101 protein-coding genes and 2 pseudogenes (1 of these 103 only partly in view) are annotated in these 113,665 nt (G+C 71.5%); 34 read left to right on the forward strand and 69 right to left on the reverse strand.

The genetic code is table 11. The annotated features are described in order from the left end of the window. Positions 1-2,686, reverse strand: the 5' portion of a protein-coding gene (locus tag OG432_RS04945) for a stealth conserved region 3 domain-containing protein (RefSeq protein WP_328308095.1). 152 nt of this gene lie to the left of the window's left edge; only the first 2,686 of its 2,838 coding nucleotides appear in the window; it begins with the start codon at positions 2,684-2,686; its stop codon lies off the left edge, out of view. Then, positions 2,683-3,684: a hypothetical protein gene (locus tag OG432_RS04950; protein ID WP_328308097.1), complete on the reverse strand. Its 1,002-nt coding sequence runs from the start codon at positions 3,682-3,684 to the stop codon at positions 2,683-2,685. Before OG432_RS04950 ends, OG432_RS04945 begins: the two co-directional genes overlap by 4 nt. Before the next feature lie 503 nt (positions 3,685-4,187). On the opposite strand from OG432_RS04950, the gene OG432_RS04955 reads away from it, so the two are divergent. Both OG432_RS04955 and OG432_RS04960 read left to right on the forward strand, forming a co-directional pair. Further along, positions 4,188-5,888: a stealth family protein gene (locus tag OG432_RS04955; protein WP_328315000.1), complete on the forward strand. Its 1,701-nt coding sequence runs from the start codon at positions 4,188-4,190 to the stop codon at positions 5,886-5,888. A gap of 47 nt (positions 5,889-5,935) precedes the next feature. Further along, positions 5,936-7,993, forward strand: a complete 2,058-nt coding sequence (locus tag OG432_RS04960) for a PIG-L family deacetylase (RefSeq protein WP_328308099.1) — start codon at positions 5,936-5,938, stop codon at positions 7,991-7,993. 18 nt (positions 7,994-8,011) lie between these two features. Here OG432_RS04960 and hydA read toward each other — a convergent pair whose 3' ends face one another. The 9 genes from hydA to ggt form a co-directional block, all read right to left on the reverse strand. Further along, positions 8,012-9,403 (reverse strand): dihydropyrimidinase, encoded by a 1,392-nt coding sequence (hydA, locus tag OG432_RS04965; protein WP_328308101.1) that lies wholly within the window; start codon positions 9,401-9,403, stop codon positions 8,012-8,014. A 32-nt stretch (positions 9,404-9,435) separates the two neighbouring features. After that, complete coding sequence (locus OG432_RS04970) at positions 9,436-10,719, reverse strand: aspartate aminotransferase family protein (protein WP_328308103.1); 1,284 nt, start codon at positions 10,717-10,719, stop codon at positions 9,436-9,438. Next, on the reverse strand, positions 10,716-11,558 hold the full coding sequence (locus tag OG432_RS04975) for a nitrilase-related carbon-nitrogen hydrolase (protein WP_328308105.1): 843 nt from the start codon (positions 11,556-11,558) through the stop codon (positions 10,716-10,718). Before OG432_RS04975 ends, OG432_RS04970 begins: the two co-directional genes overlap by 4 nt. Before the next feature lie 135 nt (positions 11,559-11,693). Continuing rightward, positions 11,694-12,233: an HAD family hydrolase gene (locus OG432_RS04980; protein ID WP_328308107.1), complete on the reverse strand. Its 540-nt coding sequence runs from the start codon at positions 12,231-12,233 to the stop codon at positions 11,694-11,696. Positions 12,234-12,279: 46 nt separating this feature from the next. Then, positions 12,280-13,590: an alginate lyase family protein gene (locus OG432_RS04985; protein WP_328308109.1), complete on the reverse strand. Its 1,311-nt coding sequence runs from the start codon at positions 13,588-13,590 to the stop codon at positions 12,280-12,282. Between the two features lie 75 nt (positions 13,591-13,665). Further along, positions 13,666-14,181, reverse strand: a complete 516-nt coding sequence (locus OG432_RS04990; protein ID WP_443058340.1) for an NUDIX hydrolase — start codon at positions 14,179-14,181, stop codon at positions 13,666-13,668. Next, positions 14,178-14,438 carry a helix-turn-helix domain-containing protein gene (locus OG432_RS04995; RefSeq protein ID WP_267057243.1) on the reverse strand — a complete coding sequence of 87 codons (261 nt, stop codon included), beginning with the start codon at positions 14,436-14,438 and terminating at the stop codon, positions 14,178-14,180. Before OG432_RS04995 ends, OG432_RS04990 begins: the two co-directional genes overlap by 4 nt. A 183-nt stretch (positions 14,439-14,621) precedes the next feature. After that, on the reverse strand, positions 14,622-15,395 hold the full coding sequence (locus tag OG432_RS05000) for a glycoside hydrolase family 75 protein (protein ID WP_328308114.1): 774 nt from the start codon (positions 15,393-15,395) through the stop codon (positions 14,622-14,624). A 155-nt stretch (positions 15,396-15,550) separates the two neighbouring features. Beyond that, a complete protein-coding gene (gene ggt, locus OG432_RS05005) occupies positions 15,551-17,368 on the reverse strand; it encodes a gamma-glutamyltransferase (protein WP_328308118.1) in 1,818 nt (605 codons plus the stop codon). 104 nt (positions 17,369-17,472) lie between these two features. Between ggt and OG432_RS05010 the strand changes: the two genes are divergently transcribed. Next, positions 17,473-18,216 carry a hypothetical protein gene (locus tag OG432_RS05010; protein WP_328308120.1) on the forward strand — a complete coding sequence of 248 codons (744 nt, stop codon included), beginning with the start codon at positions 17,473-17,475 and terminating at the stop codon, positions 18,214-18,216. On the opposite strand, the gene OG432_RS05015 is transcribed toward OG432_RS05010, so the two are convergent. The 8 genes from OG432_RS05015 to OG432_RS05050 all read right to left on the reverse strand — a co-directional run bounded on the left by OG432_RS05015 (position 18,213) and on the right by OG432_RS05050 (position 26,622). Further along, the gene (locus OG432_RS05015) at positions 18,213-19,481 is read right to left on the reverse strand and encodes a cytochrome P450 (protein ID WP_328308123.1); all 1,269 of its coding nucleotides are present in this window, start codon (positions 19,479-19,481) and stop codon (positions 18,213-18,215) included. The genes OG432_RS05010 and OG432_RS05015 overlap by 4 nt on opposite strands. A gap of 32 nt (positions 19,482-19,513) precedes the next feature. Continuing rightward, positions 19,514-20,287: an alpha/beta fold hydrolase gene (locus tag OG432_RS05020; RefSeq protein ID WP_328308125.1), complete on the reverse strand. Its 774-nt coding sequence runs from the start codon at positions 20,285-20,287 to the stop codon at positions 19,514-19,516. Between the two features lie 114 nt (positions 20,288-20,401). Then, a complete protein-coding gene (locus OG432_RS05025; protein WP_328308127.1) occupies positions 20,402-21,004 on the reverse strand; it encodes a hypothetical protein in 603 nt (200 codons plus the stop codon). Positions 21,005-21,143: 139 nt separating this feature from the next. Then, on the reverse strand, positions 21,144-21,638 hold the full coding sequence (locus tag OG432_RS05030; protein ID WP_328308128.1) for a hypothetical protein: 495 nt from the start codon (positions 21,636-21,638) through the stop codon (positions 21,144-21,146). Then, positions 21,635-23,104, reverse strand: coding sequence for a HAMP domain-containing sensor histidine kinase (locus OG432_RS05035; protein ID WP_328308129.1), 1,470 nt, complete (start codon positions 23,102-23,104; stop codon positions 21,635-21,637). The genes OG432_RS05030 and OG432_RS05035 overlap by 4 nt, the downstream gene beginning before the upstream one ends. Next, positions 23,101-23,790 (reverse strand): response regulator transcription factor, encoded by a 690-nt coding sequence (locus OG432_RS05040; protein ID WP_328308130.1) that lies wholly within the window; start codon positions 23,788-23,790, stop codon positions 23,101-23,103. The genes OG432_RS05035 and OG432_RS05040 overlap by 4 nt, the downstream gene beginning before the upstream one ends. A 34-nt stretch (positions 23,791-23,824) precedes the next feature. Beyond that, the gene (gene murJ / locus OG432_RS05045; protein WP_328308132.1) at positions 23,825-25,468 is read right to left on the reverse strand and encodes a murein biosynthesis integral membrane protein MurJ; all 1,644 of its coding nucleotides are present in this window, start codon (positions 25,466-25,468) and stop codon (positions 23,825-23,827) included. Continuing rightward, positions 25,465-26,622, reverse strand: a complete 1,158-nt coding sequence (locus OG432_RS05050; protein ID WP_328308134.1) for a lipid II:glycine glycyltransferase FemX — start codon at positions 26,620-26,622, stop codon at positions 25,465-25,467. Before OG432_RS05050 ends, murJ begins: the two co-directional genes overlap by 4 nt. Before the next feature lie 272 nt (positions 26,623-26,894). Here OG432_RS05050 and OG432_RS05055 point away from each other — a divergent pair, with 272 nt between their 5' ends. After that, positions 26,895-28,067 carry a L,D-transpeptidase gene (locus OG432_RS05055; protein WP_328315001.1) on the forward strand — a complete coding sequence of 391 codons (1,173 nt, stop codon included), beginning with the start codon at positions 26,895-26,897 and terminating at the stop codon, positions 28,065-28,067. A 202-nt stretch (positions 28,068-28,269) separates the two neighbouring features. Here the strand turns inward: OG432_RS05055 and OG432_RS05060 are convergent, their stop codons facing one another. The 8 genes from OG432_RS05060 to pcaDC form a co-directional block, all read right to left on the reverse strand. After that, entirely contained in the window at positions 28,270-29,154 is an 885-nt protein-coding gene (locus tag OG432_RS05060; protein ID WP_328308136.1) for an amino acid ABC transporter permease, read from the reverse strand. Further along, a complete protein-coding gene (locus OG432_RS05065; RefSeq protein ID WP_328308137.1) occupies positions 29,151-29,795 on the reverse strand; it encodes an amino acid ABC transporter permease in 645 nt (214 codons plus the stop codon). Before OG432_RS05065 ends, OG432_RS05060 begins: the two co-directional genes overlap by 4 nt. A 7-nt stretch (positions 29,796-29,802) precedes the next feature. Continuing rightward, positions 29,803-30,708 carry a glutamate ABC transporter substrate-binding protein gene (locus OG432_RS05070; RefSeq protein WP_328308139.1) on the reverse strand — a complete coding sequence of 302 codons (906 nt, stop codon included), beginning with the start codon at positions 30,706-30,708 and terminating at the stop codon, positions 29,803-29,805. A gap of 19 nt (positions 30,709-30,727) precedes the next feature. Beyond that, positions 30,728-31,471: an amino acid ABC transporter ATP-binding protein gene (locus tag OG432_RS05075; protein WP_328308141.1), complete on the reverse strand. Its 744-nt coding sequence runs from the start codon at positions 31,469-31,471 to the stop codon at positions 30,728-30,730. 724 nt (positions 31,472-32,195) lie between these two features. After that, positions 32,196-32,621 (reverse strand): DUF6278 family protein, encoded by a 426-nt coding sequence (locus tag OG432_RS05080; protein ID WP_328308143.1) that lies wholly within the window; start codon positions 32,619-32,621, stop codon positions 32,196-32,198. A gap of 76 nt (positions 32,622-32,697) precedes the next feature. Then, complete coding sequence (locus OG432_RS05085; RefSeq protein WP_328308145.1) at positions 32,698-33,477, reverse strand: exodeoxyribonuclease III; 780 nt, start codon at positions 33,475-33,477, stop codon at positions 32,698-32,700. 30 nt (positions 33,478-33,507) lie between these two features. Beyond that, a complete protein-coding gene (locus tag OG432_RS05090; protein WP_328308147.1) occupies positions 33,508-34,146 on the reverse strand; it encodes an MBL fold metallo-hydrolase in 639 nt (212 codons plus the stop codon). A gap of 44 nt (positions 34,147-34,190) precedes the next feature. Beyond that, entirely contained in the window at positions 34,191-35,483 is a 1,293-nt protein-coding gene (gene pcaDC / locus OG432_RS05095; protein ID WP_328308149.1) for a bifunctional 3-oxoadipate enol-lactonase/4-carboxymuconolactone decarboxylase PcaDC, read from the reverse strand. Positions 35,484-35,498: 15 nt separating this feature from the next. Here pcaDC and OG432_RS34910 point away from each other — a divergent pair. Both OG432_RS34910 and OG432_RS05100 read left to right on the forward strand, forming a co-directional pair. Continuing rightward, positions 35,499-35,655: pseudogene (locus tag OG432_RS34910) on the forward strand (TraM recognition domain-containing protein); the annotation flags it as partial. A gap of 172 nt (positions 35,656-35,827) precedes the next feature. Continuing rightward, positions 35,828-36,406 carry a VOC family protein gene (locus tag OG432_RS05100; protein ID WP_328308151.1) on the forward strand — a complete coding sequence of 193 codons (579 nt, stop codon included), beginning with the start codon at positions 35,828-35,830 and terminating at the stop codon, positions 36,404-36,406. A gap of 176 nt (positions 36,407-36,582) precedes the next feature. Here the strand turns inward: OG432_RS05100 and OG432_RS05105 are convergent, their stop codons facing one another. After that, entirely contained in the window at positions 36,583-36,744 is a 162-nt protein-coding gene (locus tag OG432_RS05105) for a hydrophobic protein (RefSeq protein ID WP_267054796.1), read from the reverse strand. A gap of 180 nt (positions 36,745-36,924) precedes the next feature. After that, positions 36,925-38,556, reverse strand: a pseudogene (locus OG432_RS05110) (ABC-F family ATP-binding cassette domain-containing protein); the annotation flags it as partial. A gap of 453 nt (positions 38,557-39,009) precedes the next feature. On the opposite strand from OG432_RS05110, the gene OG432_RS05115 reads away from it, so the two are divergent. Continuing rightward, positions 39,010-39,543 (forward strand): TspO/MBR family protein, encoded by a 534-nt coding sequence (locus OG432_RS05115; RefSeq protein ID WP_328308160.1) that lies wholly within the window; start codon positions 39,010-39,012, stop codon positions 39,541-39,543. A gap of 361 nt (positions 39,544-39,904) precedes the next feature. On the opposite strand, the gene OG432_RS05120 is transcribed toward OG432_RS05115, so the two are convergent. Then, entirely contained in the window at positions 39,905-40,120 is a 216-nt protein-coding gene (locus OG432_RS05120) for a hypothetical protein (protein ID WP_328308162.1), read from the reverse strand. 138 nt (positions 40,121-40,258) lie between these two features. Beyond that, complete coding sequence (locus OG432_RS05125) at positions 40,259-43,468, reverse strand: RHS repeat-associated core domain-containing protein (RefSeq protein WP_328308164.1); 3,210 nt, start codon at positions 43,466-43,468, stop codon at positions 40,259-40,261. Positions 43,469-44,199: 731 nt separating this feature from the next. On the opposite strand from OG432_RS05125, the gene OG432_RS05130 reads away from it, so the two are divergent. Continuing rightward, on the forward strand, positions 44,200-46,272 hold the full coding sequence (locus tag OG432_RS05130) for a CASTOR/POLLUX-related putative ion channel (protein WP_328308165.1): 2,073 nt from the start codon (positions 44,200-44,202) through the stop codon (positions 46,270-46,272). Between the two features lie 217 nt (positions 46,273-46,489). Here OG432_RS05130 and OG432_RS05135 read toward each other — a convergent pair whose 3' ends face one another. Both OG432_RS05135 and OG432_RS05140 read right to left on the reverse strand, forming a co-directional pair. Next, entirely contained in the window at positions 46,490-47,521 is a 1,032-nt protein-coding gene (locus OG432_RS05135) for a hypothetical protein (protein ID WP_328308167.1), read from the reverse strand. Positions 47,522-47,619: 98 nt separating this feature from the next. Next, positions 47,620-48,207, reverse strand: a complete 588-nt coding sequence (locus OG432_RS05140; protein WP_328308169.1) for a hypothetical protein — start codon at positions 48,205-48,207, stop codon at positions 47,620-47,622. A 329-nt stretch (positions 48,208-48,536) separates the two neighbouring features. On the opposite strand from OG432_RS05140, the gene OG432_RS05145 reads away from it, so the two are divergent. Together OG432_RS05145 and OG432_RS05150 are read left to right on the forward strand one after the other, a co-directional pair. Beyond that, a complete protein-coding gene (locus tag OG432_RS05145) occupies positions 48,537-49,253 on the forward strand; it encodes a restriction endonuclease (RefSeq protein WP_328308171.1) in 717 nt (238 codons plus the stop codon). 193 nt (positions 49,254-49,446) lie between these two features. Next, positions 49,447-50,151, forward strand: a complete 705-nt coding sequence (locus tag OG432_RS05150; RefSeq protein WP_328308173.1) for a DUF2470 domain-containing protein — start codon at positions 49,447-49,449, stop codon at positions 50,149-50,151. Between the two features lie 46 nt (positions 50,152-50,197). Here the strand turns inward: OG432_RS05150 and OG432_RS05155 are convergent, their stop codons facing one another. The 6 genes from OG432_RS05155 to OG432_RS05180 all read right to left on the reverse strand — a co-directional run bounded on the left by OG432_RS05155 (position 50,198) and on the right by OG432_RS05180 (position 55,828). Then, positions 50,198-50,785: a hypothetical protein gene (locus tag OG432_RS05155; protein WP_328308175.1), complete on the reverse strand. Its 588-nt coding sequence runs from the start codon at positions 50,783-50,785 to the stop codon at positions 50,198-50,200. Continuing rightward, on the reverse strand, positions 50,785-51,951 hold the full coding sequence (locus tag OG432_RS05160) for an ROK family glucokinase (protein ID WP_328308177.1): 1,167 nt from the start codon (positions 51,949-51,951) through the stop codon (positions 50,785-50,787). The genes OG432_RS05155 and OG432_RS05160 overlap by 1 nt, the downstream gene beginning before the upstream one ends. 105 nt (positions 51,952-52,056) lie before the next feature. After that, positions 52,057-52,908, reverse strand: a complete 852-nt coding sequence (locus OG432_RS05165) for an ATP-binding cassette domain-containing protein (protein ID WP_328308179.1) — start codon at positions 52,906-52,908, stop codon at positions 52,057-52,059. Continuing rightward, positions 52,905-53,942: an ABC transporter permease gene (locus tag OG432_RS05170; RefSeq protein WP_328308181.1), complete on the reverse strand. Its 1,038-nt coding sequence runs from the start codon at positions 53,940-53,942 to the stop codon at positions 52,905-52,907. The genes OG432_RS05165 and OG432_RS05170 overlap by 4 nt, the downstream gene beginning before the upstream one ends. Then, positions 53,939-54,925 carry a sugar ABC transporter substrate-binding protein gene (locus tag OG432_RS05175; RefSeq protein ID WP_328308183.1) on the reverse strand — a complete coding sequence of 329 codons (987 nt, stop codon included), beginning with the start codon at positions 54,923-54,925 and terminating at the stop codon, positions 53,939-53,941. Before OG432_RS05175 ends, OG432_RS05170 begins: the two co-directional genes overlap by 4 nt. Before the next feature lie 150 nt (positions 54,926-55,075). Further along, on the reverse strand, positions 55,076-55,828 hold the full coding sequence (locus OG432_RS05180) for a GntR family transcriptional regulator (protein WP_328315002.1): 753 nt from the start codon (positions 55,826-55,828) through the stop codon (positions 55,076-55,078). Positions 55,829-55,950: 122 nt separating this feature from the next. Here OG432_RS05180 and OG432_RS05185 point away from each other — a divergent pair, with 122 nt between their 5' ends. Then, positions 55,951-56,952 carry a Gfo/Idh/MocA family protein gene (locus OG432_RS05185; RefSeq protein WP_328308185.1) on the forward strand — a complete coding sequence of 334 codons (1,002 nt, stop codon included), beginning with the start codon at positions 55,951-55,953 and terminating at the stop codon, positions 56,950-56,952. A gap of 1 nt (position 56,953) precedes the next feature. On the opposite strand, the gene OG432_RS05190 is transcribed toward OG432_RS05185, so the two are convergent. Continuing rightward, a complete protein-coding gene (locus OG432_RS05190) occupies positions 56,954-58,156 on the reverse strand; it encodes a cytochrome P450 family protein (RefSeq protein WP_328308187.1) in 1,203 nt (400 codons plus the stop codon). A gap of 230 nt (positions 58,157-58,386) precedes the next feature. Here OG432_RS05190 and OG432_RS05195 point away from each other — a divergent pair, with 230 nt between their 5' ends. Beyond that, positions 58,387-59,157 carry a hypothetical protein gene (locus OG432_RS05195; protein ID WP_328308189.1) on the forward strand — a complete coding sequence of 257 codons (771 nt, stop codon included), beginning with the start codon at positions 58,387-58,389 and terminating at the stop codon, positions 59,155-59,157. 1 nt (position 59,158) lies between these two features. Here the strand turns inward: OG432_RS05195 and OG432_RS05200 are convergent, their stop codons facing one another. The 5 genes from OG432_RS05200 to OG432_RS05220 all read right to left on the reverse strand — a co-directional run bounded on the left by OG432_RS05200 (position 59,159) and on the right by OG432_RS05220 (position 64,325). Then, positions 59,159-60,346: a cytochrome P450 family protein gene (locus OG432_RS05200; RefSeq protein WP_328308191.1), complete on the reverse strand. Its 1,188-nt coding sequence runs from the start codon at positions 60,344-60,346 to the stop codon at positions 59,159-59,161. A gap of 26 nt (positions 60,347-60,372) precedes the next feature. Further along, positions 60,373-61,056 carry a response regulator transcription factor gene (locus OG432_RS05205; RefSeq protein WP_328308193.1) on the reverse strand — a complete coding sequence of 228 codons (684 nt, stop codon included), beginning with the start codon at positions 61,054-61,056 and terminating at the stop codon, positions 60,373-60,375. After that, positions 61,053-62,276 (reverse strand): sensor histidine kinase, encoded by a 1,224-nt coding sequence (locus tag OG432_RS05210; RefSeq protein ID WP_328308195.1) that lies wholly within the window; start codon positions 62,274-62,276, stop codon positions 61,053-61,055. Before OG432_RS05210 ends, OG432_RS05205 begins: the two co-directional genes overlap by 4 nt. A gap of 214 nt (positions 62,277-62,490) precedes the next feature. Beyond that, on the reverse strand, positions 62,491-63,405 hold the full coding sequence (locus tag OG432_RS05215; RefSeq protein ID WP_328315003.1) for a DMT family transporter: 915 nt from the start codon (positions 63,403-63,405) through the stop codon (positions 62,491-62,493). A gap of 116 nt (positions 63,406-63,521) precedes the next feature. Then, entirely contained in the window at positions 63,522-64,325 is an 804-nt protein-coding gene (locus OG432_RS05220) for an AIM24 family protein (protein WP_328308196.1), read from the reverse strand. 190 nt (positions 64,326-64,515) lie between these two features. Between OG432_RS05220 and OG432_RS05225 the strand changes: the two genes are divergently transcribed. Then, positions 64,516-65,256, forward strand: coding sequence for a 3-oxoacyl-ACP reductase family protein (locus tag OG432_RS05225; protein WP_328308198.1), 741 nt, complete (start codon positions 64,516-64,518; stop codon positions 65,254-65,256). Positions 65,257-65,538: 282 nt separating this feature from the next. Here OG432_RS05225 and alc read toward each other — a convergent pair whose 3' ends face one another. Both alc and allB read right to left on the reverse strand, forming a co-directional pair. Next, on the reverse strand, positions 65,539-66,654 hold the full coding sequence (gene alc, locus OG432_RS05230) for an allantoicase (protein WP_328308200.1): 1,116 nt from the start codon (positions 66,652-66,654) through the stop codon (positions 65,539-65,541). A 4-nt stretch (positions 66,655-66,658) separates the two neighbouring features. Next, a complete protein-coding gene (gene allB / locus OG432_RS05235; RefSeq protein ID WP_328308202.1) occupies positions 66,659-67,996 on the reverse strand; it encodes an allantoinase AllB in 1,338 nt (445 codons plus the stop codon). A gap of 337 nt (positions 67,997-68,333) precedes the next feature. On the opposite strand from allB, the gene OG432_RS05240 reads away from it, so the two are divergent. Continuing rightward, positions 68,334-69,137, forward strand: coding sequence for an IclR family transcriptional regulator (locus OG432_RS05240; RefSeq protein ID WP_328308204.1), 804 nt, complete (start codon positions 68,334-68,336; stop codon positions 69,135-69,137). Between the two features lie 116 nt (positions 69,138-69,253). Here the strand turns inward: OG432_RS05240 and OG432_RS05245 are convergent, their stop codons facing one another. Continuing rightward, on the reverse strand, positions 69,254-69,958 hold the full coding sequence (locus tag OG432_RS05245; RefSeq protein ID WP_328315004.1) for an ABC transporter ATP-binding protein: 705 nt from the start codon (positions 69,956-69,958) through the stop codon (positions 69,254-69,256). 59 nt (positions 69,959-70,017) lie between these two features. Beyond that, entirely contained in the window at positions 70,018-71,061 is a 1,044-nt protein-coding gene (locus OG432_RS05250; RefSeq protein WP_328308206.1) for an ABC transporter permease, read from the reverse strand. A 135-nt stretch (positions 71,062-71,196) separates the two neighbouring features. Here OG432_RS05250 and OG432_RS05255 point away from each other — a divergent pair, with 135 nt between their 5' ends. The 6 genes from OG432_RS05255 to yczR all read left to right on the forward strand — a co-directional run bounded on the left by OG432_RS05255 (position 71,197) and on the right by yczR (position 76,798). After that, positions 71,197-72,378: a sensor histidine kinase gene (locus tag OG432_RS05255; RefSeq protein WP_328308208.1), complete on the forward strand. Its 1,182-nt coding sequence runs from the start codon at positions 71,197-71,199 to the stop codon at positions 72,376-72,378. Further along, the gene (locus OG432_RS05260) at positions 72,375-73,016 is read left to right on the forward strand and encodes a response regulator transcription factor (protein WP_328308210.1); all 642 of its coding nucleotides are present in this window, start codon (positions 72,375-72,377) and stop codon (positions 73,014-73,016) included. The genes OG432_RS05255 and OG432_RS05260 overlap by 4 nt, the downstream gene beginning before the upstream one ends. Positions 73,017-73,124: 108 nt before the next feature. Next, the gene (locus OG432_RS05265) at positions 73,125-73,451 is read left to right on the forward strand and encodes a hypothetical protein (protein ID WP_328308212.1); all 327 of its coding nucleotides are present in this window, start codon (positions 73,125-73,127) and stop codon (positions 73,449-73,451) included. 9 nt (positions 73,452-73,460) lie between these two features. Beyond that, complete coding sequence (locus tag OG432_RS05270) at positions 73,461-74,270, forward strand: papain-like cysteine protease family protein (protein ID WP_328308214.1); 810 nt, start codon at positions 73,461-73,463, stop codon at positions 74,268-74,270. Positions 74,271-74,278: 8 nt separating this feature from the next. After that, entirely contained in the window at positions 74,279-74,839 is a 561-nt protein-coding gene (locus tag OG432_RS05275) for a hypothetical protein (protein WP_328308216.1), read from the forward strand. A 471-nt stretch (positions 74,840-75,310) separates the two neighbouring features. Beyond that, on the forward strand, positions 75,311-76,798 hold the full coding sequence (gene yczR / locus OG432_RS05280; RefSeq protein WP_328308218.1) for a MocR-like transcription factor YczR: 1,488 nt from the start codon (positions 75,311-75,313) through the stop codon (positions 76,796-76,798). A gap of 106 nt (positions 76,799-76,904) precedes the next feature. Here the strand turns inward: yczR and OG432_RS05285 are convergent, their stop codons facing one another. Beyond that, a complete protein-coding gene (locus tag OG432_RS05285) occupies positions 76,905-77,222 on the reverse strand; it encodes a DUF5955 family protein (RefSeq protein WP_443058341.1) in 318 nt (105 codons plus the stop codon). 152 nt (positions 77,223-77,374) lie between these two features. Between OG432_RS05285 and OG432_RS05290 the strand changes: the two genes are divergently transcribed. Together OG432_RS05290 and aceB are read left to right on the forward strand one after the other, a co-directional pair. Then, a complete protein-coding gene (locus tag OG432_RS05290) occupies positions 77,375-78,010 on the forward strand; it encodes a nucleotidyltransferase family protein (protein ID WP_328308222.1) in 636 nt (211 codons plus the stop codon). Positions 78,011-78,277: 267 nt separating this feature from the next. Beyond that, on the forward strand, positions 78,278-79,897 hold the full coding sequence (gene aceB / locus OG432_RS05295) for a malate synthase A (protein ID WP_328308224.1): 1,620 nt from the start codon (positions 78,278-78,280) through the stop codon (positions 79,895-79,897). Between the two features lie 62 nt (positions 79,898-79,959). Here the strand turns inward: aceB and OG432_RS05300 are convergent, their stop codons facing one another. Both OG432_RS05300 and OG432_RS05305 read right to left on the reverse strand, forming a co-directional pair. After that, positions 79,960-81,549 carry a YfcC family protein gene (locus tag OG432_RS05300; protein WP_328308226.1) on the reverse strand — a complete coding sequence of 530 codons (1,590 nt, stop codon included), beginning with the start codon at positions 81,547-81,549 and terminating at the stop codon, positions 79,960-79,962. A gap of 235 nt (positions 81,550-81,784) precedes the next feature. Next, positions 81,785-82,753, reverse strand: coding sequence for a fibronectin type III domain-containing protein (locus tag OG432_RS05305; RefSeq protein ID WP_328315005.1), 969 nt, complete (start codon positions 82,751-82,753; stop codon positions 81,785-81,787). 406 nt (positions 82,754-83,159) lie between these two features. Between OG432_RS05305 and OG432_RS05310 the strand changes: the two genes are divergently transcribed. Further along, the gene (locus tag OG432_RS05310; RefSeq protein ID WP_328308228.1) at positions 83,160-83,768 is read left to right on the forward strand and encodes a TIGR03086 family metal-binding protein; all 609 of its coding nucleotides are present in this window, start codon (positions 83,160-83,162) and stop codon (positions 83,766-83,768) included. Between the two features lie 62 nt (positions 83,769-83,830). Here the strand turns inward: OG432_RS05310 and OG432_RS05315 are convergent, their stop codons facing one another. Then, the gene (locus tag OG432_RS05315; RefSeq protein WP_328308230.1) at positions 83,831-84,670 is read right to left on the reverse strand and encodes a pentapeptide repeat-containing protein; all 840 of its coding nucleotides are present in this window, start codon (positions 84,668-84,670) and stop codon (positions 83,831-83,833) included. A 303-nt stretch (positions 84,671-84,973) separates the two neighbouring features. Here OG432_RS05315 and OG432_RS05320 point away from each other — a divergent pair, with 303 nt between their 5' ends. Continuing rightward, a complete protein-coding gene (locus OG432_RS05320; RefSeq protein ID WP_328308231.1) occupies positions 84,974-85,840 on the forward strand; it encodes a chitosanase in 867 nt (288 codons plus the stop codon). Positions 85,841-86,030: 190 nt separating this feature from the next. Further along, positions 86,031-86,519: an excalibur calcium-binding domain-containing protein gene (locus OG432_RS05325; protein WP_328308232.1), complete on the forward strand. Its 489-nt coding sequence runs from the start codon at positions 86,031-86,033 to the stop codon at positions 86,517-86,519. A 50-nt stretch (positions 86,520-86,569) separates the two neighbouring features. Here the strand turns inward: OG432_RS05325 and OG432_RS05330 are convergent, their stop codons facing one another. The 8 genes from OG432_RS05330 to OG432_RS05365 all read right to left on the reverse strand — a co-directional run bounded on the left by OG432_RS05330 (position 86,570) and on the right by OG432_RS05365 (position 94,126). After that, positions 86,570-87,979, reverse strand: a complete 1,410-nt coding sequence (locus OG432_RS05330) for a nucleobase:cation symporter-2 family protein (protein ID WP_328308234.1) — start codon at positions 87,977-87,979, stop codon at positions 86,570-86,572. A gap of 442 nt (positions 87,980-88,421) precedes the next feature. After that, entirely contained in the window at positions 88,422-89,813 is a 1,392-nt protein-coding gene (locus OG432_RS05335) for an 8-oxoguanine deaminase (RefSeq protein ID WP_328308236.1), read from the reverse strand. A 51-nt stretch (positions 89,814-89,864) separates the two neighbouring features. Next, positions 89,865-91,265 carry a nucleobase:cation symporter-2 family protein gene (locus OG432_RS05340; protein ID WP_328308238.1) on the reverse strand — a complete coding sequence of 467 codons (1,401 nt, stop codon included), beginning with the start codon at positions 91,263-91,265 and terminating at the stop codon, positions 89,865-89,867. 68 nt (positions 91,266-91,333) lie between these two features. After that, a complete protein-coding gene (pucL, locus tag OG432_RS05345) occupies positions 91,334-92,257 on the reverse strand; it encodes a factor-independent urate hydroxylase (protein ID WP_328308240.1) in 924 nt (307 codons plus the stop codon). 5 nt (positions 92,258-92,262) lie between these two features. Then, positions 92,263-92,655, reverse strand: a complete 393-nt coding sequence (gene uraH / locus OG432_RS05350) for a hydroxyisourate hydrolase (protein ID WP_328308242.1) — start codon at positions 92,653-92,655, stop codon at positions 92,263-92,265. Then, complete coding sequence (uraD, locus tag OG432_RS05355; RefSeq protein WP_328308243.1) at positions 92,655-93,167, reverse strand: 2-oxo-4-hydroxy-4-carboxy-5-ureidoimidazoline decarboxylase; 513 nt, start codon at positions 93,165-93,167, stop codon at positions 92,655-92,657. Before uraD ends, uraH begins: the two co-directional genes overlap by 1 nt. A gap of 180 nt (positions 93,168-93,347) precedes the next feature. Beyond that, on the reverse strand, positions 93,348-93,668 hold the full coding sequence (locus OG432_RS05360) for a helix-turn-helix domain-containing protein (protein ID WP_328315006.1): 321 nt from the start codon (positions 93,666-93,668) through the stop codon (positions 93,348-93,350). A gap of 206 nt (positions 93,669-93,874) precedes the next feature. Further along, positions 93,875-94,126, reverse strand: a complete 252-nt coding sequence (locus OG432_RS05365) for a hypothetical protein (RefSeq protein WP_267057163.1) — start codon at positions 94,124-94,126, stop codon at positions 93,875-93,877. A 124-nt stretch (positions 94,127-94,250) separates the two neighbouring features. Between OG432_RS05365 and OG432_RS05370 the strand changes: the two genes are divergently transcribed. The 4 genes from OG432_RS05370 (at position 94,251) to OG432_RS05385 (ending at position 99,049) form a co-directional block, all read left to right on the forward strand. After that, positions 94,251-95,084, forward strand: a complete 834-nt coding sequence (locus OG432_RS05370; protein WP_328308249.1) for a TIM barrel protein — start codon at positions 94,251-94,253, stop codon at positions 95,082-95,084. Between the two features lie 60 nt (positions 95,085-95,144). Beyond that, positions 95,145-96,035 carry a 2-hydroxy-3-oxopropionate reductase gene (locus OG432_RS05375; protein WP_328308251.1) on the forward strand — a complete coding sequence of 297 codons (891 nt, stop codon included), beginning with the start codon at positions 95,145-95,147 and terminating at the stop codon, positions 96,033-96,035. Between the two features lie 205 nt (positions 96,036-96,240). Further along, on the forward strand, positions 96,241-97,698 hold the full coding sequence (locus tag OG432_RS05380; protein WP_328308252.1) for a catalase: 1,458 nt from the start codon (positions 96,241-96,243) through the stop codon (positions 97,696-97,698). Between the two features lie 655 nt (positions 97,699-98,353). After that, positions 98,354-99,049, forward strand: a complete 696-nt coding sequence (locus OG432_RS05385) for an HAD family hydrolase (protein ID WP_328308254.1) — start codon at positions 98,354-98,356, stop codon at positions 99,047-99,049. 137 nt (positions 99,050-99,186) lie between these two features. On the opposite strand, the gene OG432_RS05390 is transcribed toward OG432_RS05385, so the two are convergent. Then, positions 99,187-99,408 (reverse strand): hypothetical protein, encoded by a 222-nt coding sequence (locus OG432_RS05390; RefSeq protein ID WP_053725806.1) that lies wholly within the window; start codon positions 99,406-99,408, stop codon positions 99,187-99,189. 145 nt (positions 99,409-99,553) lie between these two features. On the opposite strand from OG432_RS05390, the gene OG432_RS05395 reads away from it, so the two are divergent. Next, positions 99,554-100,498 (forward strand): ArsR/SmtB family transcription factor, encoded by a 945-nt coding sequence (locus OG432_RS05395; RefSeq protein ID WP_328308264.1) that lies wholly within the window; start codon positions 99,554-99,556, stop codon positions 100,496-100,498. A 24-nt stretch (positions 100,499-100,522) separates the two neighbouring features. Here OG432_RS05395 and gcl read toward each other — a convergent pair whose 3' ends face one another. Continuing rightward, the gene (gcl, locus tag OG432_RS05400) at positions 100,523-102,313 is read right to left on the reverse strand and encodes a glyoxylate carboligase (RefSeq protein ID WP_328308266.1); all 1,791 of its coding nucleotides are present in this window, start codon (positions 102,311-102,313) and stop codon (positions 100,523-100,525) included. A gap of 343 nt (positions 102,314-102,656) precedes the next feature. Between gcl and OG432_RS05405 the strand changes: the two genes are divergently transcribed. Further along, positions 102,657-103,418 (forward strand): hypothetical protein, encoded by a 762-nt coding sequence (locus OG432_RS05405; RefSeq protein WP_328308268.1) that lies wholly within the window; start codon positions 102,657-102,659, stop codon positions 103,416-103,418. 37 nt (positions 103,419-103,455) lie between these two features. On the opposite strand, the gene OG432_RS05410 is transcribed toward OG432_RS05405, so the two are convergent. The 3 genes from OG432_RS05410 to OG432_RS05420 all read right to left on the reverse strand — a co-directional run bounded on the left by OG432_RS05410 (position 103,456) and on the right by OG432_RS05420 (position 107,859). Then, positions 103,456-105,063 (reverse strand): AMP-binding protein, encoded by a 1,608-nt coding sequence (locus OG432_RS05410; protein ID WP_328308270.1) that lies wholly within the window; start codon positions 105,061-105,063, stop codon positions 103,456-103,458. 110 nt (positions 105,064-105,173) lie between these two features. Then, entirely contained in the window at positions 105,174-106,715 is a 1,542-nt protein-coding gene (locus tag OG432_RS05415; protein WP_328308272.1) for an AMP-binding protein, read from the reverse strand. Positions 106,716-107,028: 313 nt separating this feature from the next. Further along, positions 107,029-107,859, reverse strand: a complete 831-nt coding sequence (locus tag OG432_RS05420) for a helix-turn-helix domain-containing protein (RefSeq protein ID WP_328308274.1) — start codon at positions 107,857-107,859, stop codon at positions 107,029-107,031. Between the two features lie 195 nt (positions 107,860-108,054). On the opposite strand from OG432_RS05420, the gene OG432_RS05425 reads away from it, so the two are divergent. Continuing rightward, a complete protein-coding gene (locus tag OG432_RS05425; RefSeq protein WP_328308276.1) occupies positions 108,055-109,413 on the forward strand; it encodes an MFS transporter in 1,359 nt (452 codons plus the stop codon). Between the two features lie 17 nt (positions 109,414-109,430). On the opposite strand, the gene dmpI is transcribed toward OG432_RS05425, so the two are convergent. Both dmpI and OG432_RS05435 read right to left on the reverse strand, forming a co-directional pair. Then, complete coding sequence (gene dmpI, locus OG432_RS05430) at positions 109,431-109,613, reverse strand: 4-oxalocrotonate tautomerase DmpI (RefSeq protein WP_328308278.1); 183 nt, start codon at positions 109,611-109,613, stop codon at positions 109,431-109,433. A gap of 137 nt (positions 109,614-109,750) precedes the next feature. Then, the gene (locus OG432_RS05435) at positions 109,751-110,632 is read right to left on the reverse strand and encodes a LysR family transcriptional regulator (RefSeq protein WP_328308280.1); all 882 of its coding nucleotides are present in this window, start codon (positions 110,630-110,632) and stop codon (positions 109,751-109,753) included. A 235-nt stretch (positions 110,633-110,867) separates the two neighbouring features. Between OG432_RS05435 and OG432_RS05440 the strand changes: the two genes are divergently transcribed. Both OG432_RS05440 and OG432_RS05445 read left to right on the forward strand, forming a co-directional pair. After that, positions 110,868-111,527 (forward strand): LysE family translocator, encoded by a 660-nt coding sequence (locus OG432_RS05440; RefSeq protein WP_328308282.1) that lies wholly within the window; start codon positions 110,868-110,870, stop codon positions 111,525-111,527. 311 nt (positions 111,528-111,838) lie between these two features. After that, positions 111,839-112,189, forward strand: a complete 351-nt coding sequence (locus OG432_RS05445) for an SAV_915 family protein (protein WP_328308285.1) — start codon at positions 111,839-111,841, stop codon at positions 112,187-112,189. An 86-nt stretch (positions 112,190-112,275) separates the two neighbouring features. Here OG432_RS05445 and OG432_RS05450 read toward each other — a convergent pair whose 3' ends face one another. Beyond that, positions 112,276-113,418, reverse strand: a complete 1,143-nt coding sequence (locus OG432_RS05450) for a winged helix DNA-binding domain-containing protein (protein ID WP_328308287.1) — start codon at positions 113,416-113,418, stop codon at positions 112,276-112,278. Positions 113,419-113,665 lie beyond the last annotated feature (247 nt).

Raw genomic sequence — 113,665 nt, forward strand, 5'->3', positions numbered from 1 at the left:
GGACCGTGTGGTGCTGGGGATTGCCCACGTTGACGTAGGTGCAGGAGATCGTCGAGGGGGTGGAGCGTCCCGTCAGATATCCGTAGTGGTGGTGCAGGGACGACGTCACGGACAGGTCGGAGGAGGCGCGGAAGCGGCTCGCGGCCGTGGCCGCGATCTGCTCCGGGAACTTCTCGCCGATCTCGGCCAGGACGCTGCGCCGCAGCGGGTGCGGGGCGTGCAGGAAGCTGTGCGTGGCGGTGCGGCCGAACATCCCCTCAAGGAGCGCCCTGTTGTTCTTCGCCGCCGCGAAGTAGCCCTCTTCGTCGTCGGAGAGTTCGTTCGGCGGAACCGCGGTCGGCGAACGGAAGTGGTGGGCGTTGCCGTTGCTGTCGAAGAAGGACTGCGCGGTGAGCGGCCGGCCGATGAACACGTCGTCGTTGAGGTAGAGGAAGTGCTCCGACAGGCCCTCGATACGGTGCAACTGGCTTTCGATGGCATGGGAGTTGAAGGTCGGCAGCCAGCTCGGGTCGCCGAAGATCTCACGGTGGCTGACCACGTTGATGCGCGGGTCGCTGGTGTCGAGCCAGGCGGGCACCTGGTCGTCGGTGACCAGGTGGATGGTGCGCACCCAGGGCGCGTACATGGCGAGCGAGCGCAGGGAGTAGCGCAGTTCGTCACGGTTGCGGAAGCGTACGTCGCCGTGGTCCGCGCCGCCGGCGGTGGTGATGCCGGCCGCCGCGCGCGCGGCGTCGCGCCGCTGCTGCCAGGCCGGGTCGGTGTCGTCGACCCAGGTGTAGACGACGTCGATGGGGAAGTCGATGTCGTTCATGAGGCGTCCGGTGAACGCCTTGGCGGTGGGGTGCTCGCGCTCCCCCACCCGCAAGGTGGCGTCGGCCTCCAGGTCGGGGAGGCGCGGGCCGATCAGGGTCGAGCCGCGCGGGGCCTTGCGCCAGCCGGGGAACTCGTCGTCCTCGGCGCTGGTTTCCCAGAACTCGACGGTGCAGCCGAAGGCGGGGCCGTAGCGCAGGGTGCGGCTGGTCGTGGTGACCGGCTTGAAGACGCGTACGCCCGCCACGTCGCCGGCGTCGCGCAGCCGCTCGGCGAGCCAGGCGCCGGGGGCCGCCCCGCTGGGCGCGATGAGCTCGGCGTACACGGGCTTGCCGTGGAGTTCGGTGGCCAGGGCCGCCAGGGTCTCGGGCCTGCGCTCGACCTCGACGGCGATCCGGTGGGCGGTGCCGGCGTCACGCAGCAGCAGGTACGGGATCCGGTGGGCGTCGAGGGCGGCGGTGGCCAGTTCGAGGTTCCACTCGGCCATGCGGGGGGCCAGGATGTCGTCGCGGACCTCGGCGAGGCGGCCGGCGGTGCGCACCACGGTGCCGGTGCGGTCCTGTGCCTGGAGCAGGACTTCGCGCGCCTTCTGCTCGTCGGCGGAGTCGGCGAGGCCGGTGACGGGGGCGCTGACGTTGAAGCTGCGGGTGCCGCCGGCCGCGATGCGCCGGGCGGTCCGGTCGGCGCGCTCGGCCAGGCGCTTCGGGTCGTCGCGCCGGGCCACGAGGCGCGTGAAGAGCTCCTCCCAGCGGGCCGTGATCTCCGCGGCGCCGAAGCGTTCGCGCACGCCGGTGCGGGCGGCCGCGCCATAGGCGCGCCGGGTGTCCTCGTCCTCCATCAGCTTCGCCATGGACGCGGCGAGGGAGTCCTTGTCGGCGTCGGGCACGAGCAGCCCGTCCACGCCGTGGCGGATGATCTCGGCGGGGCCGGTGACGATGTCGTACGCGACGACGGGGACGCCCGCCGCGAAGACCTCCAGGAGCACCAGGGGGAAGGCCTCGTTGCGGGAGGGCAGCACGGCGAGTGCCGCCTTGGCCCACTCCTCCTCCATCTGGGCGGAGCGGCCGAGCAGGTGCACGCGGTCGTGCAGGGACAGGCCGTCGACCAGGCGGCGCAGGTTCACCTCCTGCGGGCCGTCGCCGAAGATCCGCATGGTCCACCCGGGGTGGTCGTCGGCGATCGAGGCGAAGGCCTCGACGGCGTGGTCGAGCTGCTTCTCCGGGGTCATGCGGGCGGCAAGGACGATGGCCTTGCTGTCGAGGTCGGAGCGGGGGCGGAAGCCGTCCGGCACGGCGTTGGGGATCGCTATGAGTTCCGGGGCGGCCGCCCCGAGGCTGTCGGCGAACCAGTCGTTGGTGCGGCCGGTCAGGGAGACGAGGGCATCGATGCGGGGCGCGAAGACCAGCAGGGGCTCGCCGGACACGCCGCGCAGCTGGGAGGCCCGGTGCTCCTGGTGGACCGTGATCACCCGGCTGGGCGCCAGGATGGCGGCGGCGGCCATCAGGGCGGGCGTGGTGGTGATGAGCACGTCGGTGTCGAGCGAGCCGAGCGCGGCGGTCATCTCGATGTCGGAGAGCCGGTCGAAGGTGGACTCCCAGGACGGCTTGATGAGCTCGCTCGGCAGGGACGCCAGGGTGCGGCAGTCCTGCTCGGCCAGGTCGTGGGAGCGCACGGGCCGCCCGTAGGAGCCGGTGCGGTCCACGAGATAGCGGCGCGGGACGCCGCGGCCGGCCTCGAAGAACGGCTCGGAGCGGGTCTTGAAGACGCTGATCACTTCCACCTGATGACGGGGCATCAGATGGGTGGCCTGGGTATAGACGGCCATCTCGGTGCCGCCCATCTCGTCGCCCCAGGTGAGCAGGAAAGTGATCTTCATCGGTTGGCGTCCTCGGGTGTGACGAAGGGGGTGCAGCTGACGGCGAGGGTGCCGGCTGCCGAGAGATGGGCGTGCACGCGCAGCACGGTGCCGTCCTCCAGGGCGATGCTGCGGAAGGGCGTGCGGAAGACCCGCTTGGGGTTGCGTACGTCGGTGAGCCGGCGCGCGATCTTGAGGTGGGTGGTTCCGGAGGTCAGCCGGATGTCCCACATGCGCTGCCCGCGGCCTCCGCGGCTCATCTCGGCGAGCGGCAGCTCGAAGGTGAACTCCGGGCCCTGCCAGTGGGTGCGCACGGTCAGCGGGGTGCCGCCCACGCCGCGCCGTACGGCCTCGGCCGTGTAGCGGGGGGCGGAGGCACGCACCGCGAGGAGGCGGCCGCTCACGGTGATCCGGTCCCACTTCAGTTCGAGCTTGGTCAGCTCGGCCTGGCGGCGCGGCGCGGAGACCTTGACCATGGCGTGGCCGTCGAGGGTGCGGACCACGCGGTAGTGCACCCCGGTGGCGGGGTCCGGGGGCGTGCGCAGCGTGGGTCCGTCCGACACCGCTTCGTGGAGCGCGGCGATCGGGGTGCGGCGTATTCGCCCCTGGTGGTCGACGGCCACCAGGCTCATGCGCCACAGGCCGTCGTCGAGGCGGGGGCCGTGCGTGGTGGGCGCGTCGTGGCGGGCGTGCCGCAGGGACGTCGTCAGGGTGAGCAACGTACCGCCGTCGGGCTGCGGTTCCCGTTCCAGGGGCAACTGCTCGACCCGGCCGTGCGACTCCAGGTGCAGCCGCACCTCGGCCGTGTCGGCGACGGGCGCGGGGCAGGGCAGGGCGACGTTGAGCGTGCGGCCGCCCAGGAGCGACAGGTGGACCGGGCGTAGCGGCGGCCCGGAGCGTGCCCGAGCGCCGAGCGCGGGCACCGTGTCGATCAGTTCGGCCCGGCGCCGGGCCCGCACCGCTGCGCCCCGGGCCCACTTCGCGGCGCGCACCGCGTGGGACAAAAGGGGTTCACCCATGACGCTCCGTTCTCCACATCTCTCAACCTGCGACCCTCGGTGTGAGGTACGCCCCCCTGCACGAGCCGGCACCGGCTCGCCCACCCCCGTGGCCGTTTCCGGCCGGATGGAACCTCGGAGCGATTTATTCACTCCTGTATTGCGCCATGGAGACGTATCTCACTGAGGACGCGTGGGTTCCGGCGGCGGGACACCTCAGGTTTCCTGAGGCTTTACCGACCGGCCAGGACCCACATGTTAACTTCACATGGGATTCACATGGGATTGGCATGAGAATCCCTGGTTCAGTTGCTTCGTCGCGCCGGTGGGGACTCGCGTGGCTGCCGTCCCCCAGGGACGTTTTTTACACGGAGACAGAAAAAGACATGACGAAGGCCCAAGAAGTATCTACGACCGGGGCCCGTCGCCGGGGGGCAGGCGTGGTGGAACAGCCAGACGCGTTCGGCGTCCAAGTGGTGCACGGGACGGTCAGGCCAAGCGCCGAGGCGTCCGGCCTGGTCTCCATGTACCGCAAGGTGCTTCCGGTCCAGGGCCGCAAGGCCATCGCCCGGCGCTTCTCGCCCGCACAGCGCCGCAGGGTCAAGCAGCGCATCGGCGCCGCGTCGGCCGCCCTCCAGGCGGTCCAGATGCGGTCCTCCGCGTTCACGGCCACCCACCGCGCCGTGATCGCCCGGTCCGGTGCCACCGTCGTCACGGCCGAGGGACGGCTGCGGCTCGCCCTGCCCCAGCCGCGACTGTCGCCCGAGACGGCGCGGCGCGCCAATCTGGCCTTCGTCACCGAGGCGCTGTCCGGCGCGGGCATCGACTACTTCTGCATACGCCGCCAGGACCGCTCGGCCACCGCGGTCGCCGTCTCCCAAGCCGACCGCTCCGCCGCGCTGCTCGCCCTGAGCGCTCGCTGCGGCTCGCACCCCGGGTACCTGACCGCGTCGGCGGAGAGCGGGCGGGTCCTGGCGGGATCCCGGTCCGCGAGCTGGCAGCGGTTCTCCCACGCCGACGTGGTACGCGTCTTCGCCTATCACACCGACCCCGGCCGCCAGTTGGTCCTGGGCGCCGAGCACGGCTGCGACATCGAGTTCTGGGCCGCCGAAGGCGACCGTCTTACGGCGCCGCGGCGCAACTCCATAGCGGAGTCCGTGCCCGCGGTGGCCGGGGCCGTCGAGGTTCCGGTCGAGACCTTCACCGCCCGCTACGGCACCCGTGACCGCGCCCTCCTGACGGTCCGTACCCGGGAGGAGTTCACCACGGTCCTGCCGCGCGACGTCACCTTCCCCGTGGACGCGGTCTACACCTGGGTCGACGGATCCGACCCCGCCTGGCTGGAGCGCCGTTCGCGCTTCTCGGGAGCCACCTATCACGCCGAGGCGGCCAACGCCGCGCGCTACGCCGACCACGACGAGCTGCGCTACTCGCTGCGCTCCCTGGACATGTACGCGCCGTGGATCCGCACCATCTACATCGTCACCGACGACCAGACCCCGGCCTGGCTGGACACCTCGGCCCCGGGCATCAAGGTGGTCTCGCACCGCGACATCTTCAGCGACCCCGGTGTGCTGCCGACGTTCAACTCGCACGCCATCGAGAGTCAGCTGCATCACATCGACGGTCTGTCGGAGCACTTCCTCTACTTCAACGACGACGTCTTCCTCGGCTCCGAGACAGCGCCCGGTGACTTCTTCGTCGCCAACGGCCTGACCAGGTTCTTCCCTTCGCCCGCGCTGGTGCCGCTCGGCCCGCTGTCCGCCGACGACGTCCCCGTCGCGGCCGCGGGAAAGAACAACCGCACCCTGATACAGCAGCGCTTCGGAACGACCCCCGTCGCGAAGATGCGCCACATGCCGCACGCGCTGAGCCGCAGCGTCCTGGACGAGATCGAGACGGAGTTCGCCGAGCAGCACGCCACCACGGCCTCCCACCGGTTCCGCAGCAGTGACGACATCGCCATCCCCTCGTCGCTGTACCACTACCACGCCTTCCACACGCGCCGCGCGGTCCCCGGCGATCTGCGCTACGTGTACCGGGACGTCGCCCACCCGCACACGCCCAGCCAGCTGGACCGGCTGCTGCGCGACCGCGACAAGGACGTGTTCTGCCTGAACGACACCACGTCGGACGAGGCCGACTTCGCACGGAGCGACCGTCTGATACGGACGTTCCTCGAGGCCTACTTCCCGGTGGCGAGCAGGTTCGAGCGGGCCCGGTGACCCAGGCCCGGCCGGCCACTCCAGCAACCCCCGCCCTGGACGCTCCCATGCACCCGATGTCCTCCTTCCTGCCCACCCGGCGCACCGTCGTGGCCGGCCTTGTCGCGCTCGGCGCCACGGCCTGCAGCGCGAGCCCGGACGAGCCCGCCCGCGGATCCCGCGCCGCCACACCTGCCGATCTGGACGGACAGAGCGGCGGCAGGGTGATGCAGATCGTCGCGCACCCCGACGACGACCTGTACTTCATGAACCCGGAGCTGGCGCAGTCGATCGACGCCAACGACCAGCTCGTGAGCGTCTACCTCAACTGCGGCGAGACCGGCGGCCTCAACAAGGTCCCCGGAAGCAGGACCCCGCCCGAGCGGGACGTCGCCGCCTATGCGGGAGCGCGAAGGCAGGGCCTGCGCCAGGGGTACGCGTTCATGGCCGACGGCCAGGCGCACACCGCATGGAGGACCGAGGCCGTGGCGTTACCGGACGGCACCCAGGTCGAGGTCGACACCCTCGTCGGCCATCCGGGCATTCAGCTGATCTTCCTGGGGCTGCGTCAGCACACCTCGTACGGCTCGGGCCGGAGCAAGGGACTCACCCAGCTCTGGGCGGACCCGTCCATGCTGAGCAGCACCCTCGTCAGCACCGGCTCCCCCGTCCAGGTTTCGCACCCGGTCACCCGCGCCGGTGTGATCGCGGCCCTCACCCACCTGCTCGACACCTACAAGCCCACACTGGTGCGGACCATGGACCCGGACCCGGACATGCAGGTGCACGACGCCTCGCACCGCACCCATCACGACCAGCCCGGGTACTCCGACCATCCCGACCACACGGCGACGGCGCTGTTCACCCTGGCGGCGCTGGAGAACTACCGGGGTCCGGGCAAGGACCGCCCGTACACGGTGGTGTCCTATCGCGGCTACGGCAACGAGCGCTGGCCGCAGAACCTGCCCGCCGGTCTCGTCCGGGCGAAGGCCGACGTGCTCAACGCCTACGGCGGCTCCCCCGGCAGCTGCGACTTCGTGGCGGGATGCGGCGACTACGACGTCGGCAAGGACCGCTCGTACACGACCGGCTGGCTCCAGCGCACCACCTTGCGCTACCCCGCCGCCCCCGCGCTGCGCCTCGACGCGGGCGGCCGGACGACCGCGTTCGCGGTGCTCGGTGGCCAGGCCGTCATGTGGCGTGAGACCGCCCGGAGCAGCGGCCGGTGGGGCGTCCCCCGGCCGCTCGGCACCGAGCGGCTGCTGCCGGGCATGACCGCGTTCCTGACGCATGACGGACGCTGGCAGCTGTTCGCCGCGCGGGTGGCCTCCCTCGGCCCCGCCCGCCGGGACAACCGCCGGGAGATCGTGGTCACCGAACAGCGCGCCCCCGACGGCCCCTTCGGCGCCTGGTCCACCCTCGGCAACCCCGAGGCGGACGCGGACCGGGGCCGCCGCGTCGGCTCCCCCGTCGTCACCCGGGACGGTGCGGGGTGGCCGGTGCTGTTCGCGCGCAACTGGGCCATGGGCGTCTCCATGCGCCGGCAGCGGCCCGACGGCCAGTGGACGCCGTGGCGGGACCTCGGCGGCGCAGAGGTCCAGGAAGGGCTCAGCGCACTCACCGACCACGAGGGCCGCATCCACGTTGTGGCCTGCGGCCACGACGCGGTCCACCACTGGTCGCAGCGCGAACCCGGCGGCCCCTTCACCGTGGCGCAGGCGAGCCTGCCCGCTCCCGCGGATCCGCCCGCCGCCGTCCTGCGTCCCGATGGCGGCATCGCCCTCGCCTACCGCGAGGCCAGGACCAGCCGCATCGTCGCCGGCAGTCTCGCGCCCGGTGCGCGCGACTGGCGGCCCGAGCGGCTTGACCTGCCGGCCCGCGGCTACGGGCCGTTGGCCCTGCTCGCCCAGGACGACGCGATCCTGCTGGCCGCGCGCAACGACGAGGGCACCACCAGTACGGCGCTGTGGCGTTCTGGCACCCAGGCGCGCTGGTCCACCGATCCCGGTCGGGTCGCGGGCGTACAGGCACTGGTCGCGGACGCGGCGGGACACCCCGTCCTGGCGCACCTGACGTCCGAAGCCACCCTGCGGACCGCACCCGTGTCCACGTCCTCGGCCCGCTGACCGGCGGCGCCGCTCCGGCTACCCGAGGTACTGCGTCGTCCCGCGCGGCAGGAACGCCCCGTGGCCCGCGCGGCCGGTGTAGCGGCCGTTGTCGATAATCACTTCGCCGCGGGACAGGACGGTGCGCACCTTGCCGCGGACGCGTTTGCCCTCGTAGGCGGAGTAGTCGACGTTCATGTGGTGGGTCGAGGCCGAGAGCGTCTGTTCGGCGGCGGGGTCGTAGATGACCACGTCGGCGTCGGCCCCGGGGGCGATCGTGCCCTTCCTGCCGTACAGGCCGAACATCCGGGCCGGGGCGGCGCAGGCGATCTCGATCCAGCGCCGGCGGGTGATGTGCCCGTCCACCACGCCCTGGTGGAGGAGGTCCATGCGGTTCTCCACCCCGGGCAGGCCGTTGGGGATCTTCGAGAAGTCGCCGCGGCCGCGTTCCTTCTGGCCGGTGAAGCAGAAGGGGCAGTGGTCGGTGGAGACGACCTGGAGGTCGTCGGTGCGCAGGCCGCGCCAGAGGGCCTGCTGGTGCTCGCGGGGGCGCAGCGGCGTGGAGCAGACGTACTTGGCTCCCTCGAAGTCGGGCTCCGCGAGGTTGTCGGTGGACAGGAAGAGGTACTGCGGGCACGTCTCGCCGAAGACCGGCAGGCCCTTGTCGCGCGCCGTCACGATCTCCGCGAGCGCCTCGTCGGCCGAGACGTGGACGACGTACAGGGGGGCTCCGGCCACCCGGGCGAGCTGGATCACCCGGTGGGTGGCCTCCGCCTCCAGGAGGACCTTGCGCACCTCCCCGTGGTGGCGCGGATCGGTCTCGCCGCGCGCCAGGGCCTGCTGGACCAGGACGTCGATGGCGAGGCCGTTCTCCGCGTGCATCATGATGAGGCCGCCGTTGCCGGACGCCTTCTGCATCGCGCGCAGGATCTGGCCGTCGTCGCTGTAGAAGACCCCCGGGTAGGCCGTGAACAGCTTGAACGAGGTCACCCCTTGGGCGACCAGGCTGTCCATCTCCTTCAGCGTCGAGTCGTTCACATCGGAGACGATCATGTGGAAGCCGTAGTCGATCGCGCACGTGCCGTTCGCCTTGGCCATCCACGCGTCGAAGCCCTCGGCGAGCGACCGGCCCACCGACTGCACCGCGAAGTCGACGATCGTCGTCGTGCCGCCCCAAGCCGCGGCCCGTGTGCCCGTCTCGAAGGTGTCGGAGGCGAAGGTCCCGCCGAACGGCATCTCCATGTGGGTGTGCGCGTCGACGCCGCCCGGGATGACGTACGTGTCGGAGGCGTCGATGACGCGGTCCGCGCTCCACTGCTGGCTGCCCGCCGCGGCGAGCGCCACGATCCTGCCGCCCTCGATCAGTACGTCGGCGTGGATTTCCTCGGCTGCCGTGATGACCAGGCCGCCCGTGATCAGTGTGCGGGTCATGCTCCTCGTGTCTCCTTCTCGCACTGCTCGAACTACACGCTGTGCAGGGCTCGTTCCAGGATCGCCGCGCCTTCCTCGGCCTCCGCGACGGTGAGGGAGAGGGGCGGCGCGATGCGCAGCACGCTGGTGTCGTGGCCGCCGCCCTTGCCGATGAGGAGGCCGCCTTCGCGGGCGGCTTCGAGGACCGCTGCCGCCGCCTCGGGATCGGCCTCGTCGGTGCCGGGCCGCACCAGTTCGATGCCGGCCATGAGGCCGCGGCCGCGGACCTCGCGGACGGCGGGGAGCTGGGCGCAGATCGCCCGCAGCCGCTCGATGAGCAGGCCGCCGACGCGCCGGGCGTTGCCCTGGAGGTCGTGTTCGAGGAGGTGGCCGAGGTTGGCGAGGCCGGCGGCCATGGTGACCGGCGAGCCGCCGAAGGTGGAGATCGAGTTGCTGTCCAGGCAGTTCATGACCTCGGCGCGGGCGACGACACCGCCGATGGACATGCCGTTGCCGATGCCCTTGGCGAAGGTGAGGAGGTCGGGCGGCCCGTTCTGGGCGTGTGCCTGCCAGCCCCAGAAGTGGTCGCCGGTGCGGCCCCAGCCGGTCTGCACCTCGTCGGTGATCCACAGGATGCCGTGCCGGTTCAAGACCTCGCGGAACGCGGCGTACAGGCCGTCGGGCGGTGAGGTGAACCCGCCGACGCCCTGGATGGGTTCGGCGATCAGCGCGGCCACGTTGCGGGTGTGGCCGAGCAGGTCTTCGAGGTCGGCGACGCACGCCTGGATGAACTGGGCGTCGCCGAGATGGGCGTAGGGGCCGCGGGCGCGGACGCCTCCGTGCACGTACAGCGTCTGGAGCGGCGAGAGGCTGGTCGGGGACCAGCCGTGGTTGCCGGTGATCCCGACCGCGCTGAAGGAGCGCCCGTGGTAGCTGTTGCGCATCGCGAGGATCTGGTTGGAGCCCCGGTAGGCGGTCGCGAGCAGCAGGGCGGTGTCGTTGGCCTCGGTGCCGGAGGTGGTGAAGAAGACCCGCGCGTCCGGGATTCCGGACAACTGGGCGATACGCTCGGCGAGTTCGACCATCGGACGGTCGAGGTAGAGGGTCGAGGAGTGGATGATCCGGCCGGCCTGTTCGGCGACCGCCTTGGTCACTTCGGGCAGGGCGTGGGCGGTCATCGTGGTGAGGATGCCGCCGAAGAAGTCGAGGTACTTCTTTCCGCCGGCGTCCCAGACGTGGCGGCCCTCGCCGTGGGTGATCTCGATGGGCTCGCGGTAGTAGAGCGCGAGCCAGTCGGGCAGGACGGCCCGGTGGCGCTCGTGCAGGCTGCGGGTCACGGCTTCACCAGCCCTTCGTAGGCGTCGGGGCGGCGGTCGCGGTAGAACGCCCACTGCTGGCGGACCTGCTCGATGAGGCCGAAGTCGAGGTCCCTGACCAGGAGTTCCTCCTCCTTGTCGCTGGCCACCTCGCCGACGAACTGGCCGCGCGGGTCCACGAAGTAGCTGGTCCCGTAGAAGTCGTTGTCGCCGTACTCCTCGATGCCGACGCGGTTGATGGCGGCGATGAAGTACTCGTTGGCGACGGCCGACGCGGGCTGTTCCAGCTGCCACAGGTAGCCGGAGAGACCGCGTGAGGTGGCGGAGGGGTTGTACACCAACTGGGCTCCGTTGAGGCCGAGTTGGCGCCATCCTTCGGGGAAGTGCCGGTCGTAGCAGATGTATACGCCGACCTTGCCGACGGCCGTGTCGAAGACCGGCCAGCCCAGGTTGCCCGGCTTGAAGTAGTACTTCTCCCAGAAGCCCTTGACCTGGGGGATGTGGTGCTTGCGGTACTTGCCGAGGTAGCTGCCGTCGGCGTCGATGACGGCCGCGGTGTTGTAGTAGAAGCCCTCGCCCTCGATCTCGAAGACGGGGACGACGATCACCATGCCGGTCTCGCGGGCGAGTTCCCTCATCCGGGTGACGGTGGGGCCGTCGGGGACGGGCTCGGCCCAGCGGTAGTGCTCCGCCTCCTGGACCTGGCAGAAGTACGGGGCGTTGAAGACCTCCTGGAAGCCGATGATCTTCGCACCCTGCCGGGCCGCCTCGCGGGCGTGCGCCTCGTGTTTGGCGATCATGGATTCGGTGTCGCCGGTCCAGGTCGCCTGAACCAGTGCGGCGCGCACGACGTTGGCCATGAGCTGCTCCTTCGACGGGTTGTCAGCCAGCCAAATCCACACGCGTAGATCCGTGTGTGGATGCGACCGTAAGGCGCGTTACGCACCGTGGCAAGACCATCGCGGCTTCGGCGAGGCCGATTGCGGTGCCCCAGATCAACCGGGAAGGGACGGATTCCCCGTACCTGACACGGTGTCACCTCGTTCGGCGCCCGGCCCCGGAAGGCGGCCCCAGTTGCCGCGCCGGGCGTGGCGCAGGAGCACCGGGTCGTCGCCCACCACCACGGGGTGTCCGACCTCGGCGAGGAGCGGCAGGTCCGCGGCCTCGTCCGCGTAGGCGTAGCAGCGGGCGGCCGGCACGCGGCGGTCGCGCAGCAGGGCTCGGGCCGCGTACCCCTTGCCCTGGCCGGTCATGGGGGCTCCGGGGCGGGAGCACAGCACGGCGTCGGGCGCGAGGTCGTGGGTTATCGGCGCGAGAGCGGCGGCGCTCGCGCGGGTGACCAGCACGACGAGGTGCCCGAGCGCGGCGTGGCCGTGCAGTGCGGCGAGGACCGGCGGGTGCCAGAGCCGGCCGAGCGGCGCGGCGAGCGAGGCCAGGTCGGGGGCGGCGAGGAGGGTGCCCTCCACGTCGAAGAAGACGACGGCGGCGGGCACCTGGGGGCGGCGCTCCGGGCGGGCGCGGGTGGTCGTGTCCATTGCCAGGGACCATGCCCACCTGGACGGGCGGCTCAATCCCCAATTTTCAACGTTCTGTTGAACTCGTCCGGAATTCCGCCCCGCGGGCCGTCTGCGCCTGGACCGCCGCGCCCGGGTTCTGCGCATGGGTGAGCGTCTCCCAGGCGACGAAGAGGTCGTCGGTGCCGCTCGGGCGCTGCTGCTGCGCCAGCCTGCGCGTCTCGGGCAGTGTCATGTGCAGCCGGTTCTGGAGGTGGTTGAGCAGCACCTCGACGTCGGGGCCGAGGGACCGGTCGATCCTGCCCGCGCAGAGCCAGGCCGGAGCCTTGGCGCCCAGCTGGTAGTGCGCGTGGAATTCGAGCGCCGCCTTCAGCCGTTCGGCCGTGGGCCCGTACAGGTCGATGCCCTGCTGCCAGGCCGTCTCCGCGACGTGGGCGGAGGCGGCCAGGGAGTAGCCGACGTGCATGAAGTTGCGGCACGTCTCCTGGCCGAGCCCGTCCTGGTAGGTGCGCTGTCCGAACCAGTACGTCGCCAGCTTGTCCGGGGTGATCATGGAGCCGCCGGGTGGCGGCTTGGGCAGGGCGCCGTCCGAGGCGAGGTAGAAGTAGGCGGGGACGCGGGCGCGGTAGCGCTCCAGGGCGTCCTTGAACACCTGGTGGTCCTCGACGAACACGGCGATGCCGATCGCCGCGTCCGTCATCGCGAGTTCCCAGTTCCCGTTGTAGTCGGGGACCTTGGCGCTCACTGCGGGCAGATACGCCTTGCGCAGCATCCACTTGAATCGCTGCACCGCCGGCGCCCGCCACTGCGGATACCCCGCGTGCACGATGTCGGCGGCCCGCGCCCAGGTCGAACCCGCCCAGGCGGTCTGGAGGTCCGCGTTGCCCTCGGTGTGCCGCTTCATCACCTGCGCCCAGCCGTCCATGATCTCGACGGCCTTCCTCGCGTGCGCCTCGTTGCCGTTCACCGTCCACAGCAGCGCCTGCGTGTACGCGGCGATGGCGTCCTCGCGCTCGGAGACGCAGGCGGGCGGCCCGGCGTTGGGCGGGCACGGCACCGTCTCGACGGGGTGCGGGGTGTAGCGCAGCGAGCCGTAGCGGCTCGCCTTCATCTTCTCGTACGCGGAGTGCCACGGCTCCTGGCCGGCCCGCACCTTCTCGCGCACGGTGTCGAGCTGGCTCCGGCCGACGACCACGCCGGGGTGGTGGAAGACCAGCGTCGAGGGGTCCGCGCGGCCCACGGCGGAGGCGGTGGACACGCGGGGTGCGGGGGCACAGGCGGCGAGCAGCGCCAGCGCGCCGACCGCGGCGACGACGGCCGTCCGCGGCGGGCGGCGGCGCCGTCCGGCGCGGGGACGGCTCTGTGACGGAGTGAACACGCTCCTACGGTCGCCCGGTGCACACCCTGGCGCAGGATCTGTTGCGCCGAACAGGCAGGCCGCGGCGTTGCGGGATCAGCGGGCCGGGTGCGACACGGTGCCGACGGCGACGTACCCCAGGTCGGCGGGGGCGGCGCCGGGAGACCAGGCGTCGAGCAGTGCGCCGAGGCCGGGCGGCCAGATCTGCTCCGCCGTGCGCGCCAGCTCGTCCGGGGTCCACCAACGGGTGCCGAGGATGCCCTCCGCGCGATGGCCGGCCGTGGCCTCGGGCGTCGGCTCCCGCCGGGGCACCCGGGCCTCGGCCAGGTAGACGTGCTCGTGCTGGCGCACGGGCACCCCGGCGCGGGTGAAGTCGTGGGTCCAGGTGCACAGCAGCGGGCCCGGTTCGAGCTCCGCCCAGCCGGTCTCCTCGCGCAGCTCGCGACGGGCACCCTCGCGCGGGGACTCCCCCGGATCGAGGCCGCCACCCGGAAGGGCCCAGTGCGGGCCGACCTCTTCGTTGTCGTACCGCAGCAGGAACACCGCGCCCAGCGGATCCCTCACGACCGTGCGGGCCGCCGCTCTTGGCCTACGGGCACCCGGAACGCTCACGCGGCGACGGCGGGCGGCGGAGCGCAGTCGGACACGATCTCGTCCATGGACAGGCCGAGGACGGAGGCGAGCGCCGCCACGGTGAAGAAGGCGGGGGTAGGGGCCCGGCCCGTCTCGATCTTGCGGAGGGTCTCGGCGGAGAGGCCCGCCGCGGCCGCGATCTCCGGCATGCTGCGGTCCCCACGGGCCGAGCGCAGCAACCGGCCGAGCCGTTCGCCGCGTGCACGCTCTTCGGGGGTGAGTGGGGTGCGGACCATGCGCCGATTCTAGCCCCGGCGCCACGGCGGCATGGCGGCACGTGAAAATGCACCTTCCCCGCCCCTCGGAGGTGCGCCGGGCCCCTCCGCGCGGGCCGGGCGCGGGGACGCGGGACACCGGGGCACGGAGCGGCGGCGGGCGACGCCCGCGGGTCTGCCCGGCCCCGCGGAGGTGACGGATCGTCAGTTGTTGGCCAGGAACCGCTGGGCCAGCGTGTCACCGAGGGCCACCGCGGCCCCGTGGTCCTCGATCGGCTCGGCCTGGGCGCCCTTGAACAGGATGTACGTGACGTCGGATTCGGCGCCGCCCGACCTCGGGCTGGGGTTGATGCCGAGCGCCTTGGCGGTGGCGTACGACGCCTCTCCGATGGAGGAGGCGGGACCGGTGTCACCGACCACGGCGTACACGACCTTGTCGCCGTGGATGACGGCGGCGACCCCGCCCCCCTCGATGCCGGCCGCACGGTAGTCCCAGACGGGGCTGGGGTTGGGCACCACGACGTAGGGCAGCTTCTCCGCGTCGAGCGGCCTGTCGTCGCTCTGGTGGAAGCGGGTGTCGGGCTGGAACCACGGGTCGGTCCTCTTGTTGCAGAGCCTGCCGCGGCGGCCGTCGCAGTCGATGTCCAGGTCCGCCTTCCAGAACACGGCTCCGTTCGCGCCGCAGACCGGCACGGTCGGCGGGGCGCCGGCGTCCGTGCGGTACCTGCCGTGGGAGATCTGGTCGCAGCTCGTCACCTTGGCGAGGAGTTCGGCCGCGCCGACCGTGCCTTCGGGCGCCGAGGCGGGTGCGCCGGCGGCGGGCGGGCCCGCGACGGACATGCGGGCGGCGGACGCGCGGGCGGCGGCGGCGCCGGGAACGGGTGCGCCGGGGACGGTGGCGCCCTGCGCGGTGGCGGGCAGAGTCGTGGCGAGCAGGGCGGCGCCGGCGGCGGCGAGGGCGAGCGTTCTGGAGCGCACGGAGAAAACCCTTCTGTCAGGAAAGGTGCTTTACCCGTTGTGCGCCGTGTGCGCCTCCTGGTGGTGACGGCGTCGATCGCCTCCGCGGCGCGAGGCCCGTGGCCCCCGGCGGTTCAGCCGGGGGCCACGGGCCTCCTGAGTGCCGTGGAAGGGAGTTACCGCTTTCCACTCGGATGGACCACGAGGGCCGACCCGCCGCCCCGCCGCACCGTCTCGGCGGCGGCGAGCCAGCGCCCGTCCGGCAGGCGCTGCACTCCGGTCGCCGCGCCGATCTCCGGATTGAGCGTGAAGGAGTGGCCGAGCGCTTCGAGGCGGGCCCGCAGCGGGCTGTTGTAGAGGGCGGGTTCCAGCTCGGTCCGGGCCGCGTTGCGCTGGCTGGCGCGCGGCGCCGCGATCGCGTCGACGAGCGGCATGCCCCGGTCCAGGTGGTTGACGAGCGTCTGGAGGACGGTGGTGATGATGGTCGCCCCGCCCGGCGAACCGAGCGCGAGCACCGGCTTGTGCTGCCGGTCGAGCACGATCGTCGGCGAGATGGAGGAGCGCGGCCGCTTGCCGGGGCCGGGCAGGTTCGGGTCGTGGACCGCGGGGCTGGCCGGGGCGAAGGAGAAGTCGGTCAGCTCGTTGTTCAGCAGGAAGCCGCGGCCGGGCACGGTCATGGCGCTGCCGCCGGTCTGCTCGATGGTCAGCGTGTACGCGACGACGTTGCCCCACTTGTCGGCCACCGTGAGGTGGGTGGTGTTGTCGCCCTCGTACGTGGTCGGGGCCGCGGTGCCCGAGGTCCCGCACGCCGTCGGGTGGCGCGGGTCGCCGGGGGCGAGGGGGCTGGTCAAGGCCGCGTCGTCCTTGATCAGGCAGGCCCGCGAGTCGGCGAAGCGCTGCGAGAGCAGACCCTTGGTCGGTACGTTCTCGAACGCGGCGTCACCGACCCAGCGGCCCCGGTCCGCGAACGCGATGCGGCTCGCCTCGATGTAGTGGTGGAGGAACTGCACGTCCGACGCCTTCGACAGGTCGGTGCGCTCCAGGATGTTGAGCGCCTCGCCGACGGTCGTGCCGCCGGAGCTCGACGGGGCCATGCCGTACACGTCGAGCCCGCGGTAGTTCACCTCGGTGGGCGCCTGGTACTTGGCCCCGTAGGCCCGGAGGTCCTTCTCGCTCAGGTCACCGGGGCGCACCGCACGGGTGGAGGCGGGGTCGACGGGCGGATTGCGCACCGTACGGACGATGTCCCTGCCGAGGTCGCCCCGGTAGACGGCGCCGACGCCCTTGCGGCCCAACTCCTCGTAGGTGCGCGCCAGATCGGGGTTCTTGAAGGTCGAGCCGACCACCGGGAGCTGCCCGCCGGGCAGGAACAGCCTGGCGGTGTCGGGGAAGTCCGCGAAGCGGGCCTGGTTGTCCTTGGTCTGGGAGCGGAAGGTGTCGTCGACGGTGAAGCCGTCGCGCGCGAGCCGTTCCGCGGGCTTCAGGAGCGTGCTCAGGGACTCGCTTCCCCAGGCGTGCAGGGCCCTGTCCCAGGTGGCGGCGGTGCCCGGCGTTCCGACGCTGAGCCCGCTGGTCACCGCGTCCGCGAAGGGCAGCGGCTTGCCGTTCTCCAGGAAGAGCGAGGAGGTGGCCGACGTGGGGGCCGTCTCGCGGCCGTCGACGGTGTGCACGGAGCGGGACTTCGCGTCGTAGTAGACGAAGAAGCCGCCCCCGCCGATCCCCGACGAGTACGGCTCGGTGACGCCGAGCGCGGCGGCGGTGGCGACGGCCGCGTCCACCGCGTTGCCGCCGTTCTTGAGGACCTGGAGACCGGCGGCGGACGCGTCGGCGTCCACGCTCGACACCGCTCCCCCGTAGCCGACCGCCTCCGGGACCTTGGCCGGTGTTCGGCCGCCGGGCGGCGCGGCCGTCGTGGGCGGGGCCGCGGCGACCGAGGCGGCGACCGCGGCCGCCGCGGCGAGGAGGGACAGGGTGCGGACAGCAGGACGACGCATGCAGACCTCCCGTTGGCGAACGTCCGCGCAGCGTAACGCTGTCCCGGCGGTGACGTCATGAGCACGTCGAACGCGGGGGCGAACTCCCGCTAACATGCGCGCCCATGAATGACGACGTACGCAACATCGTCCTCGGCGTGGTGGCCGCGGGCATAAGCGCCGCCTTCGGCTGGCTCGCCCGTACCTACCTCTGGAAGCGCAGGCTCCGCCGCAAGCAGGCGTTCTTCGGGCTGCCGGACCACTCCGAATGTCTGCTGGTCGTCAACCGCGCCGCCACGCACGAGGGCTCGGTGCACCGCTTCGACGTGTTCGCCCTCCTCGAACTCTCCTCGCTCATCAAGGACTGCGGGGCGCACGCCCGGATCATCCAGCACGACCTCGCCCAGCAGGGCTTCGGCGAGCGCACCGAGTTCTGTCTCGGCGGGCCGTACTCGAACCGGCGGATGGCCGCCCACCTCGTCTCGCTGCTGCCGGGCGTGAAGATGAACGTGGACGCCGAACCGAGCCCCGACCGGGGCACCTTCCAGATCGGCTCCGAGCGCTACCGGCTGGAGAACGGCGTCGTCGAACATGTGCTCCTGGCCCGGGTCACCCCCGGGCAGGACTCCCGCCCGGTGTTCCTGTTCTGCGGTCAGTCCGCGATCACCAACCAGGCCGCCACCCGCTATCTGGCGCGCAACGCCGAGAAGCTCGCCCGCAAGTACGGCAGCGGCTCGTTCTGTCTGCTCCTCAAAGTCGTCAACTCGCAGGCGTACGGGCCCGACGTGGTGGAGCTCGTCGCCGATGTGACGCGGGCCGCCCAGGAGCCCGCCCCCGCGGTCCGCACCTCGCACCGGGCCGCCGGCTAACTCACCCTCAGATGCAGCGACTTGATGCCGTTGATGAAGTTGGACACCAGGCGCCGGGGCGCGGCCGCGAGTTCGGTGCGGGGCAGGACGCGCAGCGCCTCCTCGTGCAGCACCCTCAGTTGCAGCCGGGCGAAGTGTGCGCCGAGGCATACGTGCGGGCCGTCGCCGAAGGAGACGTGCGGGTTCGGTGCGCGGGTGAGGTCCAGGCGGTGCGGGTCGCTGAAGACGCGTTCGTCGTGGTTGGCGGAGGCGTGGAAGACGACGACCTTGTCCCCGGCCGCGATCCGCCGCCCCGCGAGTTCGGTGTCCCGCACGGCGGTGCGCCGGAAGCTCAGCACCGGCGGATGCCACCGCAGGAGTTCCTCGACGGCGGTGTCCACCGCGACCTGATGATTCATCAACACGGCGCGCTGGGAGGGATGTTGCGCGAGAGCCAGCAGCCCTCCGGGCGCCGCGCCGCGCACGGTGTCGTTGCCCGCCACGGTCAGCAGGAAGAAGAACATCTCCAGTTCGGCGCCGCCGAGTTCGCCGTGGGCGAGCGAGGTCATGATGTCGTCGCCCGGCCGCTCCCGCTTGTACGCGGCGAGTTGCCGGGCGTACGCGAACATCTCGGCGAGCATCGCGGGCGAGCGCGGGTTGACGGGCCGCCCGTCGTCGCCGGTGACCCGGGGCTCGTCCGGGTCCTGGTAGGCGATGACGCGTTCGGTCCATTCGAGCAGGAGGCCCCGGTCGCCCGGCGGGACGCCCAGCAGGTCGGTGAGGTTGAGCAGCGCGTAGTCGTCGGTGACGTCGGCGACCAGATCGCACACGCCGTCCTCGGCGCCGTCGCGGGCCGCGGTGAGCAGGGCGCGGGCCCGTTCGCGGGCCAGTGCCTCGAAGCGTTCGATGCGGCCCGGTGTGAAGGCGCGGCTCACCAGGCGGCGCAGCCTGCCGTGGTCCTGGTGCGCCGGGTCGTCGGCGCCGGGGCCCGTGCGGGGGTCCTGGTTGAGCATCATGCGGCGGATGAACGGCAGGTCCGCGGGGTCGGGGTCGCGGATCTGGGTGGCGCCGAGCGCGGAGGAGTAGCTGCCGGCGTCCTTGAGGACGCGTACGACGTCGGCGTGGCGGGTCACCGCCCAGAAGCCGGGCCCGGCCGGCCAGCCGAGCACCTCGGGCTCCGCCTGCCACGCGACGGGCAGGTGGTCGCGCAGCTCGCGGTAGGCGGCGTACGGCGGTCCCGCGGCATACAGGCGCGGGTCGAAGACATCGGGTGCGTCATTCGTCACGCGTGGCCTCGGACATGGTCGGACGCGTGGCCTCAGACATGGTCGGCCCGCAGGAAGTCCTCGACGGTGCGGATGAGGTCGAGCGGCGCCTCGTCCATGGCGTGGTGTCCGGCGTGGGGCAGTTCGACGAGCTGGCCCGCGGGGTACCAGCGCATCCATGTCCCGCGCAGGAAGGCGGCGTTGATCGCCGGGTCGAGCGCGCCGGCCACCGCGAGGGCGGGCACCGGGGAGCCCTCGGTCTCCTCGTGGAAGTCCTCGCCCGCCCAGGAGTCGAGCCAGGCGCGGAACGCCTTGGGGTCGCTGCGTTCCACCGAGCGCCAGGTCATGCGGTCGAGCCAGGCGTCGGGGCGGTTGCCGCCGGTGGTGAGGTCGATGATGGCCCGGCGCTTGGCGGGCCGCTCGGCGGCCGCGGTGAACAGCGCCCGCGTCGCCTCGTCCATGGGCATGCCGCTCGCCGGGACGGGCGATATGCCGACCATGCGGCGCACCCGGTCGGGGGCGGCGGCCAGGACGCGCTGGACGACGGCGCCGCCCATCGAGTGGCCGATCAGCGAGAAGCGGTGCCAGCCCAGCCGGTCGGCGAGCGCCAGTATGTCGCCGGCGCCCTCGCTGGTGGTGAACGCGCCGGCGGCGTCCCGCGCCTCGCCGTAGCCGCGCAGGTCGACGAAGGCGTAGGTGAAGACGGCGGCGTCCAGGTCGGGGAGGACCGCGGCGAAGTCGCCGCGGTCGGCGAGCCAGCCGTGCACGGCGACGACCCGGTGCGGTCCGTCGCCGTGGAGGGTGTGGGGCAGCGTGAATCCGGCCATGGGTACTCCGATTCCGGACGGCGGTCGTCGGCGTACGGCCCGCGGTGGTGCTGTCGGCGTGCGGGACGTACGCGTACACGGTGGCGGTCGCCCTGCCGCGAGGCAAGAAGCCGGTCAGAACTGCCAGGGACTGCGCACGGGTTGCGCCGTACGGTCGTCGACGGCGACCTCCGCCGGGGCCAGTCGCCGCACCTCTTCGAGGGCGGCGGCCGCGTCGAAGGCGAAGAGCTGCTCCTCGAAGCAGAGGCCGTGCGCGCCCGCGGGCCGCCCGAGCACGGGCGCCAGGCGCCGGTACATGGACCGGGGGCGGCTGACGTAGGGAAGCGCGGGCGAGCGCAGGTCCACGACGAGGAAGCGGCGCACCTTGGGGCCGGTCCGCAGGGCGATGGCGCTCACGGCGCCGACGTCGTCCCAGTCGATGCGTCCGGCCAGCCAGGTCGGCAGCCGCACGGTGAGCGTGTCGGCGTCCACGTCGATGCGCAGCGGGCGCAGCAGGTAGCCCACGAAGACGGCGGCGACACCCAGCAGGACCACGCCCGCGACGGCCATCACCGGGCCGGCGACGTCGCCGTTGGGACCGTCGAAGACGGCGGCGACCGCGAGCCACCAGACCACGGCCACCGCGATCGAGGCGAGCGGGACCCAGATCAGGGGGCGCCGCAGCGGCAGGACGATCGGGTCGGCCGCGGGCTGTATGGGGCTGGCTGAATTGTCCACACGCAGAGCTTGGTCCGTCGGCGGCCCCCGCGCCAGAGTGTTACCCATGGGTTTACTGAATTGAAGTCAACGAGCGGCACGCACCGCCCGGCGCATCGCACGGCGCGCGGGACGGGTCGCGCGGAGCGAGCCGCGCGGATCAGGTCGTGCAGCCGACGTTTTCGAGCGCACTCCCCTGCCCGGTGCCCCTGATCGTCACCTTCAGGTCCGTACCGCGCGCCACCGCCCGCAGGGCCGTGCAGGCGATCTGCCGCCGGGCGACCAGGGTGAGCTTCGAGACGTCCTGGCCGAACACGACGGTCACCTCGCCCTCGCCCACCGCCATCCTCAACGGGCTCTTCCACGGCGGGAGTTCGGTGCGCAGCCCGGCCGCCCTCTCGTCCGCGTCCGGCCCCGCGAACAGCAACGGAAGGGACGGCCGCGGGGCGCCCGCGCGCACCACGGGCATCAGGCCGTCGGGGCCGACGAAATAGAGCACGGTGCCGTCGACGGCGGGCGGCAGGGCCTGCGCGGACGCGGGGTCGCCCACCGCGATGACGTCGGTGGACTGGATGCCGCAGCCCGCGGCGAGGAGCGCGGCGGGCAGCAGGACGAGCGCGGCCAGGGCGCGCGGCGCCGTGATCGTGAACCTCATCGCGCCGCCTGTGCCGGCGCGGCCGCACCGAGGCCGGTGGGCAGCTCGACGGTGAAGACGGCGCCGCCCCCCGGTGCGTTCGCCGCGCCGACGGTACCGCCGTGCAGCCGTACGTTCTCCATGGTGATGGCGAGTCCGAGGCCGCTGCCGGCCGAGCGGGTACGGGCCGCGTCCGCCTTGAAGAAGCGGTCGAAGATGTGCGGAAGGACGGCCGCGTCGATGCCGGGACCCGCGTCGGCGACCTCGACGACCAGCGGGCCGTCCCCGAGAGCCGGGCGCAGCCGCACGGTCACCGGCTCCGAGCCGTGCCGCAGGGCGTTGCCGACGAGGTTGGCCACCACGATGTCGAAGCGCCTGGGGTCGATCATCGCCCTTACGCCGTCCGGGAGTTCGGCGATCACCCGGTCCTGCCAGTGCCGTCCCTGGAGGGTCTTGCGGATGGCCTCGGCGACATCGACCTCGTCGGTGTTGAGCTCGGCGGCCTTGGCGTCGAAGCGGGAGATCTCCATGAGGTCCTCGACGAGGGTGGCGAGCTTGCCGGTCTCGGCCGAGATGAGGCGCACCGCGCGCGCCGTGTCCGGGTCGAGACCGTCGGCGTCCTCGTCCAGGACCTCGGTCACGGCCAGCATGCCCGCGAGCGGGGTGCGCAGTTCGTGGCTGACGTCGGAGGCGAAGCGCCTGGCCCGCGCCTCGGCCTTCTGCAACTCCTCGACCGAGCGCTCCAGCGCCTCGGCCGACTCGTTGAACGTCCAGGCCAGATCGGCGAGTTCGTCCGACCCCTTGACCTCGATGCGGGTGTCGAGGCGGCCCTTGCCCATGCTGCTGGCGGCCCGCCGCAGATCGCGCACCGGGCGCAGCACGCTGCGGGCGGCGAGGAGCGCGGGGACCACGGCGACGGCGAGGGCGGGCAGTGCGCCGTTCTTGGCGGCCGAGACCATCGCCTCGATGGTGATGCTCTCCGTCTTCAGGTCCATCACCGCGTAGAGGTAGATCCCGCTGCGCTGCTCGTCGGCGCCGCTGCGGTCGAACATCACGGGCATGCCGATGGTCAGGTACGGGGTGCCGTCCTGGATCACCCGCTGGAACGAGCCGTGCGCGTTGGCATGGGTCTGGCGGCGCAGCTCGTCGGTGATGACGGTGGAGGTGGGCCGGCTGGTGGAGGAGGCACGCAGGGTGCCGTACTCGGCGAAGACGAACCAGGGGTGCGGCTTGCCCGCCCTGGCCAGGGTGCGGCTGGCGTTCTGCAGCGCGGCGGTCGAGGTGGGGAGCGAGAAGTACTCGTTGGCTATCTGTTCGCGGAACTGCTCGACGGCCTGGTCCTGGGCCTGTTTGAGGATGGCCGAGCGGGCCGACTGGTAGGTGAGGGCCGCGGTGGTGACCGCGCTGATCGCGGCCACCAGGAGGAAGGCGGCGATCAGCCGGGTGCGCAGGCCGGGGCGCAGCGCGCGGCGGAGCGGGAACCTCACAGCGGCCCGAAGCGGTAGCCGAAGCCGCGCACGGTCTGTATGTAGCGGGGCGCGCCGTCGGGGCCGGCGGTGTCGCCGAGCTTCTGGCGCAGTCGCCGCACACAGGCGTCGACCAGCCGGGCGTCGCCGTGGTAACTGTGCTCCCACACCGATTCCAGGAGCTGCTGCCGGCTGAAGACCTGCTCGGGCGAGGCCGCGAGGTGGAGCAGGAGCTTGAGTTCGGACGGCGCGAGCGCGAGGCGCTCGCCGTTCCTGGCGGCGGTCAGGCCCGCCCGGTCGAGGGCGAGCTCGCCGTGGACCTCCGGGCCCGAGCGCGCGGCCGGATCGGCGAGGCGGCGCAGGACGGCCCTGATGCGGGCTTCGATGACCTCGGTGCGGGCGGGCTTGACGATGTAGTCGTCGGCGCCCGCTTCGAGGCCGATCACCACGTCGAAGTCGTCGCCGCGCGCGGTGAGCATGATGATCGGCAGCTGGCTGGTCTCGCGTATCCTGCGGCAGACCTGGACGCCGTTCATGCCGGGCAGCATCAGGTCGAGCAGCACGAGTTCGGGGTGGAAGGCCTTCAGCGAGGCGAGCCCGGCCTCTCCGGTCCCGGCCGTCCGTACCTCGTGGCCGCGCCTGCGCAGGCCGAGTTCGACCCCTTCGCGCACGGAGGGGTCGTCTTCTATGAGGAGCACGCGAGGCATAGGCGTCAGTATCCCAAGGGTCTGGATTGTCCCGTCACCGGGCTCGGTGTCTGCCGCCGGCGGGGCGCACCTTGTCGAGCACGGCGTTGATGTCGGTGAGGCCGAGCGGCCGGGCGAGCAGCGCGAGGACGAGGACGAGCGCGACGGTTCCCGCGCCGGCCGCGGCGACACTGCCGAGCGGATCGGCGGCGCGGGCCGCCCCGTAGCCGAGCGCCGCGGCGGGCACACAGGCCGCGAGGAGCCGCAGATGGGCGAGGACCGCGGGAGAGCGCAGCGGGCGGCCGCCGCCGAGCCTGCGGTCGAGGGTGTACGCGGTGGCCGTGAGCCCCGCGCAGAGCGCCACGGTGTAGGCCCCGGCGATCCCGGTCACCGCCCAGCGCGTCGGGAGCACGGCGTAGGCGACGGCGGTGAGCGCGGCGTTCAGTCCCGCGATGACGAGGTTGAGCAGGAACGGGGTGCGGGTGTCGCCCAGCGCGTAGAAGCCGCGCGACAGGACGTACTGTCCCGACAGCGCGACGAGGCCGGGTGCGAACGCCATGAGCATGCCCGCCATCACCGTGATGTCCTCGGCGCCGGTCCTTCCGTACCCGTAGACCGCGCCGAGGATCCACGGCGCGAGCGCGAACAGGGCGCAAGCCGCGGGGACGATCACCGCGGCTGAGGTCCGCAGTCCGTACGACAGGTCGCGCCGCACCTGGGCGAGGTCGCCGTCGGCCGAGGCGCGGCTCATCCTCGGCATCAGGGCGGTGACCAGGGACACGGTGACGATGCCGTGCGGCACCATCCAGAGCACGTAGGCGTTGGTGTAGGCGGTGTAGCCCGCTCCGTCGCCGATGCCTTCGCGCACCGCCGCGGCGCCGGCGGTGGTGGAGAGCCGGGTCACCACCCAGTAGGCGAGCTGGTTGGACACGACGAGCAGCACCGCCCAGCCCGCCGACCTCAGCGGCCGGCCAAGACCCTGGCCGCGCCAGTCGAACCGCGGCCTCCAGCGGAACCCGGCCGAGCGCAACGACGGCACCAGGGCGAGGGCCTGGGCGACGATGCCCGCCGTGGTCCCCCAGCCGAGCAGCCGGGCGTCGGCCGCGCTCAGCGTGCCCGCGCCCTGCGCGGCGAGGCCCAGGTAGAGCCCGAACACCGCGATGACGACGACGTTGTTGAGGACGGGCGTCCACATCATCGCGCCGAATCTGCCACGCGCGTTGAGGACTTGGCCGAACAGCGTGAACAGCCCGTAGAAGAGGATCTGCGGCAGGCAGTAGCGGGCCAGGGCGATGGTGAGACCGGCCTGGGCTCCGCCGTAGTCGGTGTATCCGTGGACGATCGCCGGGGCGGCGAGCACGGCGAGCGCCGTGATCACGACGAGCGCGCAGGCGCACGCCGTCAGCAGCCGGTCGGTGTAGGCGGCGCCGCCGTCGGCGTGTTCCTTGGCGGCGCGCACCAGCTCGGGCACGAAGACCGCGTTGAGGGTGCCGCCGATGAGCAGCATGTAGAGGATGTTGGGGACGTTGTTGGCGACGGCGTACCCGTCGCCGAGCAGCCCGACGCCCAGCGCGGCCGCGATCACCGCGGAGCGTACGAAGCCGGTGGCGCGCGAGACGATCGAGCCCGATGCCATCAGCGCGCTGCTGCGCAGCAGCGCGGGACCGCCGCTCTTGGCCGGCGCGGCGGTCGTGGTCACCGGCGTGCCAGGTACGCCTGGAAGGCGCGATACAGCGCGTTGTTGGCGGTCCCGCCCATGGATGTCTCCCACTCCCCCAGCGTCTCCACGACGTGGCCGCCCGTGCCCAGTTTCCAGCGCAGCAGCCCGAAGGGGCGGTCCTGCGGATCGAGAGTGGAGGGTACCCCGCGCATGTCGTACACCTCGGCGCCGCGGGCGCGGGCGTCCTGGATCATCTGCCATTGCAGCGCGTTGCTGGGGCGCACCTCGCGGCGGTGGTCGGCGGACGCGCCGGTCTGGTACCAGACCCTGCCGCCCACCGTGATCATGGTGTGCGCGGCGAGCACCTCGCCCCGGTGGACGGCGAGGTAGAGCCGCATCCGGCCGGGCTGTTCGGCGTTGAGCGCCGCGTACTGGCGCTCGTAGTACGCGAGGGAGCGGCCGAGGCGGAATCCGTCGCGCTCCTCGGTGATCCTCAGCAGCCGGTAGAACTCGGGCAGGTACTCGGGGCCGCCGACGACGACCTCCACCCCGGCCCGGTCGGCGGCGCGCACGTTGCGCCGCCACTCCTGGTTGAGCCCGGCCCACAGCTGCTCGGTGCTGCGGCCGGCCAGGGGCAGCCGGAAGACGTGGCGGGGCTGCGCGTCGGCGTCGCCGTCGTCGCCGCCGCACCGTTTCCAGCCGCGGGTGCGCAGTCGTTCGGCGACGGCGGAGCCGAGCGGGTCGACCTCGGTGGCCAGGACGTCGCCGATCCGGCGACCGGCCCCGGTGGCGGCCTTGAGGCGGGCGGCCTCCCAGCGCCGGTAGGCGGGCACGGGCCCGATCCGCACCGCGAACGCGCCGGCCCTGCGCAGGTGGCGGAGCAGCGGCCCCAGCCAGCGGTCGATGCCGGGGTCGGACCAGTCGGCGACCGGGCCTTCCGGCAGATAGGCGAAGTATTTCCGGGTGCCGGGGAATTGCCGGTAGAGAATCTGGGCCGCGCCGGTCAATGCGCCGCCGTCGAGGGACCATCCGACCCTTTCGGTGGCCCATTGGTCCTTCACGTCGGCCCACGAAGGACATTGCAGAAAGCTGACGTCGGCGCGGCCCGCGAGAAAGGACCGGTACTCGGCGGTGTCCAGGGCGCGGACCCCGGCGTCCTGGTCTCGGTCCCCGGTCACCAGCAGTGCGGACACGTCCGTGGCCTCCCAAGTGCGCCCCGTCGTCGGCCTCCGGGGATGCACAGGATGCTCACAGCGGTCCATGACCACTTCTCGCGTCGAATGTGACCGGACGATGACCGTTTATGTGCGGTCCTTGTCACAGAGGAAACGCGGAGCTTTCCGGTGCGTCCTGCAACCTGAAGTCCGGCTGGTGACTCTCACCTATGGAAAACGCATGTGCAACGGAGGTCCTTCAGTTGAGCCGCACACCTCGCCATCCCTTCCCCTCCCGCCGGCCCGCCCGCATGGCCGCCGTCGCCGCGACGGCGGCTCTCGCCGCCGCGCTGACGGCGTGCGGGGGCGGGGGATCCTCCTCGGGCGACGGAAAGAGCGACCTCAAGGCCGCCGCGAAGAAGCCGGAGATCTCGGTGAATCTGACGGGCAGTCAGGCCAAGCCCGGTGAGCCGGTGAAGGTCACGCTCGCCGACGGCACGCTGGGGAGCGTCACGGTCACCGACACCAAGGGCGGCACGCTCACCGGGAAGACAGCCCCGGACGGCAGGTCCTGGACCTCCGAGCGCTCGGCCGCACCGGGCACCTCGTACGCCGTCGAGGTCAAGGACGCCAAGGGCGCGACGGCACGGGCCACGTTCGCCACGGCGGCCGCCGGGAAGGTCAACAAGGTGAGCATGGTGCCGGGCAAGGACACGACGGTGGGAGTGGGCCAGCCGGTCTCGATCGTGTTCGACAACCCGGTCAGGAACAGGGCCGAGGTGGAGCGGCACCTCAAGGTGTCGACGTCGAACAACACCGAGGGTTCCTGGGGCTGGATGCAGGACTACTCGGGCAAGGACCGCGTGGACTGGCGCCCCAAGGAGTACTGGAAGTCCGGCACCAAGGTCACCCTCGAAGCCGACCTCAACGGCATCGACTCCGGCACGTCGGGCGGCTGGTTCGTGAAGGACTACAAGACCGACTTCACGATCGGCAGGAACCAGGTCGCCAAGGCCGACCTCAGCACCCACCACCTCAAGCTGTACCGCGACGGCGAGCTGCTGAAGGACATCCCGATGTCGGCGGGCACCCCCGGCGGCGACAAGGCGTCCTGGCGCGGTAAGACCGTCCTGATGGCCAAGGAGGGCACGATCAACATGAACTCCGAGACCGTCGGCCTCGGCAGCTCCTACAACAAGATGGTCGACTACTCGATGCGGCTCACCTGGTCGGGGATGTACGCACACGCGGCACCCTGGAACGGCCCCTACTTCGGCTCCGCCAACAAGAGTTCGGGCTGCATCGGCATGAGCGACGCGGACGCCAAGTCCGTGTACGGGACGGTACAGGTCGGCGACCCGTTCGAGATCACCGGCGACGGCGCGAAGGGCACCCAGGCCCTCAACAACGGCTACGGCGAGTGGAACCTGACGTACGACGCCTGGAAGGCGAAGAGCGCCCTGGCCGCCCCCGCGGCCGGCTGACTCCTGCGGAGAGCGGTGCCCCCGTCGCCCAACTTCACGACGTGGGCCCGCTCCGCATCGAGCACAACCCGCTCGGCACACAGCTGACCTTCTCCTCGCCCGCGTCGGATCCGTCGTCTCCGACGGCGCCGCTCCGCGAGAAGTGATCACCGGCTGCTGCCGGGCGGGCATGGCCCCTGAGCTACTGCACTCCCCCCGGGCCTCAAGGGCCCGGTAGGGGCCCCCTCGGCAGCAGCGTCCCTGGTTCGGCCGGTGCGACGTCCACGGCCTCCGTCTTGGGATTGCGCTTCTGTCTCCTGGCCATCCAGGTGGCGAACCAGGAAAGCAGCATGCACATCCCGATGTAGATCGGTGAGATCACCATCACCACGGGGATGAACGGCAAATCGTAGTCGAGATTCGACGCGATGAGCTTCCCCGCGTGGAGGAACTCCTCATAGGTGATCAGATAGCCGAGCGAGGTGTCCTTCAGGGCGACCACCAGCTGGCTGATGATGGTGGGCAGCATCGCCCTGACCCCCTGCGGGACCAGCACGTACGTCATGACCTGCGTCTTGCGCATGCCGAGCGAGAATGCCGCCTCCTTCTGGCCGCGTTCCACGGAGTTGACACCGGCCCTGAAGACCTCGGCCAGAACCGATCCGTTGTAGAGCGTGAGTCCGGCCACGAGCGCGGGCAGCGGCTGCACCTTCAGCGCCACGAAGATGAAGAAGATCATCACCAGGACGGGCATCGCGCGGAAGAACTCGACGAGCAGCGTCGCCAGCCAGCGCACCGGCCGGTGGTCGGACAGCCGCCCGGTGGCGAGCACCGCGCCGAGCGCGAGCGACAGCACCGAGGCGAACGCGAAGGCCCGCAAGGTGTTGCCGAGCCCTCGAAGGAGCAGCTCCTGGATGCCCTTGTACTCGAACGGCGACCACTTGGCGGAGGTGAACTGGTCGGTGTCGAACAGGAGATACAGGATCCAGCCGATCAGGGCGAGGATCAACGCCGTCGAGATGACTCCGTAGACGAGGTGGCGCTGCCGGGTCTTCGGCCCCGGGATGTCGTAGAGGGCGGTGGACTCGGTGGCCAGTGGCGCGGTCATCGGGCGACTCCCCAGCGCTTTTCGAGGATGTTGAAGACGGCGCTGATGAAGAGGGTGATGATCAGGTAGCCGACGGCGATCCAGACGAAGGTCCAGATGATGTTGTAGCCCAGCTCGCTCAAGGTCTTGTACGTGCCGAGGAGTTCGGTCACGCTGAAAGCCCCGGCGATCGCGGAGTTCTTGGCGAGCGCGATCAGCGTGGAGCCGATCGGCGGGATCACCGAGCGGAACGCCTGGGGCAGCACGACCCCGGAGAGGGTCTGGCCGAAGGTCATCCCGAGGCTTCTGGCCGCCTCTCCCTGGCCCTTGGGCACGGTGTTGATGCCGGCGCGCAGCGCCTCGCAGATGAAGGCGGAGGTGTAGCAGCCGAGCGCGATCACCGCGAAGAGCTGGAAGGGCAGCACCAGGCCGAAGCGCGGCAGCCCGAGCAGGACGGCGAAGAACAGCAGGGTGAGCGGCGTGTTGCGCAGCACGGTCACCCACACCGTGCCGAGCGCCCGGAACGAGCCGACCGGCGACACGCGGCAGGACGCCATGACGAAGCCGAGGACCAGCGCGAGGACCGAGGCGTAGACGGTCAGTTCGACGGTCCCGAGGAAGCCCTTGCCGTACAGCGAGAAGTTCTTGGTGAGTACGTCCATTGCGGCCTCAGCTCGCCGGATAGCGGTCGATGGGCGGCGCGGGCGCCGGGGGTCGCCCGGACAGGCCGAGCGTCGCGGCGTACGCCTTCTTCCAGTCGCCGTTCTTCTCGTGGGCCTCGATGGCGTCGTCGAGGAAGAACCGCAGCGTGTTGTCGCTCTTGGGCACGCCGATGCCGTAGGGCTCCTTGGAGAACGGCTTGCCGACCACCTTGAGTTCGTCGGGCACCTTCGCCGCGTAGCCGCTCAGGATGGTGTCGTCGGTGGTGACGGCCGCGACCTGGAAGGTGAGCAGGTTGTCCACGCACACCGAGTAGGTGTCGTAGGCGACCATGTCGACCTTCGGGTAGTCCTTCTCCATCCGCTGGTACGGGGTGGAGCCTGCGGCCGAGCAGACCCGCTTGCCGTCGAAGTCCTGGGGCGCGGTGAGGTTGTCCTCGTCCGTGCGCACCAGGAGCCCCTGGCCTGCCATGTAGTAGGGCCCCGCGAAGCCGACGAGCTTCTTGCGGTTGTCGTTGATGGTGTACGTGCCGACGTAGTAGTCGATCTGGCCGTTCTGCAGCGCGGTTTCGCGGTTCGCCGAGGCGATCGTCTTGAACTGGATGGTCGACGGATCGAAGCCGAGCGAGGCGGACATCATCTTGGCGATCTCGATGTCGAATCCGGTGTAGACGCCGGTGGCCGGGTCCTTCTCGCCCAGGTAGGGCTGGTCCTCCTTGGCGCCGACGACCAGATGGCCGCGGTTCTTCGCGCGCCGCCACACCGGGGAGCCGGGCAGACTGACGTCCTTGGCCACCGTGTAGTGCGGCAGCAGGGCGGCCTTGGGGCCCTTGACCGGCGGGCTGCCCGACTTGCCGCAGCCGGCCAGGGCCAGGACGAGCAGCAGCGCGGCGAGCGCGCGTCGTGTGGCCATCATCGTTGCGTTCACCCCCCGTTCAGTGCTTGAGGATCTTGGAGAGGAAGTCCTTGGCCCGGTCGCTCCGCGGGTTGGTGAAGAAGTCGTCGGGGGTGCGGTCCTCGATGATGCGTCCGTCCGCCATGAACACGACGCGGTTGGCGGCGGACCGGGCGAAGCCCATCTCGTGGGTGACGACGACCATGGTCATGCCGTCACGGGCGAGCTGCTGCATGACTTCGAGCACCTCGTTGATCATCTCCGGGTCGAGCGCCGACGTGGGCTCGTCGAAGAGCATGACCTTGGGGTCCATGGCCAGGGCGCGGGCGATGGCCACGCGCTGCTGCTGGCCGCCGGAGAGCTGGGCGGGGAGCTTCTCGGCCTGGGAGGCGAGGCCGACCCGGTCGAGGAGTTCGCGGGAACGCCTGTCGGCCTCCTCCTTCTTGCGGCCGCGCACCTTCATCTGGGCCAGCGAGACGTTGGCGAGGACGGTCTTGTGCGCGAAGAGGTTGAACGACTGGAAGACCATGCCGACTTCGGCGCGGAGCTGGGCGAGGCCCTTGCCCTCCGCGGGAAGGGGTCTGCCGTCGATGGCGATGGTGCCCGACTCGATCGTCTCCAGGCGGTTCATCGTCCGGCAGAGCGTCGACTTGCCCGAGCCGGACGGGCCGATGACCACCACCACCTCCCCACGGCCGACCGTGAGGTCGATGTCCTGGAGGACGTGCAGCGTCCCGAAGTACTTGTTGACGTCACGCAGCTCGATCAACGGATCGACGGCCATACGCTGTCCTGCCCACTCATCGCTGTGTCGAGGTCAGCGCAAACTATCCAGCCAGGTAAGGGACTTCATCTCGACACGCGCGAATAGGGCATAAACCGTATTTTGACCGGGGGGCCGCGGGGTGGCACGCGGGGGGCCGTGCAGGGCCCCGGCACGGCCTGGCGAGCCGCGCGGCGAAGGCCCGGCACGGGCCCGGCGGCCTGTCAGCGGGGACCCGTCCTCGGCGGCACCGCGGGGCCGTCGGCGGGTGCCTGGCCGGGGGGCGGCACCGGCCTGGCGAGCCGCGCGGCGAAGGCCCGGCACGGGCCCGGCGGCCTGTCAGCGGGGACCCGTCCTCGGCGGCACCGCGGGGCCGTCGGCGGGTGCCTGGCCGGGGGGCGGCACCGGCCCGGCGGGCTGCGGGTGGCGGCGGCATCGGCCGGGCACTGTCAGAGGGGACCCGGCGCAGGCGCGGCCGGGGTGGTGGCACCGGACTGGCGCACGGTCGGGCGGGGACCCTGTCACGGGACTGGCCGGGGGGCGTGGCACGGCGCCCGGCGGGGTGCCGGCGGGGGTCTGGCATCGGTCCCGCGCGCTGCGGGCGGGGGCCTGGCATCGGTCCCGCGCGCTGCCGGCAGGGGGTCTGGCATCGGTCCCGCGCGCTGCGGGCGGGGGCCTGGCATCGGTCCCGCGCGCTGCGGGCGGAGGCCTGACCGAGGGGTGGGCCGGGGCGGTGGGGGGCCGGTCAGGCTTCGGCGGCCTCGGCGTAGACCTGGAACAGTTCGGGGGCGCCGGTCGCCGCCCAGGTCAGGCCCGCGTCCACCACGTCGATCTCGCGGCCGGAGGCGAGCCGCACCACCGGCTGGCCGCTGGGCCACACGTCCCAGCTCGCGCCCGGCACGGTGCGCACGATGACGGTGCCCAGATACAGGCCGGCGTCGTTGCCCAGCCAGGGCAGTTCCTCCGGGTCCTCGCGCCAGCGCGGGGTCAGCTGGTCCAGGGAGTCCAACGAGGCCGGGGAGTCGTCGAGTTCCAGACTGTTCTGCCAGGCCCTCGTGCGCAGCAGCTCGCACTCCGAGAGCACCTCCGCGACGCCCTGCGGATCCTCCCGGTAGATCGCCGCCACGGACGCCGCCGGGTGCCGCCTGCGCCAGTTCTGGAGGAAGTTCATACGATCCAGACTCCCATTTGAACGGTCAGTAGCACTACGGGGCACGCGGGGCGGCGCCGCGGCGTGCGGGCGGGGCTCAGACCTCCAGGTCCACCACGACCGGCGCATGGTCGGACGCGCCCTTGCCCTTGCGCTCCTCGCGGTCGACGTAGCTGTCCTTGACGGCGCCGGCGAACGGCTCGTTCCCGTAGACCAGGTCGATGCGCATGCCCCGGTTCTTGGGGAAGGCCAGCTGGCGGTAGTCCCAGTAGGTGTAGGGACGGTCGTACTTCAGGGGGCGGGGCACCACGTCGGACAGGCCCGCCTCGCGCAGCGACGCAAGCGCGGCGCGCTCCGGCGGGGTGACGTGGGTCAGCCCCTCGAAGACGGCCGGGTCGTACACGTCCTCGTCCGTCGGGGCCACGTTGAAGTCGCCGAGCACCGCGAAGGGGCGCCGGCCTGCCGCGTCCTCGGCGACGGCCGCCTTCAGGGCCTCGAACCACCTCAGCTTGTACGCGTAGTGGTCGTGCTCGACCTCTCGGCCGTTCGGCACGTAGACCGACCAGAGGCGGACTCCGCCGCAGGTCGCCGAGATCGCGCGCGGTTCCTCCACGCCCTCGTAGTCCGGGCCACCGGGCAGCCCGAGCACGACGTCGTCCAGGCCGACGCGGGAGACCAGGGCCACCCCGTTCCACCTTCCGGTGGCGTTGACCGCGGACTCGTAGCCGAGCTCGCGCAGCTCCGCGGCGGGGAAGCCCTCGGCCGTGGTCTTGGTCTCCTGGATGCACAGCACGTCGGTGCCGCTGCTCTCCAGCCAGGCCAGCAGACGGGGCAGCCGAGCGGTGATCGAGTTCACGTTCCAGGTGGCGATGCGCATGCGTCCCAACCTACCGCCCGGCACTGACAGTCACAGAAGCGTCGAGTCCCCGGGGGTGAGGCGGGCGTGGTCGGCGCCGCCGAGTGAGCCGATCTGGGAGTCGTAGATCGGCCGGGCGAGGTCGGTGAGCAGGGCGTCGTGGATGTCGAAGGCGCGACGCGGCTTGACCTCGCGCACGTAGTCGATCACCTCGGAGATCTTGTTCCACGGGGCCATCACCGGCAGCATCAGGGTGTCCACGGCGTGGTCGGGCACGGTGAGCGCGTCGCCCGGGTGGAAGACCGAACCGTCCACCAGGAAGCCGATGTTGGTGATGCGCGGGATGTCGGGGTGGATCACGGCGTGCAGTTCGCCGTGGACCTGGATGTCGAACCCGGCGGCCTCGAAGGCGTCGCCGTGCCCGACCGTGTGGACGCGGCCGGGGAAGGCCGCCGAGATCTTCTCCGCGACGCTGCGCAGGGTCCAGATCTCGGCCGCGGGGTTCGCTTCGAGGCCGGCCCGCAGCCGCTCCTCGTCGAAGTGGTCCGGGTGCTCGTGGGTGACCAGGACCGCGTCGGCGCCCACCGCCGCGTCCCGCTCACTGAACGTGCCCGGGTCGATGACGAGGGTGCGGCCGTCCTTGTGCAGCTGGACGCAGGCGTGGGTCTTCTTGGTCAGCTTCAGGCTCATGGTCCCATCCTGCTCCCGGCCCGGCGCCGGGGCACACGATCCGGTCAGCCGCGCGGGGTGGTCTCCTCAAGGATCACCGCGCCGACCACCCGGAACGCCGCGCTCGCCGCGGGAGCGCCGCAGTACACGCCTGTCTGGAGGAGGATTTCCTTGATCTCGTCGGGGGCGAGTCCGGCGCGCAGCGCGGCCCGGGTGTGCGCCGCCAGGTCGTCCAGGTGGCCGCCCGTGGTGAGCGCGGCGAGGGCGACCGCGGCCCGGGTCCGCCGGTCGAGGCCGTCCCTCGACCACACCTCGCCCCAGACGTGGCGGGTCGTGACCTCGTCGAAGTCGCTCCTGAAGGCGTCCGCTCCGGCCGTCTCGGCGTCCACATGGGCGTCGCCCAGCACCTCGCGCCGCATCTTCATGCCGCGCTCGTACGCGTCCGCGCCCACCACGGCCTCGACGAAGGCGGGGGCCGGCGTCTCGGCCGGGACCTCGGGCGCGAGGGGGCCGGCCGGCGCCGGGGGCGCCAGGGGGGTGGGCACGGGGGGCGGCACGGGGAGGGCGGTGAGGGTCTCCTGCCAGGCGGTCGAGAAGTGGCGTACGAGGAGATCGGTGACGGCGCCCGGCTGCTCGACCGGGGCGAGGTGGGAGGCGCCCGGCACGACGGCCAGGCCGGCGCCCGGAACCCCGGCGACCAGCGTGCGGGCCTCGCCGGGCCCGGTCACCCGGTCCTCGGCTCCGACCAGGGCGAGCGTGGGCACACCGATCCGGCCCAGCTCGGCGCGGATGTCGAAGGCGGCAAGCGCCTCGCAGGCCCCGATGTAACAGGCGGGATCGGTCGTACGGACCATCTGCACGGCCCACTCCACGATGGCGGGCTGGGCCGCGGCGTAGGCGGCGGTGAACCAGCGCTCGGGCGCGGAGCGCGCCATCGGGTCCATGCCGTTGGCCCGGACGATCACGCCGCGCTGGCGGTACTCGTCGGCGGTACCGAACCGGGGCGAGGCGGCGACCAGGGCCAGCGAGGCGATCCGTTGCGGGTGGCGCAGGGCCAGATCGGCGCCGATCGCGCCGCCGATGGAGCACCCGGCGTAGCCGAAGCGCTGGATACCGAGCCCGTCGAGGGTGGCGATCAGCCGGTCCCCGAGCTCGGCCACGGAGTGGGCCGGCTGCGCGGGCGCCCCACCATGCCCCGGAAGGTCGAACCGCACCACCCGCCAGGTGCCGGCCAGCTCGGGTATCTGGCGGTCCCACATGTGCCAGGTGGTACCGAGGGAGGGACCCATGACCAGGACAGGAGCGTCTTCCGGCCCGTCAACGCGGTACTGCAGAGTGTTCTTCGGTGTCTCGCTCACCCGCCCGACCCTCTCATCAGTCACCTTCAAAGTTACCGCCAGGGTCAGAAAGTCCGGGGAGACGCGGGCATGGACGCCCCGTGGTCCGCCTCGACCGTCACGGTTCATCGGCTGCGGCATCGACGACCCCGACCTCGCGGACAAGCTCAGCCGCCCGATCAGAGACCACGACGGCTTCAACCACCCTCAAGGCGGCACACCCCCCATGCCCGCACCGGCCTCGCGTCGGCGTACGAACAATGGCTCACATTGATTTAATGTTCAACTTACTCAAGCGGCAGTCCGGTCGGTGCGTGGACGACCACCCCGGAACCGGGCGCCAATGCCCTTTACCGCCAACGGAGTTGAACCGATACGCCCCAGACCCAGACCGAGACCGGACCCGGACCCGGAAACGGAAGAACACCCTGCCGCTCCGCCTCCACCACCACGCCTGGATCACCGACGACCAGGAAGCCAACCGGCGCTTCTACGAGGACGTGATCGGCCTGCCCCTGGTGGCCACCCGGACCGAGCACCAGGTACTCACCGGCTCCGAGCGCGCCTACAGTCACGCCCTCTACGGCTTGGCCGACGGCAGCGCGCTCGCCTTCTTCCAGTTCGCCGACCCCGAGGACCAGAAGGAGTTCAAGACCATCAGCGACTCCACCCCGTTGCGCCACATCGCCTTCAAGGTCGAAACGGAGACGCAGGAGGCCATGGGCGAGCGTGTCACCGCGGCCGGTGATGCGGAGACGAACGCCCACGTGATCGACCACGGGTTCTGCGTCTCGCTGTACGTCACGGACCCCAATGGGCTGATCCTGGAGTTCGTCGGCCACCCCGACGTGGAGAAGATCGACGCCGAGCGGCGCGCCACCGCACACGCCGACCTCGCCCGCTGGCTCGCCGGCGACCGCACGAGCAACAACCGGTGGCAGTGACCCGCCACCGGCGTCGACGCGGTAGCGAGCGTCCAAGCCGTGATACCGGGCCGGCCGAGAGCGACAGCAGGGCGCATGCGCGAGAGCGTGGCTGTCACCGTTCTTCGGATACGCGTGTGGGCTCCCCGCCAGTCGATGGCGGGGAGCCCACACGTCATGCACTCGGCGGTCTACGCCTACCAGCGGTACCAGCGGCCGCTTCCTCCCTTGGGACGGGCGATGAACCCGACCAGCCACACGACGAGCACGATGATCGCGATCCACCACAGGGCCTTCAGCGCGAAGCCCGCACCGAAGAGGATCAGAGCCAGCAGAAGAACGAGAAGCAGGGGAACCATAGTTATCAACCTCCGAGCCACCGAATGCCCCGCCGCAGCAAGGCAACACCACCTCGGTGCGACTGTTTCCAAAATTCTTGACCGGGCATTCTTCTTCCCCTATCCGAGAGCACGGTTGACCGGCCGAAGGGTCAACGGCCCCGCTGTGGGGGTGTCGGGGGTATCGGGGGTGTCGGGCGTGTCGGCGAGCCGGCCGTCTTCGAGGTGCAGTCGGCGGGTGACGTGTACGGCTTCCAGCAGTCGTCGGTCGTGGGAGACCAGGAGCAGGGTGCCCTCGTAGGAGGCGAGGGCGGATTCGAGTTGCTCGATGGCTTGGAGGTCGAGATGGTTGGTGGGTTCGTCAAGGACCAGCAGGTTCACCCCGCGGCCCTGCAGCAGTGCGAGTGCGGCTCGGGTTCGCTCGCCGGGTGACAGGGTGGCTGCGGGTCGTAGGACGTGGTCGGCGCCCAGGCCGAACTTGGCCAGCAGGGTGCGCACTTCGGCCGGTTCGGCCTCCGGTGCGGCGGCGCGGAAGGCGTCCAGGAGAGATTCGGCTCCGTGGAAAAGTGCGCGGGCCTGATCGATTTCGCCGAGCTTCACTCCGGTTCCGAGCGTCTGGTCGCCGGTGTCGAGCGGGATGCGGCCCAGCAGCGCTTCGAGCAGGGTCGATTTGCCGGTGCCGTTCGCGCCGGTGATGGCGACCCGGTCGGCCCAGCCGATCTGCAACGAGACCGGCCCCAGGGTGAAGTCGCCGCGCGGGACGGTGGCTTCGCGCAGGGTGGCCACGATCGCCCCGGAGCGGGGCGCGGTGGCGATCGTCATGCGCAGCTGCCATTCCTTGCGCGGTTCCTCCACCTCCTCCAGGCGTTCGATGAGCCGTTCGGCCTACTTGGCCTTGGCGGCCAGGTTCTCGCTGTTCTCCAGGCGCGCGCCACGGGCGAACTTGTTGTTGTCGCGGCTGCGGCGCTGTGCTGTGCGCACTCCTTTCTCGGCCCAGGCCCGGTGGACGTTCGCGCGTTGCTGAAGGGCGGACTTGCGCTCGGCGTACTCCTCGTACTCCTCGCGCGCATGCCGTTTGGCGCGCTCCCGCTCCTCCAGGTAGGTGGCGTATCCGCCGCCGAACAGGCGCACCTGCTGCTGTGCGCGGTCGAGTTCGAGGACCTGAGTGACGGTGCGCGTGAGGAATTCGCGGTCGTGACTGACCACGACCGCGCCCGCGCGCAGCCCGCGCACGAACTGCTCCAGTTGTTCCAGGCCGGCCAGGTCGAGGTCGTTGGTGGGCTCGTCCAGCAGGAAGACGTCGTAGCGCGAGAGGAGCAGCGAGGCCAGCTGGGCACGCGCGGCCTGGCCGCCGGACAGGGACGTCATGTCCTGCTCCAGGCGGACCCCGAGCCCGAGGGTGCCGGCGACGTGCTCGGCACGCTCCTCCAGGTCCGCCCCGCCCAGCGCAAGCCAGCGGTCCAGGCCCGTAGCGTACGCCTCGTCAGCGCCGGCGACGCCGTCGGCCAAGGCCTGCGAGGCCGTGTCCAGAACGTGCTGGGCGGCGGCGACACCGGTGCGGCGTGCGAGGAAGCCGTGGACGCTCTCGCCCCGGTTCCGGTCCGGCTCCTGCGGGAGATGGCCGATGGTCGCACCGGCCGGAGCCAGATGCACGCGGCCTTCCTCCGGCCGGTCGAGCCCGGCGAGGAGGCGAAGCAGGGTGGACTTGCCCGCGCCGTTGGGTCCGACGAGGCCGATCACCTCCCCCGGCGCCACGGCAAGGTCGAGGCCGGTGAACAGAGGGAGGTCGCCGTGGCCGGCTGCGAGGTTCTTGGCGGTCAGGGTTGCGGTCATGAGGTCACCTACCGAAAAGGTCCGCCACCTGCGGTGACGAGTAACGGGTGCATGAGGGAGGCACGCGCTCGGTAGGGCGGCGGCAAACAGGGGTGTGCCGCATCCGGTCAAGGGACGCGGTCTCGGACACAGGTGTGTCGCCCGGTATCCGGAGGGGCCGGGGAGAACGCAGAGGTCGCACGCACACCACCGCCGCCGGCATGGCCGGGCGCGGCAGGGCAGCACGGGAGAACACCGTGCTGACAGCAGGGGTACGAACCTCAGATGCGCAAAGTCCACCTCGATCGGCGACAACAGGACCACCAATCACATTACCCATCGACCGCACCACCGGGCATCCCCCTTTCGACCGACGCGTCCCGCTCCCGGCCGCGTGGCAGAGTCGGCCAGGCCGGCCGGGTCAACGGATCGCGCGCGTGCGATACAGGCGGGCAAACGGGGCATACGTAGGCTATGAAGCTGATCAGCGAGGACAGCGGCCCGGCGGCTCCCCCCGCATGGCTGCGCTTCGGCGCCGGTGCTGCAGCTGTGACCGGCGCCGCTCTCGTCGGAGCGCGAGCGGTCGATGCCGACAGCGTCTGGTACGAGTCTCTGCCGAAGCCGTCGTGGCAGCCGCCGTCGTGGGCCTTCGGCGTCGCCTGGACACCGTTGTACGCCACGATCGCCTATGCCAGCGGCCGTGCGCTGGGTGCAGCGCCCACCCGGCGGGAACAGCGCCGTCTCGCCGCGAGCGTGGCCGTGAACCTCTCCCTGAACGCCGGATGGAACTGGCTGTTCTTCCGTCTGCGCAGCCCGCGGGCAGGTCTGATCGGCACGGTGCTGCTCGACCTCAGCAATGCGGAACTCATCCGCCGCACCGCCCGATCCGACCGCGCCGCGGCCAAGATCCTGCTGCCCTACGCGGCCTGGTCCCTCTTCGCCACAGCCCTCAACGGTTCCATCGCTCGCCACGACCGAACGGCGTCATCCAGCAACCGGCTTCGCTGAGACCCGCGCCGTGGTCGAGGCTCCCTTCCCGGGATACGTGGCCGGCCGCCACCCCTGTCATCGACCAGGAGCCACAGAGGTATTCCGTCGAGTCCCTTGTGGGCCGGCACAGTCGAGGTGGTGTTCGACTGCACGGATGCTCCGTCGCGGTACGGCCCCTACCGGGCGGCCCCTGTCCCGCGCCGGGGGCCGATGCGGGTGCTGAGGCCTACCGCTTCTTGCGCCATGCGAGGAAGAGCGGAACGACGATGCAGAGGACCGCCAGGGCGAACAGGACTATTCCCAGCGTTCCACCGGGCGTTATCGAGGTACGTGCGAGGATCATCACTGACTCACTTCCGGTGAGGGGCAGAGCACCCGCTTAACGATTCCTGGAACGAAACGCCGCCCAGACCGCGAGGCAGAAGGCGTCGACGGCGACCGCGACCATGAGCACGGGCCACGCCGCGTCCCAGCCGCCCTTGAATCCCAGAACGACCGCGAGTGCGTAGAGCAGTACGGACATCACGATCACGAGGACGGCGTTCCGCCTGACAGCACCGCTCGATCCGTAGGCATGTTCAAGTATTTTCGCCATCACGCTTCCCCTTCGTCGTGCGTCGTGCGTCGTGCGTCGTGCGGTGTGCGTCGTGCCTCGTCCAGGATTCCGCTTCTGCCGAGGGACGGAGGGGTTGACGGAGAGTGTGCGGCTCCGTCCCTCGGCAGAATGTGCGCGCTACTTCAGGCCGTCCTCAACCTTTCCCGAGACGTAGTCGCCTGCGGCCGTGCTGGCATAGGCGCAACCGACTTCGAGTGCCGCGGACGCCGTTCCGCCGGTGGGCAGTGCGGCGAATCCTGCCGCGAACTGGCATCCGCTTTCGATGGCGATGCCCGTCGCTATGCCCGCTGCCTGGCCCCACAGTGCGTCGGTGTCGCCCTCGAGACCGCTGGAGACCGCGTCGCTGACGTCCTTCACGTCCCCGGGCAGATCGGAGAGGCTGTAGAGGCCCCTCGGGTCGATGCGGTTGACGGGGTCGCCCTCGGCGTACAGGTAGGGGTTCTTCTCCTGGCCGGAGGGGTCGGGCTGGGTGAAGCGGCCGATGTTGGGGTCGTAGTAGCGGGCGCCGAGGTGGTACAGGCCGGTCGGGTCCTGGTGGCCGCCTGCGAAGCGGTAGGGCTGCGCGGCCGCCTCGGTGGTGGTGCGGGACACCCCGCGCGGGCTGTACGTGTACGTGTTGACCTTGGTGCCGGTCTCGTCGGCGAGGCCGATCACCGAACCGAGCGCGTCGGTCAGGTAGTAGTAGGCCTTGCCCGCGGTCGTCATGGAGTTCAGGGTGCCCCCGGGCTCCCGGTTGAATCCGGTGTCGACGCCGCCGGTGGTCTCCGCCGACAGGCCCAACGGGCCGTTGTGGAAGGTGGTTTGGCCCAGCTTGGTGCGCTCCGACTGGTCGGTCGAGGCGTACTGGCCGGCGTAGGTGGTGCTGCCCACGGCGAGGGACTTCAGCTGGGAGTAGTCGGACCACTTCTCCGCGGTGCGGGTGCCCTCGGGGGTGGAGGCCCCCGCGGTCTCGTTGCCGGCCTTGTCGTAGGACCAGTTGGTGGTGGAGCCGTTCTTGCCGGTGATCTGCTGCGCGTCGTTCACCGTGTAGGTGGTGCCGTGCGGGCAGCCGGGGTCGACACCCTGGGAGGTGAGGTTGCCGGCGAGGTCGTAGCAGTACTGCCAGGACGAGTTGAGGGTGCTGCCCTTCTCCTCCTTGGCGTAGGAGAAGCGGCCCGCCACGTCATAGGTGTACGAGGTCTTGAGCCCGGCGACGACGTCGGTCGCGGTGCGGATCTTCGTGCCGTCGGTCGCGGAACCCGTCCCGTAGCCGTAGGTGTAGGTCAGATTGGTCAGGGTGCCCTTGGATGAGGTGGTCTTGATGGTGGTGGGGCGGCCGGACTTGTCGACGTCCACGCTCTGCACCGTGCTGCCGGGGTAGGTGGTGCTGGTGCGGGTGTCGTTGTTGTTGTAGCCGTAGGTGGTCCTGCGGCCGCTCTGGTCCTTGAGTTCGGTGAGCCGGTTGGCCTTGTCCCACGTGTAGTCGATGACGCCCGAGGGGTCGGTGTAGGTGTCGACGTTGCCGTTGGCCGTGTACGCCAGGACCGTCTGCGAGCCGTCCTGAAGGGTGCGGACCGTCTCGCGCGACAACGCGTCGAACTGGTAGGTCTGGGTGCCCGTGCGGTCGGTGCGCGAACTCAGGTTGCCGTCGCCGTCATAGACGTACGTGACGGTGTCGTAGCTGCCGGTGTCGACCTTCTTGACACGGTCCCGGTCGTCGTAGGTGTAGAGGGTGGTGACGCCGCGGCCGTCCTTGGAGTCGGTGACTCGGCCCAGCGCGTCGTAGTGGTAGGCCACCTTGCCGATCTGCGTGGGCGGAGTCACCGAGTCCAGGTTGCCGCGGGTGTCGTAATGGAACGACGTCACCGAGTTCTGCGTGCCGCTCATCTTCGTGGTGGCCTTGCAGCGCTGGCCCTGGAAGCCGCCGCAGGTCGCGGTCGCCGGGTTGTAGTCGATGGTCGCCGAGCCGCCTCCGGTGCCGCTCTGCGCCACGGAGATCGTGTTGCCGGCCGTGTCGTACCCGTAGTCCGTCTTGTCACCGTCGGCCGACGTGGCCGAACCGGGCACGTCACGGCCCGCCTTCGTCGACCAGCCCGCCACCGTCGACGTGGCGCCCGTGGGCAGCTTCGCGGAGGTCGGGTTGCCGCGGGTGTCCCAGCCGTACGTCGTCACGTTCCCCGCGCCGGTGCCCACGCCCATCGCGTCCGTCGCGGTCTGCGTCAGATGCGCCTTGTACGACTTCGAGCGCCCGTGGCCCAGGGCATCGGTGACCTTGGCGACCTCACCGTCCCCGTCGTGCTCGTACTTCGTCGCGTTCAGGAGCGGATCGGTGACCGTGGTGGTGCCCGCGGCGAGCCGGCTCGTCGCGTCGTAGGAGTAGGTGTACGTGGGGGCGTCGTCGCCCGAGCCGCCGAGTTCGGTGAAGCGGCGCATCGAGGTGACGCGGTTCTCCGAGTCGTAGGTGAACACCGTCGCCCGGGACTCGGGCGTCGTCACCTTGATGACGCGTCCGTCCTCGTCGTACCCGTAGGTCGTGGCGTTGCCCGTGGTGTCCCGGGACCGGATGATGTGGCCGTTGGCGGCGTCGATGTCGTACGTGACGGTCCGGCCGGTGTTGTCCGTGGCGGTCCACAGCGTGGCACTCGTCTTGACGAGGTCGATGGTGCGGCCGGAGCGGTCCTCGGTGAGCTTGAAGCCGGCCGCCCGGCCGTCGGCGTCCTTGTGCGCGGTGACCGTGATGGTCCCGTTGTTGCGGTCGGTCACCTTCGTGAGGGTGCCGTCCGCGCTGTAGGTGTCCTTGGAACCGGACTTGCGGTCGGTGAGGGTGTAGGTGCCGTCGCTGTTCTTCTTGAGGTCCTTGCCGTAACCGTCCGGCGTCTTGAACGTGCCGTCGGTGTTCTTCAGGAAGTCGATGGTGGCGCCGGAGGAGTCGTACCAGATCACGTCGTTGGTGAACCAGGTGTCCAGGGACCGCTCGTACCCCGTCCACCACGGGTCGGCGACCTGGCCCAGCGGGCCCTGGAAGGAGTTGTAGGTACGGGTGAGCTGGAGGGACTCGCCCACGCCCGCGATGTCGAAGTCGGTGGCGGCCAGCATCAGGTTGCCGGTCGAGTAGTCGATCCGCCCCACCAGGGAGTCGGTGATGCGGAAGTCGAATATCTGGTGCCAGGGCACATCGCCCTGCCCCTCGGGGACGTACACCTTCACCGACGGCCCCACACTCTGGGACGGGCTCTGGCCCGCGAGGCGGGACTTCTGCCCGGCTTCCCACTGGCGCCGTTGGGGAGTCGACGCCGCCTCGCGCTGATTGCGCGGCGGCTTGTTCTTGCCCACCTTCACCGTGGGCATCGCCGCTCGCGTCTTGCTCTGCCCCCATGCGGAGACCGGCGTGGGCGCCGGCCCTGCCGCCACGGCGGGCAGCGCGGACGCGCCCAGGCCCAGCACGGCGACAGAGGCGAGTACTGGGCTTCTCCATGAGATGCGCGCATGCCGAAAGGGCATGCCGAAGGCACGTGAACGCACGATCTTCCCCCCGATAGGAAGTCAGGCCGGCAGCCCCCATGGCCACCAGGAGCACACACGTTCACACAGGACCCACACAGGCCGGCCGCGCCTTCCCCGGAAGTCGAGGCGCATCCCCGCCGAAATAAGCCCTTCCCCTTGTGCTGGTCCGCGTCGGCCAAAACTGGACACGGGACCGCAATGTGGCGCGATCTCCTTCGTCCCGGCCGGCACGGGCGGCCGTTCCGCCTCAGCCACATCGGCTCAAAATCGGTGTCCGAAGGGGCAGTTCACTTCCTTCCGGCCGTCGGTGACCCGCTCATCTCGGCCAATGGACCGCCAGAACGGCTTCTGCGCCCGCGCATCGGCCGGGGCCGCCCCCGGTCAACGGACGGACAGCCCGCAGGTTTGTCATCGGGCCCGAACCCGCTCCGCTCACCCCTTCGAGTCGGTACGCCTCATACGTCTGGGTGAGGGACGGCCTGTTCGACGACACCTCCCGGCCGGCCCTCTTTACCTTGAACGGCACGGTGGTCGTCGATGGGCCGCCCGCGTTGTCACGGTGGGCGGAGGGCGTGGTGGGGTACCTGGCAGCTCTGTGGCGGCGCGTGCAGTACCGGTTCGACACCCTGGTGTCGCGCAGCACGCCCGCCCTCATCGGCTGGCTCACGCTCGTCTGTCTGTGCGCCGTCGTTCCGGTGAGTGTGCTGCTGGTGCGGACGGACCGCCGGCCGCCGGAGACCTTCACCGGGCAGCTCGTGGCCGTGTGGGTGAGCGTCGGGCAGACACTGAAGCTGGGGGGCGCCGTCGGCTCGCCCCTGTATGTGCTGGCGTCCGTGCTGCTCGCCCTGGTGGCGCTGCTGTTCGTGTCGACGCTGGTCAGTCTCATCACGACCGGCCTCAACCAGCGGATCATGGAGCTGCGGCTGGGCCACTCCACGGTCCTGGAGGTGGGACACACCGTCGTCCTCGGCTGGTCCGACCAGATCTTCCCCGTCATCGCGGAACTGGTGTCGGCCAACTCCAACCGGCCGAGGGCCGCCATCGCCGTCCTGGCCGCGAAGGACAAGGTGGAGATGGAGGGCGAGATCGGCGCCCGGATCACCGCGCCCCGCACCACCACCATCGTCTGCCGCAACGGCTGCACCACCGATCCGGCCGTGCTCGCGCGCGTCAGCCCCCGGACCGCGAAGGCCGTACTCGTCCTGCCGCCCGGTACCGACGACGGAGACGCCCTCGTGGTGAAGACCCTCCTGGCCCTCAACGCGCCGACACCGGGCGCCGACGGGACGGGCGACACGGGCCCGGGTGGCCCCGACCGCCACGACGGGGACGGCGGGAACGGCACCCGCGCCGGCGACGGAGGCGGCATCCACGACGGGGACGGCGGGGCCGGCACCGGCGCCACCTGGCCCCGTCGTGACACCCGTGTCGACCCCGCGACGGCCGTCGTCGTCGCGGCGGTCCGCGACACCCGCAACCGGCTCACCGCGACCCTGGCCGCCGGGCCGCGCGGGCGCGTCCTGGCCATCGACGACATCGTCGCCCGCCTTCTCGTGCAGACCGCCCGCCAGCCCGGACTCTCGCTCGTCTACCAGGAGTTACTGGATTTCGCCGGCGACGAGTTCTACTCCGTTCCCGCCCAGGACCTGGCCGGCCGCACCTTCGGGGACGCGCTCCTGGCGTTCACCACCTCCTCGGTGGTCGGCCTGCTGCGCGTCGACGACACCGTCGTCCTCAACCCCGGCCCCGAGACCGTCATCGCGGCCGACGACCGTGTCATCGTCATCACGCGCGACGACGACACGGCGGTACTGGAGGACGCGACGTCGCACGTCGACGCGAGGGCCATGGCCACGGCCGCCCCGGAGCCGGCCCTGCCCGAGCGGCTGCTCCTGCTCGGCTGGAACCGTCGCGGCCCCCTCATCGTGGCGGAACTCGCCTCCTACGCGAGCACCGGAACCACCCTGGACATCGTGGCCCTCGGGGACGACGTCACCCTGCGCGGCGCCTACGACTCGGCGACGGAAATGGGGCCCTTGGAGGTCACCCTGCACCGCGCGGACATCACCAATCCGGTCGTGCTCGGCGCCCTGGACGTGCCGTCCTTCGACAGCGTCATCGTCATCGCCGACCCGGGCGACGCACCGGCCGGCGTGCTCGCCTTCGCCCAGGCCGACCCCGACGTGGACGACAGGACGCTGGTCACCCTGCTGCACCTGCGGGCGATCGAGGAGGCGACGGGCCGGGAGATCCCCCTCACGACGGAGATGTCGGACGACCGCAACCGGCTGCTCGCGCCGGCGCGCGAGGGCGCCGACTTCATCGTGAGCGGCCGGCTCATCAGCCTCCTCATGTGCCAGATCTCGGAGAGCCCCTATCTGGCCGCGCTCTTCGAGGAGTTGTTCACCGCGGAGGGGAACGAGCTGTACCTGAGACCCGCGACGGACTACGTCCGGCCGGGAGTCGAGGTCACCTTCGCCACCGTCGTCGCCTCGGCGCGGCGCCGCCGGGAGTGCGCCGTCGGATACCGGCTGCGCGCCCATGCCACACGCGGGCCGGCCTACGGCGTGCGGCTGAATCCCGACAAGCGGGACCCGGTCCGGCTGACGGCGCTGGACTGGGTGATCGTGATCGCCACGGACCGATGACCGGCGCGCCGTTGCGGGCGCACGCACCAACTGCCGCATGTCGCGGCTCACTCGACCGTGCGTCGGGGGGGACGGAAGCACTGGAGTCCCCGCCGACCGGACGCACGGCGTCGCCGGCTCCCGCCGGAGCCGGCGACGCTTCCAGCCGGCGACGCTTCCGTTCCCTTGCGGCGCGGGAACTTGGCCCTGCGCCATCGCCGCCCGCTGTCCCCGCCCGCTATCCCCGCAGAACGGAGTCCGCGACCTTGAGAGCGGCGGCCTTGTCCTGCTTGATCTGGGCGAGTTCCTGGCGATGTTCCTGGATGAGCCGCGTCTGAATCTTCACTTCCGCGGAGTTCCAGACACCGATGAGATCGACGTTGCTCTTACAGGCGACATCCGCCGTGGCCGTCGCTTTCTCCGCTTCCGTGATGCTGCTCTGCGCGAACTTCGGATCGTCGTTCGCCTTCATCGGGTCGCTGTAGGAATATCCCTTCCCCTTCATGCAGGAGGACCATGCGGCGAACACCTTCTTCACACCGGAATCCTCGAGAGACGCCTTGTAGCTCTGCCCGTCGAGCCTCGTCACAAGGTCCGCGATGACCGGCTTTCCGTCCGTCACCTTCTTGAGGCCTTCATTGAGGCAGCCCCCGTACGGAACCGTCGTGCCGTTCTGAAGCTTCGGTGCGGTCAATCCGTTCTGCACGGCGTCGCTGCGCTCCTCCTTCGTGCCGGTGAGCGCAAGCCATTCCTCGGGAGAGCGTTTCGGAGCCGCGGGAGGAGCGACGAAACCGTTCGTGCGCTTCACCACGAATTCCGGCTTGTACCCGTACGTGCCGGCCTGTTCGGCATCGTGGGTGCCATAGCGAAGATCGTCGAGGTCTTCCATGGCGTCCACGCCATTGGCCCCGGGGCCGAGCGACTGAACCGGCGCGGGCTGGAACTTCTTGAAGCCGAGGCCCTCCATGCACTGTCGCGCGAGTTCGGATCTGGCCTGATTGATCCGCGTATATTCCGCGCCCGTCGGACGGTAGTCGGTAAGGGGCAGCTCGAAGGCGGAGCCGGCCTTCTCGCCGGCCGCGCCCTGTGCCGCATGGGCCGCCACGGCGTGGGCCGCTCCGCCGGCCGCGTCACTGCCGGGCTCCTGTGCCGAGTTCACCCGCGAAGCGCCCGTGTGCTCCGCGGTGCCGCACCCGGCCAGCAGCAAGCCCGAGAGCGCCGCGATGGGGACGATCGCCATGGGCGCCTTGGAAACAACCAGCTTCCGCATTTTCAACCTCCTACGTCAAAACGTTCAGTTCAACGAACACATGGCCGCACGGCCGTGCGGCCCCGGGGGCACGCGTGTTACGGCAGGAGAAGAGGGGCTCAGTGCCCTCCGCCACCCTCGTGACGCGGGAACCAGTTGGTCGATGCGTTGTTGTTCTTGGTCGTTTCCATGATGAGCCGGCTCTGCGCCGGAACGTATTCCCACGGCCCCTTCCAACCACTGTTGTAGTGGATGCAGTAGTCCGTGCTTTCCGTGCGATTGTCCGCCGATGCCGCGTTGTTCTTCACGGGCAGGCCGCCGCCGTTGCCCGAGCCCGGCTTGAAGTTGTAGTCGAGTTCCCAGAGCCCTCCGTCGTAGAAAGTCGCCAGCGCGCCCGTCCAGCCCGAGTTGTAGTAGAAGCAGGCCATGCCGGGGTAACACCGCTCCGTGGGAACCGGCTTGATGACACCGGCCTCCGCCGTGGGAGCGAGACCGAACGAAAGGCCGGCCACACATGCGCCCACGGCAAGGAACTTGGACATTCTCATCGCCTTCTCCTTCGTCAGAACGAGATCGTCATACGCGGGGTCATGGGCAGAGACCTTAGTTGCCGATGTGGCGGGCGAGACGGGTGAGGTGCCGCCGAGATGGGCCCCAACCGGTACGTAAAAGACAGGTCCGTTCAGGACATCCTGTGCGGCAGTCACGCGCGCCCACCTGCGACGAAGTCGCCGCCTTCGCATTGCATAGGGCCGAGCCGGTCATTCCGCCACGGTGGTGGGATTCATTCCACATCTCGTGTATCGGTCCCTTTCCACCGAGGCGATCGCGTACCTGTCCGGAGCGACGAAAGAACCGGCTCCGGCCACTCCGCATTCCCGCCATGTCGGCGCCATCCCGGACCGCGTGAACGGGGCGCGGGCGGGCAGACGGACGTGGGAGTGATCTTGCTCGTGGCAAGCGCCCTCCGTGTCACCACCCGCCCCGCCGGCCCCAACTGCCCTGTCATGGGCGGCCAGTTCGAAGGAGTCCGCCGATGACCGTTCCGGTCCGTCCCCTCCCCGCCGTTTCGCGCCGTCGGCGCCCCGCGTTCAGTCTGCGCACCACCTCGCTGGGCTTCGGTCTGGTCGCGCTCGTCATCTGGGGCGTCGGCCTGACCTTCAAGTCGGCGGTGCGGCCGCACTCCCATCCGCTCGGCGCCGTACTGGCGCTGCTGGCGCTCCTCTTGCTGTCCACGGCCGCGATACGCAGCAACTGGCTGCGCCGCGCGGCCCGCAGAGCGGCGCTCGAAACCGCGGTCGCGCCCGTGCCGCACCAGCCCGACCCCGTGCTCCCGCCCACCGTCGGCGCCCCCCAGGCCGAGGAGTGCGCCGACATCGACCCGTTCGCCTTCGAGGAGGCGGTGTCGCGGCTGTGCGAGCGCGACGGCTGTTCCGATGCGCGCGTGGTGGGCGGGGCGGGCGACCTCGGCGCGGACGTGGTGGCCACCACGCCGGACGGCCGTCACCTCGTCATCCAGTGCAAGTGTTACGCGACGGGCCACAAGGTCGGCTCGCAGGATCTGCAGCGCTTCGGCGGCACCTGTTACGCCGTGCACGAAGCCGACCTGGCCGTGGTGGTCACCACCAGCGAGTTCACCGACCCGGCCCTGGGCTACGCCGACCAGTGCGGCATCCTCTGCCTCGACGGGACGTTCCTGCGCGCCTGGAACAACGGGACGGGCCCCGCCCCCTGGGAGCTCCCCGGCATCTGAACGGCGGCCCGCGGGCACACACCGCGGCGCGCACCACGACACGCACGACACGCACGGCACGCACGACGACACGCACGCGACACGCGCGGCGGGAAGCGGCCGGTGCCGATCCGCTTCCCGGACCACCCCACGTAGGTTAGGTTAGGCATGCCTAAGTAACTCGCGTTCTGCGACGTCCCCAGGGAGAACCCGCATGCGCCCCCAACGTGCCCGCACCCAGCAGCCGACCCCCGCCGAGCGCGTGCGCTCCATCGTCGCGGCGGCCCATTCCATGACCGTGGTGACCGACGGCCGCCACCAGGAGCTCTACAGCCTCGACGGCGCCGGTGTCCTGGGCCGCATCCATCTCCACGACCCGGCCGACCCCGCGCAGGCCCTCCCCGCGGCGCCCCGCATCCCCGTCCGCCTCGAACTCACCGACATCGCGCCCACCCCCGTGCGCGACCGGTTGCGCGCCCGCGTCACCCTGTCCGGCCTGGTGGCGAAGGCCTACAGCGCGGACGCCACGGAGAGCACCTGCATGGAGTTCGGCCAGGCGGTCATCGAGGACGCCGCCGGGCGCGCGTACGTCTCCCTGGAGGAGCTGCAGGAGGCACCGTGCGATCCGACGGCGTCCTGCGAGGCCGGCATGCTCACCCACCTCGTGGACGACCACCCCGACCTCGTCCCGCTGCTGCTCCGGCTCGTCGAGCCCCGGCTCAAGGACGGCGTGGTGCGGGCCCTGCCGCTGGCCATGGACCGCTACGGCGTCACCCTGCGCCTCGAACTCCCCGCCGCACACCGGGACGTACGGCTGCCGTTCCCCACGCCGCTGACCGACATCGACCAGGCCGGCCTTCAGTTCCACGCCCTGCTGACCGCCGCGCGCCGCTCCTCCCACCAGCGGCTGCCGGCCTGAAGGCGCCGCGCGGGGGCCCGCGCCCGATGGGTCCTCACGGCGTTCGTCAGGGGGTCGTCGTGGACACCACGAAGACGTACGGCCGGTCCGGGTTGGTCTCGTCGACCGTGATGTCCAGGGTCGGCCGCGGCTTGTCCTGGACGCGGGTGGTGCCCGACCAGTCGCGGCCCGCGTGGAAGGGCCAGTGCACCTTCGCCGCGTCCTTCGCGTCGATCGTCACGTCGCCGGGCCTGAGCGTGGCCGTGCTGGTACCGGCGCCCTTCATGAACTCCGCGAGGCCGGCCGCGCTCGTCTTGAACTGGACGTACAGCTTGCTGACGTTCCAGCTGTTCGTCTCGTAGTAGTACACGCCGATCGAGTCCATCGGGATCGTCACGTCGTAGATGCGCCGCTGCGCCTTGGACGGCCAGTCGTGCACGAGACCCTTGGCGGCGGCCTCGGACTCCTTGTCGCGGCCGCTGGTGCGGCTCTGCTCCGCGGAGATCGCGAGGTAGCCGGCGGGCACGCCGATGAGCAGCACGATGATCACCGCGGTGATCCAGCGCCGCCGGATCATGTGCTGCCGGGTCTCGGGGGGCCTCTCGTCCGGCGGCGGGGACTGGCGGGGCACGGCGGGGCGGTCGGGCGGTGTCATCAGTCGGATTCCTGGGTGGTGCGGGTGGTGCCCGTCCTGCGGACGGCTTCGGCGACCTTCGCGTACCGCTCGTAGCGCTCCACGCGGCGGCGGTTGGCCCGGCGGAAGCGGCGGGCCACCAGACGGGCGAGGTCTGCGGCGCCGACCATACCCGCCTCGGGCCCCAGCTGCGCCTTGGCGATCCTCGCTTCGGGCCGGTAGCCGCGGCCGGTGAGGTGGCGTTTGAAGGCGTCCCGTGCGGGGCGGATCAGGAGGTCGTCGGCGGCGCTGACGCCCCCGCCGATGACGAAGCAGGACGGGTCGAGGGCGGCCGCCAGGTTGGCGATGCCGACGCCGAGCCACTGTCCGATGTCCTGGAGCAGCTCGACGCACATCGCGTCGCCCTCGCGGGCCAGCTCGGTGATGAGCGGCCCGGTGATCTCGGAGATGTTGCCGCCGACGCGTTCGATGATGTTGTACGCCACCGGGGAGTCGGCGCTCGCCAGCTCGCGGGCCTCGCGCACCAGCGCGTTGCCCGAGCTGTACTGCTCCCAGCAGCCGCGGTTGCCGCAGGCGCAGCGGTGGCCGCCGGGCACGACCTGCATGTGGCCGAATTCGCCGGCGACGCCGTACTTGCCGCGCTTGACCTGCCCGTCCTCCAGGATCGCGCCGCCGATGCCGGTGCCGAGCGTGATCATGACGAGATGGTCCTCGCCGCGCCCGGCGCCGAAGCGCCATTCGGCCCAGGCCGCGGTGTTGGCGTCGTTGTCGACCATCACGGGCACCGCGAGGCGGGCCTGGAGGGCATCGCGCAGCGGCTCGTTGCGCCAGGCCAGGTGCGGGGCGAAGAGGATGGTGGAGCGGTCGGCGTCGACCCATCCGGCCGCCCCGATGCCCACCGCGTGCACGTCGTGCCGGTCGGAGAGGTCGAGGACGAGCTCGGTGATGGTGTCCTCGACGACCTTGGGGCTCTTGGACTTGTCCGGGGTCTCCGTGCGGAGCTTCTCCAGGATGTTGCCGTCCGCGTCCACCACGCCGGCCATCACCTTCGTACCGCCGATGTCAATGCCGACGGTGGGCACCCGGGGGGCCGTCAGGTGCGAGCGGCGTTCCCGGGTGCCGACGGTGCGCAGCGTGGTCCGGGCGGAACCCCGGTGGGCTAGGGCGAAGTCGCGGTACGTGGTCATCGGGGCCGATTCTGCCATCCGGACGCGGCACGGACCTCGCGCGCGGGCGCCGCCCCGGCGGCCCGGGGCGGCGGCGCCGGCCGGACGGGACGGTGCGGACACTCCCTAGGACACGTCGCCGGGCCCGGTGGCCCGCTGGAGTTCGTGACTGAGCTCTTCGAGCTCGCTGCCGCCCGCCATCTGGCGGGTGAGCTCGTCCAGGGTGATCTCCGAGCGCAGATGGCTGCCGGTCATCGAGCCGCGCTTGAGGAGCACGAAACGGTCGCCCACGAGGTAGGCGTGGTGCGGGTTGTGGGTGATGAGAACCACTCCGAGTCCGGCGTCCCGGGCGGCCGCCACGTACTTCAGGACGACCCCGGACTGCTTCACGCCGAGGGCGGCGGTCGGCTCGTCGAGCACCAGGACCTTCGCGCCGAAGTGGACGGCGCGCGCGATGGCGACGCACTGGCGCTCGCCGCCGGACAGGGTGCCGATCGGCTGGTCGACGTCGCGCAGGTCGATGCCCATGCGCAGCAGCTCCGCGTGGGTGGTGCGGCGCATCGTGTCGACGTCGAGGCGCCTGAAGGGGCCCTTGCCGCGGGTGGGCTCGGAGCCGAGGAAGAAGTTGCGCCAGACCGGCATCAGCGGGACCACGGCCAGGTCCTGGTAGACGGTGGCGATGCCACGGTCGAGGGCTTCGCGCGGGTTGGCGAGCGAGACGTCCTCGCCGTCGATGCGGAAGGCGCCGGAGTCGTGCCGGTGGAGACCGGCGATGATCTTGATGAGGGTGGACTTGCCCGCGCCGTTGTCGCCCAGGACACAGGTGATCTCCCCGGCGTGGACCTCCAGGGTGACGCCTTCGAGGGCGCGGATGTTGCCGTAGTACTTGCTGACGTCGTCGAGCTCGACGAGCGCGGTCCGCCCGGCGGCCTCGTCCGCGTTGTTCGTGCTGTTCGTGCTGTCCGGGTTCGTCGTCATGCTGTCGCCTCCGCCCGCTTGCGCACCCAGGCGTTGAGCAGGGTGGCGAGCAGGAGCATCGCTCCGAGGAAGAACTTGAACCAGTCGGGATTCCACTCCGCGTACACGATGCCCTTGCTGGTCATGCCGAAGATGAACGCGCCGACCGCGGAGCCGATCGCCGAGCCGTAGCCGCCGGTGATCAGGCAGCCGCCGATGACGGCCGCGATGATGTAGATCAGCTCGTTGCCGACGCCCTCGCCCGACTGCACCACGTCGAACGAGAACAGCAGGTGCTGGCCGGAGATCCACGCCGCGAAAGCGACACCCATGTAGAGGCCGATCTTCGTCCTGAAGACCGGGACGCCGACCGCGCGGGCCGCGTCCGCACCGCCGCCGACCGCGAAGATCCAGTTGCCGAAGCGGGTCCGCAGCAGGATCCAGGTGGCGGCCGCGACGAGCACGAACCACCACAGGATGGTGACCTTCAGGTCGACGGAGCCGATGCTCAGCTGCGAGGCGAAGAGCTTCTTCGCCGACGCGAAGCCCTCCATGTCGGAGATGGACTTCGTCGAGACCGTGCCGCTGATCAGCTTGGTGAAGCCGAGGTTGAGGCCGGTCAGCATCAGGAACGTGCCCAGCGTGATGATGAAGCTGGGGAGCTTCGTGCGGGTCAGCATGAAGCCGTTGAACGCGCCGATGGCGACGGTGACGAGCAGGGAGACGGCCACGCCCACCCACACGTTCGCCGTCATCTGGTAGCTGAACATCGACGAGACGAGCGCCGAAGTGGTCACGAGGACGCCCGCCGACAGGTCGAACTCGCCGCCGATCATGAGCAGCGCCACCGGCACCGCCATGATGCCGATCGTGGACGCCGCGTACAGCACGGTCGAGAGGCTGGAGGGCCGCAGGAAGCTGTCGGCGACGAGGGCGAAGAACAGGAAGACGGCGGCGGCGCCGACCACCGAGCCGAGTTCGGGGCGGCCCAGGAGCTTGCGCCAGACCGAGCGCGTCAACAGCCGCTCGTCCGCGCCCAGTTGCGTGGCGGTCATCGGGTCCCCCGCTGCGTGTACGCCTCCAGCTTGGCGGCCTGGTCCTTCGTGACGATCTGGGGTCCGGTCAGCACGGGGAGCCCGCCGCCGAGGACGTCGGCGTTGTACTTGTAGAGCCACAGGAGGTCGACGGCCTCGTATCCCTGGAGGTAGGGCTGCTGGTCGACGGCGAAGCCGAGGGTGCCGGACTTCAGGGACGCGGCCACCTTGGGGTTCAGGTCGAAGGTGTCGATCTCGGCGGAGCTGCCGGCCGACTCCTTGGCCTTGACCGCCGTGTCCGCGAAGGGTGCGCCGAGGGTGACCACGGCGTCGATGGACGGGTCGGCCTGGAGCTTCGCCTCGATCGAGGACTGCACGTCGGGCATGTTGGTGCCGGTGACGTAGAGGTTCTGGACCTCGCCCTTGAAGGTCTCCTTGGTGCCCGCGCAGCGCTGTTCGTGGCCGACGTTGCCCTGCTCGTGCAGGACGCAGAGGGCCTTCTTCCTGCCCCGCTTGGTGAGCTCGTCGCCGACGGCCTTGCCCGCGATGGTCTCGTCCTGGCCGATGTGGGTGAGCGCCCCGAACTCCTTGGACTTCTCCGAGCCCGAGTTCACGGTGATCACCGGGATCCCGGCCTTCTCGGCCTTGGCCACGACGTCCTTGAGCGCGTCCGGCTTCGCGAGCGTGACGATCAGCCCGTCGACCTTCTGGTCGATCGCGGCCTGCACGAACTGGGCCTGCTGCTGACCCTGGTCGCTGTGCGAGTAGAGGAAGTCGATGTTGTCCTTGACAGCGGCCTGCTTGGCGCCGCTCTGCACGATGTCCCAGAAGGTGTCGCCGTCGCCCGAGTGGGTGACCATCGCGATCTTCCAGCGGGGCGTGTTCACCGCGGCCCTGCCCTGGGCCTGCGCGGACTTGCGCGCGTCCTCGGCGCGCTTGCCGCCCGTGCTGCTGCACCCCGCCAAGGAGGCGGCACCGAGCACCACTGCCAGCACCGCGCCCATGGCGCGTACCCCTGTCCCAACCCTTGCCACGACGCCGTGCCCTTCCTGCTGTACCACCGGGTGCCACCGGGGCTGGTCGGTCCCTGCCCCGGCCGCCCAAGTATGGGTCACGGGGGCTCCGCGGGCGCCCACCAGGTGACCCGTCGCGGCTCAGGGACGCACGAGGAGCTGGAACTCGAAGGAGTAGCGCGAGGCCCGGTAGAGGTGCGAGCCGAACTCGACGGCGCGGCCGGTGTCGTCGAACGTGGTGCGCTCCATGGTGAGCAGCGGCGCTCCGGCGGCCTCGGCCAGCAGGGCGGCCTCCTCGGCGGTGGCGGCCCGCGCCCCCACGGTCTGGCGCGCGCTGTGCAGGGTGATGCCCGCGCCCCGCATCAGGCGGTAGAGGCCGGTGCCCTCCAGGTACGCGGTCTCCAGCGGCAGCAGCCCGGGGGGCAGATGGTTGCGCAGCCGCGCCATGGGCTCGCCGTGCGCGTACCGCAGCCGCTCCACGAGGTGTACGTCGCTGCCCTCGGCCACCCCGAGGGCGGCGGCGACCTCGGCGCCGGCCGGTTCGACGGTGTTGCGCAGCACGGTGGTGGCGGGTTTCTGGCCGGCCGCCTCCAGGTCGTCGTAGAGGCTGCTCAGTTCGAGCGGGCGCTTGACCTGGCTGTGCACGACCTGGGTGCCGACGCCGCGGCGGCGCACCAGGAGCCCCTTGTCGACCAGCGCCTGGATGGCCTGGCGGACGGTGGGCCGGGACAGGCCGAGCCGCTGGGCCAGGTCGATCTCGTTGCCGAGGAGACTGCCGGGCGTGAGGGTGCCCTTTTCGATGGCCGCCTCCAGCTGCTGCGAGAGCTGGAAGTAGAGCGGGACCGGGCTGGTGCGGTCCACGCCGAGCTGGAGCGGGTGGGAGAAGTCCGCCATGGGTCTTGGCTGCTTGGGCACCCGGCGAGCGTAGTGCGCCGGGCATGTTGACGGGAAGTCGTGAAGTCCGGTTGTCAGGACAAAGTCTTGACAGGGCGCCCCGCCGCGGCCACGGTGAGCCCATGCGCATCGCAGTGATCGGGACGGGGCGGATCGGCGCCTTCCACGCGGGCGTTCTCGCCCGTCATCCCCAGGTCGAGGAGGTGGTGGTCGCGGACGCCGACGCGACGCGGGCCGCTTCTGTCGCCGCCCTGACCGGGGCCACCGCGGTGACCACCGTGCCGCAGGCGTTCACCGGCGTCGACGCGGTGGTGATCGCCTCGGCGACCGCCGCGCACGCCGGGCTCGTCGCGACGGCCGCGGGCGCGGGCCTGCCCGCCTTCTGCGAGAAACCGATCGCCCTGGACGTGCCGGGCACGCTGGAGACGCTCCGCGCGGTCGAGACGGCGGGCACCGAGCTCCAGCTGGGCTTCATGCGCCGCTTCGACGCCGGATACGTCCGGGCCCGTGACCTGGTGCGCTCGGGGCGGCTCGGCCGGCTGCACACCGTACGGGCGATGACGTCCGACCCGGCGCCGCCGCCGGCCGCGTATCTGCCGCTGTCCGGCGGGCTCTACCGCGATTGTCTCGTCCATGACTTCGACATCGTGCGCTGGGTGACGGGCCGTGAGGTCGTCGAGGTGTACGCGACGGGCTCGGACGCCGGGCCCGCGATGTTCCGCGCGGCCGGCGACATCGACACCGCGGCCGTCGTCCTCACCCTGGACGACGGCACCCTCGTGAGCGCCACGGCCACCCGCTGCAACGGCGCGGGGTACGACGTACGGCTCGAACTGGCGGGAGAGCGGGACCAGTTCGCGGTGGGCCTGGACGACCGCACTCCGCTGACCTCGGCCGAGCCGCACGGCGCGGACCGCCCCGGCAAGCCGTGGACCGGCTTCCTCGAACGCTTCGGCCCCGCCTACGAGGCGGAGCTGGACGCCTTCGTCCGCCTCGTGCGGGGCGAGGCGGCAAATCCGTGCGACGGCCGGGACGCCCTGCACGCCCTGCGCATCGCCGAGGCGTGCGAGGTGTCGCGCGGAGAGCGGCGGGTGGTGGAGGTCGCGGAGATCCCGGGCGGCTGAGCTACCAGCGCACCGGCAGGCGCTCCGGGCCCCGGATCATCATGCCGGTGCGCCACGCGAGGGCCGCCGGATGGATGTCGAGCGCCAGGTCCGGGCAGCGGTCGAGCAGGGCGCGCACCGCGACGCGCGCTTCGAGACGGGCCAGTGGCGCGCCCAGGCAGTAGTGGATGCCGTGCCCGAAGGCGACGTGGCCGCGGGCGTCGCGACGGATGTCGAACCGGTCCGGTTCCGCGAAGCGCGCCGGGTCTCGGTCGGCGTCGGCGAGCGCCACGAGGACCACTTCGCCGCCGCCGGGGATCAGCGTTCCGGCGATCTCGACGGGGTCCTTGGTGAAGCGGTACGTGGGCGTCTCGACCGGGCCGTCGTAGCGCAGCATCTCCTCCACCGCGTTGTCGATGAGCCCGTCGAAGTCGGCCCGCAGCGCGGCCAGTTGGCCGGGGTGGCCGAGCAGGGCCAGCATGCCGTTGGAGATGAGGTTGACGGTGGTCTCGTGGCCCGCGACCAGGAGCAGCCAGGCCATGCCGAGGAGTTCGTCCTGGGACAGGCGGTCGCCGCCCTCCTCGTCGGCGGTGTGGATCAGCGCGCTGATGAGGTCGTCGCCGGGGCTCGCGCGCTTGTCCTCGAGAAGATGGGTCAGATAGTCGTTGACCGCCTTTGCGGCGGCGAGGCGGTCGTCGAGCAGGGGTGCCGCGAGGGAGGCGTTGGACCACCGGCGGAAGGCGTCCTGGTCGAGCGTGGGGACGCCGATCAGCTCGCAGATGACGGTGATCGGCAGCGGGAAGGCCAGCGCCTCGACGAGGTCGGCGCGGCGGTCGGGGGCGGTCAGCATGGCGTCGACGAAACCGTCGGCCATCTCCCGCACCCGCGGGCCCAGTTCCTCCACGCGGCGCGGCGTGAAGTGGCGGGTCACCAGCCGGCGCAGCCGGGTGTGGGCCGGCGCGTCGGAGCTGAGCATGGTGGGGCCGGAGGAGACCTGGCGCACGCCCGAGCCGGGCGCGGCGTTGCGCCACTCCTTGCTCAGCCGGTCGTCGGCGAGGACGGCGCGCCCGGCCTCGTACCCCACGACGAGCCAGGCGTCGGCTCCTTCGGGCATCCGGATGCGGTGCACGGGGCCCCGGGCCCGCAGCTCGGCGTAGACGGGGTAGGGGTCGCGGGTGAAGTCCTCACCCAGCGCGGCGAGATCGACTACGGCGTCGTGGGTCAACGCGTGCCCCTTCCGGGCGATGGGGTGAACACGGCGGACGATACGGCGCCCCGCGCGGGCCCGCACGGCCTTTGCGCACCCTCCTCGCACCCGAGCGCCAGGGCCGCGGGGCGCGGCTGCCGCGTCGGAGCACCTCGCGCGGCCGGCCGACGGCTGTCCCCCCGTCGGCCGCCCCCTGTCTCCCCGCTGGTCCGCCGGACTTCTACCCTGGTGGGAGCAAGGGAGGCAAGGTGCTGAAGCGTTGGTGGTTCATGGAGCGGCTGCGCCCCACCGTGCCCGAGCAGCGGGGCGGGGAGCTCTCCAAGGAGCGGCAGCAGCTGGTCCTCGACGAGTGGGCCGCGGCCCGTGAGCGGCTCGACCGGCTCGTGTCGGCGCGGGTGGCGGCCGTGGGCGACGTCCTGCGCACGGCCGAACTCCCGCTGAACCGGGACCCGTCGAGCGGTCCGGCCGGCGATCCGGTCGCCGATTCCGACTGCACCTGGGCCTTCGACGCCTATCAGGCCGCGGGCAAGCTCGTCGACGAGGCGGCCGACCTGCCCGACCTCGCGGCGGCCGCGGTCCTCGCCGACCGCGCCCTCGAACGGTTCGCCGCGGCCCACGCCCGCGCCGCCGGGCAGCCCGCCCCCAGGGCCGCACGGCGCTGCTTCTACAACCCGCTGCACGAGGCGGCCGAGGACGCCCACTCCCCCGTACGCAAACAGCACCGGCAGCGGGCCAGGCGGCGCTCCGGGCCGCGCGAGGCGGCGGCGGACCGGCGCCCCGCCTGCCCGTCGTGCCGCCGGGCGATCCTGGCCGGGCAGACGCCGGACGTCCTGCCCGCGCTCGTCCCCGTGAAGCTGTCGCGGCTGCGCACGGCCCGGGTACTCGTGCCGTACTACTCGGTGCCGCAGCAGTGGTCCCTGTGGTCGCTCTGCGTCTGCGGCGCCTACGGCGACGAGTGGCCCTCGCTCGTGCTGCGCGGCGAGCACCGCAAGCGGGCGGCGGCCGCCCGCAAGGCGTGAGTCACCAGCGCACCGGCAGATGCCGCGCGCCGCGGATCAGCATGCCGGGCAGCCATTCCAACTCGTCCGTCCTGACGTCGAGTTGGAGCTCGGGTACACGCTCCAGGAGGGTACGGACGGCGATCCGGCCCTCCATGCGGGCGAGCGGGGCGCCGAGGCAGAAGTGGATGCCGTGGCCGAAGGCGAGGTGGCTCTGCGGGGGGCGGCGGATGTCGAAGCGGTCCGGGTCCTGGTGGCGCAGCGGGTCACGGCCGGCCGACGCGAGGGCGACCAGGACGGGCGCGCCCGCCGGGACGACGACCTCGCCGATCCGGACGGGCTCGCGGGCGAAGCGGTACGTGGCGGTCTCGACGGGGCCGTCGTAGCGCAGCATCTCCTCGACGGCGCCGTCGATCAGTCCGTCGAAGTCGGCCCGCAGGGCGGCGAGTTGGTCCGGGTGGGTGAGCAGGGCGCGTACGCCGTTGGAGATGAGGTTGACGGTCGTCTCGTGGCCCGCGACGAGCAACAGGAACGCCATGCCGATGAGTTCGTCATGGGACAGCTGGTCGCCGTCCTCGTGGCGGGCGCGGATCAAGGCGCTCAGGAGGTCGTCGGCGGGGCCGGAGCAGCGCTTGTCCTCGATCAGCTCGGCCAGGTACTCGCCGATCCTGCCGACGGCGGCGGGCCCCTCGTCGCCGGAGAGCGGCGCGACGGCCTGGTTGGACAGCACGCGGAACGCCTCGCGGTCGAGGTCGGGCACGCCGACGAGCTCGCTGATGACGGTCATGGGCAGCGGGAAGGCGAGCGCGTCGACAAGGTCGGCGGTGCGGCCGGGAGCGGCCAGCATGGCGTCGAGCAGACCGTCGGTGACGGCCTGGACGCGGGGGCGCAGCGCCTCGACGCGGCGCGGGGTGAACTCCCGCGCGACCAGCTTGCGCAGCCGGGTGTGCTGTGGCGGGTCGGTCTCCAGCATGTTGGCGCTGGCGGGCAGTTCGACGTAGCCCGTCTCGGCCAGTGGCCGCCAGTCCTTGGCGAGGCGCGGGTCGGCGAGCGCGGCCCGTGCCGCCTCGTGGCCGACGACCAGCCAGACCTCGTCACCCGCCGGCGTACGCACCGCGTGGACCGGCCCCGCGGCGCGCAGCTTGGCGTACATCGCATAGGGATCGGCGTTGAATTCCTCGGCGTGCTCACTGAGATCGACCACCGTCATGGCCCCGCCCTCCGTTCGGTTGCCGGTCAGCCTACGTCGCCGTCCGGGCCGTCGAGCAGCCCGGCGTCGTGCACCAACAGGGCGATCTGCACACGGTTGTTGAGGCCGAGCTTGGCCAGGACGCGCGACACGTGGGTCTTCACGGTGGGCACGCTCAGATACAGCCGGGCGGAGATCTCGGCGTTCGAGTGGCCGCGGCCGACCGCGACGGCGACCTCCCGTTCGCGTTCCGCGAGCAGCGCCAGGCGTGCGCGGGCGCGGGCGGTCCGGTCGCCGGGAGCGGCCGCCGCGCCGGCCACCTGGGCCATCAGCCGGCGCGTGACGGCGGGCGAGAGCACGGGATCGCCCGCGGCGACGCGTCGTACGGCGGAGACGATCTCGGCGGGCGGCGTGTCCTTGAGGACGAATCCGGCGGCTCCGGCCCGCAGGGCCCGCAGCACCTGTTCGTCGGCGTGGAACGTGGTCAGGACGATGACCTCGGGGGCGTCGGGGCGGGCACGCAGCGTCCCGGTGGCGGTGAGGCCGTCGACGCGGGGCATGCGGATGTCCATGAGTACGACGTCCGGCCGCCGTTCCAGGGCGAGTTGAGCGACCTCGTCGCCGTCGGATGCCTCACCGACGATCTCGATGTCCTCGGCGCCGCCGAGCATGAGCGTGAGGCCCGCGCGGACCAGGGGGTCGTCGTCGACGATGAGCAGGCGGATGGTCATGACGGCCACGGTAGCCAGGCCACGACCGTGAAGGAGCCGTCGGGCCCGGGGCCGTGGTCGAGCCGGCCGCCGGCGAGGGCGGCGCGTTCGGTGAGGCCGATGAGGCCCTGCCCGGATCCGGGCACCGCGGGCACCGGGCCCGGGGGCGCCGGGTTGCGCACCTCGACGGTGAGCCCGTCGCCCGGATGGCCGGTGACCGTGACGGTGACCTCGGCGCCCGGCGCGTGCTTGCGGGCGTTGGTGAGGGCCTCCTGGGCGATGCGGTAGGCGTTGCGCCCCGTGGCGGCGGGCACACCGGAGGCGTCCGGGATCCGGCTGTCGAGCGCCACCTCCATCCCGGCCTCGCGGGATTCGGCGATGAGCGCGCCGAGGGTGGCGAGCGTCGGCTGGGGCCGGTCGTCGGCGCCCTCGCCGGGGCTGCGCAGCACGCCGATGATCTGGCGCAGGTCCTGGAGCGCCTCGTGCGCACTGTCCCGGATGACGCCGGCTGCCCTCGCGACCTCGGCGGGCGGCGCGTCGGGCCGGAATTCGAGGGCGCCGGCGTGCACGGAGAGCAGGGTGAGCCGGTGGGCCAGTACGTCGTGCATCTCGCGGGCGATGGCCTCGCGGGCGAGCCGCTGCGCGTTCTCGGCCCGCAGCACCGCCTCGGCCTCGGCACGGGCGGCGCGTTCGCGCAGCGCCACGACGAGCTGGCGCCGGGAGCGTACGAGCATGCCCCACCCGGTGACCAGCAGGACGAGGACCGTGCCCACGACGGCGTTGGTGAGCAGGCTGGTCGTGGGGTCCGGGCGCAGGACGGGCTGCAGCACCGAACTGATCACGGCGGCGCCGCTCACCGCGAGCACGACGGGCTTGAACGGCCGGTGCACGGCGAGGCTGAACAGGGCGACCAGGAACGCGCCGGACGCGACCGGCGCGACCAGCGACACCACGACGAGACCCGCCGCGAGCGCCACCGGCCGGCGGCGCCGCAGCCATACCGCGCAGCAGGCGGCGGCCCCCACCAGCTGGTCCAGCAGGAGCGTGGTGCCGGAGTAGCCGGGCGTCCTGTCGAGCGTGTCGGCGGTGAGCATGCCGATCAGGACGGCGGCGGCGAAGACGCAGAGGTCGACGGCCCAGTCGCGTACGGTGCGCCGCGGCCTCGCCCGGTCGCCGGGCAGCTCGGGGTCGGCCACCGCCGAGGGCAGCAGCCAGTGGAACTCCGGTCCAGCACGTGTCATGTCGACAAAGTTACGCAGCTCGGCGGCCCGCCGGCGCGGCACGGGCGCGGCGCGCTACCAAAGTCGCGGGACCGAAGACTTTGGACGGGGCGGTGGCGTTCCGGTGGCCGGCGCGGCGGACCGCGGGCGGCCGGAGCGACGGCCCGGCGGCGCACGCGGCGGCCCGGCACCTCACTCGACGGCCCGGCGCCTCACACGCGACGCGTGCCGCGGCTCACGCGACGGCCCGCCGGCCCCAGCTGGTGCCCGCGAGGACCAGGGCGGCGCCCAACAGCCCGAGTGCGCCGAGCCGTTCGCCGCCGAGCGCGATACCGGCGGCCGCGGCCCACAGCGGTTCGGTGCCGAGGAGGAGGCTGACGCGGGAGGGCGAGGTGCGGCGCACGGCCCACATCTGCACGAAGAACGCGAAGAGCGTGCACAGCACGGACAGGAAGAGCAGGCCGGCCCACTGACCGGCACCGAATCCGGCGGCCACCGTCCAGGGCGCGGGGCCCGTGCCGGGGGCAGCGGCGAGAACAGCGAACACCGCGACCGCACCGCCCAGTTGGACGGTGGTCAAGGAGAGCGCGTCGGCGCCCTGCACCGACTTGACGCGGGCCATCAGCAGGACGTGCGCGGTACGGGCCAGGGCGGCCAGCAGCATCAGGAGGTCGCCCGCCGACGGCGCGGTGAAGCCACCGCCCTGGGTGAGCAGGACCACGCCGGTCACCGAGAGGGCCGCGGCGGCGAGGAAGGCGCGGGGCGGAGCGACCCGGGTGACGGCGGCCTCGGCGAGCGGGGTGAAGATCATGGTGAGGCTGATGATGAGCCCGGCGTTGGTCGCCGAGGTGTGGACGACGCCGTACGTCTCCAGGAGGAAGATCCCGCTCAGGACGAGACCGAGCAGGCCCGCGCCGCGCCACTGGGCCCGGGTCAGGGCCCGCAGGCCGCGCCGTCCGGCCACCGCGAGGACGGGCACGACGAGCGCGAACCGGAGCACCAGGACGGCGGTCACCGTGCGGGGGGTGGTGATGTCCTTGGCCGCGAGGTAGCTGGCGCCCCACACGACGGCCACGAGAAGGACCGGCAGGTCGGTGAGCCAGGCGCGGCGCGGGGCGAGCCCCGCGGAGGGTACGGCGATCGACGTCACGGGCGCGGTCTCCAGAGGAGTGTGCGGTGTGGAGACGTCGGCGGCTCGCACGGGGACGATCACCGTACCGGTGGGCGTGCGCCCCGGGAAGAGCCGTCCCCCTCACCGGGGAGGCGTCACCCCGCGTGCGTGGAGAAGAGGCCGCCGGTGGGTCCCTGCTTGTCGCCGCCCTGCGCCTTCTTGAGGGCGTTGGCCAGGCCCTCGATGGTGAGCGACTGGAGGATGACCCGGCCGTTGCCCTCCAGGGTGGCGAGCGAGAGACCCTCGCCGCCGAACACCGCGTTCATCAGGCCCTGTCGGTTGAGGCCGCCGATGCGCTGGACGCCGTACTGGATGCCCTCCTCGAAGGCGACGATGCAGCCGGTGTCGACCTCGATGCGGCCGCCGAAGTCGGCGGGGTTGAGGTCGATGAAGTTGCCCGCGCCGCAGATGATGACGGTTCCGGTGCCGGTGAACTTCTCCAGGATGAAGCCCTCGCCGCCGGCCATGCCGGTGCGGCCGCCCTGGAAGGCGATGCCGAACTCGACGGTGGACTCGGCGGCCACGAAGGCGTCCTTCTCGGCGAACCAGGCGCGGCCGCCGGTGAGTTCGAGGGCGCGCATCTCGCCGGGCAGCACGCCCGCGAAGCCGACGGTGCCCTCGCCGGTGGACGTGAAGTACTGGAAGGCGAGCGACTCCCCGGCCAGTGCGCGCTGGCCGGCCTGCATGGCGGTGCCCATCGCCTGGCGCAGCATGCCGCCCATGCCCCCGCCGGCCGCGGCGGCACCGCCCCGGGCGGGCCCGGAGAGGCGGGTCTCCATGGACACGTTGGCGGTCTTGAAGAGGAACTTCCCTGCCTCGCAGTAGACGGTCTGGCCGGGGGCGAGGTTCACGACGGCCATCTGCATGGCGTTGCCGACGATCTCTTGCTGAAGGGTCACGGCCGGTCTCCTGACGCGTGCGGGGTGGTGTCCGGTGGGCTCAACGTACGACACGGAGTGTCGGGTTCCGGTACCTGCGTCTCGGTGTCCGAAGGCCGCCAGCGCCGCGATCCCCCGACGGCTTTGCTTGAACTCACAACCAACCGGGATCCGGAAGTCCAGGAAAGAACCCACGAAGAGGAACGACGCCATGAACTCGCTCAACGGCAAGAAGGCCCTGGTCACCGGCGGCAGCAGGGGCATCGGGGCCGCCATCGCGCTGCGGCTCGCCCAGGAGGGCGCCGACGTCGCCGTCACCTACCTGCACGGGGAGGAAGCGGCCCGAGAGGTCGTCGCGAAGATCGAGGCCACGGGCCGGCGCGGGGTCGCATTGCGCGCGGACCTGGGGGACGCGAGCGCCGCGAAGGCCTCGGTCGAGCAGGCCGCCGAGGCCTTCGGCGGCCTGGACATCCTGGTCAACAACGCGGGCGTGGGCGTCCTCGCGCCGCTCGACCAGCTCACCCCTGCAGATGTGGAGCGGGTGCTCGCGGTCAACGTGCGCGGCGTCTTCCTCGCCTCCCAGGCGGCGGCCGTACGCCTGCCGCGCGGCGGGCGGATCATCACGATCGGCTCGTGCATGACCCAGCGGGTGCCCGGCCCCGGCGGCACCCTGTACGCGCTGAGCAAGTCGGCGCTCATCGGCCTGACGAAGGCGCTGGCGCGGGAGCTGGGAGGCCGCGGGATCAATGCGACCCTCGTCCACCCGGGCCCCATCGACACCGACATGAACCCGGCGGACGGGCCGTACGCGGCGGGCCAGAGCGCGATGACCGCGGTCGGGAGGTTCGGGACGGCCGACGAGGTCGCGTCGATGGCGGCGTACCTGGCGAGTGACGGCGCGGCGTACGTCACGGGCGCCGAGTTCGCGGTGGACGGCGGCCACGCGGCCTGACGCCCCGCCCCGGGGCCCTGCCCCGGAACCCTCCGGTTCACCGTCGAGTGCGGACCGCGCGTGGCCGATCGCGCAGTTCCCCGCGCCCCTCAACCACTCGGCCCGGCCCGCATGGGCCCCCGGAGGGTCTCGGGAAGGGCGGGGTGGGAGCACGGACAACGCGAGGCACCCCGGTGCTGTCGGGTCGGGGTGCCTCGCGTCGGAGGGCGGGTGTCGTGCCGCCCTGCTCAAGGGGAACGGGTGAGCTCGTCCCAGCTCGCCCGGTCCGTGAGGAAGGACCGCTCAGCCGCCCAGTTCCTGGTGGCGGGCGGTCAGGCGGGCCGAGCCCTCGGCCGTCAGGGAGCCGAAGAGGCGAAGGCGCGAGATGCCGCCGTCGGGGAAGATGTCGACCCGGACGTGGGTGCCCACGGCCGGGGCGTCCAGGACGAAGCGGTGGTTGGTGTCGGGCTGCAGGCGCGTGCGCGGCAGCGCCTCGACCCACTCGCCCGACTCCCCGTCGCGCACCGAAAGCGCCGCCCAGCCGGCGGAGTTGCCCTTCAGGTACGCCGTGTCGATCTCGACCGCGCGTATCTCGGACTGAGCCGCCAGCTGGTAGCGGATCCAGTCGTTGCCCTTGTCGCGCCGGCGCCGGGTCTCCCAGCCGTCGTCCATCTTGCGCGAACGGCCCGGCTGGATGGTGTTGGTGGCGGGCGAGTAGAAGCGGTCGGAGGCGTCCTCGACCTGGCCGCCGTTCTCCAGGGCCGCGAGGTCGAAGGTGCCGAGCGTGGCGAGCCAGCGCGGGTCGGGGGCGACCTCGCCGTAGACGCGGAGGCGGGCCACGCCGCCGTCGGGGTGCTGGTTGAGGCGCAGGTGCGTGAAGCGCTGCTCGACGTCCACCGCGAAGCCGTTGGCCGCGTGCCCGCCAACTGCCGTACGGGGTACGAGAGTTGTCCACTTCACATCGGGGGCGAGCAGGTCCTCGGGCGACGGGGAGCCCGGCAGCGAGGCGCCCTCGACCGAGACGGCCTGCGGGTAGTTGCCGCGGAAGTGGGCGGTGTCGACGACGATGCCGCGCACCACACCGGGCGCGCCCAGACGGATGAGCGCCCAGTCGTGGTCCTCGTCGGTGGGGTGCGGCTGGTCGGCCGAGACGCCGCGGCGCCGCCGGGTCTCCCAGCCGTCCATGATCTTGCCCTTGTGGCCGAAGTGCTCGGGGTCGAACTCGGCGGCCTCGGGCTTGAGCAGGTTCTCGCGCTCGGCGAAGAACTCGTCGTTGGCGGCGATCACGCCCGCGCCGAGGCGCCGGTCGGCGAGGTCGGCGTACTGGGTGAAGGAGAAGTCGGCGGAGCGGTAGTCCGCGTAGGGGTCGCCGCCGCCGAAGGGGCTGGCGTCACCGGTGAAGGAAGGCAGGGTGCTCACGGTGTCAGTTGTTCCTTTCGAGCAGGCGGCCGGTGGGCTCGGAGATGACGCCGTCGTGCTGGATGCGCTCGCCGCGCAGCCAGGTCGACTTGACGACACCGTGCAGCGTCTTGCCCGCGTAGGCGGTGACGCGGTTGCGGTGCTGGAGTTCGGCCGGGTCCACGGTGAAGGTCTCGTCGGGGGCGAGCACCGCGAAGTCGGCGTCGCGGCCGGCTTCGATGGCGCCCTTCTGGGTGAGCCCGACCAGGTTCGCGGTCGCGGTCGACATCCAGCGGACCACGTCCTCCAGGGTGTGGCCGCGCTTGCGGGCCTCGGTCCAGATGGCGGGGAGGCTGAGCTGAAGGCCGGAGATGCCGCCCCAGGCGGTGGCGAAGTCGTCGGTCTTCAGGTCGGCGGTGGACGGCGAGTGGTCGGTGACGACACAGTCGATGGTGCCGTCGGCCAGCGCCTCCCACAGCAGGTCGCGGTTGGCGTCCTCGCGGATCGGCGGGCAGCACTTGAACTCGCTCGCCCCGTCCGGGACTTCCTCGGCGGTCAGGGTGAGGTAGTGCGGGCAGGTCTCCACGGTGAGCCGGACTCCCTCGCGCTTGGCGGCGGCGATCAGCGGCAGCGCGTCGGCGGAGGACAGGTGCAGCACGTGGACGCGAGCGCCGATCCGCTTCGCGGCGGCGATCAGGCCCTCGATCGCGGCGTTCTCCGAGACCTTGGGCCGGGTGGCGAGGTAGTCGGCGTACTTGGGGCCGGTCAGGTGCGGGGCCGCGTCGAGCTCGTGCGGGTCCTCGGCGTGGATGATCATCAGGCCGTCGAACCCGGCGATCTCGGCGAGCGAGCGCTCCAGCTGCTCCTGGTCGAGCTCGGGGAACTCCTCGACGCCGGACGGCGAGAGGAACGCCTTGAAGCCGAAGACGCCGGCCTCGTGCAGGGGCGCGAGGTCCTTGACGTTGTCGGGCAGCGCGCCGCCCCAGAACCCGGTGTCGATGTGCGCCTTGCTCGCCGCGACCTCCCGCTTGATCCGCAGGTTCTCGACCGTGGTGGTCGGCGGCAGGGAGTTGAGCGGCATGTCGACGATCGTGGTGATGCCGCCGGCGGCGGCCGCGCGGGTGGCCGTCCAGAAGCCCTCCCACTCGGTGCGGCCGGGGTCGTTCACGTGCACGTGGGTGTCGACGATGCCGGGCAGCAGCACGTCGTCCCCGAAGTCCTCCACACGGGCACCCGCGGGAACCTCGGCCTCGTACGGCAGTACGGCAGCGATCTTCCCCTCGGCGACGGCGACCGTCGCCGGGCGCGTCCCCTCGGGGGTGATGACGCGCGTCGAGCGCAGTACCAGGTTGACGTCGGACACCCGAGCCCCTCGCTTCTTGTCGGCGGAGTTGCGACCCGTACGGCGGAGATGTTTCCGCGTACCGGAATTCAACGATCTGTTGAAGGAGTCTGCGCGCTGGCCGACGAAACCGTCAAGAGCGGCCACCGCGTGACGGCCGACACGGGTATGACTCTTGGAGGTTTCCACAGAATGGAATTAAGATTTCACCAAGCAGAATGTAGATACCGCCACGGGGCGCCGTCGATGAACGGACAAACCCGCTCTGACCGGCAAGGACACCTGCCCTGTCCAGGGTAGGCCGGACAACCGCCCGATAGTCTGCTCCTTCGCCTGCCAGCACCGAAAGGAACGCGCCGTGCCGACGTCAAGCGCCAGCACCACCGACGCCTCCAAGGCCCCCGCCGCCAGCGGAGGAGTCCAGTCTCTCGAGCGCGCCTTCGATCTTCTTGAGCGGATGGCCGATGCCGGGGGCGAGGTCGGCCTCAGCGAGCTCTCCGCGAGCAGCGGCCTGCCCCTTCCGACCATCCACCGTCTGATGCGTACGCTCGTGGCCTGCGGCTACGTCCGCCAGCAGGCCAACCGGCGCTACGCGCTCGGCCCGCGCCTGATCCGGCTCGGCGAATCGGCCTCCCGGCTGCTCGGCACCTGGGCGCGGCCCTATCTGACCCGGCTCGTCGAGGAGACGGGCGAGACCGCGAACATGGCGCTGCTCGACGGCGACGAGATCGTGTACGTGGCGCAGGTGCCCTCCAAGCATTCCATGCGGATGTTCACCGAGGTCGGCCGCCGGGTGCTTCCGCACTCCACGGGCGTGGGCAAGGCGCTGCTCGCGTACACCGCGCCGGAGGAGGTCCGCGCGCTGCTCGCCCGTACCGGCATGCCGGCCGCGACGGAAAAGACGATCACCACGGCGGACGGTTTCCTCGACGCCCTGGAGCAGGTCAGGCGCGCCGGGTACGCGGTCGACGACAACGAGCAGGAGATAGGGGTCCGCTGCCTCGCGGTGTCGGTGCCCAACTCCCCGACCGCGGCGGCCATTTCGATCTCGGGCCCGGCCGGTCGTGTCACCGAGGCGGCCACCGACCGGATCGTGCCGATTCTCCAGGGCATCGCCGAGGAGCTCTCGACGGCGCTGGCGAACACGGGCGCCCAGACCTGAGCCGGCCACCAGACCTGAGCCGGCCCCCGGGCAGCGCCCGGGTCGACCGCGCGAAAACCCCGGAGGTGTACGACACCGCCGGGGTTTCGCGCGTCAGGGGCCGGTCCGCGCCGCGGTCAGCCCGCCGCCGTGTGCGCCGCGCCGAGCCGCCCGTCGGCCATGGTCACCACGCTGTCCATGCGTTCCAGATGGGTGCGGTCGTGGGTGACCAGGACGGTGGCGGTGCCGCGGTCGCGGGCGAGGGTGAGCAGGAGGTCGAGTATCGCGGCGCCCCGCTCGTGGTCGAGGGCGCTGGTGGGCTCGTCGACCAGGAGTACGGCGGGCTCGTTCATCAGGGCGCGGGCAATGTTGATGCGCTGGCGCTGACCGCCGGAGAGCTGGTGGGGGCGGCGGTGGGCCTGCCCGTCGAGTCCGACGGAGGCCAGCAGCTCCAGGGCGCGGGCGCGCGCGTCGCGCGGGCGGCGGCCCGAGAGGTGGGCCATCACCTGGAGCTGTTCGGCGGCGGTGAGCGCGGGCAGCAGATGGGGCTGCTGGAAGACGATGCCGATGGAGGTACGGCGCAGCGCCGCCTTGTCGGCGGGGCTGAGCGCCGCGGTGTCGGTGCCGTCCACCACCACTCGTCCGCTGTCCGGCGTGACGAGGGTCGCCGCGACGGCGAGCAGGCTGGACTTGCCCGACCCCGACGGCCCCGCGCAGGCCGTCACCGTGCCCGCCGCGACGGACAGGCAGACGCCGTCGAGCGCGGTGAGGCGGCCTTCGCCGTCCGGGTAGGTCAGGGTGACACCGTCGAGGACGAGGGGCGGGGTGGCGGCCGGGTCCATCCGGTTCAGCCGGCCCATCGGGTTCATCGGGTCGATCGGGTTCATCGGGTTCATCGGCTTCATCGGGCACTCCCGAGCGCGGTCAGCGGGTCGACGGCGGTGATGCGCCGGATGGACAGGGCGGCGCCGATCACGCCGAGGACGATCAGCACGGCGGCCGGGCCGAGCGTGGTGGCCGGGTCGAGCACGAAGGGAACGGCGCCACCGACGAGGGAACCGGCGAGCGCGGCGAGCCCGGCGCCCAGGAGCGTGCCCGCCGTCAGCATCACGACCGCCTGGCCGAGCGCGTCCTTCAGGAGGTAGCGCGTCGAGGCGCCGAGCGCCTTCAGGACGGCGATGTCGCCGCTGCGCTGGATCGTCCACACGGTGAAGAACGCGCCGACGACCAGCGCCGAGATGACGAAGAGGAAGCCGCGCATCAGCTGGAGGGAGCCGTTCTCGGCCTGGTAGGAGGGGAGCGCCGCGAGCGCGTCGGACAGCGTCAGGCTCGTGGTGCCGAGCGCCTTGTCGGTGGCGGCCGGATCGGCGCCGCCGTCCAGGGTGAGCGCGACGACGGTCGCGGGGGCGTCGTCCGGGAGCGCGGTCCACACCACCGGGGTGTGGCTGTAGGAGTCGTCGCCCGCGACCGCCGCCACGCTCAGGGCCCGGCCGCCCAGGGCGACGGTGTCGCCCGCCTGCGCGTCGAGGTCGTCGGCGGCGGGACGGGACAGGACGACGGACCCCTCGCGCACGGCGGCCGGGGCCAGGTCCGAACCGGGCGGCACCGCGAACGAGGACACCGCGGCGGTGCGCCCGCCCGCCGTGGCGTTCAGGGTGGAAACGGCGAGCGGCTGCGCCTCGCGCACCCCGGGCGCCTGTTGCCACTTGCGCCAAGTGCCGCTTGGTACAACGGAGTTGGTGAAGGACGCCGACTGCCCGGACGGCGGCGCGGCGAAGGCGAGCCGGTCGGCGGGCAGGGCGCTGACGGCCGAGGTGTTGTCCCGCGCCAGCCCGGCGGTCAGCCCGGAAAGCAGCCCCACCAGCAGGGTGATGAGCACCACGACGGCACCCATCAGCGCGAACCGGCCCTTGGCGAACCGGAGGTCTCTCCATGCGACGAACATGGGCTCAACCCTGGTGGCCGCGGCCCCGCCGCCGCATCGCACGCGGGCATGCTCCGCGGCATCGAAGGATGCATCCGCACATCAAACTTTCGGTTGACCGGCGCCGCCCCACCGGCCCCGTACGCTGGACGGACCATGGATTCCGCCCGCCCCCACACCCCCGTCACCGCCCTGCTGCGCCTGTGTCTGCACCTGCTGCTCGCCGGGCTGCTCGCGCTCGCCGCGGTGCGGGCCACCGGCCACGGCGCGGCGCACACGCGGGCGGTGGTGGGGGCGGTGGCCCTGATGGGCGCCGTGTACGCGGTGGGGGTCGCCCTGCCCGCGGTGCGGCCCAGAACCACGGCGGCCGCGGTGTGGCTCGGGGCGCTCGGCGCGGCCTGGCTCGCGCTGCTCGTCGTCTCCCCCGACGCCTTGTGGGCCGCCTTCCCGCTCTACTTCCTGCTGCTCCACCTGCTGGCGCTTCGCTGGGCGCTGCCCGCCGTGCTCGCGGCGGCGGGCGCGGCCATCGCGGGATTCCTGCTGCACGGCCAGCAGGTCACCCCGGGCGCCTTCATAGGGCCACTGATCGGGGCGGCCGTCGCCGTCGCCACCGTGCTCGGGTACGACGCGCTGTACCGCGAGAGCGAGCGGCGCCGCGAGCTCATCGACGAGCTGGTGGCGACGCGGGCCGAGCTCGCCGAGGCCGAGCGCACCGCCGGCACCCTGGCCGAGCGCGAGCGCCTGGCCCGCGAGATCCACGACACGCTCGCCCAGGGCCTGTCCTCGATCCAGCTGCTGCTGCGCGCCGCCGAGCGTGCGCTGCCGGCGGGCGATCCGGCCCGCGACCATGTCGAGCAGGCCCGCCGCGCGGCCCAGGACAACCTGGCGGAGGCCCGCCGCTTCGTGCGGGCGCTCACCCCGCCCGACCTGGAACAGGGCTCGCTGTCCGGCGCGCTGGAGCGGCTGTGCGCCGGGGCGCGGGGGCCGGCCGTGCAGTTCGGTGTGAGCGGCACCCCGGTGGCGCTGCCGACCCCGTACGAGGTGGCCCTGCTGCGCATCGCGCAGTCGGCGCTCGCCAACACGGTGCAGCACGCCGGCGCGGGCCGGGCCGAGATCACCCTCAGCTTCATGGACACCTCGGTCGCCCTGGACGTCGTCGACGACGGGCGGGGGTTCGATCCGGACGTACGGCGGCCCAAGGAGACGGGCGGCTTCGGGCTTCCCGCGATGCGCTCGCGCGCCCGGTCGCTCGGCGGCACCCTGAGCGTGGAGTCGGCGCCGGGCCAGGGCACGGCCGTCGCGATCACCCTGCCGCTGCCCGTGGCGGGTGCCCGGTGAGCGCGGCCCCCATCCGGCTGCTGCTCGCCGACGACCATCCCATCGTGCGGGCCGGGCTGCGCGCGGTCCTCGACACCGAGCCGGGCCTCGCGGTGACCGGGGAGGCCGCGACCGCCGAGCGCGCGGTGGAGCTGGCCGCCTCCGGCGCGTACGACGTCGTCCTGATGGACCTCCAGTTCGGGGCCGGGATGCACGGCGCCGAGGCGACCGCGAAGATCATGGGGCGGCCGGGCGCCCCGCGTGTCCTGGTCCTCACCACGTACGACACGGACGCGGACATCCTCGCGGCGGTGGAGGCGGGGGCCGCCGGCTATCTGCTCAAGGACGCCCCGCCCGAGGAGCTCGCGGCTGCGGTACGCACCGCCGCCTCGGGCCAGTCGGCGCTCGCCCCGGCCGTGGCGCACCGGCTCATGGACCGGATGCGGACGCCCGCCGAGGCGCTGACGCGGCGCGAGCTGGAGGTGCTCCAGCTCGTCGGCGACGGTCTCTCCAACCAGCAGATCAGCAAGCAGCTGTTCCTGAGCCAGGCCACCGTCAAGTCCCATCTCGTCCATATCTACGCCAAGTTGGGGGTGGACTCGCGCACATCGGCGGTCGCCGCCGCGAGCGCGCGCCGTCTGATCCGCCAACCGGGCTGAACGCTTCCGGTGCTTCGGCCACCGCCCGCGCGGGCGGGTCCTCGGCGCTCGCCGTGCGTCATGCTGCTGGCATGGTCCCGGAGTGAACCGGACAGCATGGAGGCTCTCGTGCCCCAGACCTGCCGCCAGTACTGGTGGAACCTTCAAGGGCGGTGCAGGCTCAACTTCAACTGGGCCGCCATCAACCACGACTCAACGGTCGTGGTGACCGCGTCGGAGTACAGCGTGGACGGCAACGACCCCCGGCACAGCCCGCGCTTCACCGGCGCCGCGACCATCACGGTCGAGAACATCAGCCCGCACGCACCGCCCTACGACCCCAACCACGGCGTCACCTTCGTCGTCAACGTCGACTGGGGCGCGCCCCTGCACATCGTCACCGACATCACGGTCCTGGACGGGCCTCCGGTCGACATCGAGTACCAGAGCGGCTGAGGGGGCCCGATGCCACGCACCGTGCGCCAGTACTGGCACGGCCTGAGCGGCCGTACCGTGCTGAACTTCAACTGGAACGAGATCGACCACGACTCGACGGTCTGGGTCACCGTGTCCGAGTATTCGGTGAACGCCGCCGACGTCGAGCACAGCCCGCGCTTCGTGGGCGACGCCACCGTCCGGGTCGGCAACATCAGTCCGCACTCGCCGCCCTACGACCCCAACCACGGGGTCACCTTCGTCGTGAATGTCGACTGGGGTTCGCCCCTGAACATCGTCACCGACATCACGGTCCTGGACGCCAAACCGAACTACCGCCTCTGGGACTACCAGCGGCTCGCCTTCACCATGCAGGCGCAGACCCAGAGCAACTGGTGCTGGGCGGCGGTCGCGACCAGCGTCGCCCTCTACTACGACGCGGCGAGCACCTGGACGCAGTGCGCGGTCGCCAACTCCCAGACCGGGCAGACCCATTGCTGTACGCCGGCCGGCGCGTCCGGCAGCGCCTGCAACAGCCAGCAGCCGCTGGACAACCCGCTGCGCATCGTGGGGCATCTGAACCGGACGGTGGCCAACCGGGTCGACTTCACGGAGGTGGAGAGCGAGATCAAGGCGGGGCGGCCGCTGTGCATCCGTATCGGCTGGGCGGCGGGCGGCGGCCACTTCTGCACCGCGATCGGTGTGGACGCCCCGGCCGACCGGGCGATCGTCGCCGTGGACGACCCGATCTACGGCAAGTCCGACCAGGTGTACGACACCCTCGCCACCAGCTACCAGGGCAGCGGGACCTGGACGCACAGCTACTACACGAGGGGCTAGGACCGACCATGGCACTCCAGTCACCACCGCCCCCCGGCCAGTCGCGCGAGGCGGCCGAGTCCGGCCTCCGCCTCCTTGCGGGCCTCGGCCGGGTCCGCACCGAAACCCTGCTCCCGGCCGCGCCGGACGACCTGCGCCTCGCGGACCCGGTGCAGATGTACACGCTCGCGCCCGGCGAACCGCTGGCCGCCGCACGGCCCGTGGCGTGGCGCTATCTGGTCCGGCACGGCGACGATCCGGTGGCGCTCGCCGAGACGGTGCGGGACGCGTCGGGCGAGCACGTCTTCAGCCAGCTCAACTACGGGCCGTTCGTGGCCGGTACGGCGGCCGCGCTCGATGCGGCGGGCGGGGCGGGTGGTGACGCGGAGGTACGGCTGCTGCACATGCCGGCCGTGCACCTGATCGCGGTGTGGCTGCACGGGGATGCCGCCGACACCCTCGTCCCGGCGGCGCCGGCCCCCTCCGGCATCGAGGCGGCGCGCCCCTACCCCGCGGCCCAACTCCTCACGACTGCCTCCGAACTCGCCCCTCCTCCCCTCCCCCCCACCGACTCCCGAGGAGGCGCGTAACGGGCTCCGCCCCGGTCCCCGCACCGTGCCCCCCAAGGCCTTGAGGACCAGGGGGGACCCCCACGACAGGCTGAGGTCGCCTCTACCGAACCCCTCCAGGGGCGCGGGGAACCGCGCGCCCAGCCACGCACGGTCCGCACCCGCAAGCGGGCTTCAGGGGCGCGGGGAACTGCGCGACCAGCCACGCACGGCCCGCGGGCGAAAGCGGGTTTTCAGCGGCGCGGGGAACCGCGCAAGCAGCCACGAGAACGAAACCCCCCGCGGCAGCTCCTCCCGCCGCCGCTGCACCTCCCGCTCCCACCGGTCCGTGACCACCCCACCGTGCTCCACGACACCGCGCCCCATGACACCTCAACCCCTCTCACCCCTCGGCCGGGCCGATGCCCCGCCCTGTCCAGGCCAATGCGCCGACAGAACAAGAGCCTGTAGCCTGATTGGCCTGGAAGGCATGGCCAATTCAGGGAGGTTGGTATGGCAGGCATGCCAGTGGTCCGGTCCGTGGACACCGTCAGCAGCGCCGCCCGCACGCTCGGCAGCCGCCAGCTCGCCGGACAGGTCACCGCCCTGACGGGCCCGCACCCCGGCTACCGCGCCCTCGCCCAGGCCGTCCGCACCCTGCTGCTCGACGGCCGCATCCCGCTGCACACCCGGCTGCCGGCCGAGCGTGAGCTGGCCACCACCCTCGCGGTCAGCCGGGCCACCGTCACCGCCGCGTACGACTTGCTGCGCGAGGGCGGCTACGCCCTGAGCCGGCGCGGCTCGGGCACGTGGACGGAGCTCCCCGAGGGCGCGGCCCCGGCCAATGTGGCCCGCTACCAGGCACCCGACGGCGTCATCGATCTCGCGATGGCCGCGCCGAGCGCTCCGGCCGCCGAGCTCGCCGCCGCCTTCGAACGGGCCGGGGCGGAGCTCGCCTGCCACGCCGCCGGCAACGGCTACCACCCGCTCGGCCTGACGGAGCTGCGCGCCGCCGTCGCCGAGCGCTACACCCGGCGCGGTCTGCCCACCCTGCCGGAGCAGATCCTGATCACCACCGGCGCCCAGTCCGCCGTGTCCCTGGTGGTGAACCTCCTCGGCCGCCCCGGTGACCGGGCCCTGGTCGAGAGCCCGTCCTACCCCAACGCCCTGGACGCGGTGCGGCACGCCGGGCTGCGGCTCGCCCCCGTACCGGTGACCGAGGACGGCTGGGACATCGAGCTCCTGGAGTGCACGCTGCGCCAGACCGCGCCGCGGCTCGCCTACCTCATCCCCGACTTCCAGAACCCGACCGGCGCCCTGATGAGCCCCGAGCAGCGCACCCGGCTGCTGCGTGCGGCCCGCGCGACCGGCACCTGGCTGCTCATCGACGAGACCATGGCCGAGATGGCCCTCGACGGGCCGGCCCCCGCGCCGTTCGTGTCCCTGGCCCATCAGGGAGAGTCGGAGCAGCTCGTCACGGTCGGCTCGCTCAGCAAGACCCACTGGGGCGGCCTGCGCATCGGCTGGGTCCGCGCGGGTTCACGGCTCGTCAACGAGCTGGCCGCGCTGCGCCTCCACGTGGATCTCGCGCCCTCGCTCGTCGACCAGGTGCTGGCCAAGACGCTGCTGCCCGGCATGGACGACATCCTGGCCAAGCGGCTGCCGCGGCTGCGTGCGCGGCGTGACGCACTGGCCGGTTCGCTCGGCCGCCACCTGCCGGAATGGCGCTGGCAGACGCCGACCGGCGGGCTGAGTCTCTGGGTCGACCTCGGTCGCCCGATCGCGGGAGCCCTGGCCCAGGCGGCGCTCGGCCACGGCGTGAACCTTCAGCCGGGCTCCCGCTTCGCCGCCGACCCCGGCACGCACGAGCACCGGCTGCGCCTCCCGTTCGTCCACGAACCGGACGTCATGGAGGAAGCGGTGCGCCGGCTCGCCGCGACCCTCGACGCGGGGCTGCCCGCCGTCACCGGAGAGCAGAACCGCCCGCGCTGGGTGGCGTGAACCCCCCCTTTCCCACCACATGAACTACCCTTTCCCACAAGGGGAGTTCAGCCCCGACAACATGCCTCACGACCCCGCCCCGCCTCCGCACCGACCCCGGCCGCGCTCACGGGCGAAGCGGCGGCTCGCCGAACAACTCCACCGCCTTGCGTACGTCCGTGACGGCGCCGGCCAGCGCACTGACCGAGCCGATCGACCCCGCGATCAGCAGCAGCGAGCGCCGCAGTCGCGGCACCTCGGGCACGCCGCTGATGGCCATCGCGTCCAGCGCCGCGAGCTCGTCCTCGGCGACGGCCCGGTCCGGGAACTCCGCCGGATGGCCGGCCAGCTGCCGGCGCAGCCGGGACACGGCCGCCCGCAACTCGCTCACTCTGGGGTCCTCGCCACTGCCGGTCACGGCCCTCTGCTCCACGCCTCGCAACAAAAGTCCTCCCCCACGCACGTCCTTGTGCAGGTGTTCAGAGCCCGTACAGCGAAGGTCAACTGCCGGGATGCGCGGGTCAGTTAACGCCATCGGTGTGTCGTGCGCCACTACGGGGACGGAATTCGACAGAAGCGGCAGGTATATGTGGGGCCATGACACAACCAACGACAAATGGCGCACAGGTCACGGCAGTGCTGCTCGCGGCCGGCGGCGGGCGCCGCCTCGGTGGCCGGCCCAAGGCGCTGCTGACGCACCACGGCCGCCCACTTGTCGAGAACGCCGTGCGGGCCCTGCGCGAGGGAGGCTGTCGCACGGTGTACGTAGTGCTCGGCGCCGCCGCCGAGGAGGTACGGGCCCGCGCCGACCTGACGGGGTGCGTCCTGGTCGACAATCCCGGCTGGCCCGACGGCATGGGCTCCTCGCTGCGCGCGGGCCTCGAGGCGCTGGCCGCGACGGGCGACGGGACCGGCACCGACGGCGTCGGGGCGCGGGCCGCTCTGGTGAGCCTGGTCGATCAGCCGGGCATCGGCGCGGCGGCCGTCGCACGGGTGCTGGCCGCCCACCGTTCGGGCGATTCGCTGGCGGCGGCTTCGTACGACGGAAAGCGCGGCCATCCGGTGCTGTTCGGGGCCCGCAGATGGGCGGAGATCGCGGCGTCCGCGACGGGCGACCGGGGCGCCCGTGCGTACCTGAAGGCCCATGAGTGCGAGATCACTCTCGTCGAGTGCGGGGACGTGGCCGAGCCGTACGACATCGATACCGAGGCGGATCTCGGCCGTCTCCAGTAGACCTGGAGTACACAGGGAGAGACGGGAAAGGCGACCGAAGACACGGAGTGAACGGGGTGGCACCCAGCGCCATGGTCTGTCGACCCGGAGAATCTCGACATCAACAAACCATTGAACTTCCACCATGAGGAAACTAGTATCCACTGTTCAGAAGCGCCCGTCAGATCAGCCGGCGCCCACAGTCGTATCTCGGAGCCCTGGCACTGAGTGCCATTTCATGGCGACCCGGCGGCCGTCAGGGCACCGCCCGCGAAGGAGTGACAGCTCATGTCCGCACCAGCGCCGTCCCCGCTGGCCATCGTCGATGCCGAGCCCCTGCCCCGGCAGGAAGAGGTACTCACCGACGCGGCCCTCGCCTTCGTGGCCGAGCTGCACCGGAACTTCACGGCCCGCCGTGACGAGCTCCTCACCCGCCGCCAGGACCGCCGGGCCGAGATCGCCCGCACCTCCACGCTGGACTTCCGTCCCGAGACGGCCGAGATCCGTGCCGGCGACTGGAAGGTCGCGCCGGCCCCGGCCGCGCTGAACGACCGCCGCGTGGAGATCACCGGTCCGACCGACCGCAAGATGACCATCAACGCCCTGAACTCGGGCGCCAAGGTCTGGCTCGCCGACTTCGAGGACGCCTCCGCCCCCACGTGGGAGAACGTCGTCCTTGGCCAGCTCAACCTGATCGACGCCTACGAGCGTCGCATCGACTTCACCGACGCCAAGTCGGGCAAGTCCTACGCCCTCAAGCACGCCGACCAGCTCGCCACCGTCGTCATGCGGCCCCGCGGCTGGCACCTGGAGGAGCGCCACCTCCAGTTCGACGGCCGCCCGGTGCCGGGCGCGCTCGTGGACTTCGGCCTGTACTTCTTCCACAACGCGCAGCGCCTGATCGACCTCGGCAAGGGCCCGTACTTCTACCTCCCGAAGACGGAGTCGTACCTGGAGGCCCGCCTCTGGAACGACATCTTCGTCTTCGCGCAGGACTACGTGGGCATCCCCCAGGGCAGCGTGCGCGCCACCGTCCTGATCGAGACGATCACGGCCGCGTACGAGATGGAAGAGATCCTCTTCGAGCTCAAGGACCACGCGGCCGGCCTGAACGCGGGCCGCTGGGACTACCTGTTCTCCATCGTGAAGAACTTCCGGGACGGCGGCGAGAAGTTCGTCCTGCCGGACCGCAACGCGGTGACGATGACCGCCCCGTTCATGCGGGCGTACACCGAACTCCTGGTCCGCACCTGCCACAAGCGCGGCGCGCACGCCATCGGCGGCATGGCCGCGTTCATCCCCTCGCGCCGTGACGCCGAGGTGAACAAGGTCGCCTTCGAGAAGGTCAAGGCCGACAAGGACCGCGAGGCCGGCGACGGCTTCGACGGTTCGTGGGTGGCCCACCCCGACCTGGTGCCGATCGCGATGGCCTCCTTCGACGCGGTGCTCGGCGACAGGCCGAACCAGAAGGACCGGCTGCGCGAGGACGTCTCGGTGGCGCCCGGCGACCTGATCGCCATCGACTCCCTGGACGCCAAGCCCACCTATCAGGGCCTGGTCAGCGCGGTACAGGTCGGCACCCGCTACATCGAGGCGTGGCTGCGCGGCCTCGGCGCGGTCGCCATCTTCAACCTGATGGAGGACGCGGCCACCGCCGAGATCTCCCGCTCGCAGATCTGGCAGTGGATCAACGCCGGTGTCGTCTTCGAGGACGGCCAGAAGGCCACGGCCGACCTCGCCCGCAAGGTGGCGGCCGAGGAACTCGCCGCGATCCGCGCGGAGATCGGCGAGGAGGCCTTCGCGGCCGGCAAGTGGCAGCAGGCCCACGACCTCCTCCTGAAGGTCTCCCTCGACGCCGACTACGCCGACTTCCTCACCCTCCCGGCGTACGACCAACTGGTCGGCTGATCACGGCAGTTGCTCCATGGCTCCGCCCCCGGTACCGCACAGCACCGGGGGCGGAGCCATGGTCACGTGAAGGCCGCGCCCGCCGCCACGAACGCACAGATCAGCACGAACAGGATGCCGAGCAGCGGGGCCACGAAGCGCAGGTACTTGTTGTAGCCGACCTTCGCCAGGGCCACGCCGCCGATGGTGACGGCGGTCGTCGGGACCCACAGGTTCATCCAGCCGCTCGCCGCCTGCCAGGCCGTGACCACCACCGCGCGCGACACGCCCGCGAAGTCGGCGAGCGGCGCGAGGATCGGCATCGCGAGCGTGGCGTGGCCCGAGGTCGAAGGGATCAGGAAGGCCAGCGGCAGGTTCACGACGAAGACGATCACGGCGAACAGGGCGGACGGGGCGCCCCGCACCACACCCTCGATCGAGTGCAGAACCGTGTCCGTGATCTGTGAGTTGTTCATGATCACCGTGACGCCGCGGGCGAGCACGATGACGAGCGCCGGGGAGATGAAGTCGGCCGCGCCCTGGATGATCGTCGCGCTCAGTCCCGCTTCGCCGAGCCGGGCCGCGACGCCCACCAGGACCGCCGCCACCAGGAACAGGGCCGCCAACTGCGGGAAGGACCAGCCCAGTTCCCAGGTGTAGGGGGTGGCGTCCGCCCTGCCCGTGAGGGCGCTCGACCACGGCACCACCGAGAAGATCATGAAGGCGAAGACGAGAACGAGGAGCGCGAGGACCAGTCGGTGGGTGCGGGTCAGTTCGGGCGGCCCGGCCGCCTCGCCCGTCTCCGTGTGCTCGCGGTCCCCCGGCAGGAATCCGGTCAGGGACGCCGACGGGTCCCGCTGGACGCGCCGCCCGTAGCGGACCACGTACAGGATCGACACGGCCGTCAGGACCAGCCACATCACGAAGCGCAGCACGATGCCGTCGCCCAGGGAGATCCCGGCGGCGGAGGAGGCGACGCCCGTCGCGAAGGGGTTGACCGTCGAGCACAGCACACCGATGCCGGCGCCGACGATGATCGTGCCCGTCGCGACCAGGCGGTCGTAGCCGAGCGCCAGCATCAGCGGCACGATCAGGCCGTAGAAGCCCAGGGTCTCCTCGGCGAAGCCCTCGACGGTGCCGAGGACCGAGAAGACCGTCATCACGCCCGCGATCAGCAGGGCGCCGCGCTCGCGCAGGCGGTGGGCGAGGAGGCCGATGCCCCGGTCGAGCGCGCCGGTCGCGAACACCACCGTGATGAACGCGCCGATGGCGAGCACGAAGAGGAACACCCCGGCGCTGCCGTACAGTTCGCCGGTCAGGGTGGGACCGACTCGGCCGGACTTGGCGTCCTGGATGCCGTAGAGGCCGTTGACCGGGGACAGGAAGAGATCGTTCAGGCGGTCGACGAAGCTCTGCCCGCTGTCGACCCGGTGGTACGTGCCCTCCACGGGCGCCCCGTCGGCCTTGCGGTCGTACGCGCCCGACGGGACGACGAACGCCAGGATCCACACGGCCACCGTGACGATCGCGAGGATCGTCAGCGCGCTCGGGAAGCGCGGCCCCGCGCTCCCGGCCGTCTCCGGCTCCTCGGAGGGCGGCTCGGACGGCGGCTCGGGAGGCGGCAGTTGGGGCGGCTGACCCGCACCGGTCTCCGCGGGCGGCGGCGCCGTCATGCCCGGCTCCGCCGCTCGACGCGCACGGCGCCGGCGCCCCGCGGGCCGTCCATGAGTGCGTCGACCGTCGCTTGCAGGTCCTGGTCCGCGTCCATGGAACTCAAGGGATCACGCGGGGCACCGGGGCGCATCCGCTGCTCACCCGATCGCCACGGCCCCGCACACCGTGCCCCGCGGACCAGCGCGTCGGGGAGCCACACGTCAGGGCGCCGTCACCGTCAGGGCGCCGTCACCGTCACGGAACCACGACCGTCGGCTGCGCCGAGAAGTCCCCCCACGTGCCGTCCGGCAGCCTCGCGCGGAGCTTCACGCTGTAGCGGGTGCCCGGCGGGTCGGTGAGCGTGAACGTGTACGAGGTGATGCCCTCGGCGGACGGGACGCCGGGCACGATCGTGGTCGTCGGGCGGCCGTCGAGGAAGAGCTGGTAGGCCCCGATCGCGCCGCCCGTGTGCGGCGGCGCCCAATGCAGGGTGACGTCCGCGCCGGTGCCGGACGCCGTCCGCGCGGTGGTGGCGCTCAGTCGGGCGGGGGCGGTGCTGGGGGGAGCCCCGGGCGCGGCGGCGGTTATCACGTCGACGGCGCCGCTGTCCTGAGAGGCGTTGTCGGCGGCGTCCCGGGCACGCACGGTGAAGGTGTAGACGGTGCCGGGCCGAAGCCCGGTCAGCCGCGCCGACGTCACGGCGCCGCCGACGCTGTGGATGCGCACGCCCTCCTGATAGACGTCGTACGCCGTCACGCCCACGTCGTCGACGGCGCGGCCCCAGCTCAGGTCGGCCGCGCCGGTGCCGTCCGCGCGGCCGGCGAGGTGGGCCGGGGCGGTGGGCGGCCGCTTGTCGTCGGGGGTCGCGGCCGGCGTGGTGACGGCGGCGGGCGCGCTGGGGGCCGACAGATTTCCGGCGGCGTCGGCGGCCCGCACGGTGAAGCGGTACGCGGTCGAGGCGGTGAGACCGTCCACATCGATCATGCTCAGGGTCGCGGGCACCCGCTTCACCGTGGTGCCGTCGCGCAGGATCTCGTACCCGGTGACGGCCTTGTTGTCGGTGGAGGGATGCCACATGACGTGGGCCGATGTGGCGCTGCTCGCCTGCGCGGTGACCGCGCCCGGCACCGACGGGCGCTGCCGGTCCTGCTCGTGTCCCGCTCCGCAGGCGACGAGCAGGAACGCCAGGGACAGCGCCAGGGAGAGCGGTAGGGACAGCGGCAGGGCGCGGGGCGGGCCCGCGGCTGTGGCCCGGTGGCTGATCGCGCGACGCACGGCTGCCTCCTCGTGGCTCTCGGGCTCGCAGGACTCCCGAAGGGCGGGGAATCCCCGCCTCCGACGGAAAGGTCCAGACCTGTATGACACGTCGGAGGTGCGCACGACAAGACCCCGGACCACACAACTCGCCTCGCCCGCACTCCAGTTGGGACCACTCCCCGGCGTCGAACCGAGACCCGGCGCCCCTCACCGTCCGAGCCGCTCCGCGCCGGCCCGCCGGACGTGCACCGCGCACCGCACACCCGCGCACCCGCGCACCCGCGCACCCGCGCACCCGCGCACCCGCGCACCCGCGCACCCGCGCACCCGCGCACCCGCGATGAGTTTTCGCCCCGGGCCCGGTCTCCCGTACATGAGCAATGACGCGAGCGCCCCGACCACCCACCCCGACCTCGGCCCCGCGGCGGCCGAGCTGACCCGCCTGCTCGACGGCGTACGGGACGATCAGCTGGCCGGCCCGACCCCGTGTCCCGCGTACGCGCTGCGGGACCTGCTCGCGCACGTCCTCGGCCTCGGCGCGGCCTTCCAGGACGCGGCGCGCAAGAAGACCGGCCCGACGACCGGCACCGCCCCGGGCACGGTGGCGCCGCCCGAGCTGCCCGACGACTGGCGGACGTCCCTGCCCGAGCAGCTCGCCGCCATGACCGACGCCTGGCGGGACCCGGCCGCCTGGGAGGGCGAGGCCCAGATCGGCGGCCTGCGCCTCCCCGCGGCGGTCACGGGCCGCGTCGGCCTGGACGAGCTGGTCGTGCACGGCTGGGACGTGGCGCGGGCCACCGGCCAGGACTACCGTCCGGCCGCCGCCGACCTGGAGGTCTCCTACGCCTTCCTCGCACCGTCGAAGGACGACCCGGCCGCGCGCGGCACCGCGTTCGGCCCGGCCGTCCAGGTACCGCACGACGCTCCGCTGCTCGACCGCGTGATCGGCATGAGCGGGCGCGACCCGCACTGGGCCGTCTAGCCCCAGCCGCGCGGCGACCGGCGCCCCGGCCGGCAGTGCGGGCCCGGCCGGCCGGCGGGCGGCTACCAGTGCGCGGGGCGCACCAGGGAGGGCGGGAGCTTCGTCGTGCCGTCGCCCTTCGCCGCGTTCAGCTGGGCCTGAGTGAGGAAGAACGCCTCGGTCAGATCGGCGCCGGCCAGCGAGGCGTCACGGAAGTCCGCGCCGATCAGGTCGGCGAGGCGCAGATCGGCGCCGCGCAGGTCCGCGGCGATCAGGAAGGCGCCCCGCAGGTTCGCGCCGCGCAGGTCGGCGCCCCTGAGCCGGGCCCCCATCAGGTCGGCGCCGCGCCGGTCCTTCCGCTTGCCCTTGAACTCGGCCCTGACCAGCTCGCTCGCCTTCAGGAGCAGCTCGTTCACCCGGTCGCGGTGGGTGGCGACGTCCAGGTCCTTCAGCGCCTCGGGCGCCAGCCCCGTGAACTCCTCCGTCTCCCGCAGCGCCGCCCCGAGCCGGGCGTGGACGGGCCGGGCCTTCGGCAGGGCGAGCGCCTCGGTGATGTACCAGAGCAGCTCGTGGAGTTGGCGCATCACGGGGAAGACCTCGAACATCGAGGCGGCGCTCTCCGGGGCCGCCCGCCAGTCGCGCCCGCCGAAGGTCTGCTGGGAGACCTTCTGGCCCGCGCCGAAGCAGTCGTACACCGTGCAGCCCTGGAAGCCGCTCGTGCGCAGGTCCCGGTGGATCGCGCAGCGGAAGTCCCGCTGGAGACTGGGGCACGGCTTGCCGGCCGGCTTGTCCTGCGCGAAGTCGGCCGATGCCGCGTAGGCGAGGGCCACGCAGCACAGACCGAAACAGTCGCCGCAGTCGGAGACGAGGCTGAGACGGGTCGCGCCCGCGGCCGGGACGACTGCCTCCTGGTTCTCGGACAACGTGCGGGACCCCTCTGACGGCTTACGGCTGACGGATTGCGGCTGGCGGCTGGCGGCTGACGGATTGCGGCTGACGGATTGCGGCTGATGGATGACGGCTGACAGATGACGGATTACGGCCGGTGACGGCGGCCCGACAGTCTAACCGCGCCCCGCCCACCACACCGCGTCGCCCGAGAGCACCGGCACGCCCTCGCCCCCTCAACTTCCTTGTGCCGCAGGGGTGTACGCCCCCTCCACGGCAATGGTAGGAAAGTTTCCTAACAGAACACCGGGAACGACGAACTCCTTCTGGAGGTCCAGGTGCACACCCCCCACGGCAAGGCCACCACACGTCGTACCAAGATCGTCCTACGTACCCTGCTCGGCACCGCACTGCTCGCGGTTCCGGTCACGGCGTACGCCGCCGAGAACCCGGCCGCCGCGCAGGCGGACAATGCGACGGTGATCAACGCCGCCGCGACCGGGCTCGACGACCCGGCGAAGAAGGACATAGCCATGCAGCTCGTCTCCAGCGCGGAGAACTCCTCGCTGGACTGGAAGGCTCAGTACAAGTACATCGAGGACATCAAGGACGGGCGGGGCTACACCGCCGGCATCATCGGATTCTGTTCCGGCACCGGCGACATGCTCGACCTGGTGAAGCTCTACACCTCACGCAACCCCGGCAACGTCCTCGCGAAGTACCTGCCCGCCCTGGAGAAGGTCGACGGCACGGACTCGCACAAGGGGCTCGACCCGAACTTCACCAAGGACTGGAAGACGGCCGCGTCGGAGACGGCCTTCAAAGAGGCCCAGAACGACGAGCGGGACCGGGTCTACTTCGACCCGGCCGTCCGCCAGGGCAAGGCCGACGGGGTCGGCACGCTCGGGCAGTTCATCTACTACGACGCCCTCGTGATGCACGGCGACGGCACCGACCCCACCAGCTTCGGCTCCATCCGCAAGAAGGCACTGGCCAAGGCCAAGTCCCCGTCCCAGGGCGGCAACGAGACGACGTACCTCAACGCCTTCCTCGACGCGCGCGTCTGGGCGATGAAGCAGGAGGAGGCGCACAGCGACACCAGCAGGGTCGACACCGAGCAGCGAGTCTTCCTGAAGAAGGGGAACCTCGACCTGGACACGCCGCTCGACTGGAAGGTCTACGGCGACCCGTACCACATCGGCTGACCTCCCCCACCGGTAACGGCGGGTACGGCAGCCTCGCGCCGCCGTACCCGCCGTTCTCGTCGGTTCCACCCTCTACGGTGGCTGAAATCAGCCGAGTTGACCCATTCTCCTTTACGGAACCTTTGCGGCCCGTATTCTCTCGTTCACCAGATCATCACAAGCATCCCGAACGCCCGAGAGAGCCTGCCGCATGCGCATATCAGAACCAGCCGTCCGCACTCTGCTCATCTCCGGCCTGCTCGGTGCGCTCGCGTTCACCACGACCGGCTGCCAGGACGAGACGGCGAAGCCGAAGAGCCCGGCCACGGCCACGGCTTCGCCCGCGACACCGTCGGCTTCGGCTTCGGCTTCGCCGTCCGGTTCGCCGTCCGTTTCGCCCTCGCCTTCGCAGTCGGCCGACGCGAGTCCGACGCCGAGCGCGGCGCGGAAGCCGGCCGCGACACCGCCGGCCGCGGCCACGAAGCCCCCGGCCGCCAAGGTCGAGCCCAAGCCCAAGCCCAAGCCGAAGGGCCCGAGCGTGCCGCCCCCGATGAACGGCGGCGGCAACAAGGGCGGTGGCAGCGCCTACTACAAGAACTGCACCGCCGCCCGCGCGGCCGGGGTCACTCCCCTGCACCGCGGTGACCCCGGCTACGACTCCCACTTGGACCGGGACGGCGACGGGGTCGCCTGCGAGTAGCCCCTCGGGCCATGGGCCAAGGTTCGGAGGCCGCCCGTCAGTGCAGCCCGTCAGTGCAGGGCGGCCTCCGGTTCGGCCATGGGCAGGACCTCGGGCTCCTCCTCGTTCCGCCGTGAACCGAAGTGGTTGAAGGCCAGGTTGAGGACGATGGCCACCACACAGCCGGTGGAGATACCGGAGTCGAGGACGACCAGCATCTTGTCGGGGAAGGCGTGGTAGAAGTCGGGCTTGGCGATCGGTATCAGGCCGATGCCGACGGCGGCGGCCACGATGAGGGCGTTCTCACCCTTTTCGAGGGCGGCCGTCGACAGGGTCTGGATGCCGCTGGCCGCGACCGAGCCGAACAGCACGATGCCGGCGCCGCCGAGGACCGGCAGCGGGACGAGGGAGATGACCGAGGCGGCGACCGGGGACAGGCCGATCGCCACGAGGATGAGACCGCCGGTCGCGACGACGAACCGGCTGCGCACCTTGGTCATCGCGACGAGCCCGATGTTCTGGGCGAAGGCGCTGGCCATGAAGCCGTTGAAGAGGGTGCTGAGCACGGATCCGAGGGTGTCGGCGCGCAGTCCCGCGGCGATGGTCTTCTGGTCGGCCGGACGCTCGACGATCTTTCCGAGGGCCAGCATGTCGGCGGTGGACTCCGTCATGCAGACCAGCATCACGATGCACATCGACACGATGGCGGCGATGTCGAACTGCGGTGCGCCGAAGTGGAAGGGGGTCGGGAAGCCGACGATGTCCGCGTTCTTGATGGGTTCGAGGCTGGTCTTGCCCATGGGGATCGCGATGATCGAGCCGGCCACCAGGCCGAGCAGGATCGCGATCTGCTGCATGAAGCCGCGCAGCAGTTTGCGCAGCGCGAGCACGATGACCAGGGTGATGGCGGCGAGCGCGAGGTTGGAGAGCGAACCGTAGTCGGACGCCTGCTCGTTGCCCCCCGAGGACCAGTTGAAGGCGACGGGCAGCAACGAGACACCGATGAGGGTGATGACGGTGCCGGTGACGACCGGGGGGAAGAAGCGGACGAGCTTGCCGAAGTAGGGGGCGGCTATGAAGCCGAGGAGTCCCGCGACGATGACTCCGCCGAGGATCACGGGCATCGCGTCGGCGCCGTGCTCCTTGCCGATGGCGATCATCGGGGTGACGCCGGCGAACGAAACGCCGTTCACGAAGGGCAGTTTGGCGCCGATCTTCCAGATCCCGAGGGTCTGGAGGAGCGTGGCGAGTCCCGCGGTGAACAGGCTCGCGGCGACCAGGAAGGCGGTTTCCTTGGTGTCGAGCCCCACCGCGGGGCCGACGATCATGGGCGGGGCCACCACGCCCGCGTACATGGCGGCCACATGCTGGAGGCCGCTGGTGAACATCTTCAGCGGGGGGAGCGTTTCGTCGACGGGATGCTTCTCGCCGGTCGGGGCGGGGCTTGCTGCGATGTTGCGAAACCTGGGCTGTGCGGCCACGGCGGTTCCTCCGGTCGGTTTACACGTCGGCGGTGGACGCGACTGTCAGGGAGGTGGTGCGTTGAGCGACTGGAACAGGTGGTGCGGGCGGTGCGAACAGCGCGGCTCGGCTGTCGTGCGTGCCGGGTCGGTCCCGGGTGGGGCTCGGGTGGGGACCGGTCCCGGACGGGCGGCCACGGATGGTGACGGAACGCCGGGTGACGGTACGTCTGGTGTCAGTACGTCCAGTGTCGGCACGTCTGGTGACGGTACGTCCAGTGTCGGCACGTCTGGTGACGATCCGTCAACTGCCGTTCCTTGCATGGTGATCAGGACGGGTTTCACCGTTCCGGGGGGTGCGTACGTCCTTGTAGTACGCACCCCCCGGCCCAGCTGCCGCGGACCCCGCTCGGGTCCACGGCGACCGGCCGAGGGCCGTCCCCCTCGGCCGGACTCCTTGGGGTCAGGCCTGCGCGGCGATCCGGGCGAGGCGCTGGGCCTCTTCACGGGTCGCCACCGCGATGGCGTCCTCGTCGACCGTGGTGAGGCGGCTGTTCTCGACGATCTGCCTGCCGTTCACGAACGAGGCGGTCACGGGCGCCGCGGCGCCGAACACCAGCGCCGTGACCGGGTCGGCGATGGAGGCGTGAGCGAGGGTGTCCAGCTTCCACAGCACGAGGTCGGCGAGCTTGCCGGCTTCGAGCGAGCCGATCTCGGCGGCGCGGCCGAGTACTTGGGCGCCGCCGTAGGTGCCCAGGCGCAGGGCCTGGCGGGCGTTGAGCGCGCGTTCGCGGTGCTGGGCGTTGAGGCGGTTGATGAGCAGCGCGTTGCGCAGTTCGGTGTGGAGCTCGCCCGACTCGTTGGAGGCGGTGCCGTCGACACCGAGGCCGACGGGCACGCCGGCCTTCAGCATGTCCGGGACGCGGGCGATGCCGGCGGCCAGGCGCGCGTTGGACGAGGGGCAGTGGGCGACGCCGGTGCCGGTGCGGGCGAAGGCGGCGATGTCGGAGTCGTTCATGTGGACGCAGTGCGCCATCCACACGTCGCTGCCGAGCCAGCCGGTCGACTCGAAGTAGTCGGTCGGGCCCATGCCGAACAGCTCCTTGCAGAACTGCTCCTCCTCCATGGTCTCCGAGCCGTGCGTGTGCAGCCGTACGCCCTTGGCGCGGGCCAACTCGGCGCCCTGCTTCATGAGTTCGGTGGAGACCGAGAAGGGCGAGCAGGGCGCGACGGCGACCTGGGTCATGGAACCGAAGGAGGCGTCGTGGAAGCGGTCGACGGTCTCGGCGGTCGCGGCGAGCGCGCCGTCGAGGGTCTCGACGGCGAAGTCCGGCGGCAGGCCGCCGTCCTTGACGCTGCGGTCCATGGAGCCGCGGGCCAGGGTGAAGCGCACGCCCATCTCGGAGGCGGCGCCGATGATCGCGCCGGACAGGTCGCCGGAGCCCCGTGGATACACGTAGTGGTGGTCCATGGCGGTGGTGACGCCGCCGCGGGCCATCATCGCGAGGGAGCCCTGGGCCGCCACGCGCCCCATCCGTTCGTCGATGCGCGCCCATGTCGGGTACAGCGCGACCAGCCAGTCGAAGAGGTTGTGGTCGGTGGCCATGCCGCGGGTGATCCACTGGTAGAAGTGGTGGTGCGTGTTGACCAGGCCGGGGGTGACCAGATGGCCGGTGGCGTCGATGCGGCGGACCACGTCGGCAAGGCCCTGGGGGGCCGCGCCGGCTCCGACCGACTCGATGGTGTTGCCGGCGATGACCAGGTGGCCGGATGCATACTCGGTGTCGTTCGCGTCCACGGTTGCGATCGCACAGTTTTCGATGACGATGCGCTGAGGGGCTGCCGAAGGTGCCATGATGCTTCCTTCTTTGCTCAGTGGCGGTTGTGACGGGGGCACGGCAGGACCCTACGAGGATTTGAGTGCCGGGGCCGCGACGCGGCTCCGGGTGCCGAGATGGTGGAAGAAGAGGTTCAGCAGCACCGCGGTGAGCGCCCCGGCGCTGATGCCCGATCCGAGCACGGTCTGTGCCCAGGCGGGGAATCCGGCGTAGAAGGTGGGTGCGGCGAGGGGGATGATGCCCGCTCCGAGTGCCACGGCCACCAGGATGATGTTGGAGCTGTCGTCGAGTCCGGCCTCGGAGAGCGTGCGGATGCCGCTGACCGCGATCGAGCCGAACAGGACGATTCCCGCGCCGCCGAGCACCGGCATCGGGACCAGCGAGACGACCGCGCCGAGCACCGGGAAGGCTCCGAGCACCAGAAGGGCGCCGCCCGCGACGGCGACAACGTACCTGCTGCGTACGCGAGTCAGCGAGACGACCCCGACGTTCTGGGCGAACGCGCTGGTGGGGAAGCCGCCGAAGACGGGGCCAAGGAGCGTGGCGATGCCGTCGGTGCGCAGGCCGCGGGCGATGGTGCGGCCGTCGGTGCGGCGCTCGCAGATCTCGCCGATGGCGAGCATGCCGGCGCTGGACTCGGTCATGAGGACCAGCATCACGATGCACAGCGAGAGCACGGCGGCGGGGTGGAACTCGGGGGCGCCGAAGGAGAAGGGCGTCGGCAGGGCCGCGACGGGCGCGGACCGCATCGCGGAGAAGTCGGCCATGCCGAACGGGATCGCCGCGAGTGTGCCGATCAACAGGCCAAGCAGCAGGGCGACTTGGCGCAGGAATCCGCGGCCGAAGCGCTGGAAGAGCAGGATCACCACGAGCGTGAAGGCGGCGAGCGCCAGGTTCTTCATGGAGCCGAAGTCGGCGGCCGTCTTGTCACCGCCCTGGGCCCAGGACACGGGTACCGGCATGAGCGTGACGCCGATGAGCGTGATCACGACACCGGTCACCAGCGGCGGGAAGAAGCGCAGCAGCCGGCCGAAGAAGGGGCCGACCAGGAGGCAGAAGACTCCGGCGACCATCACCGCGCCGTAGATGGCGGGGAGTTGGTGGCCTGGCGCGCTGGTCTCGGCGATCGCGAGCATGGGGGCGATGCCGGCCGATGAGGCCGCGTTCACGAACGGGAGCCGGTTTCCGGCGAAGTTCGCGACGCCGAGGGTCTGCAGGACGGTGGCGAGACCCGCGATGAGCAGACTGGCGGCGATGAGCCGGGTCTGTCCCGCGGTGTCGAGGCCGACCGCCTGGCCGATGATGAGCGGAGGGGTGACAACGCCCGCGTACATGGCGGCGATGTGCTGGAGCGCGGCGGGGACGAGCCGCGAGGGGGGGAGCTTTTCATCCACCGGGTGCACGGCACCGTCGGGTGGGGTGGGACATGGGCCGTCGGCAGGTGCCGGCGCCATTGCGGGCTGTGCCATGAGAATCCCTCCGGTCCGAGCCGTCCCCCGCCCGACTGCGGGCGGGCGGGGGACGGCTCGGGGCCGCGTCAGAGGTTGGTCATGTCGACCGGGATCTGCGGCTCGACGCCGTCGCGCAGGACGGTCGCCTCGATCAGACCGTACGGACGGTCGGCCGCGAAGTAGACCTCGTTGTCGTTCTTGAGCCCGAACGGCTCGAGGTCCACCAGGAAGTGGTGCTTGTTCGGCAGCGAGAAACGGACTTCGTCGATCTCGGACCGGCTGTTGATGATGCGCGAACCCATCTGGTACAGGGTCTGCTGGAGCGAGAGGGAGTACGTCTCGGCGAAGGCCTGCAGCATGTGCTTGCGCACCTGCTCGTAGGACTTCTCCCAGTTGGGCGCCTTCTGCTCGTCGTCGGTCCAGTTGAAGCGCCAGCGCGCGGAGACCTGGGTTGCCAGGATCCGGTCGTAGGCCTCCTGGAGCGTCGTGTACTTGTCCTTGACGTAGCCCCAGAATTCGGAGTTCGTCGAGTTCATCACGACCAGGTCCTTGAGGCCCGAGATGACCTCCCACTTCTCACCGTCGTAGGTGATCTGGGTGACCCGGGTCTCCTGGCCCTTGCGGACGAAGGAGTGCTTGACGTCGTCGGAGCCGATGAACTTCGAGTTGGCCTCGGAGGTCTCGATGCGCTCCCAGGAGTACTCCTCGATCCGGATCCGCGCGATCTTGATCGGCTCCTGCGAGGTCACGAAGTGCCGCGCGAGGTGGATGCCGAACTGCTCGGCGGACTCGATGCCGTACTCCTTGGCGAACGCGTACACCGTGTTCTTGGTGGTGTCGGTCGGCAGGCAGTTGGCGTTCGAGCCGTTGTAGTGCACGTCCTCCATGTCACCGGAGAGGGCGACGGAGACGTTCAGGTCCTTGATGTGGTGCGTGTCGCCGTCCCGCGTGATCTTGACGACGCGGTTCTCTGCTTTGCCGTACTGGTTCTGGCCGAGAATCGTGGGCATGTCTGCTAGCTCCCTCGGTAAACGGAGTAGCCGAACGGGTTGAGCAGCAGCGGTACGTGATAGTGCTCGCCCGGGGTGACGGCGAAAGTGATCGCCACCTCCGGGAAGAACGCACCGCTGTCCCTTACGCGGGGGGCGTCCTGCTGCGCCTCGGCTTGCTTCTTCTTGGAGAAGTACGTCTCGACCTCGAAATCGAGACGCACGTGGGTCGTGCCTTCCGGCAGCGCCGGCAGGTCCTTGCAGCGCCCGTCCGCATCGGTCGCGGAGCCGCCGAGCGCGGTCCACTCGGCGTCGGAGCCCGAGCGGGCCGCGAGCGAGATGGCGACGCCCTCGGCGGGGCGTCCGACGCTGGTGTCCAGGATGTGCGTGGACACCGAGGCGGTGGTGGCGGTGCTCATCAGTCCTTGTCCTCTTCTACAAGACGGGTCAGCCGGATTCGGTTGATCTTCCCGAGCTCGGTGCGCACGATCTCGCGCTCCTCGTCGGAGGTGTTGCCGATCCGGGTCTTGACCGCATCGCGCATCTGCTCGCCGGTGGCGCCGGTCGCGCAGATCAGGAAGACATGGCCGAACTTCTCCTGGTAGGCCAGGTTCAGTTCGAGCAGCTCGGCCTTGAGGGCCTCGGAGGCCCCGGCCATGCCGCGCTGTTCACGTGCGGAGGTGGGGTCACCGGGCTTCGGCCGGCCGATCGGCGCGTGCCCGGCCATCGCCTCTTCCAGATCCTTCGCGGTCAGCTCGGCCAAAGCGGCGTCACTGGCTGCGAAGAGGTCCTGCGCGGTGGCGTACGGGCGCTGGGCGAGCACCTTGCTCCCCCACGCCGAGCTGGCGCACACCTCGTGGAGCGCGGCGAGGGCCGCACTGTCCTGTGAGGTGTTGAACCGGGCGAGGCCCGGTGTCGAAGTCGTAGTCACGGCGGCCTCCGTGGCCTTGGTGCTGAACGGGCTGCGGATAGCTAACGCCCTGAGAAACATCCCGTCAACACTTTGTTGAAAACTTGGGGTGACAAAAACCGCCGCCCGGTGCCCGGACGGCGGTTCGTTGCGCGGCTTGCTGCGCGGGGGGGTGCCCGGACGACCACCGAGCGTGCTCGCTCAGTCGTCCTTGGCGGTGTTTTCCCTGTTCAGGTAGTTGTACACGGTGAAGCGGCTGACCCCGAGGGCCGAGGCGACCGTCTCCACGCCGTGTCGCACCGAGAAGGCGCCGCGCGCCTCCAGGGTCCGCACGGCGGACTGCTTGGCCTTGCGGTCGAGGGCCGAAAGGGGCATTCCGTGGCGGCGCTCCATGGCGGCCAGGATGTGGTCCAGGGAGTCGGAGAGCTGCGGCAGGCGTACCGCGGCCACGTCCTGGCCCTCCCAGGCGAGCACCACGTCGTCGGGCCGGGCGAGGCCGGGCGGCAGTATCTCCGCGCCCATGGCGTCGACGAGCGGCTTGACCGCCTGGAGCAGCGGATGGTCCGCGGGCTCCGCGGTGTGCGCGAGGGGCCGGTCCGAGGATCCGGCCACGGGCTCCGGGGCGCGCTCCACCGGTCCGGCCGCGGGGGGCTGGTCCACGGCGTCGGCCGCGGGGGGCTGGTCCACGGCGTCGGCCGCGGGCGCGGGAGGCTGGTCCACCGATTCGGTCACTGCTCGCCCTCCCCGATCACATTGACCTGGAGCGAGACGCGGGTGGCGCCCGCCGCCAGGGCCTTGCGCAGCAGCGCGTCCACGGCGGTCAGCACCTCGTCCGCGCCGCCTTCCGCGGTGTTGCCGAAGGGGCCGACGTCCACCGCGTCGAGCCGGGCCGCCTGGACGACGTCGCGGGCGACCACGGCATGCGGCGGCGCCTCGTCGAGATCGAAGGGCTCGGTCGTGAACTCCACTCTCAATCGCACCCGCTCAACCTACTGCGAAGGGGACGAAATCAGGGAGGCCCTCTTGACAAGCTCGCCGGTCCCACTGCAACCTTCCATCAAGCAGAAAACAACTTCCGCAATACGGAAGGAGCGCACACCCCTCATGGGATACACGGACCAGCGCTTCGATGTAAACCTTTCGATCCTCTTCACGGAACTCCCGCTCCTGGAGCGCCCCGCGGCTGCCGCCGCGGCGGGCTTCACGGCGGTCGAGCTGTGGTGGCCCTGGATCGAGACACCCACCCCCGAGCAGGCCGAGCTCGACGCCCTCAAAAAGGCGCTCGACGACGCCGGCACCCAGCTGGTGGGCCTCAACTTCTACGCCGGCGCCCTCCCGGGCCCGGACCGCGGCGCGCTGTCGGTTCCCGGCGAGGAGTCGGACCGCTTCCGCGCCAACATCGAGGTGGCGGCCGACTTCGCCGCCTCGGTCGGCTGCAAGGCGCTCAACGCGCTCTACGGCAACCGCGTCGAGGGCGCCGACCCTCAGGTGCAGGACGCCCTCGCCCTGGAGAACCTCGTCCTGGCGGCCCGCGCGGCCGACCGGGTGGGGGCCATCCTCCTGGTCGAGACCCTGAACAAGCCGGAGTCGCCGCTCTACCCGCTGGTGAGCGCCCCCTCCGCCATCGAGGTCATCGACAAGGTGAACGAGGCGACGGGTCTTGGCAACGCCAAGTTCCTCCTCGACATCTACCACCTCTCGATGAACGGCGAGAACGTCTCCGAGGTCATCGAGGCGTACGCCGACAAGACCGGCCACGTGCAGATCGCCGACAACCCGGGCCGTGGCGCTCCGGGCACCGGCTCGCTGCCGCTGGAGGAGCTGCTCGACCAGCTCAAGAAGGCCGGCTACGACGGCTGGGTGGGCCTGGAGTACAAGGCCGCCGATGCCGCGGCCTCCTTCGAGTGGCTCCCCGCCGAGGCCCGCGCGGCCCGCTGAGGCACGCCCCCGGGCCTCAACTTCTCGACGCATTAAAGCTTTTAGGAAGGCAGCACCCTCATGAGCAACCTCCCCAAGATCGCATGGGTCGGCCTCGGGATCATGGGTTCCCCCATGTCCGAGAACCTGATCAAGGCCGGCTACTCGGTCACCGGCTTCACCCTGGAGCAGGACAAGCTGGACCGCCTCGCGGCCGCCGGCGGCACCGCCGCCCCCTCGATCGCCGAGGCGGTCAAGGACGCGGACGTGATCATCACCATGGTCCCGGCCTCCCCGCAGGTGGAAGCCATCGCGTACGGTGAGGCCGGCATCCTGGCCAACGCCAAGAAGGGCGCGCTGATCGTCGACATGTCGTCGATCACCCCGCAGACCTCGGTCGACCTGGCGAAGAACGCCGCGGAGAAGGGCATCCGCGTCCTGGACGCCCCCGTCTCCGGCGGCGAGGCCGGCGCCATCGAGGCCGTCCTGTCGATCATGGTGGGTGGCGAGCAGGCCGACTTCGACGTCGCGCTGCCGATCCTCGAAGCCCTCGGCAAGACCATCGTCCTGTGCGGTCCGCACGGCTCCGGCCAGACGGTCAAGGCCGCCAACCAGCTCATCGTCGCGGTCAACATCCAGGCGTGCGCCGAGGCCGTCGTCTTCCTCGAGAAGTCGGGCGTGAACCTCGAAGCCGCCCTGGACGTGCTCAACGGCGGCCTGGCCGGCTCGACCGTGCTGACCCGCAAGAAGGGCAACTTCCTGAACCGGGACTTCAAGCCCGGCTTCCGGATCGACCTGCACCACAAGGACATGGGGATCGTCACCGACGCCGCCCGCAACGTGGGCGCGGCCCTGCCGGTCGGCGCGGTCGTGGCCCAGCTGGTCGCCTCCCTGCGCGCCCAGGGCGACGGTGGCCTCGACCACTCGGCCCTGCTCCGCGCGGTCGAGCGCCTCTCCGGCTCGCAGGTCTGATCCCGCGAGCCCTCCGCCCCCTCGGGGGCCCCTGATTTCCGGGCGGCGGCGGCGCTGACACCTGTCCTGTCGCGCCCAGGCGCCGCCGCCGTCCGGAAGCTCACAACTCCATTTTCAACAAACTGTTGACGTTCCGTTCCGGGCCTCCTTACGCTCCAGGAACCGCCGAACAGTCAGCGGTGCAGCTCCAGTACGGAAGGTCACGATGTCGAAGCGCGTGCTTACGACCGAGTCCGGCGCCCCCGTCGCCGACAACCAGAACTCCGCCACCGCCGGCGTCGGTGGCCCCATCCTGCTTCAGGACCAGCACCTCCTGGAGAAGCTCGCGCGCTTCAACCGTGAGCGCATCCCGGAGCGTGTGGTGCACGCCCGCGGCTCCGGCGCGTACGGCTACTTCGAGGTGACCGACGACGTCACCGGCTTCACGAAGGCCGACTTCCTCGGCGAGGTGGGCAAGCGGACCGAGACGTTCATCCGCTTCTCCACCGTGGCCGACTCGCTGGGCGGCGCCGACGCGGTGCGCGACCCCCGCGGCTTCGCGCTGAAGTTCTACACCGCTGAGGGCAACTACGACCTCGTCGGCAACAACACCCCGGTGTTCTTCATCAAGGACCCGATCAAGTTCCCCGACTTCATCCACTCCCAGAAGCGCGACCCCTTCACGGGCAAGCAGGAGCCGGACAACGTCTGGGACTTCTGGGCGCACGCCCCCGAGGCCACCCACCAGGTCACCTGGCTCATGGGCGACCGCGGCATCCCGGCCTCCTACCGCCACATGAACGGCTACGGCTCCCACACCTACCAGTGGACCAACGCCCAGGGTGAGGCCTTCTTCGTCAAGTACCACTTCAAGACGAACCAGGGTGTCCGCTCGCTCTCCGCCGAGCAGGCCGCCGAGACGGTCGGCAAGGACGCCAACAGCCACCAGACGGACCTGCTGCAGGCCATCGAGCGCGGCGTGAACCCGTCCTGGACGCTGTACGTGCAGATCATGCCGGTCGCCGAGGCCGCGGACTACCGCTTCAACCCGTTCGACCTCACCAAGGTGTGGCCGCACAGCGACTACCCGCTGCAGCGCGTGGGCCGTCTGGTCCTGGACCGCAACCCGGACAACGTCTTCGCCGAGGTCGAGCAGGCCGCCTTCTCCCCGAACAACTTCGTTCCGGGTATCGGCCCCTCCCCCGACAAGATGCTCCAGGGCCGCCTGTTCGCCTACGCGGACGCGCACCGCTACCGCCTGGGCGTCAACCACACCCAGCTCCCGGTCAACGCCCCGAAGGCGACCGAGGCGGACAACTACGGCCGCGACGGCCTGATGGCGACCCGCTACGGCCGGCGCACCGACAAGAACTACGAGCCCAACTCGTACGCGGGCCCGTCGCAGACCGACGCCGCCCTGTCGGCCCCCCTGGCCATCCACGGCTGGACGGGCACGCACGAGGCGCCCCTGCACAACAAGGACGACGACTTCTTCCAGGCGGGCGAGCTCTACCGTCTGATGTCGGACGACGAGAAGTCCCGCCTGGTGGCGAACATCGCCGGTGGCCTCTCGCAGGTCACTCGCGACGACGTCATCGAGAAGAACCTGGCCCACTTCCACGCCGCCGACGCCGAGTACGGCAAGCGCGTCGAGGAGGCCGTCCGCGCCCTGCGCGAGGACTAGCAGCCGGTTCGACCCGCAGACCGTGCAAGGAAATTGACGGGAGGTCAAATTCCTTGCACCGTCCGATCCGCCGACCCGGATGAGGGGTGGTCGGCGGATATGGACAACCTGAGGATCGCGGCGGTGCGGCGATGCCAGTGCGGTGGTGAAGGTGAGTGCGCCCCCCTTCTTGACCTGAAGGAAGGGACCAGGCGCCCCCACCAATCGCCTCCGCCGCGATCCCGGATCTCTCCTCCCCCCAAGAACTCCGTCCGGCGGCGCGAACGTCCTGTCGCGCCAGCCTCGCTCCGCCGGACGGGTACAACTCCCCAGCCAGGGCGTCGGGTTCGGTTTACGGTCCCGAATCGGACGTCCGATGATCAAGGCCCCACCCGCATGCCGGGTGGGGCCTTGATCTTTTCCGGGACGGTGCCGTCGACCCGAACGCACCGCAAGCGCCGGGAGTTGCGTCCCGTCGGCCACGCGGGGCCTTCCCACGCGACGAGCAAGTCGTGTCGGCGGGCTCCAGGCGCGTCTGCGGGGCGCGTGCGCGTCCGTACCGGCGACGGCACCGGCCCCCCTCCCCACCGCCCGGCCACGGCCGGGGACGCGCCGGGCGCCGGCGAAGTGGCGTCGTCGCCGGTGGATGCGGGGGTGTGCGCCTAGGATCGCCTCGATGATTGAGACGATCGTGCTCGACACGGGCGAAACACTGGTACGCGACGACCGCTACTGGGCTTCCTGGGCCGACTGGATCGGCGTACCCAGGCACACCCTCTCCGTCCTCGTCGGGGCGGTCGTCACGCAAGGCCGCGACCCGGCGGACGCGCTGCGCATACTCAAGCCCGGCATGGACGTGCGCGAGGCGTACCTGGCCCGCGAGGCCTCGGGCCGGGGCGAGCACCTGGACGAGACCGACCTGTACGACGACGTGCGGCCCGCTCTCGGCAGCCTTCGCAAGCTGGGTGTCCGTGTGGTGATCGCCGGGAATCAGTCGGCGCGCGCCGGCGAACTTCTGCGCGGTCTCGATCTGCCCGCCGACCTGGTGGTCACGTCCGAGGAGTGGGGCGTCGCCAAGCCCGCGGCGGCGTTCTTCGAGCGGGTGCTCGACGCGTCCGGAACAGGCCCGCACGAGACCGTGTACGTGGGCTCACACCCCGCCAACGACGTGTTCCCCGCCAAGGCGGCCGGGCTGCGCGTCGCCCATCTGCGGCGCGGGCCGTGGGGGCACTGGTGGGCCGAGGACCCGGACGTCGTGTCGGCGGCGGACTGGCGGATCGACTCCCTCACCCAGTTGACGGCCCTCGTGTCCGACGAGGCGTCGGATGCACCGCCCGCCGCGCGTCCGGCGCTGCGCAGCGTCCCCGAATGACCGGGGCGGGGTGCCGGTGCCGGGTGAACGAGGTTCACCCGGACGGGCAGCCCGCAGGGTGCCTCAAGGCCCCGGACACGCCCCCGGTCCGGGCCGCGACTGCGGTCCGGACCGGGGCTCTCCCATGGGGCGGAAGGCTAGAGCTTGTCCATGCGGGTGTACGGGCTGACGATTCGGGCCTGGCGGGAGCCGAAGTCGACGAGCATCGCGACGCCGTCCTCGACCCCGATGATGGTTCCCAGGCCGAACTGGTCGTGTGTGACCCGGTCTCCCAGGATGAAGTGCTTGGCCGCCGGGGCGTCCGGGGCTTTGAAGGGGCTGGTGGGCAGGTGGCGCCGGGGCGCGGATGGCTTCGTCATCGTCGTCCCAGTATGCGCCGCCGGAGGGCCCGAAGGGCAGGCCCGCCGGGTGACGATGGGGAATCGATCCGGTCCTGGCCCCGACCGCAACGCGTTGTGGTGCGAAAATCGTCACGAATTGACACGCAACCGTGAGGTTGCCGACGTGCAGCCGGAGGTATCCGTGGACGACGTCTTCAGGGCCCTGGCCGACCCCAGCAGGCGCCGTCTGCTCGACCGGCTCCGGGCGCGGGACGGGCAGACGCTGAGGGATTTGCGCGAGGGGCTCGCGATGTCGCGGCAGGCGGTGAGCAAGCACCTCGCGGTGCTGGAGGCGGCGGGCCTGGTCGCCTCCGAGCGACGCGGCCGGGAAAAGGTCCACCACCTCGATCCCGCGCCCATCCGGGAGCTGTCCGACCGCTGGATCGGGAAGTACGGGCACGAAGGGCCCACCCCGGCCGGCGGCCGGGATCCGAAAACGAGCCGTGCGGAGGAAGTCGCCGTGGACAAGCCCGAGTTCGCGTACACCATCTACATCGAGACCACCCCCGAGCGGCTCTACGCGGCCCTGACGGACGCCGAGTTCGCCCAGCGGTACTTCGGCGGCTGGGGCCCCATGTCGGTGTGGCGGGTGGGTTCGCCGGTGCTGTGGAAGATGGGGCCGGACGGAGCGTACGAGGATCTCGACCAGGTCGTCGTCGAGGCGGTGCCGGGCCGGCGGCTCGCGTACACCTGGCATCGACTTCTTCCGATGCACCGTCACCTCTTCGACAGCGACGAGGAGTTCGCGCGGGCCCGGAGCGAACAGTCCCGGGTCGCCTTCGACATCCGGCACGCCGAGCCGGCCTCGCTCGGCGTGAAGCTGACCCTTACGCACGATGGGTTCGACACCCCGGACAGCGAGATGCTCAAGGGCGTCAGCGGCGGCTGGGTGATGATCCTCTCCACCCTCAAGACGCTCCCGAACGCGAGGCCGGCAGCGCGGCCTAGGCAGTGTCCGGCCGCGCAAAGCGTCCGGCCCCCGTTCCCCAGTGCGGGGGAACGGGGGCCGGACCGTTTCGGGCGGCGTCATCGGGTCCCGGCGCAGAGGCCGGGGCCCGGGAAGCCGTGACTCAGGAACCCGCGGAACCGTGGATCAAGAAGCCGTCAGCGGACGGATCGCCGTCGGGGCGTGACCCGGCTCGGTGGCGAGCTCCTCGAACTCCTTGACCGCACTGATGTCGGACGTGGGGCTCATCGAGATGTTCGTGATCCGCTCCAGGATCGCCTCGACGACGACCGGGACGCGGAACTCGGCGGCCAGCTTCTTGGCCTCCTCGAACGCGGGCAGCAGCTGGTCCGGCTCGGTGACGCGGATGGCCTTGCAGCCCAGGCCCTCGACGACCTTGACGTGGTCGACGCCGTAGACGCCCAGCTCCGGGGAGTTGATGTTCTCGAACTCCAGGTTGACCTGGAAGTTGATGTCCAGGCCGATCTGCGCCTGACGGATCAGGCCCAGGTAGGCGTTGTTCACGAGAACGTGGACGTACGGGATCTTGTGCTGCGCGCCGACCGCCAGCTCCTCCAGCATGAACTGGAAGTCGTAGTCGCCGGACAGGGCGACGACCGGAACCTCGGGGTCGGCGGTCGCGGCGCCGAGCGCGGCCGGGATGGTCCAGCCGAGCGGGCCGGCCTGGCCGCAGTTGATCCAGTTGCGCGGCTTGTAGACGTGCAGCATCTGCGCGCCGGCGATCTGGGAGAGGCCGATGGTGGTGACGTAGCGCGTCTCCGGGCCGAAGGCCTTGTTCATCTCCTCGTAGACCCGCTGCGGCTTCATCGGCACGTTGTCGAAGTGCGTGCGGCGCTGCAGCGTGGACTTCCGCTCCAGGTGGGATGCGACCCACGCGGAGCGGTCGGGCAGCTTGCCGGCGGCCTTCAGCTCCTTGGCGACCTCGACGAAGAGCTCCAGGGCGGCCTTGGCGTCGGAGGCGATCCCGTAGTCCGGCGCGAAGATCTTGCCGATCTGGGTGGGCTCGATGTCGACGTGGACGAACTTGCGGCCCTGGGTGTAGACGTCGAGCTTGTAACCGGTGTGACGGTTGGCCCAGCGGTTGCCGATGCCGAGGACGAAGTCCGACTCCAGGAACGTCGCGTTGCCGTAGCGGTGCGAGGTCTGCTGACCGACCATGCCGGCGTTCAGCTCGTGGTCGTCCGGGATGGTGCCCCAGCCCATGAGCGTCGGCACGACGGGGGTGTTGGTGATCTCGGCGAACTCGACCAGCAGGTCGGAGGCGTCCGCGTTGATGATGCCGCCACCGGCGACGATCAGCGGGCGCTCGGACTCCAGCAGGAAGGTGATGGCCTTCTCGATCTGGGCGCGGCTCGCGGCCGGCTTGTAGACCGGGAGCGGCTGGTAGGTCTCCGGGTCGAAGTCGATCTCGGTGAGCTGGACGTCGATCGGCAGGTCGATGAGGACCGGGCCGGGACGGCCGGAGCGCATCAGGTGGAAGGCCTGCTGGAAGACGCCGGGGACCTGCGCGGCCTCCAGGACGGTCGTCGCGGCCTTGGTGACCGGCTTGGCGATCGAGGCGATGTCGACCGCCTGGAAGTCCTCCTTGTGGATCACCGCGACCGGGGCCTGGCCGGTGATGCACAGGATCGGGATCGAGTCGCCGATCGCGGAGTAGAGGCCCGTGATCATGTCGGTGCCCGCGGGGCCCGACGTACCGATGCAGACACCGATGTTGCCCGGGTTGGCGCGCGTGTATCCCTCCGCCATGTGGGAGGCGCCCTCGACGTGGCGGGCGAGGGTGTGGTCGATGCCACCGCCCTCCTTGAGCGCCCGGTAGAAGGGGTTGATCGCCGCGCCCGGCACGCCGAAGGCGTGGCTGACGCCTTCGAGCTTGAGGATCTCAACTGCCGCTCGGGCAGCGGTCATACGAGGCATGGGGTGCTCCTGCTTCGGCCGGCGGAGCGGGCTCAGGCGCGCCGCCTGGCCGCGCCGCCTTCGAGTCCGTTTCCGTAATGCGGAAGTATCATTCTGCTATGTGGAAGCAATGTAGGACGGCTTCGCCAGCGCGTCAAGGGAGAGCCGGGATGCGCGAATGCGCCACGCGACGGTCCTGGTTGGTGGACCATGGACCGCGGAGCCTCCGCGACGGCCGCCGAGGGGCTCGTCCGGCGCGGCCCGGGAGCCCCGTGGGGACCGCGTCGCGGTGGAGGTGGGGGCCGATGAACGGTGAAGGCGTACCGGCGTGCTGCCCGGACGTCGCCGTGGAGGTGGGGGGCGGATGAGCCGTGACGGCGTACCGGTGCGCTGCCCCGGATGCGGGCGGGACCACGTCTATGTGCCGCCCGCCTATCCCTGCGCCTGCGGCGCACCGCTCGCGCCGCCCATTCAGCGCGGCGCCCCGCCCTCCCCGATCACCCACCGCACCTGGACGGACACCTGGGTCACCGTCCGGTGTCGGTCCTGTGACCTGCAGAGCCAGTGGCCACAGCCGGAGCTCGGCTGCTCCTGCGGGACCGTCCTGAGGGTGCCGGTGCGCCCCGTGACCACGCCGTCCCCGGCCACGCCACCCGCCACCACGCCGCTCGCGCCCCCCGCTCCCACGACGGCCGCGCCCCGAGCGCCCGCGCCTCCCCCGTCGGCGCCCGCCGGCGCACGGGCCCGCGGGGCGTTCAGGCCGCGGACGATCCGGACCGCGCACGACACGGTGACGGCGGCCGCGCTCTACCTGGTCTGGCTGGGCTTTCGCGAGCTGTACCGTGCCGAGCCCCGCCCCGCCTCCGGCATCGATCTGCGCGGCCGGGGCCTGGTGGCCCGGGTGGACCCGACGACCCTGCCCGCCTCACCGGGGGCGATCGAGTGCCTGTGGCTGCACGCCATGACCGCGGAGGCGTGCGGCGTCCACTTCTCGCTCGCCGGATACACGCGCGAGGCCCTGCTGCGCGCCGACGACCTGTGGGTCCCGCTGTTCGTCCTCGACCTGGCGGGGACGCCCCAGCCGGTGAACGCGGCCGCCCGCGAACTGGTCGCGTCCGGCCCCTGAGGCCCCCCGGCCCCGGCCGCCGGCCCGCCGCGCGGTTTCAGGCCCCGTACGCCTCCCTCAGCTCCACCTTGCGCACCTTTCCGCTCACCGTCATCGGGAACGCGGAGAGGATACGCAGGTGGCGGGGGATCTTGTAGTGGGCGAGCCGGTCCCGGCAGTACGCGGCCAGCTCGTCCAGGGTGGGCGGGTCCGCGGGATCGCGCGGGATGACACAGGCCAGGATCTCCTCGCCGTACCGCTCGTCGGGGACCCCGACCACCTGGACGTCGCCGATCTTGGGATGCCCGTACAGGAACTCCTCGATCTCGCGCGGGTACACGTTCTCGCCACCACGGATGATCATGTCCTTGATCCGTCCGACGATCTCGACGTACCCGTCCTCACGCATCACCGCGAGGTCGCCCGTGTGCATCCAGCGCCCCGCGTCGATGGCCTCGGCGCTCCGCTCGGGGTCGTCCCAGTAGCCCAGCATCACGCTGTAGCCGCGGGTGCGGAGCTCGCCCGGTTCGCCGCGTGGGACGGTGACGCCGCTGACCGGGTCGACGACCTTCACCTCGACGTGCGGCATGACCCGGCCGACGGTGCCGGTGCGCCGCTCCAGGTCGTCGTCGGTACGGGTCTGCGTGGAGACCGGAGAGGTCTCGGTCATGCCGTAGCAGATGGACACCTCGGCCATGTGCATCTCGGCGACCACCCGCTTCATCACCTCCGCGGGGCACGGCGAGCCCGCCATGATCCCGGTGCGCAGCGAGGAGAGGTCGTACGCGGCGAAGCCGGGCAGGTTCAGCTCGGCGATGAACATGGTGGGCACGCCGTACAGGGAGGTGCAGCGCTCGGCCTGCACGGCGCGCAGGGTCGCCTCCGGGTCGAAGGAGGCCGCCGGAATCACGATGCACGCGCCGTGCGAGGTGGCCGCCAGGTTGGCCATCACCATGCCGAAACAATGGTAGAACGGCACCGGCACACAGATCCGGTCGGCCGGGGTGTAGGCGAGCAACTCGCCTACGAAATAACCATTGTTGAGCACGTTGTGATGAGAGAGGGTGGCCCCCTTCGGGAAACCCGTCGTTCCCGAGGTGTACTGGATGTTGACCGCGTCGTCGCAGGACAACTCCGCCTCGCGGGCCGCCAGTTCGCCCCGGTCGAGTTCGGCGCCGGACGCCATCAGGACGTCCCACCCCTCGTCGCCGATGAAGACGGTACGACGCAGTGCCGGGCAGTCGCCCCGCACCTGCTCCACCATCGCCCGGTAGTCGCTCGACTTGTGGGACAGCGAGGCGAACAGGACCGAGACCCCGGCCTGCTTCAGTACGTACCCCAACTCGTGCACGCGGTAGGCCGGGTTGATGTTGACCAGCACCGCGCCGATCCGCGCCGTCGCGTACTGGACCATCACCCACTCGGGGCAGTTCACCGCCCAGATACCGACCCGGTCCCCCTTGGCCACGCCATCGCCGAGCAGCGCGGCCGCCAACTGCGCTACATCCAGGGCGAATTGGGCATACGTCCAGCGCCGGCCCGACACATGGTCGACCAGCGCCTCGCGCTCCCCGTGCGCCCGGACCGTCCGGTCCAGATCGGCGCCGATCGTGTCGCCGAGCAGGGCGGTGCCGCTCACTCCATGGGCGTACGAGAGAGTCACCATCGCAGCGCGCCTCATTTCCTCAGCCGGGGCACTCAGCATGCCCCGACCGCCCGTGACCTGCCTACCCCGGCGCACCGGGAAGATCGACTCGGCCGCCCGCACCCGGCACGTCAGTTGATCCCGCGGTCGAGCCCGGTCCAGTACGGCTCGCGCAGCTTGAACTTCTGGATCTTGCCGGTGGCGGTACGCGGGATCGCCTCGCGGAACTCGACGCTGGTCGGCGCCTTGTAGCGGGCCATTCGCTCCTTGCAGTACGCGATGATGTCGGCCTCCGTCACGGCGGCGCCCTGCGCAAGGACCACCAGTGCCTTGATCGTCTCGCCCCACTTCTCGTGGGGCACCCCGATGACGGCGACCTCGGCGACGGCCGGGTGGCTGAAGATCGCGTCCTCCACCTCGATCGAGGACACGTTCTCGCCACCGGTGATGATCACGTCCTTCTTCCGGTCCGAGATCGTCAGGCAGCCGTCGCTCTCGGCGATCGTGCCGCCGTCACCGGTGTGGAACCATCCGTCCCGCAGGGCGGCGGCGCTTTCTTCCGGCTTCTCCCAGTATCCGTCGAGCACGTGGTTGGACCGGGCGAGCACCTCGCCCGAGCCGGACACCTTCAGCTTGACGCCGAGCGCGGGCACACCGGCCCGCGACAGCCTGCGCGCCCGCTCCTCGGCCGGGAGTCCCTCGTCGGCCGGGCGGGTCCGGTTCATGGTGAGCAGCGGGGACGTCTCGGTGAGCCCGTAGATCTGGAGGAACTCCCAGCCCAGTTCCTCCTCCATCCGCTGGATCATCCTGCTGGGCGGCGGTGCCCCGGCGCAGACGACCCGTACGCGGTCGCGGCCCGGGATCTCGCCCCGCCACGACGCCGCCGCGTCGAGCACCGTGTTCCACACGGCCGGGGCGCCGCACATCAGCGTGACGCCGTGCTCCTCCACCCGGCGCAGGATCTCCGGGCCGTCGACCTTGCGCAGCACGACCTGTTTCACACCGAGCCCGGCCATCACGTACGGCATGCCCCAGCCGTTGCAGTGGAACATCGGCAGGGTGTGCATGTAGACGTCGCGTTCCCAGGCGCGGGTGTGCAGTCCGAACGTCAGGCCGTTGACCCAGATGTTGCGGTGGGTCAGCTGAACTCCCTTGGGCCGCGCGGTCGTTCCGGAGGTGTAGTTGATCGTGGCCGTCGCGTCCTCGTCGGGGTTCGACCACGCTCGTGGCTCCACGCCGAAGCGCATGAGACCGGTCTCTGTCGGCTCTCCGAGCACGAACCGGTGGCGCGCCGTGACGCCGGACAGCTCCTCGTCGAGCTCGGGGTCGACGAGCAGGACCGACGCACCGCTCTGCCGCACGAGGTACTCGACCTCGTCGGGCTTGAGACGGAAGTTGACCGGCACGCAGATCCGCCCGCTCATCGGCACGGCGAACAGCAGCTCCAGCATGCGCGCGGAGTTGTGGCCGACCACCGCGATCCGCTCGCCCTCGCCGACGCCGAGAGCGTCGAATCCCGCCTGCCAGGCCCGGACCCGCTCGGCGAACCGCCCGTAGGTCAGTCCGGGCACCGGCGGGCCCGGCTGGTCGGGCTCGTCGACGACGCCGGTACTGGAGGAGAACCCCAGCTCAGCCCGGTCGAGGAAGTCCGAGACCGTCATCGGTGTCCGCATCGCTCTTCTCCCCTGTGTCCGCTGGACCCACTGTGTCCGCCGTGTCCGCGAGATCCACGGCACGTATGGCATGTACCGCATGTGTCGGAGGAAGTCTGGTACCTACCGGCGCCCCGAGCGGCCCAAATGACGAATTGCCCTGCTCAGAGCGGCGAGGAGGCGGGCGTGGGCGGACGGCCCAAGGCGGAGGGCTGGGGCTCAGGGGGGCGGGGCGTGGGCCGGGGCGCCCGGCGGGCGAGGCCCGCGGGCCGGCGGGGTCGGCGGGGTCGGCGGGCCGGCGGGGTCGGCCGGGGAGCGGGGCCGGCCGGGGCCCTCAGTCGTCGAGTGCGCGAAGGGCCGCCTCGGACGCGGAGTCGTCGGGGAGGTAGGCCAGAAAGTGGTGTCCGGGTTCGTCGACCGCGGCGAGCTTGACGGAACGCAGACGCAGTTCGCCCGCGACGGGGTGCCGGAAGCGTTTCACGGCCGGGCGGAACTCGGCGGTCTCCCGCTCCGCGAGCCAGCGCGCGGCGTGCGCGTCCTGCCCGATCGCCTCGATGATCTCGGCATACCTCGGATCGTGCGGCCGGCGGGCGGCCCGCGCCCTGAACTGGCCGAGCAGCGTGCGGGCTTCGGGCTCCCAGTCGGCGAGCAGCATCCGGCACGGCGGCCAACGGAACACCAGCCAGAGCATGTTGCGCCGCTTGGGCGGCACCCGGGCCAGGTCGGTCACGAGCGCGGCGTAGGCGCTGTTCCACGCCAGCAGGTCCCAGTGCGGGTCGATGACCATCGCCGGGTGCGGAAGCAGTGCGTCGACCAGGGAGCGCAGGTTCGGCGAGACCCAGCCGGCCGAGGCGACGGGCGGCGCGGCGGCGTCCTCCGCGAACGACAGTACGTGGGCGGTTTCGGCGGGGCCCAGCCGAAGAGCACGCGCGACCGCCCGCAGCACCTGCTCCGAGGTACGCACGCGGCCCTGTTCGAGCCACGCGTACCAGGACGTACTGATCCCCGCGGACTCGGCGACCTCCGCGCGGCGCAGACCAGGGGTGCGCCGGCGCGGCGTGACGGGCAGCCCCAACTCCCCGGGCGCCAGGCGCTCCCGCCGCGAGCGGAGGAACGCGCCCAGTTCGGCGCGGGGGTCACTTGTGGTGATGTCCGGGTACGTCACGACGTCAGCATGCCTCTGTCTCCGCGTCCGCCTCTGCCTGTGTCTGGCGTGTGCCTCTGCCTGCGTCTGTTGTCTGTTGTCTGTGCCTGTGCCTATGTCTCTGCCTGTGTCTCCGTCGCGGATGTGCCTCACCGTGTCAGCGATGCTAATCGGCTGAGCGGACACGGGCCCGGCTCCCCCTGCTGAGCTGAGGACATGACCCTTTCACCGCCTCGCCGGAGACTGCTCTGCGCCGCAGGGTTCGTCAGCAACTTCGACCGCTTCTCGATCGCTCCCATGCTCCTGCTCATCGGATCGGGCCTGGGGGTGCCGCTCGGCACGGCCGCGCTCGCGGCGAGCGCCTACACCCTCGGTTACGGGCTCGCCCAGCCGTTCTGGGGCATGGCGAGCGACCGTTACGGACGGGTGCGGGTGATGCGCCTGTCGCTCGCCGCCGCCGCGCTGGGAGCGCTCTCATCCGCGGTGACGCCGGACGCGGCCTCGCTGGTCGTGGTGCGAGGGCTGACCGGGGCCTGTTTCGCGGCCGCCATCGCCGGCTCCCTGACGTACGTGGGTGACACGGTCGCACCGGCCGAACGGCAGCGCGCGCTGAGCTCGTTGATGTCGGCCTTCGCGCTGGGCACCGCACTGGCCACCGTCGTCGCCGGGGTGCTGGCCCACTGGGTGAGCTGGCGCCTGGTGTTCGCGCTCCCGGGCCTGCTCGCCGGATATCTCGCGTGGGCCCTGCGACGCCTGCCCGAGCCCGCGCTCGCACCACGCGAGGGCGGGGCGCTCCGTACCGTCGTTCGGTCACGCTGGCAGTGGTACGTGATGGGCGTGGCCCTGCTCGAAGGGGGCGTCCTGCTGGGCTGCTTCACCTATCTGCCGCCCGCGCTGGAGTCGCTGGGCGCGGCCCCGGCGACCGCGGGGGCGGTGGCGGCGCTGTACGGGGCGGCGGCGATGGGCGGCGCCCAGGTGGTACGGCGGCCCGCCCGGCGGCTCGGTCCGGTCACGCTGATCGTGGTCGGCGGCGCCCAGGTGACGCTCGCCTACGCCGTCGCCGCGGTGCACCCGTCCCTGGTGACGCTGGGCGTGAGCGCGGTGCTGCTCGGCGGCGGGTGGGCGTTCCTGCACTCGACGGTCCAGGCGTGGGCGACGCTGCTGGTGCCTCGGGCTCGGGCGAGCGGGATCGCCCTGTTCGGAGTGGCCCTGTACCTGGGCAGCGCCCTGGGCACGGGACTCGCCTCCGGAGCGGCCCAACAGGGCGCGTTCCAGGGCCTGTTCACGGTCGCGGCGATACTTGCCGTCCCCCTGACCGCCCTGGCGGCGTACGGCCGCCGCCGATACGGGCGCGACGGTGGGGACGATGTTCGGGGCGGGGAGAGAACTGGGGATGGGGCCCGGGGCGGGGGCGGGACCCGGGACCGGGTTGGGACCCGGGACGAGGCCCGGAGCGGGGACGAGGCCCGGAGCGGGGACGGCTGTCCGCCGCGCCGAGAGCGCTCTCGGCGGGCGGCGGACCGCAGGCCGTCCGACCCCCGTACGGTCCGGCCTGCCCGAGCCCGGCGGCGCTGACTCGCCGCCGCTCGTGGCTACTTGTCGGCGGTCAGCGTGCCGGCCGCGCCCCAGCTGTCCGTGGGGACCTCGTGGATCCACACCTGCACGGTCTCGGCCGGAATCTTGTACGCGTCGACGAACGCGTCCGTGACGCGCTTGACCAGGTCGCGCTTGAGCTCGACGTCGCGGGGGCCCTGCTGGATGGTGACGATGGGCATGACCGACTCCTCTGTCAGCGGCGGCTTCCCGGCCTGTCCGGGTCGCTCACCGGCGTGACCTCAGTCCATCGGATCCGTACCGCCCGACCAAGGGCCAGAGCGCGACCGCAGCGATCAGCTTTCGTGATCGCTGCTGGTCAATGGGGTTGAAGCGGGGTCGGCCCCGCTGAACACGCTCTCAGGAGCGACTCGACGGCGGCCGGGGCGCGCTCGGCGCCGACCACGAGGGCGGTGGGCAGGGAGAGACCCGGGGCGCGCACCGGCCGGAAGGCGACGCGCGGGGCGTGCAGCGCGCGGGCGTGGGCGGCGTACACGACGGTCCACAGCGAGCCGAGCCCGATGGCGGCCAGGCTGTTCTGGAGCGAGCCGCCGGCGGGGCCGGGGACCGGCTCGAAACCGGCGGCGTGGCAGGCGCCCACGACCAGATCGACGAGCGCGGGGTTGGAGCGGCGGTCGGTGATGCACAGGGGAAGCGCGGCAAGGTCTGAGAGCGCTATCTCCTCGTGGCCGGCGAGGGGATGGCCGGCGGGGAGAGCGACGACCAGCGGGTCCTCCCACAGAGGCACGATGCGCAGACCGGGTGCGGGTTCCGGGGAGCGTACGAAGGCGGCGTCGAGCCGGCCGTCGGCGACCTGCGCGAGGCGCTCGCGGGCGGGCGCCTGGGTCAGCTCGACCGCGACGCCGGGGGCGAGCCCGGCGAAGACGCCGAGGACCCGGTCGAGGTGCTCGCCGAGTCCGTTGCTGGTGCCGAGCCGCAGGGTCGGGCGTTCACGGACGGAGGCCCTGGCCCGCTCGGCGGCGGCCAGCACCTCCCGCGCCTCGGGCAGCAATCGCTCTCCGGCCGCGGTGAGGCGCACGTACCGCGGCGACCGGTCGAAGAGATCGCACCCCAACTCGCTTTCCAATCGCCGTACTTGTTGGCTCACCGCCGACTGGACGATGTGCAGTCGCTCGGCGGCCCGCCCGAAGTGGAGTTCCTCGGCGACGGTGACGAAGTAGCTGAGCTGCCGCAGTTCCATGCGGGCGACTGTACGAGAACGCGCCCCGGCCCTGCGCACACCGGCCCCGCACGGGGCTCCCGGGGCCTGCGCCGCCCCAGAACCCGATCCGCACCTGTCCCCCGACCGCGCCCGATCCGCGCTCGTCCGCGCACCGGAGGAGGCAGGGAACTTCGCGTGGGCCGGGCACTGCTCAGCCCGGGGCAGGACGTCGGCGCCCTGGGCTCATGGGCACGGGTGAGGTTGAATGGCGGCCATGGTGTCCACCGATCGCTACCTCGCCTTCGCCGCGATGTCCCTCCTGGTGATCGCGATCCCCGGGCCGAGCGTGCTGTTCGTGATCGGCCGGGCCCTGGCGCACGGCCGCCGCACCGCCCTCGCGACGGTCCTCGGCAACGTCCTCGGCTCCTACGTGCTGGTCTGCGCGGTGGCGCTGGGGATCGGCGCGCTGGTGGAGCGTTCGGCCGCGGTGTTCATGGCGGTGAAGCTGGCGGGGGCCGCGTATCTCGTCCTGCTCGGGGTGCAGGCCTATCGGCACCGCAAGGAGATGCGGCTCGGGGTGGCGGCCATCGGTGAGGCGGCGGCCGCGGCGCGGCCGGCTCATGGCGACATGCGGACCGTCGCGGACGGCGTCCTGGTAGGCGTCACCAACCCCAAGGGCATCGTGTTCTTCGCCGCGGTACTGCCGCAGTTCGTGGACCACACGGCCGGGCATCTGCCGTCGCAGATGCTGCTGCTCGGGCTGATCCCCATCACGATCGGCCTGATCACGGACACCCTCTGGGGCCTGGGCGCGGCAGCGGCCCGTGGCTGGTTCGCGCGCTCCGAGCGACGGCTCTCGCTGATCGGCGGCGCGGGCGGCTTCGCGATGATCGGACTCGGCGTGACGGTGGCGGCGACGGGCCGCGCCGACTGAACGCCGCCTGAGCCCGAAGGCACTCGACACCGGACGCACTCGACGCCCCGAGGCACTCGGCATCCGGCATCCGGCCTCTGGCAGCACTCGACACCCGGTGGGATGAAGCCGTCGCGCGGCCCTGCTCCCGCACCACCGGTCTCCGCCGGCCCGCGCCCCCGCGCCGACCTGCACCAGGAACGCGTCAAAATCGGTGGCAGCGGGGTCAATACCGTGTCAGCGCGGGAGACCGGGGCGGCGGCGGGGGCATACCTTCAGGCGCACGGGCGCATGACGCGTACGGCATCCGCACTCCCGCACCGGAGGACACCATGGACAGCCTCACCATCGAGGACGCCGATCCCGAAGAACGCCCCCCGGCAGGGCCGCTGTATGTGCCGGTTCGGCTCGGCTCTGCCGGAGGACACCAACTACGTTTCCTGCGCGATGAGTTCGGCGCGCGTACCGCGGTGGGCTTCACGAGCCGGGACCGGCTGACCGCCGTCCTGGGCGGCGACCAGAGGTGGATCCGGCTGGCGGAGCCGGCGTTGAGAGCGCTCTCAGCACCGCTCGGTGTGACCTGCCTGACGGTGGATCCGGTACTCACCCCGCCGGTCCCGCACAGCCGCCAGTGCCAGACCCCGCCCCTGTGCGCCCGCCGGGACCACGCCCTGAGCCGCTGACGGGTTCCGGCTTGGGCGTCCCACCCGCGCCGCGCGGGCGTGTGCCCGATGGCGAGGGCCTGCCCGTCCAAGCGGTGGGAGCGCTCTCAGACGGCGGCGAAGTCCCCGAACCGCACGTCGCATGAGGTGGCCGACGTCATGTCGGCCAGCAGCCGCGCTCCCTCCTCCGCGACCTCCGCGCGGCGCGCCCGCCCGAGCTTGCCGAACGGCTGCACGGTGAGCAGCGCGTGTCCGCCCGTCTGCTCCGCGATGCGCCAGATCCCGGCGAGGAATCCGTCGACGAGCAGCGTGCGGTGCGCCTGATTCCCGCTCCAGCTGCGGCCCCTGTGCTCGGCCGGAACGATCCGGGTCCGGTCGGCGTGCGAGAGCAGCAGGTTGTCGAACTCGGGCAGGAGGCGCACCGGGGCCGGAGTGTCCTCGTGGGGCCGGGTGGCGTCCGGCAGGTCGAAGAGTTCGACGCCGTTCTCGTCCTGGAAGACCGCCAGCCGAGGGCGCAGCCGGTCGAAGACGCCGGCGAGCCGGGTCAGGCCGGCCCAGGTCTGCATGTCCTTGACCGAGGCCGGGCCGAAGGCCCCCAGGTAGCGCAGCACGGTTTCGTCGGGCGCGGGCACGGGCCGGGCCGGACGGCCGAGCCAGTGCTCCACCGTGGTGAGCGCTACCTGGCCGCTACGGTCCCACAGGCCGCGCGGGGTGACCTGTACCAGCGGGAGTACGCAGCGCGCGGCGACGGACAGGGCGAAGGGATCCGCGTCCGGCCACTGCTTCAGGAGCGCCACGCGGAGTTCCTTCATGGTGCGCGGCCGGTCCTCGACCTGGGCGCGTACGACCTCGCCGAGCCGCTCCGTGTCGACCCCGGCCAGCCCCTTGCGGAAGGTGTTCAGCTCGCGGTCCCGCGCCGCCTGTACCAGCGGGCGCAGGGTGAGAGCGTCGTCCGCGGTGTGCGTGTGGATGGTGGACCGCATGGTGACGATGCGCACGACCTCACGCCGTTCCATCAGCTCCGAGAGCGCTTCCGGCCGGAACCCGGCGAGCCGGGACCAGAGGGCGAAGTAGGGCGGCTTGACGTTCTGCGCCTGGAGCCCGAGCAGGTGGGCGACGGCGTCCTTGGGTGTGTGCGTGGGGCTGCGTCGGAGCAGGAGCTGTCGGTCGAGAGTGGCGCGATTGAGCGCGCGGCGCGAGAGCACGGGGTGGGTGCGCCGGGGTGCGCCGGTGCCGGTTTTCGAGGCCATGGCGCGCACCGTACTCCACGCCGGTGGCCGGGCCCGCCCCGCCAACCCGGCCCCGCCCCCCGCTCCCGGCCTCCCCCTTTTGGCGGCGCTTGGCAGCCCTCTCAAGCGCCGCGTTCGAGCGCCCCGGCCCCCGCCCCGGAGGCCCGCCGTCCGGACAAGGAGGTACAAGGACGTATGACGACGTGCGCTGACGTGCTACGACGTACCAGGACGTCCACGGCGTGCCCATGCCCGCGCCATTTGAGGC

This window comes from Streptomyces sp. NBC_00442 (genome assembly GCF_036014195.1).
GTDB lineage: Bacteria > Actinomycetota > Actinomycetes > Streptomycetales > Streptomycetaceae > Streptomyces.

Bases quoted from the DNA above. Each gene is read 5' to 3' on its own strand.
- OG432_RS04950 (WP_328308097.1), bottom strand. From the start codon at position 3,684: ATGGGTGAACCCCTTTTGTCCCACGCGGTGCGCGCCGCGAAGTGGGCC.
- OG432_RS04955 (WP_328315000.1), top strand. From the start codon at position 4,188: ATGTACCGCAAGGTGCTTCCGGTCCAGGGCCGCAAGGCCATCGCCCGG.
- OG432_RS04960 (WP_328308099.1), top strand. From the start codon at position 5,936: ATGCACCCGATGTCCTCCTTCCTGCCCACCCGGCGCACCGTCGTGGCC.
- hydA (WP_328308101.1), bottom strand. From the start codon at position 9,403: ATGACCCGCACACTGATCACGGGCGGCCTGGTCATCACGGCAGCCGAG.
- OG432_RS04975 (WP_328308105.1), bottom strand. From the start codon at position 11,558: ATGGCCAACGTCGTGCGCGCCGCACTGGTTCAGGCGACCTGGACCGGC.
- OG432_RS04980 (WP_328308107.1), bottom strand. From the start codon at position 12,233: ATGGACACGACCACCCGCGCCCGCCCGGAGCGCCGCCCCCAGGTGCCC.
- OG432_RS04995 (WP_267057243.1), bottom strand. From the start codon at position 14,438: ATGGTCCGCACCCCACTCACCCCCGAAGAGCGTGCACGCGGCGAACGG.
- ggt (WP_328308118.1), bottom strand. From the start codon at position 17,368: ATGCGTCGTCCTGCTGTCCGCACCCTGTCCCTCCTCGCCGCGGCGGCC.
- OG432_RS05010 (WP_328308120.1), top strand. From the start codon at position 17,473: ATGAATGACGACGTACGCAACATCGTCCTCGGCGTGGTGGCCGCGGGC.
- OG432_RS05020 (WP_328308125.1), bottom strand. From the start codon at position 20,287: ATGGCCGGATTCACGCTGCCCCACACCCTCCACGGCGACGGACCGCAC.
- OG432_RS05030 (WP_328308128.1), bottom strand. From the start codon at position 21,638: ATGAGGTTCACGATCACGGCGCCGCGCGCCCTGGCCGCGCTCGTCCTG.
- OG432_RS05040 (WP_328308130.1), bottom strand. From the start codon at position 23,790: ATGCCTCGCGTGCTCCTCATAGAAGACGACCCCTCCGTGCGCGAAGGG.
- OG432_RS05055 (WP_328315001.1), top strand. From the start codon at position 26,895: ATGGCCGCCGTCGCCGCGACGGCGGCTCTCGCCGCCGCGCTGACGGCG.
- OG432_RS05060 (WP_328308136.1), bottom strand. From the start codon at position 29,154: ATGACCGCGCCACTGGCCACCGAGTCCACCGCCCTCTACGACATCCCG.
- OG432_RS05065 (WP_328308137.1), bottom strand. From the start codon at position 29,795: ATGGACGTACTCACCAAGAACTTCTCGCTGTACGGCAAGGGCTTCCTC.
- OG432_RS05070 (WP_328308139.1), bottom strand. From the start codon at position 30,708: ATGATGGCCACACGACGCGCGCTCGCCGCGCTGCTGCTCGTCCTGGCC.
- OG432_RS05075 (WP_328308141.1), bottom strand. From the start codon at position 31,471: ATGGCCGTCGATCCGTTGATCGAGCTGCGTGACGTCAACAAGTACTTC.
- OG432_RS05080 (WP_328308143.1), bottom strand. From the start codon at position 32,621: ATGAACTTCCTCCAGAACTGGCGCAGGCGGCACCCGGCGGCGTCCGTG.
- OG432_RS05085 (WP_328308145.1), bottom strand. From the start codon at position 33,477: ATGCGCATCGCCACCTGGAACGTGAACTCGATCACCGCTCGGCTGCCC.
- OG432_RS05090 (WP_328308147.1), bottom strand. From the start codon at position 34,146: ATGAGCCTGAAGCTGACCAAGAAGACCCACGCCTGCGTCCAGCTGCAC.
- OG432_RS05105 (WP_267054796.1), bottom strand. From the start codon at position 36,744: ATGGTTCCCCTGCTTCTCGTTCTTCTGCTGGCTCTGATCCTCTTCGGT.
- OG432_RS05115 (WP_328308160.1), top strand. From the start codon at position 39,010: ATGAAGCTGATCAGCGAGGACAGCGGCCCGGCGGCTCCCCCCGCATGG.
- OG432_RS05120 (WP_328308162.1), bottom strand. From the start codon at position 40,120: ATGGCGAAAATACTTGAACATGCCTACGGATCGAGCGGTGCTGTCAGG.
- OG432_RS05125 (WP_328308164.1), bottom strand. From the start codon at position 43,468: ATGCCCACGGTGAAGGTGGGCAAGAACAAGCCGCCGCGCAATCAGCGC.
- OG432_RS05135 (WP_328308167.1), bottom strand. From the start codon at position 47,521: ATGCGGAAGCTGGTTGTTTCCAAGGCGCCCATGGCGATCGTCCCCATC.
- OG432_RS05145 (WP_328308171.1), top strand. From the start codon at position 48,537: ATGACCGTTCCGGTCCGTCCCCTCCCCGCCGTTTCGCGCCGTCGGCGC.
- OG432_RS05150 (WP_328308173.1), top strand. From the start codon at position 49,447: ATGCGCCCCCAACGTGCCCGCACCCAGCAGCCGACCCCCGCCGAGCGC.
- OG432_RS05155 (WP_328308175.1), bottom strand. From the start codon at position 50,785: ATGACACCGCCCGACCGCCCCGCCGTGCCCCGCCAGTCCCCGCCGCCG.
- OG432_RS05160 (WP_328308177.1), bottom strand. From the start codon at position 51,951: ATGACCACGTACCGCGACTTCGCCCTAGCCCACCGGGGTTCCGCCCGG.
- OG432_RS05165 (WP_328308179.1), bottom strand. From the start codon at position 52,908: ATGACGACGAACCCGGACAGCACGAACAGCACGAACAACGCGGACGAG.
- OG432_RS05170 (WP_328308181.1), bottom strand. From the start codon at position 53,942: ATGACCGCCACGCAACTGGGCGCGGACGAGCGGCTGTTGACGCGCTCG.
- OG432_RS05175 (WP_328308183.1), bottom strand. From the start codon at position 54,925: ATGGGCGCGGTGCTGGCAGTGGTGCTCGGTGCCGCCTCCTTGGCGGGG.
- OG432_RS05180 (WP_328315002.1), bottom strand. From the start codon at position 55,828: ATGGCGGACTTCTCCCACCCGCTCCAGCTCGGCGTGGACCGCACCAGC.
- OG432_RS05185 (WP_328308185.1), top strand. From the start codon at position 55,951: ATGCGCATCGCAGTGATCGGGACGGGGCGGATCGGCGCCTTCCACGCG.
- OG432_RS05200 (WP_328308191.1), bottom strand. From the start codon at position 60,346: ATGACGGTGGTCGATCTCAGTGAGCACGCCGAGGAATTCAACGCCGAT.
- OG432_RS05205 (WP_328308193.1), bottom strand. From the start codon at position 61,056: ATGACCATCCGCCTGCTCATCGTCGACGACGACCCCCTGGTCCGCGCG.
- OG432_RS05210 (WP_328308195.1), bottom strand. From the start codon at position 62,276: ATGACACGTGCTGGACCGGAGTTCCACTGGCTGCTGCCCTCGGCGGTG.
- OG432_RS05225 (WP_328308198.1), top strand. From the start codon at position 64,516: ATGAACTCGCTCAACGGCAAGAAGGCCCTGGTCACCGGCGGCAGCAGG.
- OG432_RS05245 (WP_328315004.1), bottom strand. From the start codon at position 69,958: ATGGACCCGGCCGCCACCCCGCCCCTCGTCCTCGACGGTGTCACCCTG.
- OG432_RS05250 (WP_328308206.1), bottom strand. From the start codon at position 71,061: ATGTTCGTCGCATGGAGAGACCTCCGGTTCGCCAAGGGCCGGTTCGCG.
- OG432_RS05255 (WP_328308208.1), top strand. From the start codon at position 71,197: ATGGATTCCGCCCGCCCCCACACCCCCGTCACCGCCCTGCTGCGCCTG.
- OG432_RS05270 (WP_328308214.1), top strand. From the start codon at position 73,461: ATGCCACGCACCGTGCGCCAGTACTGGCACGGCCTGAGCGGCCGTACC.
- OG432_RS05275 (WP_328308216.1), top strand. From the start codon at position 74,279: ATGGCACTCCAGTCACCACCGCCCCCCGGCCAGTCGCGCGAGGCGGCC.
- yczR (WP_328308218.1), top strand. From the start codon at position 75,311: ATGGCAGGCATGCCAGTGGTCCGGTCCGTGGACACCGTCAGCAGCGCC.
- OG432_RS05290 (WP_328308222.1), top strand. From the start codon at position 77,375: ATGACACAACCAACGACAAATGGCGCACAGGTCACGGCAGTGCTGCTC.
- aceB (WP_328308224.1), top strand. From the start codon at position 78,278: ATGTCCGCACCAGCGCCGTCCCCGCTGGCCATCGTCGATGCCGAGCCC.
- OG432_RS05300 (WP_328308226.1), bottom strand. From the start codon at position 81,549: ATGACGGCGCCGCCGCCCGCGGAGACCGGTGCGGGTCAGCCGCCCCAA.
- OG432_RS05310 (WP_328308228.1), top strand. From the start codon at position 83,160: ATGAGCAATGACGCGAGCGCCCCGACCACCCACCCCGACCTCGGCCCC.
- OG432_RS05325 (WP_328308232.1), top strand. From the start codon at position 86,031: ATGCGCATATCAGAACCAGCCGTCCGCACTCTGCTCATCTCCGGCCTG.
- OG432_RS05335 (WP_328308236.1), bottom strand. From the start codon at position 89,813: ATGGCACCTTCGGCAGCCCCTCAGCGCATCGTCATCGAAAACTGTGCG.
- OG432_RS05340 (WP_328308238.1), bottom strand. From the start codon at position 91,265: ATGGCACAGCCCGCAATGGCGCCGGCACCTGCCGACGGCCCATGTCCC.
- pucL (WP_328308240.1), bottom strand. From the start codon at position 92,257: ATGCCCACGATTCTCGGCCAGAACCAGTACGGCAAAGCAGAGAACCGC.
- uraH (WP_328308242.1), bottom strand. From the start codon at position 92,655: ATGAGCACCGCCACCACCGCCTCGGTGTCCACGCACATCCTGGACACC.
- OG432_RS05360 (WP_328315006.1), bottom strand. From the start codon at position 93,668: ATGGGCGCGGAGATACTGCCGCCCGGCCTCGCCCGGCCCGACGACGTG.
- OG432_RS05370 (WP_328308249.1), top strand. From the start codon at position 94,251: ATGGGATACACGGACCAGCGCTTCGATGTAAACCTTTCGATCCTCTTC.
- OG432_RS05375 (WP_328308251.1), top strand. From the start codon at position 95,145: ATGAGCAACCTCCCCAAGATCGCATGGGTCGGCCTCGGGATCATGGGT.
- OG432_RS05380 (WP_328308252.1), top strand. From the start codon at position 96,241: ATGTCGAAGCGCGTGCTTACGACCGAGTCCGGCGCCCCCGTCGCCGAC.
- OG432_RS05385 (WP_328308254.1), top strand. From the start codon at position 98,354: ATGATTGAGACGATCGTGCTCGACACGGGCGAAACACTGGTACGCGAC.
- OG432_RS05390 (WP_053725806.1), bottom strand. From the start codon at position 99,408: ATGACGAAGCCATCCGCGCCCCGGCGCCACCTGCCCACCAGCCCCTTC.
- gcl (WP_328308266.1), bottom strand. From the start codon at position 102,313: ATGCCTCGTATGACCGCTGCCCGAGCGGCAGTTGAGATCCTCAAGCTC.
- OG432_RS05405 (WP_328308268.1), top strand. From the start codon at position 102,657: ATGAGCCGTGACGGCGTACCGGTGCGCTGCCCCGGATGCGGGCGGGAC.
- OG432_RS05410 (WP_328308270.1), bottom strand. From the start codon at position 105,063: ATGGTGACTCTCTCGTACGCCCATGGAGTGAGCGGCACCGCCCTGCTC.
- OG432_RS05415 (WP_328308272.1), bottom strand. From the start codon at position 106,715: ATGCGGACACCGATGACGGTCTCGGACTTCCTCGACCGGGCTGAGCTG.
- OG432_RS05425 (WP_328308276.1), top strand. From the start codon at position 108,055: ATGACCCTTTCACCGCCTCGCCGGAGACTGCTCTGCGCCGCAGGGTTC.
- dmpI (WP_328308278.1), bottom strand. From the start codon at position 109,613: ATGCCCATCGTCACCATCCAGCAGGGCCCCCGCGACGTCGAGCTCAAG.
- OG432_RS05435 (WP_328308280.1), bottom strand. From the start codon at position 110,632: ATGGAACTGCGGCAGCTCAGCTACTTCGTCACCGTCGCCGAGGAACTC.
- OG432_RS05440 (WP_328308282.1), top strand. From the start codon at position 110,868: ATGGTGTCCACCGATCGCTACCTCGCCTTCGCCGCGATGTCCCTCCTG.
- OG432_RS05445 (WP_328308285.1), top strand. From the start codon at position 111,839: ATGGACAGCCTCACCATCGAGGACGCCGATCCCGAAGAACGCCCCCCG.
- OG432_RS05450 (WP_328308287.1), bottom strand. From the start codon at position 113,418: ATGGCCTCGAAAACCGGCACCGGCGCACCCCGGCGCACCCACCCCGTG.